This is a genomic window from Novosphingobium tardum (assembly GCF_042652045.1).
Lineage (GTDB): Bacteria > Pseudomonadota > Alphaproteobacteria > Sphingomonadales > Sphingomonadaceae > Novosphingobium > Novosphingobium tardum.
Genome location: NZ_JBHSDR010000006.1, coordinates 506,413 through 619,221, shown reverse-complemented (window position 1 = coordinate 619,221; position 112,809 = coordinate 506,413). Strand labels below are relative to the sequence as shown.

Annotated in this window: 108 protein-coding genes, 1 tRNA gene and 1 pseudogene (2 of these 110 cut by a window edge); 71 read left to right on the top strand and 39 right to left on the bottom strand. The window is 65.0% G+C overall.

Annotated elements, in window-relative coordinates:
• The 3 genes in view from ACFO0A_RS10915 to ACFO0A_RS10905 are tightly spaced (at most 2 nt apart) and all read left to right on the top strand, a layout consistent with a single transcriptional unit that may run on beyond the window.
• Positions 1-753, top strand: the 3' portion of a protein-coding gene (locus ACFO0A_RS10915) for an SDR family NAD(P)-dependent oxidoreductase (protein WP_379539034.1). The gene continues 30 nt to the left of window position 1, outside the view; the window shows 753 of its 783 coding nt (coding positions 31-783); its start codon lies off the left edge, out of view; it ends in the stop codon at positions 751-753.
• Between the two features lie 2 nt (positions 754-755).
• Complete coding sequence (locus tag ACFO0A_RS10910) at positions 756-1,508, top strand: N-acyl homoserine lactonase family protein (RefSeq protein ID WP_379539033.1); 753 nt, start codon at positions 756-758, stop codon at positions 1,506-1,508.
• On the top strand, positions 1,505-2,290 hold the full coding sequence (locus ACFO0A_RS10905; RefSeq protein WP_379539032.1) for an enoyl-CoA hydratase: 786 nt from the start codon (positions 1,505-1,507) through the stop codon (positions 2,288-2,290). The genes ACFO0A_RS10910 and ACFO0A_RS10905 overlap by 4 nt, the downstream gene beginning before the upstream one ends.
• Before the next feature lie 6 nt (positions 2,291-2,296).
• On the opposite strand, the gene ACFO0A_RS10900 is transcribed toward ACFO0A_RS10905, so the two are convergent.
• Together ACFO0A_RS10900 and ACFO0A_RS10895 are read right to left on the bottom strand one after the other, a co-directional pair.
• Positions 2,297-3,028, bottom strand: a complete 732-nt coding sequence (locus ACFO0A_RS10900) for an enoyl-CoA hydratase/isomerase family protein (RefSeq protein WP_379539031.1) — start codon at positions 3,026-3,028, stop codon at positions 2,297-2,299.
• Positions 3,025-3,990 (bottom strand): alpha/beta hydrolase, encoded by a 966-nt coding sequence (locus ACFO0A_RS10895; RefSeq protein ID WP_379539030.1) that lies wholly within the window; start codon positions 3,988-3,990, stop codon positions 3,025-3,027. Before ACFO0A_RS10895 ends, ACFO0A_RS10900 begins: the two co-directional genes overlap by 4 nt.
• 110 nt (positions 3,991-4,100) lie before the next feature.
• Between ACFO0A_RS10895 and ACFO0A_RS10890 the strand changes: the two genes are divergently transcribed.
• The 3 genes from ACFO0A_RS10890 to ACFO0A_RS10880 are packed head-to-tail and all read left to right on the top strand — an operon-like array spanning position 4,101 to position 6,681.
• Complete coding sequence (locus ACFO0A_RS10890) at positions 4,101-4,886, top strand: tyrosine-protein phosphatase (protein ID WP_379539029.1); 786 nt, start codon at positions 4,101-4,103, stop codon at positions 4,884-4,886.
• Entirely contained in the window at positions 4,883-5,890 is a 1,008-nt protein-coding gene (locus tag ACFO0A_RS10885; protein ID WP_379539028.1) for a DUF2889 domain-containing protein, read from the top strand. Before ACFO0A_RS10890 ends, ACFO0A_RS10885 begins: the two co-directional genes overlap by 4 nt.
• Positions 5,887-6,681 (top strand): enoyl-CoA hydratase-related protein, encoded by a 795-nt coding sequence (locus tag ACFO0A_RS10880; RefSeq protein WP_379539027.1) that lies wholly within the window; start codon positions 5,887-5,889, stop codon positions 6,679-6,681. The genes ACFO0A_RS10885 and ACFO0A_RS10880 overlap by 4 nt, the downstream gene beginning before the upstream one ends.
• On the opposite strand, the gene ACFO0A_RS10875 is transcribed toward ACFO0A_RS10880, so the two are convergent.
• The gene (locus ACFO0A_RS10875) at positions 6,678-7,388 is read right to left on the bottom strand and encodes a DUF899 family protein (RefSeq protein ID WP_379539026.1); all 711 of its coding nucleotides are present in this window, start codon (positions 7,386-7,388) and stop codon (positions 6,678-6,680) included. The two genes, ACFO0A_RS10880 and ACFO0A_RS10875, sit on opposite strands and share 4 nt — an antisense overlap.
• A 110-nt stretch (positions 7,389-7,498) precedes the next feature.
• Here ACFO0A_RS10875 and trxB point away from each other — a divergent pair, with 110 nt between their 5' ends.
• On the top strand, positions 7,499-8,476 hold the full coding sequence (gene trxB, locus ACFO0A_RS10870; RefSeq protein WP_379539025.1) for a thioredoxin-disulfide reductase: 978 nt from the start codon (positions 7,499-7,501) through the stop codon (positions 8,474-8,476).
• 4 nt (positions 8,477-8,480) lie between these two features.
• Here trxB and ACFO0A_RS10865 read toward each other — a convergent pair whose 3' ends face one another.
• Genes ACFO0A_RS10865 through ACFO0A_RS10850 form a run of 4 tightly spaced genes read right to left on the bottom strand, consistent with a single transcriptional unit; the run spans position 8,481 to position 11,333 of the window.
• Positions 8,481-9,242 carry a hydrolase 1, exosortase A system-associated gene (locus ACFO0A_RS10865; RefSeq protein WP_379539024.1) on the bottom strand — a complete coding sequence of 254 codons (762 nt, stop codon included), beginning with the start codon at positions 9,240-9,242 and terminating at the stop codon, positions 8,481-8,483.
• A gap of 11 nt (positions 9,243-9,253) precedes the next feature.
• Positions 9,254-9,940 carry an alpha/beta hydrolase family protein gene (locus ACFO0A_RS10860; RefSeq protein ID WP_379539023.1) on the bottom strand — a complete coding sequence of 229 codons (687 nt, stop codon included), beginning with the start codon at positions 9,938-9,940 and terminating at the stop codon, positions 9,254-9,256.
• Between the two features lie 6 nt (positions 9,941-9,946).
• Positions 9,947-10,255, bottom strand: a complete 309-nt coding sequence (locus ACFO0A_RS10855; RefSeq protein WP_379539022.1) for an acyl carrier protein — start codon at positions 10,253-10,255, stop codon at positions 9,947-9,949.
• A gap of 13 nt (positions 10,256-10,268) precedes the next feature.
• Complete coding sequence (locus ACFO0A_RS10850) at positions 10,269-11,333, bottom strand: GNAT family N-acetyltransferase (protein ID WP_379539021.1); 1,065 nt, start codon at positions 11,331-11,333, stop codon at positions 10,269-10,271.
• 86 nt (positions 11,334-11,419) lie between these two features.
• Between ACFO0A_RS10850 and ACFO0A_RS10845 the strand changes: the two genes are divergently transcribed.
• The 13 genes from ACFO0A_RS10845 (at position 11,420) to ACFO0A_RS10785 (ending at position 29,250) form a co-directional block, all read left to right on the top strand.
• Positions 11,420-12,916, top strand: a complete 1,497-nt coding sequence (locus ACFO0A_RS10845) for an acyl-CoA ligase (AMP-forming), exosortase A system-associated (RefSeq protein WP_379539020.1) — start codon at positions 11,420-11,422, stop codon at positions 12,914-12,916.
• On the top strand, positions 12,913-14,139 hold the full coding sequence (locus ACFO0A_RS10840) for a pyridoxal-dependent decarboxylase, exosortase A system-associated (RefSeq protein WP_379539019.1): 1,227 nt from the start codon (positions 12,913-12,915) through the stop codon (positions 14,137-14,139). Before ACFO0A_RS10845 ends, ACFO0A_RS10840 begins: the two co-directional genes overlap by 4 nt.
• A gap of 181 nt (positions 14,140-14,320) precedes the next feature.
• The gene (locus tag ACFO0A_RS10835) at positions 14,321-14,965 is read left to right on the top strand and encodes an XrtA/PEP-CTERM system exopolysaccharide export protein (protein WP_379539018.1); all 645 of its coding nucleotides are present in this window, start codon (positions 14,321-14,323) and stop codon (positions 14,963-14,965) included.
• Positions 14,966-14,990: 25 nt separating this feature from the next.
• The gene (locus ACFO0A_RS10830) at positions 14,991-16,505 is read left to right on the top strand and encodes an XrtA system polysaccharide chain length determinant (RefSeq protein WP_379539017.1); all 1,515 of its coding nucleotides are present in this window, start codon (positions 14,991-14,993) and stop codon (positions 16,503-16,505) included.
• Positions 16,505-17,443 (top strand): AAA family ATPase, encoded by a 939-nt coding sequence (locus ACFO0A_RS10825; RefSeq protein WP_379539649.1) that lies wholly within the window; start codon positions 16,505-16,507, stop codon positions 17,441-17,443. Before ACFO0A_RS10830 ends, ACFO0A_RS10825 begins: the two co-directional genes overlap by 1 nt.
• Positions 17,444-17,445: 2 nt before the next feature.
• Complete coding sequence (locus ACFO0A_RS10820; RefSeq protein ID WP_379539016.1) at positions 17,446-19,110, top strand: preprotein translocase subunit YajC; 1,665 nt, start codon at positions 17,446-17,448, stop codon at positions 19,108-19,110.
• Between the two features lie 13 nt (positions 19,111-19,123).
• Positions 19,124-20,248, top strand: coding sequence for an XrtA/PEP-CTERM system-associated ATPase (locus tag ACFO0A_RS10815; RefSeq protein WP_379539015.1), 1,125 nt, complete (start codon positions 19,124-19,126; stop codon positions 20,246-20,248).
• Positions 20,249-20,260: 12 nt separating this feature from the next.
• A complete protein-coding gene (locus tag ACFO0A_RS10810; protein WP_379539014.1) occupies positions 20,261-21,136 on the top strand; it encodes an XrtA system polysaccharide deacetylase in 876 nt (291 codons plus the stop codon).
• The gene (locus tag ACFO0A_RS10805) at positions 21,133-22,209 is read left to right on the top strand and encodes a FemAB family XrtA/PEP-CTERM system-associated protein (protein WP_379539013.1); all 1,077 of its coding nucleotides are present in this window, start codon (positions 21,133-21,135) and stop codon (positions 22,207-22,209) included. Before ACFO0A_RS10810 ends, ACFO0A_RS10805 begins: the two co-directional genes overlap by 4 nt.
• Entirely contained in the window at positions 22,206-23,444 is a 1,239-nt protein-coding gene (locus tag ACFO0A_RS10800; protein ID WP_379539012.1) for a TIGR03087 family PEP-CTERM/XrtA system glycosyltransferase, read from the top strand. The genes ACFO0A_RS10805 and ACFO0A_RS10800 overlap by 4 nt, the downstream gene beginning before the upstream one ends.
• Positions 23,434-24,996, top strand: coding sequence for an exosortase A (xrtA, locus tag ACFO0A_RS10795; protein WP_379539011.1), 1,563 nt, complete (start codon positions 23,434-23,436; stop codon positions 24,994-24,996). Before ACFO0A_RS10800 ends, xrtA begins: the two co-directional genes overlap by 11 nt.
• Positions 24,997-25,006: 10 nt before the next feature.
• A complete protein-coding gene (locus tag ACFO0A_RS10790; RefSeq protein WP_379539010.1) occupies positions 25,007-26,902 on the top strand; it encodes an XrtA/PEP-CTERM system amidotransferase in 1,896 nt (631 codons plus the stop codon).
• Between the two features lie 104 nt (positions 26,903-27,006).
• Positions 27,007-29,250, top strand: coding sequence for an EAL domain-containing protein (locus tag ACFO0A_RS10785; protein ID WP_379539009.1), 2,244 nt, complete (start codon positions 27,007-27,009; stop codon positions 29,248-29,250).
• A 385-nt stretch (positions 29,251-29,635) separates the two neighbouring features.
• Here ACFO0A_RS10785 and ACFO0A_RS10780 read toward each other — a convergent pair whose 3' ends face one another.
• From ACFO0A_RS10780 to ACFO0A_RS10755, 6 genes are all read right to left on the bottom strand, one after another.
• Positions 29,636-30,409 carry a COG4705 family protein gene (locus ACFO0A_RS10780; RefSeq protein WP_379539008.1) on the bottom strand — a complete coding sequence of 258 codons (774 nt, stop codon included), beginning with the start codon at positions 30,407-30,409 and terminating at the stop codon, positions 29,636-29,638.
• 1 nt (position 30,410) lies between these two features.
• Complete coding sequence (gene zapE, locus ACFO0A_RS10775) at positions 30,411-31,523, bottom strand: cell division protein ZapE (protein WP_379539007.1); 1,113 nt, start codon at positions 31,521-31,523, stop codon at positions 30,411-30,413.
• A 10-nt stretch (positions 31,524-31,533) separates the two neighbouring features.
• Positions 31,534-31,989 carry a PaaI family thioesterase gene (locus ACFO0A_RS10770; RefSeq protein WP_379539006.1) on the bottom strand — a complete coding sequence of 152 codons (456 nt, stop codon included), beginning with the start codon at positions 31,987-31,989 and terminating at the stop codon, positions 31,534-31,536.
• Positions 31,990-31,996: 7 nt separating this feature from the next.
• Positions 31,997-32,779, bottom strand: a complete 783-nt coding sequence (locus tag ACFO0A_RS10765; protein ID WP_379539005.1) for a succinate dehydrogenase iron-sulfur subunit — start codon at positions 32,777-32,779, stop codon at positions 31,997-31,999.
• Positions 32,780-32,879: 100 nt separating this feature from the next.
• A complete protein-coding gene (locus tag ACFO0A_RS10760; RefSeq protein ID WP_379539004.1) occupies positions 32,880-33,653 on the bottom strand; it encodes a hypothetical protein in 774 nt (257 codons plus the stop codon).
• 122 nt (positions 33,654-33,775) lie between these two features.
• Positions 33,776-36,691, bottom strand: coding sequence for an Rne/Rng family ribonuclease (locus tag ACFO0A_RS10755; RefSeq protein ID WP_379539003.1), 2,916 nt, complete (start codon positions 36,689-36,691; stop codon positions 33,776-33,778).
• Positions 36,692-37,198: 507 nt separating this feature from the next.
• Here ACFO0A_RS10755 and ACFO0A_RS10750 point away from each other — a divergent pair.
• From ACFO0A_RS10750 to ACFO0A_RS10725, 6 genes are all read left to right on the top strand, one after another.
• Positions 37,199-38,083 carry an N-acetylmuramoyl-L-alanine amidase family protein gene (locus ACFO0A_RS10750; protein WP_379539002.1) on the top strand — a complete coding sequence of 295 codons (885 nt, stop codon included), beginning with the start codon at positions 37,199-37,201 and terminating at the stop codon, positions 38,081-38,083.
• Between the two features lie 59 nt (positions 38,084-38,142).
• The gene (locus tag ACFO0A_RS10745; protein ID WP_379539001.1) at positions 38,143-40,662 is read left to right on the top strand and encodes a penicillin-binding protein 1A; all 2,520 of its coding nucleotides are present in this window, start codon (positions 38,143-38,145) and stop codon (positions 40,660-40,662) included.
• Positions 40,663-40,701: 39 nt separating this feature from the next.
• Positions 40,702-41,253 carry a peroxiredoxin gene (locus ACFO0A_RS10740; RefSeq protein ID WP_379539000.1) on the top strand — a complete coding sequence of 184 codons (552 nt, stop codon included), beginning with the start codon at positions 40,702-40,704 and terminating at the stop codon, positions 41,251-41,253.
• Between the two features lie 133 nt (positions 41,254-41,386).
• A complete protein-coding gene (gene prfB / locus ACFO0A_RS10735; RefSeq protein WP_379538999.1) occupies positions 41,387-42,514 on the top strand; it encodes a peptide chain release factor 2 in 1,128 nt (375 codons plus the stop codon).
• Positions 42,511-43,230: a class I SAM-dependent methyltransferase gene (locus ACFO0A_RS10730; protein WP_379538998.1), complete on the top strand. Its 720-nt coding sequence runs from the start codon at positions 42,511-42,513 to the stop codon at positions 43,228-43,230. Before prfB ends, ACFO0A_RS10730 begins: the two co-directional genes overlap by 4 nt.
• 35 nt (positions 43,231-43,265) lie before the next feature.
• On the top strand, positions 43,266-44,675 hold the full coding sequence (locus ACFO0A_RS10725) for an NAD(P)H-dependent flavin oxidoreductase (protein WP_379539648.1): 1,410 nt from the start codon (positions 43,266-43,268) through the stop codon (positions 44,673-44,675).
• A gap of 9 nt (positions 44,676-44,684) precedes the next feature.
• On the opposite strand, the gene ACFO0A_RS10720 is transcribed toward ACFO0A_RS10725, so the two are convergent.
• Complete coding sequence (locus ACFO0A_RS10720; protein ID WP_379538997.1) at positions 44,685-45,710, bottom strand: 2-hydroxyacid dehydrogenase; 1,026 nt, start codon at positions 45,708-45,710, stop codon at positions 44,685-44,687.
• Between the two features lie 138 nt (positions 45,711-45,848).
• On the opposite strand from ACFO0A_RS10720, the gene ACFO0A_RS10715 reads away from it, so the two are divergent.
• On the top strand, positions 45,849-46,325 hold the full coding sequence (locus tag ACFO0A_RS10715; protein ID WP_379538996.1) for an SH3 domain-containing protein: 477 nt from the start codon (positions 45,849-45,851) through the stop codon (positions 46,323-46,325).
• 158 nt (positions 46,326-46,483) lie between these two features.
• Here ACFO0A_RS10715 and ACFO0A_RS10710 read toward each other — a convergent pair whose 3' ends face one another.
• Positions 46,484-47,680, bottom strand: a complete 1,197-nt coding sequence (locus tag ACFO0A_RS10710; protein WP_379538995.1) for a thiolase family protein — start codon at positions 47,678-47,680, stop codon at positions 46,484-46,486.
• A 58-nt stretch (positions 47,681-47,738) separates the two neighbouring features.
• Here ACFO0A_RS10710 and ACFO0A_RS10705 point away from each other — a divergent pair, with 58 nt between their 5' ends.
• The 21 genes from ACFO0A_RS10705 (at position 47,739) to ACFO0A_RS10605 (ending at position 69,042) form a co-directional block, all read left to right on the top strand.
• Positions 47,739-48,590: a prepilin peptidase gene (locus tag ACFO0A_RS10705; protein ID WP_379538994.1), complete on the top strand. Its 852-nt coding sequence runs from the start codon at positions 47,739-47,741 to the stop codon at positions 48,588-48,590.
• 26 nt (positions 48,591-48,616) lie between these two features.
• Complete coding sequence (locus tag ACFO0A_RS10700) at positions 48,617-50,056, top strand: coniferyl aldehyde dehydrogenase (protein WP_379538993.1); 1,440 nt, start codon at positions 48,617-48,619, stop codon at positions 50,054-50,056.
• Positions 50,057-50,179: 123 nt separating this feature from the next.
• The gene (locus ACFO0A_RS10695; protein WP_379538992.1) at positions 50,180-50,554 is read left to right on the top strand and encodes an NADH-quinone oxidoreductase subunit A; all 375 of its coding nucleotides are present in this window, start codon (positions 50,180-50,182) and stop codon (positions 50,552-50,554) included.
• A 26-nt stretch (positions 50,555-50,580) separates the two neighbouring features.
• Positions 50,581-51,111 (top strand): NuoB/complex I 20 kDa subunit family protein, encoded by a 531-nt coding sequence (locus ACFO0A_RS10690; protein ID WP_379539647.1) that lies wholly within the window; start codon positions 50,581-50,583, stop codon positions 51,109-51,111.
• An 8-nt stretch (positions 51,112-51,119) separates the two neighbouring features.
• Complete coding sequence (locus ACFO0A_RS10685) at positions 51,120-52,142, top strand: NADH-quinone oxidoreductase subunit C (protein WP_379538991.1); 1,023 nt, start codon at positions 51,120-51,122, stop codon at positions 52,140-52,142.
• Positions 52,139-53,353 (top strand): NADH-quinone oxidoreductase subunit D, encoded by a 1,215-nt coding sequence (locus ACFO0A_RS10680; RefSeq protein ID WP_379538990.1) that lies wholly within the window; start codon positions 52,139-52,141, stop codon positions 53,351-53,353. Before ACFO0A_RS10685 ends, ACFO0A_RS10680 begins: the two co-directional genes overlap by 4 nt.
• The gene (locus ACFO0A_RS10675; RefSeq protein ID WP_379538989.1) at positions 53,353-54,021 is read left to right on the top strand and encodes a complex I 24 kDa subunit family protein; all 669 of its coding nucleotides are present in this window, start codon (positions 53,353-53,355) and stop codon (positions 54,019-54,021) included. The genes ACFO0A_RS10680 and ACFO0A_RS10675 overlap by 1 nt, the downstream gene beginning before the upstream one ends.
• Before the next feature lie 3 nt (positions 54,022-54,024).
• Positions 54,025-55,308 carry an NADH-quinone oxidoreductase subunit NuoF gene (gene nuoF / locus ACFO0A_RS10670; protein WP_379538988.1) on the top strand — a complete coding sequence of 428 codons (1,284 nt, stop codon included), beginning with the start codon at positions 54,025-54,027 and terminating at the stop codon, positions 55,306-55,308.
• Entirely contained in the window at positions 55,305-55,997 is a 693-nt protein-coding gene (locus ACFO0A_RS10665) for a hypothetical protein (protein WP_379538987.1), read from the top strand. The genes nuoF and ACFO0A_RS10665 overlap by 4 nt, the downstream gene beginning before the upstream one ends.
• A gap of 72 nt (positions 55,998-56,069) precedes the next feature.
• The gene (gene nuoG, locus ACFO0A_RS10660; RefSeq protein ID WP_379538986.1) at positions 56,070-58,076 is read left to right on the top strand and encodes an NADH-quinone oxidoreductase subunit NuoG; all 2,007 of its coding nucleotides are present in this window, start codon (positions 56,070-56,072) and stop codon (positions 58,074-58,076) included.
• Positions 58,073-59,119 (top strand): NADH-quinone oxidoreductase subunit NuoH, encoded by a 1,047-nt coding sequence (gene nuoH / locus ACFO0A_RS10655; protein WP_379538985.1) that lies wholly within the window; start codon positions 58,073-58,075, stop codon positions 59,117-59,119. The genes nuoG and nuoH overlap by 4 nt, the downstream gene beginning before the upstream one ends.
• Positions 59,116-59,601, top strand: a complete 486-nt coding sequence (gene nuoI, locus ACFO0A_RS10650; RefSeq protein ID WP_379538984.1) for an NADH-quinone oxidoreductase subunit NuoI — start codon at positions 59,116-59,118, stop codon at positions 59,599-59,601. Before nuoH ends, nuoI begins: the two co-directional genes overlap by 4 nt.
• Positions 59,602-59,613: 12 nt before the next feature.
• On the top strand, positions 59,614-60,231 hold the full coding sequence (locus ACFO0A_RS10645) for an NADH-quinone oxidoreductase subunit J (protein ID WP_379538983.1): 618 nt from the start codon (positions 59,614-59,616) through the stop codon (positions 60,229-60,231).
• Positions 60,228-60,533, top strand: a complete 306-nt coding sequence (gene nuoK, locus ACFO0A_RS10640; RefSeq protein WP_379538982.1) for an NADH-quinone oxidoreductase subunit NuoK — start codon at positions 60,228-60,230, stop codon at positions 60,531-60,533. Before ACFO0A_RS10645 ends, nuoK begins: the two co-directional genes overlap by 4 nt.
• A gap of 7 nt (positions 60,534-60,540) precedes the next feature.
• Positions 60,541-62,574 (top strand): NADH-quinone oxidoreductase subunit L, encoded by a 2,034-nt coding sequence (gene nuoL, locus ACFO0A_RS10635; protein ID WP_379538981.1) that lies wholly within the window; start codon positions 60,541-60,543, stop codon positions 62,572-62,574.
• Complete coding sequence (locus ACFO0A_RS10630; protein ID WP_379538980.1) at positions 62,571-64,106, top strand: NADH-quinone oxidoreductase subunit M; 1,536 nt, start codon at positions 62,571-62,573, stop codon at positions 64,104-64,106. Before nuoL ends, ACFO0A_RS10630 begins: the two co-directional genes overlap by 4 nt.
• A complete protein-coding gene (nuoN, locus tag ACFO0A_RS10625; protein ID WP_379538979.1) occupies positions 64,103-65,566 on the top strand; it encodes an NADH-quinone oxidoreductase subunit NuoN in 1,464 nt (487 codons plus the stop codon). The genes ACFO0A_RS10630 and nuoN overlap by 4 nt, the downstream gene beginning before the upstream one ends.
• 10 nt (positions 65,567-65,576) lie before the next feature.
• Positions 65,577-66,290, top strand: a complete 714-nt coding sequence (locus ACFO0A_RS10620; RefSeq protein ID WP_379538978.1) for a biotin--[acetyl-CoA-carboxylase] ligase — start codon at positions 65,577-65,579, stop codon at positions 66,288-66,290.
• Between the two features lies 1 nt (position 66,291).
• The gene (locus ACFO0A_RS10615) at positions 66,292-67,074 is read left to right on the top strand and encodes a type III pantothenate kinase (RefSeq protein WP_379538977.1); all 783 of its coding nucleotides are present in this window, start codon (positions 66,292-66,294) and stop codon (positions 67,072-67,074) included.
• Positions 67,071-68,747, top strand: a complete 1,677-nt coding sequence (locus tag ACFO0A_RS10610; RefSeq protein WP_379538976.1) for a ribonuclease J — start codon at positions 67,071-67,073, stop codon at positions 68,745-68,747. The genes ACFO0A_RS10615 and ACFO0A_RS10610 overlap by 4 nt, the downstream gene beginning before the upstream one ends.
• 10 nt (positions 68,748-68,757) lie before the next feature.
• Positions 68,758-69,042, top strand: a complete 285-nt coding sequence (locus tag ACFO0A_RS10605) for a DUF1467 family protein (protein WP_379538975.1) — start codon at positions 68,758-68,760, stop codon at positions 69,040-69,042.
• A 21-nt stretch (positions 69,043-69,063) separates the two neighbouring features.
• Here ACFO0A_RS10605 and ACFO0A_RS10600 read toward each other — a convergent pair whose 3' ends face one another.
• Positions 69,064-71,874, bottom strand: a complete 2,811-nt coding sequence (locus tag ACFO0A_RS10600; RefSeq protein ID WP_379538974.1) for a coiled-coil domain-containing protein — start codon at positions 71,872-71,874, stop codon at positions 69,064-69,066.
• Between the two features lie 70 nt (positions 71,875-71,944).
• Between ACFO0A_RS10600 and ACFO0A_RS10595 the strand changes: the two genes are divergently transcribed.
• From ACFO0A_RS10595 to ACFO0A_RS10580, 4 genes are all read left to right on the top strand, one after another.
• Positions 71,945-72,250 carry an Hpt domain-containing protein gene (locus tag ACFO0A_RS10595; RefSeq protein ID WP_379538973.1) on the top strand — a complete coding sequence of 102 codons (306 nt, stop codon included), beginning with the start codon at positions 71,945-71,947 and terminating at the stop codon, positions 72,248-72,250.
• Positions 72,251-72,378: 128 nt separating this feature from the next.
• Complete coding sequence (locus tag ACFO0A_RS10590; RefSeq protein WP_379538972.1) at positions 72,379-73,638, top strand: hypothetical protein; 1,260 nt, start codon at positions 72,379-72,381, stop codon at positions 73,636-73,638.
• 35 nt (positions 73,639-73,673) lie between these two features.
• A complete protein-coding gene (locus ACFO0A_RS10585) occupies positions 73,674-74,642 on the top strand; it encodes a hypothetical protein (RefSeq protein ID WP_379538971.1) in 969 nt (322 codons plus the stop codon).
• A complete protein-coding gene (locus ACFO0A_RS10580) occupies positions 74,642-76,072 on the top strand; it encodes a sensor histidine kinase (RefSeq protein ID WP_379538970.1) in 1,431 nt (476 codons plus the stop codon). The genes ACFO0A_RS10585 and ACFO0A_RS10580 overlap by 1 nt, the downstream gene beginning before the upstream one ends.
• Here ACFO0A_RS10580 and ACFO0A_RS10575 read toward each other — a convergent pair.
• The 3 genes from ACFO0A_RS10575 to gltX form a co-directional block, all read right to left on the bottom strand.
• Complete coding sequence (locus ACFO0A_RS10575; RefSeq protein ID WP_379538969.1) at positions 76,043-76,237, bottom strand: hypothetical protein; 195 nt, start codon at positions 76,235-76,237, stop codon at positions 76,043-76,045. The two genes, ACFO0A_RS10580 and ACFO0A_RS10575, sit on opposite strands and share 30 nt — an antisense overlap.
• A gap of 34 nt (positions 76,238-76,271) precedes the next feature.
• A complete protein-coding gene (locus ACFO0A_RS10570) occupies positions 76,272-77,558 on the bottom strand; it encodes a citrate synthase (protein ID WP_379538968.1) in 1,287 nt (428 codons plus the stop codon).
• Positions 77,559-77,636: 78 nt separating this feature from the next.
• The gene (gltX, locus tag ACFO0A_RS10565; protein WP_379538967.1) at positions 77,637-79,097 is read right to left on the bottom strand and encodes a glutamate--tRNA ligase; all 1,461 of its coding nucleotides are present in this window, start codon (positions 79,095-79,097) and stop codon (positions 77,637-77,639) included.
• On the opposite strand from gltX, the pseudogene ACFO0A_RS10560 reads away from it, so the two are divergent.
• Both ACFO0A_RS10560 and ACFO0A_RS10555 read left to right on the top strand, forming a co-directional pair.
• A pseudogene (locus ACFO0A_RS10560) lies at positions 78,991-79,707 on the top strand (hypothetical protein); the annotation flags it as partial. The gene gltX and the pseudogene ACFO0A_RS10560 sit on opposite strands and share 107 nt — an antisense overlap.
• A gap of 31 nt (positions 79,708-79,738) precedes the next feature.
• The gene (locus ACFO0A_RS10555; protein WP_379538966.1) at positions 79,739-81,364 is read left to right on the top strand and encodes a ComEC/Rec2 family competence protein; all 1,626 of its coding nucleotides are present in this window, start codon (positions 79,739-79,741) and stop codon (positions 81,362-81,364) included.
• Between the two features lie 36 nt (positions 81,365-81,400).
• On the opposite strand, the gene lexA is transcribed toward ACFO0A_RS10555, so the two are convergent.
• From lexA to ACFO0A_RS10510, 9 genes are all read right to left on the bottom strand, one after another.
• Positions 81,401-82,093, bottom strand: coding sequence for a transcriptional repressor LexA (gene lexA, locus ACFO0A_RS10550; RefSeq protein ID WP_379538965.1), 693 nt, complete (start codon positions 82,091-82,093; stop codon positions 81,401-81,403).
• 75 nt (positions 82,094-82,168) lie between these two features.
• Positions 82,169-83,371: a molybdopterin molybdotransferase MoeA gene (locus tag ACFO0A_RS10545; RefSeq protein ID WP_379538964.1), complete on the bottom strand. Its 1,203-nt coding sequence runs from the start codon at positions 83,369-83,371 to the stop codon at positions 82,169-82,171.
• Positions 83,368-83,853, bottom strand: a complete 486-nt coding sequence (moaC, locus tag ACFO0A_RS10540; RefSeq protein ID WP_379538963.1) for a cyclic pyranopterin monophosphate synthase MoaC — start codon at positions 83,851-83,853, stop codon at positions 83,368-83,370. Before moaC ends, ACFO0A_RS10545 begins: the two co-directional genes overlap by 4 nt.
• A complete protein-coding gene (gene trpC, locus ACFO0A_RS10535; RefSeq protein ID WP_379538962.1) occupies positions 83,846-84,634 on the bottom strand; it encodes an indole-3-glycerol phosphate synthase TrpC in 789 nt (262 codons plus the stop codon). Before trpC ends, moaC begins: the two co-directional genes overlap by 8 nt.
• A gap of 18 nt (positions 84,635-84,652) precedes the next feature.
• Positions 84,653-85,648 (bottom strand): anthranilate phosphoribosyltransferase, encoded by a 996-nt coding sequence (trpD, locus tag ACFO0A_RS10530; RefSeq protein WP_379538961.1) that lies wholly within the window; start codon positions 85,646-85,648, stop codon positions 84,653-84,655.
• Positions 85,645-86,229 (bottom strand): anthranilate synthase component II, encoded by a 585-nt coding sequence (locus ACFO0A_RS10525; RefSeq protein WP_379538960.1) that lies wholly within the window; start codon positions 86,227-86,229, stop codon positions 85,645-85,647. The genes trpD and ACFO0A_RS10525 overlap by 4 nt, the downstream gene beginning before the upstream one ends.
• Positions 86,230-86,242: 13 nt before the next feature.
• Complete coding sequence (locus ACFO0A_RS10520) at positions 86,243-87,067, bottom strand: phosphodiester glycosidase family protein (RefSeq protein WP_379538959.1); 825 nt, start codon at positions 87,065-87,067, stop codon at positions 86,243-86,245.
• A gap of 38 nt (positions 87,068-87,105) precedes the next feature.
• Positions 87,106-88,641, bottom strand: coding sequence for an anthranilate synthase component I family protein (locus ACFO0A_RS10515; protein ID WP_379538958.1), 1,536 nt, complete (start codon positions 88,639-88,641; stop codon positions 87,106-87,108).
• Positions 88,642-88,648: 7 nt separating this feature from the next.
• The gene (locus ACFO0A_RS10510; RefSeq protein ID WP_379538957.1) at positions 88,649-90,580 is read right to left on the bottom strand and encodes a peptidylprolyl isomerase; all 1,932 of its coding nucleotides are present in this window, start codon (positions 90,578-90,580) and stop codon (positions 88,649-88,651) included.
• A gap of 232 nt (positions 90,581-90,812) precedes the next feature.
• On the opposite strand from ACFO0A_RS10510, the gene tpiA reads away from it, so the two are divergent.
• The 4 genes from tpiA to ACFO0A_RS10490 all read left to right on the top strand — a co-directional run bounded on the left by tpiA (position 90,813) and on the right by ACFO0A_RS10490 (position 94,748).
• Positions 90,813-91,595 carry a triose-phosphate isomerase gene (tpiA, locus tag ACFO0A_RS10505; protein ID WP_379538956.1) on the top strand — a complete coding sequence of 261 codons (783 nt, stop codon included), beginning with the start codon at positions 90,813-90,815 and terminating at the stop codon, positions 91,593-91,595.
• 61 nt (positions 91,596-91,656) lie between these two features.
• A complete protein-coding gene (gene secG / locus ACFO0A_RS10500; protein WP_379538955.1) occupies positions 91,657-92,133 on the top strand; it encodes a preprotein translocase subunit SecG in 477 nt (158 codons plus the stop codon).
• Positions 92,134-92,247: 114 nt separating this feature from the next.
• Positions 92,248-93,882, top strand: a complete 1,635-nt coding sequence (locus ACFO0A_RS10495; protein WP_379538954.1) for a CTP synthase — start codon at positions 92,248-92,250, stop codon at positions 93,880-93,882.
• A 161-nt stretch (positions 93,883-94,043) separates the two neighbouring features.
• Positions 94,044-94,748 (top strand): Crp/Fnr family transcriptional regulator, encoded by a 705-nt coding sequence (locus tag ACFO0A_RS10490; RefSeq protein WP_379538953.1) that lies wholly within the window; start codon positions 94,044-94,046, stop codon positions 94,746-94,748.
• Positions 94,749-94,938: 190 nt separating this feature from the next.
• Here ACFO0A_RS10490 and ACFO0A_RS10485 read toward each other — a convergent pair whose 3' ends face one another.
• The gene (locus ACFO0A_RS10485) at positions 94,939-95,397 is read right to left on the bottom strand and encodes an Hsp20 family protein (RefSeq protein ID WP_379538952.1); all 459 of its coding nucleotides are present in this window, start codon (positions 95,395-95,397) and stop codon (positions 94,939-94,941) included.
• Positions 95,398-95,575: 178 nt separating this feature from the next.
• Here ACFO0A_RS10485 and grxC point away from each other — a divergent pair, with 178 nt between their 5' ends.
• The 6 genes from grxC to ACFO0A_RS10455 all read left to right on the top strand — a co-directional run bounded on the left by grxC (position 95,576) and on the right by ACFO0A_RS10455 (position 99,172).
• On the top strand, positions 95,576-95,863 hold the full coding sequence (gene grxC, locus ACFO0A_RS10480) for a glutaredoxin 3 (RefSeq protein WP_379538951.1): 288 nt from the start codon (positions 95,576-95,578) through the stop codon (positions 95,861-95,863).
• Between the two features lie 25 nt (positions 95,864-95,888).
• Positions 95,889-96,716: a carbon-nitrogen hydrolase family protein gene (locus tag ACFO0A_RS10475; RefSeq protein WP_379538950.1), complete on the top strand. Its 828-nt coding sequence runs from the start codon at positions 95,889-95,891 to the stop codon at positions 96,714-96,716.
• Positions 96,713-97,204, top strand: a complete 492-nt coding sequence (locus tag ACFO0A_RS10470) for a DUF1178 family protein (RefSeq protein WP_379538949.1) — start codon at positions 96,713-96,715, stop codon at positions 97,202-97,204. Before ACFO0A_RS10475 ends, ACFO0A_RS10470 begins: the two co-directional genes overlap by 4 nt.
• A 36-nt stretch (positions 97,205-97,240) precedes the next feature.
• Positions 97,241-97,317 (top strand) — tRNA-Arg (locus tag ACFO0A_RS10465).
• Between the two features lie 791 nt (positions 97,318-98,108).
• Positions 98,109-98,543 carry a hypothetical protein gene (locus ACFO0A_RS10460; RefSeq protein ID WP_379538948.1) on the top strand — a complete coding sequence of 145 codons (435 nt, stop codon included), beginning with the start codon at positions 98,109-98,111 and terminating at the stop codon, positions 98,541-98,543.
• A 203-nt stretch (positions 98,544-98,746) separates the two neighbouring features.
• The gene (locus tag ACFO0A_RS10455; protein WP_379538947.1) at positions 98,747-99,172 is read left to right on the top strand and encodes a hypothetical protein; all 426 of its coding nucleotides are present in this window, start codon (positions 98,747-98,749) and stop codon (positions 99,170-99,172) included.
• Between the two features lie 264 nt (positions 99,173-99,436).
• On the opposite strand, the gene ACFO0A_RS10450 is transcribed toward ACFO0A_RS10455, so the two are convergent.
• The 9 genes from ACFO0A_RS10450 to ACFO0A_RS10410 form a co-directional block, all read right to left on the bottom strand.
• Entirely contained in the window at positions 99,437-100,039 is a 603-nt protein-coding gene (locus ACFO0A_RS10450) for a hypothetical protein (RefSeq protein WP_379538946.1), read from the bottom strand.
• A gap of 464 nt (positions 100,040-100,503) precedes the next feature.
• A complete protein-coding gene (locus tag ACFO0A_RS10445) occupies positions 100,504-101,907 on the bottom strand; it encodes a phage major capsid protein (RefSeq protein ID WP_379538945.1) in 1,404 nt (467 codons plus the stop codon).
• 150 nt (positions 101,908-102,057) lie between these two features.
• A complete protein-coding gene (locus ACFO0A_RS10440; protein ID WP_379538944.1) occupies positions 102,058-102,273 on the bottom strand; it encodes a hypothetical protein in 216 nt (71 codons plus the stop codon).
• 161 nt (positions 102,274-102,434) lie between these two features.
• Positions 102,435-102,722: an HNH endonuclease gene (locus tag ACFO0A_RS10435; protein WP_379538943.1), complete on the bottom strand. Its 288-nt coding sequence runs from the start codon at positions 102,720-102,722 to the stop codon at positions 102,435-102,437.
• Entirely contained in the window at positions 102,719-103,447 is a 729-nt protein-coding gene (locus ACFO0A_RS10430) for a hypothetical protein (RefSeq protein ID WP_379538942.1), read from the bottom strand. Before ACFO0A_RS10430 ends, ACFO0A_RS10435 begins: the two co-directional genes overlap by 4 nt.
• Before the next feature lie 69 nt (positions 103,448-103,516).
• Complete coding sequence (locus ACFO0A_RS10425) at positions 103,517-103,768, bottom strand: hypothetical protein (RefSeq protein ID WP_379538941.1); 252 nt, start codon at positions 103,766-103,768, stop codon at positions 103,517-103,519.
• Complete coding sequence (locus ACFO0A_RS10420) at positions 103,761-104,042, bottom strand: hypothetical protein (RefSeq protein ID WP_379538940.1); 282 nt, start codon at positions 104,040-104,042, stop codon at positions 103,761-103,763. The genes ACFO0A_RS10425 and ACFO0A_RS10420 overlap by 8 nt, the downstream gene beginning before the upstream one ends.
• Positions 104,035-104,223 (bottom strand): hypothetical protein, encoded by a 189-nt coding sequence (locus ACFO0A_RS10415; RefSeq protein WP_379538939.1) that lies wholly within the window; start codon positions 104,221-104,223, stop codon positions 104,035-104,037. The genes ACFO0A_RS10420 and ACFO0A_RS10415 overlap by 8 nt, the downstream gene beginning before the upstream one ends.
• 217 nt (positions 104,224-104,440) lie before the next feature.
• Entirely contained in the window at positions 104,441-104,623 is a 183-nt protein-coding gene (locus ACFO0A_RS10410; RefSeq protein ID WP_379538938.1) for a helix-turn-helix domain-containing protein, read from the bottom strand.
• Between the two features lie 136 nt (positions 104,624-104,759).
• Here ACFO0A_RS10410 and ACFO0A_RS10405 point away from each other — a divergent pair, with 136 nt between their 5' ends.
• The 7 genes from ACFO0A_RS10405 to ACFO0A_RS10375 all read left to right on the top strand — a co-directional run bounded on the left by ACFO0A_RS10405 (position 104,760) and on the right by ACFO0A_RS10375 (position 112,423).
• Complete coding sequence (locus ACFO0A_RS10405; RefSeq protein WP_379538937.1) at positions 104,760-105,776, top strand: hypothetical protein; 1,017 nt, start codon at positions 104,760-104,762, stop codon at positions 105,774-105,776.
• Positions 105,718-106,920, top strand: a complete 1,203-nt coding sequence (locus ACFO0A_RS10400) for a tyrosine-type recombinase/integrase (RefSeq protein ID WP_379538936.1) — start codon at positions 105,718-105,720, stop codon at positions 106,918-106,920. The genes ACFO0A_RS10405 and ACFO0A_RS10400 overlap by 59 nt, the downstream gene beginning before the upstream one ends.
• Positions 106,921-107,050: 130 nt before the next feature.
• Positions 107,051-108,088, top strand: a complete 1,038-nt coding sequence (locus ACFO0A_RS10395; protein ID WP_379538935.1) for an alcohol dehydrogenase family protein — start codon at positions 107,051-107,053, stop codon at positions 108,086-108,088.
• Positions 108,089-108,167: 79 nt separating this feature from the next.
• Positions 108,168-109,334: an acyl-CoA dehydrogenase family protein gene (locus ACFO0A_RS10390; RefSeq protein WP_379538934.1), complete on the top strand. Its 1,167-nt coding sequence runs from the start codon at positions 108,168-108,170 to the stop codon at positions 109,332-109,334.
• Positions 109,335-109,477: 143 nt separating this feature from the next.
• Positions 109,478-109,747: an FtsB family cell division protein gene (locus tag ACFO0A_RS10385; protein ID WP_379538933.1), complete on the top strand. Its 270-nt coding sequence runs from the start codon at positions 109,478-109,480 to the stop codon at positions 109,745-109,747.
• Positions 109,748-109,895: 148 nt separating this feature from the next.
• Positions 109,896-111,017 (top strand): pyruvate dehydrogenase (acetyl-transferring) E1 component subunit alpha, encoded by a 1,122-nt coding sequence (gene pdhA / locus ACFO0A_RS10380; protein ID WP_379538932.1) that lies wholly within the window; start codon positions 109,896-109,898, stop codon positions 111,015-111,017.
• A complete protein-coding gene (locus ACFO0A_RS10375) occupies positions 111,017-112,423 on the top strand; it encodes a pyruvate dehydrogenase complex E1 component subunit beta (RefSeq protein WP_379538931.1) in 1,407 nt (468 codons plus the stop codon). The genes pdhA and ACFO0A_RS10375 overlap by 1 nt, the downstream gene beginning before the upstream one ends.
• 27 nt (positions 112,424-112,450) lie before the next feature.
• On the opposite strand, the gene ACFO0A_RS10370 is transcribed toward ACFO0A_RS10375, so the two are convergent.
• On the bottom strand, positions 112,451-112,809 hold the 3' portion of the coding sequence (locus tag ACFO0A_RS10370; RefSeq protein WP_379538930.1) for a TadE/TadG family type IV pilus assembly protein. The gene runs 97 nt beyond the window's last position; the window shows 359 of its 456 coding nt (coding positions 98-456); its start codon lies off the right edge, out of view; the stop codon is at positions 112,451-112,453.

Genomic DNA, 112,809 nt, shown 5'->3' with positions numbered 1-112,809 from the left:
GACCTGACCGGGCGGGTCGCGCTGGTGACCGGCGCATCGTCAGGGCTCGGCGCGCGCTTTGCCCGGGTCCTGGCGGCGGCCGGGGCCAAGGTTGTAATCGGCGCGCGGCGGCTCGACCGGCTTGAGGCGCTGGCGGACGAGATTCGCGCCGCAGGGGGCCAGGCGCTGGCCGTGGCGCTGGACGCGACCGACGCGGATTCGCTGATCGCTGCCGTCGCCAAGGGCGAGGAAGCGTTCGGCACAATCGACATCCTGGTGAACAACGCCGGGATGCCCGACGCCCAGCGCGCCCACAAGATGTCGATCGAACTGATCGACCAGGTGATCGGCACCAATCTGCGCGGCCCCTACATTCTTTCGTGCGAGGTCGCGCGCCGGCTCATCGCGGCGAAGAAGCCCGGGCGGATGGTCAATATCAGTTCGGTCGCGCACTATCGCTACGACGGCGGCGGTGCCGCGCTCTACGCCGTCACGAAGACCGCCATTGCCCGGATGACCGAGACTCTCGCGGTCGAATGGGCGCACAACAACATCAACGTGAACGCCATCGCGCCCGGGATGTTCGTCAGCGAGATGACCGACGGCATGTTCGAGCGGATTGGCGACCCGCGCGAGCACCTGCCGCGCAAGCGGGTGCCCGAGCCCGCGCAGATGGACTCGACGCTGCTCTACCTCGTCTCGCCCGCGTCCGAGGTGGTGACCGGTGCGGTCATCCGGGTCGACGACGGCCAGAGCGCAAGGGCGCGGATGTAGAGATGACCGACACGCTGCGGCTCTTCGCGTTCAACTGCGGCTGGTTCCAGTGTCGCCCCGGCTACTTCGTAGAGGGTGACGAGGGCGACTATCTGCGCGGTCCGGTTCCGTCTTACCTGATCGACCATCCCAAAGGGCGGGCGCTGTTCGATACCGGGATGCACGTGCGCTACCGCCGCGAGCTGGCTGACGCACTGCCGTCCGACAAATTCGGACTGCAATGGTTCGAAGGCATGGACATCGCGACGAGGCTGAAGGCGATCGACGTCGATCCGGGATCCATCGACTGGGTCATCAACTCGCACCTCCATATCGATCACTGCGGCGGAAACGCGCTGCTGCCCAATGCGACGATCATCGTCCAGAAGCGGGAGCTGGAAACCGCGCAGCACAATCCCCAGGCCGGCCTGTACGAGGCGGTGGATTACGATACCGGCCAGAAGATCGCCGCGATTTCGGGCGAACACGACCTGTTCGGCGACGGCAGCGTGCGGATCGTGCCCACTTATGGCCATACACAAGGGCATCAGAGCGTGATTGTAAGGCTTGCCGCCGGGGAAGTCCTGCTCGCCGGCGACTGCTGCTACACCGAGCGCAACCTCGACATGATGGTCCTTCCGCGCGCGACGGTGGACGTCGAGCAGGGCATGCTAACGTTCGAGCGGCTGGCAAAGGCGCGCGCGGGCGGCACGCGCATACTCTTCGGCCACGATGGCCGGCAATGGGCAACGATCAAGGAGGGAGTGGCGCTGTGAGTGACCTGGTAAAGATCGAGCGCGACGGCCCGGTGGCGATCGTGACGCTCAACCGTCCCGAGGCGATGAACGCACTTTCGAAGGGTCTTCGGGCAGCGTTGGCCCAGGCGATGGTCGAAGTCGACCGCGATGACGACATTCGCGCCGTCGTGCTGACCGGTGCGGGCACTCGCGCCTTTACCGCCGGGCTCGACCTCAAGGAATTGGGAGCCGACACGTCGAACCTCGGCGCAGCGAACGCCGAAGGGGCTGAGGAAAACCCCGTCAAGGCAATCGAGCAATGCCGCAAGCCCGTCATCGGTGCGATCAACGGCGTGGCGATCACGGGCGGGTTCGAAGTGGCGCTTGCGTGCGACATCCTGATCGCGTCGGAGAATGCGCGCTTTGCCGATACGCACGCCCGGATCGGGATAATGCCGGGGTGGGGCCTGTCCCAGAAGTTGTCGCGAATGATCGGAATCAGCCGGGCCAAGGAGCTGTCGCTGTCGGGCAACTTCCTCGATGCGCAGACCGCATGCACCTGGGGGCTCGTCAATCGCGTGGTTTCGGCCGATCAGCTTCTGGCCATTGCGAAGCAGCTGGCGCAAGATATTTCAACCGCCGATCCGGCAATGGTGCGCGCCTACAAAAACCTGATCGATGTGGGCTACGCTCAGAGCTTTGCCGACGGTCTGGGGATCGAGCACCGGATCTCGTCGGAAGCGAACCGCGCGGTGGACGCCGAAGCGGTGGAGGCGCGGCGTCTTCAGGTCATGGAACGCGGCCGCACCCAAACAAGCTGAGCGCATTCAACCAAAGCGCCCGCCGACCCTTTCGGCAAAATCGGGACCAATCCCGGCGCTGTTGAAAACCTCGTGCGCCAGCCCGGAGGCAAGCGGCAGATCGGCCTGTTCGCGGTAGAGCCGCTTGAGCGCGAAGGTGCTGTGGCGGCTCTGGCCGGCAATCGCGTTCGCCAACTCGTCCGCTTTCGCGGCAAGTCCGGTATCGGGAACGCAATGATTGGCCAGCCCGATCCGCGCCGCTTCCTCGCCGCTTACCGGGATAGCGGTCAGGCTCATCTCGCGGGCCTTCCATTGGCCGACGCGGCGCGGCAGTCGCTGGCTCATCCCCCAGACCGGGACCAGCGCAAACGTGGCGTGAGTATCGGCAAACCGGGCGCTCTCGCCCGCGACGATGATGTCTCCGGCCAGCGCCAGTTCCAGACCACCGGTGAAGCAACCGCCCTGGACCGCGACGATGACCGCCTGGGGCAGGTTCGCCAGGCGGGTGACGATGCTTGCCTGGTAGTTTGCGCGCGGGGTGGCCACGCCCCGTTCCTTCAGGTCGTTGCCTGCGCAGAACACGGGTCCTTCGGCATCCAGGATAACGGCGGCCAGCTCGTTGCCGGCCGCTTCGATCGTAGCGCAATGCGCTTCCAGTTCGGCCCATAGCGCCAAGTTCAGCGCGTTGCGCTTCTCAGGGCGATTGAGGGTGAGGCGGGCGACGCCGCCGCTTGCGGAGTAACGGACGAGTTCGGTCATGCTCGTGGTTCCAGACCAAGAAGACGGCTGGCCGCGCCCAGCATGTCGCGCGCGAAAGCCTGGGACACGCTGGATTCCGGCATGATGTTGAAGCCGTGGATCGCGCCGGGATAGCTGTGGAGTTCGACCGGAACCCCTGCATCGACGAGGCGGCGGGCGTAGTCCAGGTCCTCGTCGAAGAAGAGGTCGAGGCTCCCGGTCAGGATGACCGTGGGGGGAAGGCCGCTGAGATCGTCAGCCAGGGCCGGGCTGAACCACCCCTTCCGCGCATCGTCTACCTGATAGGAGCCCTGCAGCGCCTCCCAGCCGAAGCGATTGGACGAACGCGTCCAGACGAACTCGCCGGTAGTGCGATTGCGCCAGGCACAATCATCACCGCCGGTGCGGTGGTCGAGCATCGGATAGACGAGGATCTGGGCGGCCAGCGCGGGACCACCCGTGTCGCGCGCCATCAGCGCCGTCGCGGCGGCAAGGCCGCCGCCCGCGCTTTCGCCGAGGATGCCTATTCTTGCAGAGTCGATGCCCAGTTCCTCCGCGTTTTCCGACATCCAGCGCAGTGCCGCCAGGCAATCGTCTTGCGGCGCAGGGAAGGGTGCTTCGGGCGCGAGACGATACTCGACCGAGACGACGGGAATGCCGAGCGCGGCCGAAATTCCGGCAGGGCCGCTCGCCATCTCACGGGCGGAACCAAGAAACATTCCGCCGCCATGAACGTGAAGCAGCGCCGCACGCCCCGATGTGCCGGGTGCGGGGTCGAAGCAGTAAAGTTCCAGGTCGCCGCCCGGACCGGCGACCGTGCGCACTTGCGGTGCGATGACAGGCTCGCCCAGCGCCCTGAAGCGCTCGCCGGATTCGGCGCGCGCCTGATGAAGGGTCTCGTGATCGAACGTGCGGAACGGCAAGGCATCGATCACCGGAAGGAAATCCGGGTTGACGAGATGACGGGTCGAAGGCTCGGTCATGCAAAGGGCCTCGTAAAGTGCGACGGGGGCTTTCGTGCCGTCGCCGTCACGTGTTGTCCAGCGCACATCGGGTCTTGACGCGGACCCCAATGCGCTCAACGGCAGCGGGCATGCAACACCGTGTCCTGCCGATGACCGGCATCCACAATTTTCGCGATTACGGAAATTATCCTGCCGCCGATGGCGCGCGGGTGAAGGCGGGCCGGCTTTGGCGCTCGGGCCAGCATATCGATGCCACGGCGCAGGATCTCGAGCGTGTTTCCGCGCTCGGCCTGTCAAAGGTCATTGACCTTCGCGGTGACAGCGAGCGGGAAAAGTATCCCTGCGCCCGACCGGAAGACTTCGCTGCTGAGGTCCTCTTCTTCGCTGGCGAGACCGCGGGCCTTGGCGGACAGGCGGTGCACGAGGAAGCCGGGGCAGGGATCGTCACCGCCGATGATGCGCACCGGGCGATGGTCCGGCTCTATCAAGGGATGGCTTGGCGGCCGATCCTGGTCGGAACGTACCGCCTCTATTTCGATGCTCTGGCCGCAGGCGCCGAGCCGAGCCTGCTCCATTGCCTGGCGGGCAAGGATCGCACGGGTCTGGCCGTGGCGCTCGCCCATCATGTGCTGGGCGTCCATGCCGACGATGCCATGTCGGATTACCTTCTGACCAATGAGGCCGGGAACATCGACGCGCGCATCGAAGCGGGCGCGAAGACCATTCGCGCAAGTCACGGCGAGGCGATCGAGGATGACGCGGTACGCACCTTGATGTCGGTCGATCCCGCCTTCCTCGAGGAAGGACTTGGCGCGATCCGAGAGCGGCACGGGTCGCTCGACGCCTATCTCGATGAGGTGCTGGGCGTATCGCCTGAAAAGGCCGCGGCGATCCGCGCAAACTACCTCGCGTGAGCGCGGTCCCGCCGCAGTTCGCATGGGCGCGGCAATCGGCGGGCACCGCACCGCTCCGGCTGCCCGGATCGGTGAGGCGGACAACCTCGATCGATTCGTCCTGGCCTGAGGGGCTGGGTGAGCCGTGGGAGATGGTGGGCAGCGCACGTGATGCCTTCACACCGGCTGAAGGCGGAACCTTGGTCACTCTGGCCGAGGGCGGGTATACGATCCGCACCGCGCCGACCCGCGAGATACTGGCGATCGAAACTCGCCCGCGCCACCCTCGCGATCAGGAGCTCGTGGGGGTCCGCGCCGGCGGCGCCAGTCGCCGCGCGTTGAACGACGCCATGGGCGACATTCGCGGCACGCCACAATTCCAGGTTCTCGACGATTTCGCCGGTGCCAGTCTGGTCGCCGGCTGGGTCTGGTCACTGTGGCAGGATGACTGGCGCCAGGACCGGAAAGCGGCAGCGCCGGCCAAGCCGGGGCGCGGCGGACAGATGGTCGATATCTGCACCGGCTTTGCTGCCGGGGCCAGTTCGCTCGAAGCCGACGGCAGCTTCAGCCAGTCGACGCAAAGCAGCACGCCGGTCGGCCCTCTCGTCCATCCCGAAGACCCGGCGGGCTGGCATCCCTTGCCCGAAGGAAACGGACCGACGATGCGACGCGCCCGCAGGCTGGACTTGTGGCGAGACAACGGCCTGATCCGCATCGATGCCGGGTTCCAGGACAGCGGCACCACGCCAACGGGCGCGCGAATGGCGATCCACGAGTATCGCGTCCATGCCGAAGTGGAACCGGGAACGATGCGCCTTGTCGCGCTGCAGGCGCTGCCGCTGATCTTGCCCTATCGCGAATGTCCCGGCGCCTCGATCAAGGCCACCCGGCTGATCGGCCAGAACGTCGCCGACCTGCGGGAAGCAGTGGTCGAGGTCCTGCCAGGGACCTTGGGCTGCACGCACCTCAACGACGTCCTGCGCGGCTTTGCCGACATTCCCAAGCTTGCCGAGGCGCTGCCATGACCGCTCCCTTCCAGCATATTGTCGTGGACCGGGCGGGGCCCGTCACGACCGTTACGCTTTCCCGGCCCGAGGTGATGAACGCGATCAATCCGGCGATGCACGACGAGTTGGAGGCTGCCTTCAACGCTTTCGCTGACGAGCCTGCGCAGGAAATCTGCGTCGTCACCGGCGCGGGCGAACGGGCCTTTTGCGCCGGGTCCGATCTCAAGGCCGTCGCAAGCAGCGGGGGACATCGCAGCTACCCTCCTCACGGCTATGCGGGGCTGATCGAGCGGTTCGACTGCAACAAGCCGTTTATCGCCGCGGTCAACGGCCTGGCGCTGGGCGGCGGCTTCGAGATCGCCTTGGCCTGCGATATCGTCATCGCCGCGGATAGCGCGAGCTTCGGGTTGCCCGAGCCGTTGGTCGGCGCGGTGGCGCTGGGTGGCGGGGTGCACCGGCTTGCTCGGCAGATCGGCCTGAAACAGGCGATGGGAATGATCCTCGCCGCCCGGCGCGTCGACGCCGCCGAAGGTGCGCGGCTCGGCTTTGTTACCGAGGTCGTCCCGACCGGCGAACTCAAGCAAGCGACCGAGCGATGGTGCGATCAAATCCTGCGCTGCTCGCCGCAGGCGCTTGCCGCGTCGAAGGAAACCGTGATGCGCGGCCTGGCCGAGCGCGGAATCGCCGAAGCGATGGCGGCGCAGGGCGCGTATCCCGCGTTCGCCGCCTGGCGCGAAGGCGAAGACGCGCGCGAGGGTCCGCTGGCCTTTGCCGAGAAACGCGCCCCGCGCTGGCATGGGCGCGCCTAGTATTCCAGCTTGGGATACCAGTCGGTGCCCCGGCCCTCGGGCGTGAGGTCGAGCATCGTCCAAAGCGGTGACGGATCGGGAGCGCCCCGCGGGTCCTGACCAGGATCGGCCATTTCCCCACTGATTTCGCCCATCCAGAACACGCGCACCGCGCCGCCGTCTTCGCGCTTCAGCACCATCAGGACGGGATACTCGTAGTCCGTCTGCGGATCGAAGCCGCCGAAATCGACGGGAAACTCGTCGCCGCAGGTTTGGTAGAACTTCAGGTTTCGCCAGCCACGCTCCACCGCGAACGCCTTCTGCCGTTCGACGCTCGACCGCCCGATGATGGCGACCGCCACGCGCTGTTCGAGATCCGCGGCATTCGCGTCGAGCGGTCCAAGGAGGTTGGTGCACATGGGGCAGGGCCGGGCGCGGTCCGGCCCGTACATCCAGAAGTATGCGAGCAGCGTGTCGTGGCCTCGAAAAATGTCCGCCAGCCCGACTCTCTCTCCTGTCGGCGCATTGAAGGAATAGTCCTTGGCGATCACCGGGCCGGGCGGCAGGGCACGGCGTCGCGCGGCCACCGCCTCGATTTGCCGGCGAAGCGCGATCTCGTCGGCGAGCAGGCCTTGGCGCGCCTGGGCATATTCCGCGCTTTCGCCCTCAATTCGTGGCTTACGGCGTTCGGCCAGCTGGGCAGGAGACGGCAGCGCTTCGGACGTCATTGTGAAAGCTCCGTTGGTTCTCGCGTAATCAACGGCAATCCTCCGTTCGGGTTTCGCGCGGACTCGCATCGCGGCGGCGGAATGACTATCTGGCCGGGTCGGAGGGAACCATGGCGACTACTCACACCACCAGAATGCTCATCATAGGATCGGGCCCGGCCGGCCTTTCGGCCGCGATCTATGGCGCGCGCGCCGGGATGAAGCCGATCGTCGTCCAGGGACTCCAGCCCGGCGGCCAGCTTACGATCACGACCGACGTCGAGAATTATCCCGGCTTTCGCGACGTGATCCAGGGGCCCTGGTTGATGCAGGAGATGCAGGCGCAGGCCGAACACGTCGGCACGCGGATTTTGTGGGACACGATTACCTCGGTCGACATTTCCGGCTGGCCGTTCCGCGCGATCGGCGACAGCGGGGACATCTACGAAGGCGAAACGCTGGTCATTGCGACCGGGGCGCAGGCCAAGTGGCTCGGGGTACCGGGCGAGGCGGAATTTGGCGGCAAGGGCGTGTCGGCCTGCGCGACATGCGACGGGTTCTTCTATCGCGGGAAAAAGGTGGTCGTGATCGGAGGCGGCAACACCGCGGTTGAAGAGGCACTCTACCTCACCAACCACAGCCAGGACGTGACCCTGATCCACCGCCGCGACAGCCTTCGCGCCGAGCGTATCCTGCAGGACCGCCTATTCGCTCACCCCAACATCACCGTGATGTGGAACAAGGCCGTCGATCATTTCGTCGGCGATCTGGGCGGCGCGGGGCTCACTGCCGTGGCGCTGGTCGATACCGTGACCTGCGAACGCTCTCAGGTCGTTACCGATGGCGCGTTCGTCGCGATCGGGCATGCGCCCGCCGTCGAACTGTTCAAGGGCAAGCTCCCGCTGGACGATGCCGGCTATCTCAAGGTCGAGCCGGGCACGCCTAAGACGCAAGTGCCCGGTGTATTCGCTTGCGGCGATGTGATGGACCACGTCTATCGCCAGGCCGTGACCGCGGCCGGAACCGGGTGCATGGCCGCCCTGGACGCTGAACGCTTCCTGGCGGAGCGTGAGTTTGCGGTAGCAAGCCACGCCGAACCTGTCGTCTGAACGGTCATTCTCGGGCGAGGGCGGCGAGTACGCGTTCGGTAAGCCAATCGAAAGCGGCTCCCTCGGCAAAGCTGTGCGAGGCTGAAAGACACCGCTCGATCGGCGTCGTTGCGTCGTCCCAGACAGCAAGGAACAGTTCCGCGGTTCGGTCCCGCTCGGCCAGGAGGATTGTCGCCCGGCCGCCGAAGCGGCTGAGCCTTTCGCGCATCTCCGCTGCCAACGTAGATTCGGGAGATCGCGCGACCGCGCTTTTCAAACCGCGCGCTACCTTGCCCAGATCAACGCCACCGGTGAAAAGCCGGCGCAATTGTCGTAGATCGGACAGGCGTGCCCAGTAACGCCGCCGCACCGCAGCCGGCGAAACGGCCGTATCGTCACCTTCAAGCGTCCACGGATTGGCCAAGACGAGTCCGTCCAGCCCGGCCTCGGCGGCGAACAGCGCGAGTCCGCTGGCAGCGTCGCAGTTTCCGAAGGCAACGATCCTGCGCAGTTGCGGTTGGTGTTCGGTAAATGCCTCGATTGCGGCGGCCAAATCTTTGGCGCTGCTCCGAAATCCGCGATTGTCGCCTTCGCTGTCGCCAACGCCTCTCCGGTCGAAGCGGAGAACCGGGTGACCGCCCGCTGCAATCCGGGTCGCCAGCAGCGCTTGGCCGGCCCACGATCCGCTGCGGATCTCGTTGCCCCCGCTGACGATAATCAACCCTGTCGACGAAGGCGCAGGGTCGATCGTCCCCGCCAGCGCGGAACCGTCGCACGCGAAAGTCATGTGAAAGCGGTTCAATGCAGGATCTCGCTAGCGATCATCTGGGCCAGCTCGCGCGACTGTGCCGCATTTTCGCCAGGCTCGATTCGCAGCCACAGCGGACTGCCGGGCAGCGCGTCCGCCGCAATATCGCGCAGCGCATCGAGCGGCGGCGCGCCATCGGCTTCCAGTTCACTCACCATCTGCGCGCTGAGGCGATATCCGCCAAGCGTTATCCCGTGCGTCCGCCCTTCGACGTGATAGTCCTCTTCGGGACGAAAATTTCCACCTTCGCGGTCCGCCAGCATGCGCGCGCGAACCATCTGCCGCAGGAGAACCGAGCCAGGGGCCGGCGCCAGCCGCCAGCCAATCACACCGGCGGGAGCCAGGCTGGCTCCCCCTCGCACCGCTAGGATATGCGCGGCCCCGAAGTGCGACAGGGCCGCGTTCACTGCATTACGCCACGATGAAAGGGTCTGCTTGCCCAACGGGGAAAGGCTTTCGTTGCAGCCCGGAAGATCGGGAAGAACGCAGCCAACTCCTTCCGCCGCCAGCATGCGCATCGTCGAGACCAGAAGGCGCCGCGTGCGGTTGGCTTCTTCGAACAATGCCGGAATGACGAGTACGCGCGGCCCATCGCCCGGTCCGGTCTCGAGGGCGAATTCCTGTGTGTGGCTGATCGTTTCGCCGGCCGCGGCAGGGCAGGGCCAGGCCGTCAGCACGCTGCCTCAGGCGCCCGGCGGGCGCCGGTCTCGTTTCGCTTCCGCGAAAGCGAGAAGACTTCCATAGGTTTCAAGAAGTTCACCATCGACCTCATCATCGTCGATGATGATCGAGAGACGGTCTTCGAGCTCGGTGAGAAGCCCGGCGACGGCCATCGAGTCGAGTTCCGGGAGCGATCCGAACAGTTCGGTGTCCTTGTCGAACCCCTCGGCCAGGCCGGGGCGCAGCCCAAGCACGTCGCGCAGGATGCCCCGCAGGATCGTGTCAGTCGTTTGCACCTGATCCACCCCGTCAAAGCTCTTGCGTTCGTGCATCACATCACCGGTTTCACTGCTGGCGGGCGTCTAACCGTGACCATTCAGCGGCACAAGGACTAAGCTGGCGCAGGCGCAGATGGCGGACTGACGCCATGACAAATCCGGCCCAGGCCCTCGGGTCTCGGGTCCAGTGCATGTCGAGGCGATAGCGCGGGCGCCGGCCGTCCATCCAGTCGCGCTTGTACGGATCGTCACCCGTCCCAAAATCTACCTCACTCACCCTGTCGACATCGATTGCGCGTTCCATAATCGCGGCGGTCAGGAGCGAGCCGGGCGAGTGGTCCCGCGCATCCTCGACGTGGGCCAGCTTGTGAATGAACGCGGTCCCGCCCTCGACCGTCCAGAATTGCGCGGCAACCGGACGGCCCGAGATGCTGGCGATCCCCAGCCGCAAGGTGCCGGCGCGCCCTTCGCTTTCGGCAAAATCGCGAAGAAAGGCGGGGCTCCCCTCGCGCGGCTTCCAGCTCGCGCGATAGATCGCCTCGTAATCGGCCCAGTCGTTGGGCGAGAAGCGGTCCTCGATCCGGAGCTGCAACGTTCCCCCGGCAGACTTGCGTCGCACCGTTTCGCGCAGCCGCGTCGGGCGCGTCGCCCAATACTGCGCGAACGTGCGGCCATCGACAGCCAGGTAGTGATTGACGTCGCAGGCCGCGCGAAGGACCGACCAGCCCCCGGCGCGAAACGCGTGCTCGACCAGATCGGCGTCTCCGCGGGGCAGCGGCGCCAGGGTTATCCGGTGCGTCTTCCCGGCAAGGCCTCTGGCAAGGTCTGGCATCAGGGCGGAAATTTCGGGCGTGCCCCAGCTAACAGGCCGGGCCCAGAAGCTGTACCAGGTGGCCAGGCTTTCCAGCGTGTTCGAGCCCGCGTGCCGCATCAGGGGCAGGGCGACGCCCCCGCCGGGGCCCTGCTTGACCGCAATCAGCGGTTCGTCAGCGGGCCGGCAGTGTCGCGCCAGCGACGCCCACCACTCCATCCTATCGAAGGGCGCGGACTGGTGCTGGCGATCGAGGAACGGCGCCAGAACGCGGTTGCCTTGCACCTCAGCAAGATTAACGAGATAGTCGACTTCGTTCACTACCGACCCGCGTCCGATCCTCGATCAAGGCAGACCGACAAGCATTGCGTGACGATCCGATTCCTGTTGCGCACCCGATCGACCGCGTGATCCTGCAGGGAGACCCGCGGGCGTCGGCGCTCATCCTGCGCGATCGTGTGCTTAGCTTCGAGGACTTAAACTCCCGTATCGCCGTGCTTAGTGGCTGGTTAAGGACTTTCGTTCCCGAACCGGGGGCGAGAGTTGCGACCTGGCTGGCAAAGACCGAACTGGCCTGCCTGATGCCCCTGGCCGCGGCACGCGCCGGGCTCGTCCACGTGCCGATCAACCCATTGCTCAAGCATGCGCAGGTCGCCCATATCCTGGCCGACAGCGGCGCGAAGGTGCTGATCTCGAACGCAGCGCGCCTCGCCACTTTGGAGCGGGGAGACCTTGCCGATGCGGTGGCAGTCGACGAGCTGGCCGCCTGGGAGGCTGCCGAGACGGCTGGAGTGGCGCTCGACCCATCCGAACAGGACCCTGCCGGCCTTGCTGCGATCCTTTATACCAGCGGGTCGACCGGCAGTCCCAAGGGCGTCATGCTCAGCCACGCGAACCTGTGGCTTGGTGCCGTCAGCGTTGCCCGATACCTTGCGCTCACGCCGCAGGACCGGATCTTGGCCGTTCTTCCGCTTAGCTTCGATTACGGTCAGAACCAGTTGCTCTGCGCATGGTACGCTGGCGCGGCTGCGATCCCTCTCGATTACCTGACGGCGCGCGACGTGATCAAGGCCGTGGACCGGTACGATGCGACGACCCTGGCGGCGGTTCCTCCGCTCTGGATCCAGCTTGTCGAGCATGACTGGCCGGAGGGGGTCGCGGCGAATCTGCGGCGCCTCACCAACAGCGGGGGCGCGCTAGGGGCGGAACTGGTCGGCCGGTTGCGCAGGCTTTTCCCCAATGCCGCGCTTTATCCGATGTATGGGCTTACCGAGGCCTTTCGTTCCACTTACCTCGATCCATCGCTGGTCGACAGTCATCCAACCTCGATGGGCCGCGCGATTCCCTTTGCCGAAGTCATGGTCGCGGCCGACGACGGGAGCGAGGCCGCGGTCGGCGAGGAGGGAGAACTCGTCCACGCTGGCCCGCTGGTGGCGCAAGGGTACTGGCGTGATGCGGAAAGAACCGCAGAACGCTTCAGACCCGCGCCGGCATGGTCGCGACTTGGCGGGATGGCGGTCTGGTCGGGCGATCGCGTCCGCCGCGACGCCGAAGGCCTGCTTTATTTCGTCGGCCGCCGCGACGCCATGATCAAGAGCGCAGGCAACCGGATCAGCCCGCAGGAAGTCGAGGATGCGGCGATGGAGACGGGGCTGGTCGCGGAATCAGTGGCTGTCGGAATACCCGACGCCCGCCTGGGCCAGGTTATCCATCTGGTCGCAAGAGCCAGTTCCGCGCCTGACGACGGCGACCGCAGCGCTGCGCTGCTGGCCGCGATGTCCCGCGCCTTGCCTGCGTTCATGGTTCCGCGAGCGGTCTCCTGGCGCCAGACGATGCCGCTCGGCTCCAACGGCAAGCTCGATCGCGCCGGGCTCGCCCGCGAACTGGCCGGAGAACCTGCATGAAGCCTGTGGGACCGATACCGGCCGGGTTCGAGACACTTGGCGGCGAGCTCGCGATCGCCGGCCATACGGCCAGCGAACTCGTCGAACGGGCGGGCGATACCCCGCTTTTCGTCTATTCCGCGGCAATGATCCGCGATCGCGTTGCCTCGCTGCGAAAGGCCATCCCTGAACGACTTGCGATTCATTATGCCGTCAAAGCAAACCCTTATCCGCCTGTTCTTGAGGTTATGCATGAACTCGTGGACGGGTTCGACATCGCTTCGGGAGGTGAACTCGCCATCGCGGCCACAACTGGCATTTCCGGCTCGACGATCAGCTTTGCGGGGCCGGGCAAGCGCGATCGCGAGCTGGCCGCGGCTATTCGAGCCGGGGTGACGATCAATCTGGAGTCAGAGAACGAGGCGACCCGTGCGCTGGCGCTGGCCGACAGCGCCGGGGTGACCCCGCGCCTCGCAATCCGGGTCAACCCCGAATTCGAACTCAAGGGCTCGGGCATGAAGATGGGAGGCGGGGCCAAGCCTTTCGGGGTAGACGCTGCGCGCGTTCCTGCGCTCGCACGCAGGATTATCGGCTCAGGCGCCGAATGGCGCGGCTTCCACATCTTCGCCGGGAGCCAGGCGCTCGATCCATCGGCGATCGCCGAAACCCAGGCGCAGAGTTTGGAACTGGCGGCCCACCTTGCCGAGGAAAGCGGCGCGCCCCTACCGGCCTGCAATCTTGGGGGCGGGTTCGGAATTCCCTATTTCGCGGGTGATCGCGAACTCGATATCGCAGCCATTGGCCACGCGTTGTCAGAACGGATGAATAATCTTCCCCAAGCTATTGCCGATACGCAGTTCTGTATTGAACTGGGGCGATGGCTGGTCGGTGAGGCGGGTATTTACCTGACGCGGATCGTCGACCGCAAGGAGAGCCACGGCGAGACGTTTCTAGTTACCGATGGCGGCCTCCATCACCAGCTTGCCGCAAGTGGCAATTTCGGCACGGTGATCCGCCGCAATTATCCTGTCGCCATCGCATCTCGTTATGGCCAACCGGCCGAGGAGGTCGCGAGCATCGTGGGCTGCCTGTGCACTCCGCTCGATCGTCTGGCGGATAGCGCCGAATTGCCGCGGGCCGAGGTCGGTGATCTGGTCGCGGTGTTCTGCGCCGGCGCCTACGGGGCGACGGCCAGTCCTTCGGCCTTCCTCGGGCAGGGCCCCGCCATCGAGATGCTGGTTTAGGCTTCGCGCTCCCCCGTGTCCCTCTGTGGGGTGCGGCCTTCCCGGCCATTACCCCGATGCCGAGGCGATCAAGGCTAACGGTATCTTCACCCTTTTCAGGCAGTTGTCGGATCATCGCCCTCGTCAGTTGCGCGCCGGATTCGGCGTGCTTGGGGGCGGATGCATCCACGGGGACCCTTCAATGCCGATCACGCCGTTTGAACGCCTGCTTGCCGGCGCCGCGCTTGCCTGTCTGGCGCTGGGCGGATGCGCCGACGCTGCCGCCGGCCCGCAACTTCCCCCGGCCACCTTCGTGGCCGGCAAGGAGGGCCCCGGCGAGGAATACGTGATCGGCCCGCTCGACGAATTGACGGTATTCGTCTGGCGCAATCCCGAACTGGGAGCGAACGTTCAGGTTCGGCCCGACGGGCGCATCACCACGCCTTTGATCTCCGACCTTCCTGCAGTGGGCAAGACGCCGACCGCGCTTGCCTCCGACATCAAGGCATCGCTGTCCAAATATATCCAGGACCCGCTCGTTTCGGTCATCGTGAACAAATTTTCGGGCACCTTCAGCCAGCAGGTCCGCATCGTCGGTGCCACCGAGAAGCCGGCCTCGATCCCTTATCGTGCCAACATGACCCTGCTCGACGCGATGATCGCGGTGGGCGGGCTGAGCGAATATGCCGCGGGTAATCGCGCACGCCTCATCCGCTTCGATCGCGGCGGCGGCGCGCAGAAGGAATACGGCCTGAAGCTTGCCGACCTACTCAAGAAGGGGGAAAGCAAGGCCAACGTCCTCCTGATGCCCGGCGACGTCATCATCATCCCCGAGAGTGCGTTCTAGGCGCGCACCTGGGGGGCACCGAACGATGAACGCCATATTCGGCCAGTTGCGCGTCGCAGCGTACAGCGCCTGGCAGCGTCGCTGGCTGGCGCTGGGAGTTGCCTGGGCGATCTGCATGCTCGGCTGGCTGGCCGTGGCCTTCTTCCCGAACAGCTACGAATCGCGCGCCCGGATCTTCGTCCAGCTGGATGATGTCCTGGCCGAGCAGATCGGCATCGGCGCAAACGACCGGAGGCGCGACATCCAGCGCGTCAGGCAAACCCTGACGAGTGCGATCAATCTGGAAAAAGTAATTCGTTCCACGCGTTTGGGCGATGATGTGACCAGCCCGCGTGAGATGGAGCTGAAAGTTGCCGAACTCGCCAAGCACGTGACGGTGAGTTCCGACCAGGACAACCTGTTCGAGATCAGCGCGACCTCGGGCGAGAGCGGCTATTCCGATGTCGCCAACGCAAGGCTGGCGCAGGACATCGCCCAGAAGATGATTGACATCTTCCGTGAGGAGAACCTCTCGGGCGGACGCGGCGAAATGACCGACACTCTGGCCTTTATGGATCAGCAGCTCGAGCAGCGGAAACGCGAGCTCGAGGCCGCCGAGCAGAAGCGGATGGTGTTCGAGGCGCAGAACGCCGACATGATCCCGGGTGCCGGTTCGCTCAACCAGCGCATCGAAGCGGCGCGCGCCGAGATGCGCGGAATCGATGCCGATCTGGGCGCTGCGCAAAGTGCGTTGGCGGCCATAGAGGGCCAGCTTGCGGGAACCCCCGCGACGATCGTCGTTGCCGGGACTGGCAGCCCGCGCGAGGTACTGGCCCAGGCGCAGGCCCAGCTCTCCCAGATGAAGGCGCGCGGGCTGACTGACAGCCATCCCGATGTCATCGCCCAGCGCGCGCAAGTCGCGGCGTTGTCGCGCCAGGTGGCCGTTGGCGGGGCTGGGGGCACGCCCAATCCCGCCTATAGCTCGCTCCTGTCAATCAAGGCCGAACGACAGGCCAACCTCCAGGGGCTCTATTCGCGCAAGGCCTCGCTCCAGGCTGAGATGGCGTCACTTTCCGGCAAGGCTGTGGGCGAGCCGCAAGTCGCGGCCGAAAGCGCGCGGATCGGTCGCGACTACGACGTGCTCAAGGCCCAGTATGATAAGCTCCTCCAGGATCGTGAGGAGCTTCGCCTGCGCGGCCAGGTCGAGACCGAGACCAGCGCGGTAAAGTTCCAGGTGGTCGACCCGCCGACGACTCCGCGCGCGCCGGTCGCGCCCAATCGGCCGCTGCTGTTGGCGCTCGTGCTGTTCCTGGGGATCGGATCGGGCGTGGGCGCGGCGGTCGCCGCGACGCAGCTCAACTCGAGCTTCGCCACGACGGCGGCGCTCGAAGAGGCGACCGGACTGCCGGTGCTGGGCGCGGTTTCCCAAACGCTCACCGATGCGCAGCGGCTCTTGCGCTCGCGCCAGAAGCGTTGGTTCTTCGGCGGCAGTGGAGCGCTGGCGGGTGTCTTCATCCTGCTCATTGCGGTCGAAGTCGCCCAGCGCGCGATGGTGGCATGATGACCGAGCATCGCAAGATCGACGTTCCGGGGCAGAAATCGCTGCTCGAGCGCGCGACGGACCATTTCGGGCTACACGGGCTGGGCACTGGCGCAGCGCCTGCCGTGGCGCCTCCCGCCGCCGAGAAGCCGGCAAGTTTTTCGGCCACTGCGGCTCGTTCGTCGCCTGCTGCTGCGCGCCCCGCACTGTCGCCGAGTCCGGCCCGCCAAATCCATTCGATAGATCGCGACCATTTGCGCGAGGGCGGCTTCATCGTGCCGGGTGGACCGGTCACGGGACTGCTCGAGGAATTCCGCATCGTGAAGCGGCAACTCGTTCTCAACGCAGCGGAATCGCGCGCGGGCGCAGGGCCTATCCATGGCGAACGGATCCTCGTCGCATCGGCGCTGCCGGGCGAGGGCAAGACCTATTGCGCCATCAACCTCGCTATCTCGATCGCGGCGGAAAAGGACACGGAAGTCCTCCTGGTCGATGCCGACTTCGCCAAGCCGAGCGTGCTATCAGCGCTAGGGCTCCCGGACGGGCCGGGCCTTATGGATGCGCTGGCCGATCCTTCCCTCGATGTCGAGGAATGCGTGAGCGGTACGGACATACCGGGACTTTCGGTTCTCCCGGCGGGACGCATGACGAGTTGCGACACCGAACTGCTTGCGTCGGCACGGACAGCGCAGGTCCTGGACCGGCTGACCGACCATTCGCCGAACCGGATCATAATATTCGATTCTCCGCCCGTGCTGGCCGCATCGCCGGCCTCCGAACTGGCGCTTCACGTCGGCCAGACGGTCGTCGTGGTGCGCGCCGATCGCACGGGCGAGGCGGCACTGAAGGACGCCTTGTCGCTTCTCGGCGGGTGCGAGACGATCCAGCTCCTTCTTAATTGGGTCCAGTTTTCGCCTACGGGCCGCCGGTTTGGCGGTTACTACGGCTACGGCGAATGAGGTTGGCCCGGTATTGGGCGGTGATCCTGGCGGTGCTGGGAGCGCTTCTGGTGTCGCCCGCGTTGGCGCGGGCCGATGTTCGCCCATCGGCGCATGCCGATGACAGCCGTGTGGCCCATCGTGGCAGCGATGGCGCACGAACCTCGATCGTCCCATATATCGAGCTGGGGCAAGTGGTTGTCGCCGAACTTTCACCCGGCGACGACGTGCTGACATATACCAGCCTTGCCGCCGGAGTGGATGCGACAATCGCCGGCAGGAATACCGCAGGCCAGGTCTCGTTGCGGTACGAGCGGCGGATCGGCTGGGGGTCGAAGCAATCCGATGGCGACGTGATCAGCGGCCTGGCGCGGGTTTCGAGCGACCTGATCCCGCGTGTCCTGCGGCTCGATGCCGGTGCGCTCGCCACCCGCGCCAGCGTCGAGAACGGCGGCGGGGCATCACTCAACTCGGCATTCCGCACCGATCGGTCGAGCCGGATCTATTCGCTTTATGCCGGACCGACGCTGAGCGCCAACGTGGGCGACGTGGCGGTCGGCGGCTCGTATCGGGTGGGTTACACCCGCGTCGAAGCACCCGGCTCGGCGCGCGCGGGAGGCGAGGGGCAGCGCATCGATCTGTTTGACGATTCGGTCGCCCAGACGGCCGCGATTTCCGCCGGAATCCGCCCCGGCGTTATCGCGCCCGTTGGGGTCACCCTCTCGGCCGGCTGGAACCGCGAGGACATCAGCAACCTCGACCAGCGCGTGGATGCAAGATCGGTCCGCGCCGACTTCATCCTTCCTGTATCGCTCGACAACGCGTTGCTGGGAGGCATCGGGTACGAAGACGTCGAGATTTCTAGTCGTGACGCCTTGCGTGATGCGGCCGGCGATCCCGTGATTGGCCGCGACGGGCGCTTCGTCACCGACAAGAGCGGGCCGCGCCGGCTGGCCTATGACGTTGAAGGGCTGACATGGGATGCCGGCGTCATGTGGCGTCCGAGCCGGCGCACCGCGCTCGAGGCTCACGTAGGCCGCCGATACGGCAGCACGACCTTCTATGGCTCCTTCGGTTACAATCCCAACCAGCGGATGTCGCTGCATATTTCAGCGTACGACAATATCGCCGGGTTCGGCGGGCAGGTGCAACGCAGCCTCGAGGCGCTACCCACCGAGTTCACCGTTTCTCGCAACGGGCTGAACGGCGACATCGGCGGCTGCGTGATCGCACGGTCTGATGGAAGCTGCCTCAACAACGCGCTGTCGTCGGTCGCATCGGCGACGTTTCGCGCGCGCGGCATCGCTGCGAGCTGGGCGGTCGACCTCGTCCGCCTGCAGTACGGGCTCGGCATCGGTTACGACCGCCGGCGGTTCATCGCTGCGCCCGGAACCGTGCTGGCGGCGGCGAACGGCGTGGTCGACGAGAACATTTGGGCGCAAGCCTATGTCTCGGGGCGCATAAACCATCGCTCCGCGTTCCGCGGCAATCTTTACGCCAGCCTTTACAAAAGCGGGTTCGCGGGCACCGGCGATGCGACCGCGATCGGGGCGAACGCCTCGTATTTTCGCAACCTGACCGATCGCCTCACGGCCACCGCGGCAATCGGACTCGACGGTATCGACCGGGACCTCGTGGACGACCAGTGGGCCGCGTCGGCGCTGCTCGGCCTGCGCTATTCGCTCTGAAGGAGTGGGAAGAATGTACGATCAATTCTATGGCCTGACCGGGCGTCCCTTCCAGCTCACGCCGGACCCGGCCTTCTATTTCGAAAGCGCGACCCATCGCAAGGCGCTGTCCTACCTCGGTTACGGACTGGCGCAGGCTGAGGGGTTCATGGTCATCACGGGAGAGATCGGAGCGGGCAAGAGCACGCTGGTGGCGCACCTGATGCAAAGCATCGACCGCGCGCGCCTGACTGCCGGGCAGATCGTTACGAGCAATCTCGACGGCTCGGAACTCGTGCACGTCGCAGCGGCCGCCTTCGGGCTGGACGTCAGCGGGCGCGACAAGGCTTCCGCCCTGGGTACGATCGAGCGATTTCTTCAGGACGAGGCACGTGCCGGGCGGCGCTGCCTGCTCGTGGTCGATGAAGCCCAGAATCTTTCGATCGAGGCGCTCGAGGAACTTCGGATGCTGTCCAACTTCCAGTTGGGCGCTCACCCGCTGCTGCAAATCCTCCTGCTCGGGCAACCCGAGTTTCGCGATCTGGTGGCGCGCGAACCCAATCTCGAGCAGCTTCGCCAGAGGGTCATCGCAACACACCATCTCGACGCAATGAGCGCCGCGGAGGTCGGCCCCTACATCGAACATCGGCTTCGCCTGGTCGGGTGGTCCGGAACTCCCTCGTTCGAGCCGGGTGTCCACGCGCAGCTTGCGGGCGAGAGCGGCGGGGTGCCGAGGCGGCTCAACCAGCTCGTTCACCGCCTGATGCTGATGGCCGCGGTCGAGGGGCGACGCGACATAGACCTGCAAATGCTCGACAGCGTGCTGGCGGACATGGCCGGCGATACTCCGAAAATGTCTCAGGCCAGCGAAGTTCAGCCCGCAGTTGTGCACGCCGAAGTTCCGGTGGGCATCGTCGCGCCCGAAGGTGCGAGCGCGGCGGCGCTGGCGGAACAGTTCGAGTTGATCCGCGAGTTGCAGCAGGCCGTTGTCGAGCTTGCCGAGACGCAAGGACCGGCAGCGCAGCCGGATGCCTCGCTCGCCCGTCGCCTCGCCAGGCTGGAGGCGCAGATCGGGGAGCAGGAAGCGACCATCCGCCATACCCTGACCATGCTGATCGAATGGATCGAAAGCGACGATCCGCATCGTGCGGCAGCCTGAGCGGACAAGGCCATGGAGCACTCCGTCCCCCGGTCGGGCCGACCGATCAACGGCATGTCGGTCGACGTCGAGGACTGGTTTCAGGTCGGCGCTTTCGAAGGCACGATCGCGCGCGCGGCCTGGGATACGCTCGAGACCCGGGTTGAGGCGAACTGCGATCGGGTTCTGGCGCTGTTCGATGCGGCGGGGATAAGGGCGACCTTCTTCACGCTCGGGATAGTTGCTGCGCGACATCCCGCCATGCTCCGCCGGATTGCGGCGCAGGGGCACGAGATCGCCAGTCACGGTTGGGATCACCAGAGGGTGCATACGCTCGATGCACGAAGCTTTGCCGACGATCTGCGCCGGACGGCGGGGCTGCTCGAGTCGACGTGCGGTCAGGCCGTGGTGGGTTACCGTGCCCCCAGCTTCTCGATCGACGCCCGAACGCCGTGGGCGCACGAGATCCTGGCGGAACAGGGCTATCGCTATTCCTCCAGCGTCGCACCCGTAGCGCACGATCATTACGGCTGGCGTGCCGCGCCCCGGTTCGCCTTCCGCCCTGTCGCACATTCCCCGCTCATCGAGGTTCCCGTGACGACGGCCGAATTTGCCGGACTCAGATTTGCCGCCGGGGGAGGGGGCTTTTTTCGGGTCCTGCCCTATGCGCTCGCGCGCTGGGCGATCAAACGCGTGAACGAGCGCGATGCGCGGCCTGCGGCATTCTACTTTCATCCGTGGGAAATAGATCCCGACCAGCCGCGCGTGCCGGGAGCGAAGTTGCGCTCGCGCCTGCGCCACTACACCGGCCTGGCGGAGATGGAGGGCAAGCTTGGCCGGCTGGCCGGGGAATTCGCTTGGGGGCGCTACGATGACCTCGCGGCGCGCGAGGCGCTGGCCCTGGCATGAACGCGCCTTTCACCCAGATTCTCGGCCCGCCCGAACTTGTCGACTGGCGGGATGTGAACGAACGCGCGGCAGTGACTGCATTCGTTGCGGACCATCCGGCCGCGACGCCGTTCCACAGGCCGGAATGGCTCGATGCAATCGTCGCTGCGACAGGTCATCGACTGCACGTCCTCGTCGTGCGTCGCGGGCCGAAAATCGCGGCGGTGCTGCCGGTTCACGAAGTTCATTCCGGTTTGTTCGGCCGCGCCCTCGTGTCGAGCGGATTCGCGGTCGGCGGCGGGATCCTGGGGGTCGATCCGTATGCCGTCGCCTACATGACTGCCGCGGCCGAGGAGCTGGCACAGAGGCTTGCCTGCCCCGGAATTGAATTACGCGGCGGCGCTCTTCCGCCCGAGGGCGCCGGCTGGTCGATCAGGAGCGATGCCCATGCGGGGTTTGCGGCAACCCTTGCCGCCGACGACGAGGCGCAGCTTATGGCGATCCCGCGCAAGCAGCGCGCAGAAGTCCGCAAGGGGCTCTCTGCCGGATTGAGCGTGCGGGTTGGCGTTGGCGCCGAAGACCGTGCGATGCACCATCTGGTCTTTGCCCGAAGCGTCCATAATCTGGGGACGCCCGTTTTCCCGCGCCGCTTGTTCGGCGAAGTGCTCGACCGGTTCGGCCCCGATGCCGAAATACTGACCGTGCTGGATGGCGGAGAGCCGGTTGCCAGCGTCCTCAGTCTCTATCACCGCGGCGTGGTGATGCCATATTGGGGCGGCGGAACCACCCGGGCGCGCAACGCGCGGGCCAACGACCTCATGTATTTCGCGCTGATGCGCCGCGCGCGCGAGCGCGGATGCAAGACGTTCGATTTCGGCCGGTCGAAGATCGGGAGCGGTGCTTACCACTTCAAGCGCAACTGGGGCTTCACACCCGAGCCCTTGGCATACGCGCAGTGGAGCTCGCCCGGCCTCGTCCTGCGAGATGTTGATCCGCTCAGCCCCCGGCACCGGCTGCGCATCACTGCATGGCGGCGCCTGCCGGCAAGGGTGGCCGACGCGCTCGGCCCCCTCATTTCGAACGGGCTGGCGTGAGCGGCGAGATCCTCTTTCTCGCGCACCGGATCCCCTTTCCGGCGGATCGCGGCGACAAGATTCGTTCGTCGCGGATTCTTGCGGCGCTGGGCGCTCTTGCCCCGGTTCATGTCGGTACCTTTGCCGAGAATGCGGTCGATCTTGCTAGCAAACGCGAGCTGGCCGCGCACAGCGCCAGCCATTGCCTCGTCCGGCGGAGCAAGTCCCTGGCGCTTGCCGGGCTCGAAGCACTGGGCAGCGGCCATCCGGTTTCCATACCCGCCTTCGCCAGCGCGCGGCTGCACCGCTGGGTCGCCAAGACGCTGCGCGAGCGGCCCATTTCAGCGATTTTCGTCTTCTCGTCGCAAATGGCCCAATACATTCCGCACGACTTCCCGGGCCGGGTCGTGATGGATTTCGTCGACGTCGATTCCGCCAAATTCGAGGAATACGCCTTAACGGCGCGCCAGCCCCTGAGGACGCTCTATCGGCGAGAGGCCCGGCTGCTCGCGAAGTGGGAGCGCGACGTTCATCGACGGGCGTCCGTAAGCCTGCTGGTGACTGTGGAAGAAGCGGCACTGTTCTCCCGCCGGCTGGATCTGGCGCAGGTGCGGGATGCCAAGGTTGCCGTCATGGGCAACGGCATCGACGCAGACAGTTTCGATCCTGCGAACGTGGGGTCAGCGCAAATCATCGGCGCGGACGAGGGGCCGCACATCGTATTCGTCGGGCAGATGGATTATCCGCCAAACGTCAGCGCGGCGGTCCGCTTCGCGACACGGATCCTCCCGCTCATCGCGGCCGACATGCGGGGCGCGCGCTTTCACGTCGTCGGTCGCGCGCCGACTGCTGCGGTCCGCGCTCTGGACGGGCGCGACGGTTGCACGGTCCACGGCGAGGTGGCTGACGTGCGGCCGTGGCTTGCCGCCGCTGATCTTGTCATCGCGCCGCTCATCATTGCGCGGGGTATTCAGAACAAGGTTCTGGAGGCCATGGCGATGGCACGCCCTGTGCTGGTCTCGCCTCAGGCGGCCACCGGCATCGCGGGCTGCGATGGTATCCATTTCGCGATAGCAGACAGCGACGACGAGTTCGCGACACGCGCAATCGCGCTGTTGCGCTCGCCGGAAGAGCGAACGCGAATAGGCCAGGCGGCGCGGGACTTCGTGATCGCGCATCACGGTTGGACCGAAGCCTTGGCGCAGCTTCCGCGCCTTGTCGGCATTGCCTCGTCTGAGGCGCGCGATGCTGCCTGAACTTGCACTGGGCAAGGCGCGTCCGTCTCGTCTGCGGGATGCGCTGCCCGAGGCCTGGCGCGCGCCACTTGCACGGCTGGCAGCATCGTGGATCGCGCTCATCGTGCTGTGTGCGGACGATTGGCGCGACATGGCCGACCAGTGGTGGAACAGCTCCACGTTCAATCACATCCTGCTGGTGCCTTTCATCATCGGTTGGCTGGTCACGATCCGGCGGCACGAGGTCGCGCGCCTTCCCGTGTCGGCGTGGTGGCCCGGTCTGGTATTGGTAGGCGGGGCAGCGTTCGTTTGGGTTCTGGGCTCGTTCGCCGGGCTCTCGGTGCTGCGCCAGCTCGGCGCCGTCGTGATGCTGCAGGGCGCGGTTGCGGCGATCCTTGGGCCGCGTGTCGCGGCGGGGCTCGCTTTTCCGCTGGCCTACATGCTCTTCCTGGTCCCGCTGGGCGAGGAGATCGTACCGCAACTCCAGCTCGTCACCGCGCGGCTGGCCGTGACGCTGCTTGACCTGACGAACATTCCGGCGGTGTTGCAGGGCGTATTCATCACCACTCCCGCTGGGTACTTCGAGGTGGCCGAGGCGTGCTCGGGAGCGAAGTTTCTTGTCGCGATGATCGCGCTCGGGGCGCTGGTGGCGAATGTCTGCTTCGTTTCGCCCCTCCGCCGGTGCCTGTTCATGGCCACCTGCATCGTCGTGCCCATCGTCGCTAACGGGATACGAGCCTGGGGCACAATCGGCATTGCCGAATGGCGCGGGATCGAATTCGCCAGCGGGTTCGATCATGTACTCTACGGCTGGTTCTTCTTTGCCTTCGTGATTGCCCTCGTGATGGGCCTGGCGTGGCGATATTTCGATCGCGCGCCCACCGGCCATACGATCGACGCCGAGCGGATCATGTCGTCCCGCCCTCTCAGCCGGCTGGCGGAGGCGACGATCGGCGCGGGGGCGGCCATCGGCTTAATCATGCTGATCGCCACGGCCGCGTTCGGCTGGTCGACGGCAGCGGGGAGGCTGGCCGCCAAGTTGCCGGCCCAAGTCGACTTGCCGCAGGTCAGCGGATGGCACCGCGTCACGTACTCGCCCGCGTATCCGTGGGAACCCCTGCATGGCGGGGCGGACCATCGCCTGCTGGGGTCCTACGCCGATACAGAAGGGCGCCGGGTCGAGGTGTCCTACGCACTATACGCCAGCCAGGGCGAGGGCCGCGAGGCGGGCGGGTTCGGCCAGGGCGCAATGCCCCCCGACAGCGGATGGGCCTGGCGTTCGCCCGGTCCGGCGATCGCAGGCAGTATCGTCCAGCGTCTGTCGGCGCCCGGCCCGGTAGAACGCGAAGCGGCCACGTTCTATCGCAGCGGCTCCGTCCTGACCGGCAGCAACATCCGTCTCAAGCTCGCGAACATCGCCGACCGTCTGTTCCTGCGGGCGCACCCCACGGCAGTGCTGATCGTCTCGGCGGAAGAGCGTGAGGGCGCGCCGGCGGATGAAGCGATCCGACGCTTCCTTCGTGCGGGCGGTCCGACCGGGCCGTGGATGGACCGCATCGGCGGGACCCGCTAGCGCTTCCATCATGTGCGGGATTGCCGGGATCTTTCATTGCGCCACGGCGAAGCCCGTCGATCCCGCCAGGGTCGAGCGGATGTGCGATGTGATCGCGCATCGTGGGCCAGACGGCCGCGGGGTTTGGACGGCTCCCGGCGTGGGCCTTGGACACCGGCGGCTGTCGATCATCGATCTTGCAGGATCGCCCCAGCCGATGGCGTCGAGCGACGGGCGCGCGATGCTGACATTCAACGGCGAGATCTACAATTACCGGGAGTTGCGCGAGGAACTGCGCGCGCTTGGCGCGATCTTCCACACCGACGGCGACGGCGAGGTGATCCTTGCGGCTTGGCAGAAGTGGGGCGTGGGTTGCCTCGACCGGCTGCAGGGCATGTTCGCCTTCGCGCTCTACGACCTGCCTTCGCGGCAGTTACTTCTCGCCCGCGACCGGCTGGGAGTGAAGCCGCTGTTCACCGCCGCGCTGAGCGACGGGAGCGTGATCTTCGGTTCCGAGCTCAAGGCGCTCATGGCGCATCCGCTGCTCCGCCGAGAGGTCGACCCCTTGGCGATCGAAGATTACCTGGCCTGGGGCTATGTTCCCGATCATCGATCGATCCTTGCGGGGGTCGAAAAGCTGCCGGCAGGTCATTACCGCCTGCTCCGGCACGATCGGCCGCCCTCTCCGCCGGTGCAGTGGTGGGACGTCTCGTTCGCGCACAGGAACCGCGGCGGGGCGGACGATCTCGGCGCGCAATTGCTGCATCGCCTGCGCGAGGGGGTGACCTCGCGGATGAGCGCCGACGTTCCTCTGGGCGCCTTCCTTTCCGGAGGGGTGGACAGCTCGTCCGTAGTGGCGTTGATGACCGAGGCCAGCGCGAAGCCGGTCACCACCTGCTCGATCGGGTTCGACGTTTCCGGTTTCGACGAGAGCGGCTACGCCGCGGCCGTCGCCGAACGGTTCCGGACAGACCACCATCTAAAGATGGTTTCGCCCGAAGACTGGTCGGCGGTCGAGCGACTGCCGGCGATCTTCGACGAACCATTCGCCGACGCCTCGGCGTTGCCCACGCTGAGGGTGTGCGAGCTTGCGCGTCAGCACGTGTCCGTGGCGCTGTCGGGCGACGGGGCCGACGAAGCGCTGGCGGGATATCGCCGCCAGGCATTCCAGTTTCGCGAAGAACAGGTCCGGCGGATCGTGCCCTCGGCTTTGCGAGGGCCACTGTTCGGCGGGGCGGGGCGCTTCTACCCCAAGGCGGACTGGGCGCCGCGTCCATTTCGCGCGAAATCCACGCTGCTCGCGCTGGCGGGCAGTGGGGAAGAGGGATACGCCCGCGCGCTTGCGGTCACCTCGCCCGAATTGCGCGATAGCATCTACTCACAGTCGTTCCTCCGCTTGCGCGGGAGCTACCGCGCCGAACAGCCGCTGATCGCCCTGATGCGCGATGCGCCGGCGCGTTCCGGGCTGGACCGGGCGCAATATGCTGATCTCAAGTTCTGGCTGCCTGGCGACATTCTGACGAAGGTCGACCGAACAAGCATGTCGGTCGGCCTCGAAGCCCGAGAACCGCTGCTCGATCACCGGCTGATGGAATTCGCCGCCGCCTTGCCCGAACGCATGCGGATACGGGGGATGCAGGGCAAGTGGCTGATGAAGCAGGTGATGCGCCGCTACCTGCCCGAACCGCTGCTGTTGCGCCCCAAAATGGGCTTCGTGACGCCGATCGCCGCGTGGCTGCGCGGACCGCTGGCGGGCGAGGCGAGGGCCATCGCAGACACCAGTCTCCTCTCGCGAACCGGCTGGTTCGATGCGGCCCGGCTGCGTTCGCTGGTCGAGGCGCACATAGCCGGGCGCTCGGATCACAGCAGGCTCATCTGGCAGATGCTGATGCTCGACCGTTCGCTGGCGGGCCTAGGTGTTTCCTAACACCTCAAGGTAAGTGATCGGTAACCATGTGCTGGTAGTGCCGGGAGGTCACCTCCCAAGAAGGTTTTATGCGCGCGGGCCTTTTCACTCCCTTGAAGATCGCAGTGGCCCTCGCCGTCATCGGCGGAGCGATCAAGCTCGTCGAGCCGATCAGCCACGTCTACTGGAATGTCTGGTTCAAGCTGCAATCCACAGCAGCTTTGAGCAACACCGTCGTCGTCACGCTGCCCGAAACACCGCAGGGCGACACTGCCGGAAACATTGCCGCGCGCAATCTCCAGGCGCGAACGCTCGACCGCATCCGCCTGCAAAAGCCTGCACGCGTCTTCCTGGACGTGTCGAAGAACACCTTTATTTCAGATAGTAACGACAAGTCGCTGACGCGCGCCCTCGACGCGCTTGGCAACACTGCCGTGCTTGTCGTTCATCCCGAAATCGGGGTCGACGACGTCGAATATCGCAAGATCTCGGTGCCACCAGCGTCGATCGTGGGAAGCCATGACGTCGTCGTCTCGGGCTGGAACGTCAACTTCTTCGGCTACGCCATTTCAGCGCCCTACACGGTTCGCGTGGGGCAGAAGATCTACCCTACGCTCAGCACGGTCCTGGCAAATCGCTACCAGGCCGACGGGGGTCTCTACTTCCCGAATTTCGCGGTCGAACCCGATTCGGTCACGACCGTGAGTGCGGCGACACTTGAGAACGACGCCGCCGCCCTGCGCAGCCTGGCTGGAAAAAATGTCATCGTCGCAAACCTCGGCTCCGAGGCTCAGCAGCCCCTGGGCTGGTTCGGCCGCGGCAAGGTTGCGCCGGTCTATCTCGATATCGCGGGCGCCGACGAACTGCGCGCCGGGACGCCGCGCAATCTGGGCTGGCTTCCGCTCATCGCGTTGTTCGCCATCTTCGCCTCGTTGGGCTCGCGGCGACGCGACCGCGGCGGCAAATTGGTGTTCTATGGGATTGCGGTGGCATCGGTGGTGGTGCTGCCCGGCCTTGCGCAGCACGAATCCGTTTACAGTGCGCCTGGTCCTGCCATCGTGGCGATGTTCCTTTATGGCTCGATCCGCTTGTGGCAGCGGTGGCGCCAGAGGGTCGAACATACCAGCGCCTCGGGCCTTCCCAACTTCGCCGCGCTGGTCGAGGACGGGATCAACGACAGCCAGGACCTCGTCGTGGCGTCGATCAACCGCTACGAGGAATTCCTCGCAACGCTCCCGCGCGACCTTCACGCGGAATGCGCTCACCAGATCGCCCGCCGGCTTTCGCTCGGGTGTGGGTCGACGGTAATCTACCACGACGATGCCGGCCACTTCGCCTGGGTGGAGGATGCCAAGCCGCTCGAGGCGCAGCTCGGCCATCTCGAGGGCCTGCGCTCGCTGTTCACCGCACCTCTCGGCATTGGCGGCTACACGTTCGACACGAACATCCACTTCGGGCTCGATCGTAACGCGTCGCAGCCGCCCTCGACGCGCATCAATTCCGCAGTCGCCAGCGCCGCCGAGGCCGAGAAGAACGTCCGCCTGGTCGAAGAGTTCGCGCCCGACCGGCTCGCCGAAGCGACTTGGGAGCTGTCGCTGAATGCGCGCATCGACGAGGGTCTGCGCAAGGGCGACATCTGGCTCGCCTACCAGGCCCAGTGGGACCATCGCCGGCGCCGGGTGAGGGGAGCGGAAGCGCTGATCCGCTGGGACCATCCGACGCGCGGCCCGATCCCGCCAGACGCCTTCATATTGCAGGCCGAGCGCGCCGGTCGGATCGACACGATCACCTACTGGGTGCTGGAGGAAGCGATCACCGCATCGCTGCGCCTGATGGAACTCATCCCCGACTTCCAAATGAGCGTGAACCTGTCGGCGCAGATGGTGGATAAGGGCGGGCTGGTCGAGGCGGTGGCGGAGATCGTCCGGAAGCGTTCGATCGATTGCCGCAACATTACGTTCGAGGTGACCGAGACCTGGGGCATGCGCAACCGCCATGCCGCGCGCGAGAACCTCAATCGGCTGCGCGCGATGGGCTTCCGCCTCTCGATCGACGACTTCGGCACCGGCGAGGCGAGCCTTGCCTACCTTGCCGAAATGCCGAGCGACGAGATCAAGCTCGACCGTCGGTTCGTGAGCATGATCACGTCGAGCGAGCGTAACCAGCACATTGTCGCCAGCACGATCGGGCTTGCCCATGCGCTGGGACAGGAAGTGGTGGCGGAAGGGGTGGAAAACGACGCAACCTTCCGCATGCTCGATGCGATGGGCTGTGACATCAGCCAGGGGTATTTCATCGGGCACCCGCTGAAGTTTTCCGAATTCCGCGCCGAACTGCTTCGCACAGGAGAAGAGCGCGCGAATCCTTAGCTCCTTGTTAACCATGGCTGTTTAGGTTAACAGCGAGGTCTCTAAACCAAATGGAGACTTCGCAATGGATACCGGCTGGAACATCTGGAAGTGGCTCTTCAACTGAGCTAACTTTCTGGAAGCGCGGGAATTTTCGGCTTCAAGCCGGCAATATCCAGCCCTTCCCGGAATACCGCGAATCAATTGCGACTCGGTTTCATCTTTCGAAGCCGGTGAGCGGGGGGCGGTCTTACATTAACGAATTGCGGCAGGCCGCGCTCCTTTGGAGTGCGGCCGCTTGCGTTTCTAGGAGCTTCGGAAAAGCGCTGGAACGCAAGACGAGGGTTTCGTTTCCCGTCGGACGCTCATTCACGCTTGGCTGAAAGGCCGGTGGGGCGGATTCCATTCAGTCAGCGGAGACCGGTTGCGGTTTGATCGCCGGCCGTTGTGGAACAAGGGCGATCAGCAGGATGATCGCGACTCCCAGTGTCAGCGATGCAAGGGGGCGGCTGAAATCGAGGCCGCCCTTGTCCAGCGGCTTGTCCAGGAAGTCGCCGACCGTTGCGCCGAGCGGGCGCGTGAGGATGAACGCGGCCCAGAACAATCCGACCCGACTGACCGCGGTGTAGCGGTAGAGCAGGGCGAGGCCGGCAAGAGCGGACCCGAAAAGGGCGGCTGCGCCAAGGTAACCCAGAGTGCCGTCGGCGACCCAATCGCCCAAGGCAGTTCCAAGCGTCTGCGACAGAGTGATCGTCGCCCAATAGAACCGTTCCGACTGGGCCGACGCGACGCGATCGACCGAGATCGTTCCAGTTGTCCTGTGCCAAATCGCAAGACTGCTCAGAACCAGGGCGAAAAGCAGGAGCGAGCCGCCGGGATATCCGATTCCCAGCGAGCGCGTGGCAAAGTCGGCGAAGGTCGTGCCTGCCGTCGTGGAAGCGATGATCGTTGCCCAGTACAGCGCGGGATGGAACCGGCGAGCGACCACTTGCGCCCAGACCAGCAGGATCAGCGGGAGAAGAAAGATCGCGCTGCTGGCGAGATAACCTAGGTCGTACGTCATCGAGAGCGTGTCGCCGCCGGTCTCGCCCAGCGTCGTCGCAAGTATCTTTATGATCCAGAAGCCCAGGGTTACTGCGGGAACCTTGCTGATCACCGCTTCGCCCAGCTTCTGATCCATCTCATTCCTCTCCGTGCCCGAGGGCCATGTATTGGGCCGACTGCATTTCAGTCAGGCGTGAGACGGTGCGCTCGAACTCGAATCGTCCATCGCCTTGCAAATAAAGTTCTTCGGGGGTCGCATCGGCCGTCGCGATCAGTTTCACGCGATGCTCGTAGAGGGCGTCGATGAGCGTGACGAAGCGCGCGGCTTCGTTGCGGCGATCGGCCTCCAGCTTCGGAATTCCGACGAGGATTACCGTGTGATAATGCTGCGCCACCGCGAGATAATCCGCCGCACCCCGCGCATCGCCACACAATCGCTTGAAGCTGAAAACGGCGACTCCCTTCAGGCTTTTGGGAACATGGAGCGTCCGCCCGCCTCCGACATCCAGCTCGGCCGCCGGCACGTGCTCGCTGTCTTCGGGCGGATAGTCGGTCAGACGAAAGAACAGCTCGCGGACCGCCTCGGTAGCGGCGGGACCGTTGGGCACATACCAGGTGTCGGCGCCGCCCAGGCGTTCCAGGCGGTAATCGACGGGGCCGTTGAGCGGCAGCACGTCCAGTCGCTGCTCGATCAAGCCGATGAAGGGTAGGAAGTGCTCGCGGTTCAGCCCGTCCTTGTAGAGGTCGCCGGGTGCACGGTTCGATGTCGTGACGATCGTCAGGCCGCCATCGATCAGCGCGGTGAACAGCCGGCTCATGATCATGGCGTCCGCGCTGTTGTTGACCACCATCTCGTCGAACGCGAGGCAGCGCAACTCGCGTCCCAGGTCCGCCGCGACCGGCAGGATGGGATCGCCTCGTTCCTTGCGCCGCTCCTCGCGGAGGCGTGCATGAACCTCGAGCATGAAGGCATGGAAATGGACACGGCGCTTCTGCGGGATCGCCAGACAATCGTGGAACAGGTCCATCAACATGGACTTTCCGCGCCCGACCCCGCCCCACAGGTAGACCCCGCGCGGAGTTGCGCGCTTTCGCCCCAGCAGGCGCCCGAGAAGACCCGCCTCGCCGTTGCCGGCCTCAAGCTCGTCCTGCAGGCGGCCCAGCCGCGCGGCGGCCTCGGCCTGCTCGGGATCGGGACGCAGTTCGCCCGCTGCCACGAGCTGCGCATAGGCTTCGACGACCCTGGTCAACGATTGCGCCTCAGCGCGCGGTCGGCTTGCGGATCGTGCCTGAAAAGGCAGCGATAGGGCCCTCGTCCTGTTCGACAATCCCGCGCAGGAACACCAGCCGCCGAGTTTCCTTCAGCAACTCGATCACCGCGTCGCAGGGCCGGTCTTCCTTGCCTGCGCCAATGAACTGGACCGACATGTCGAGGGTGAGGGCCGTGCCGGCCTCGATAATGCCGAGCATGCGCGAGCATGCGAAAAGGCCGACATCGATCAGCGCGAGGGTCGTGCCGCCGTGAATCATTCCCTGAAGATTGGTGTGGTGACGCTGCGGGAACATCCGCAGCCGTGCTTTCCCGTCGTCGTCGCGGCGGACGATCAGCTTCTCGAACATCCACGTGTTGAACCGCGTCGGGTCCTTCAGTTGCCACGTGTACCAGCCAGGATGTTCCGGATCGGGAAAGCTTTCGAAGCCCGGGCCGTCGCTCACCGCTAGGTCAGACCAGCCGTTCGGCGGTCATCTTCTTGATTTCGGCGATCGCCCGCGCGGGGGAAAGGCCCTTGGGGCAGACGTTGGCGCAATTCATGATCGTGTGGCAGCGATAAAGGCGGAAGGGATCCTCCAGCTCGTCGAGCCGCTCGCCCGTCATTTCGTCGCGGCTGTCTGCCAGCCAGCGATAGGCCTGGAGCAGGATGGCGGGCCCCAGGAACTTGTCGGAATTCCACCAGTAGCTGGGGCATGAGGTGCTGCAGCACGCGCAAAGGATGCACTCATACAGCCCGTCGAGCTTCTCGCGCTGCGCGGGCGATTGCAGCCGTTCCTTGCCCGAAGGTGTGGGCGAGACGGTCTGGAGCCAGGGGCGGATCGAGGCGTACTGGGCGTAGAAATGGGTGAAATCGGGCACCAGGTCCTTGATGACGTCCATGTGCGGCAGCGGCGTGATCCGCACGTCGCCCTTCAGGTCCTCGATCGCGGTGGTGCAGGCCAGGGCATTGCGGCCATTGATGTTCATCGAGCACGACCCGCAGATTCCCTCGCGGCACGAGCGGCGGAAGGTGAGCGTGGGATCCTGCTCGGACTTCATCTTGATCAGCGCGTCGAGGACCATCGGGCCGCACGCGTCGAGGTCGATCTCGAACGTGTCGAACCGGGGGTTCTGGCCACTGTCCGGATCGAACCGATAGACCTTGAACTTGCGGATCTTGCCGCGCGTCTCGCTGGCATGAGTGTGCGGCGCGCCCGTGATCTTGCTGTTTTTGGGAAGAGTGAAGGTCGCCATAACACCAAGCCCCTGAAGCCACGCAAATTCCCTGCGCGATGGCCGTGGCCGGCGCAAGTTCAAGGTGTTCTTAGCGATTGCATCGCTGGGGGCAAGCGCTTCAGAACCTTCGCTGTAAGGTCATTTCGACGGCCTTGTCCGAGCGGCCGCCACGCGTGCCGAGGAGTGCGGCGTCAGCAGCCGAGACGTGGTCGTCGCGCAGGCGAAGGCCGAGCGTGGCAGCGATGGGAGCGAAACCGGTGGCAAGGTCCATGGTCAGCGCGATGCCGCTCTTGGCCATTGGGTCGCCTGCGGCGAGATCGACCATCCGCTGGATTGGATTGCCGCGCCCGCTTGAATGGACGGTCCGCGCTGCAAGTCCGAGGGTCAGGGCTTTTGACGCGCGCCACGATCCTGCGATGCCCAGCGTGTCGTCGCTGCTGTAGCGGCTCCCTCCGGCATAAAGCGAATGGGGGCGGCGCGCGTGAACTGCGTTGGCGGAAAGCGAAAGCTCTCCGATCCCCGGAAGCGTCCCGGTTGCTCCCGCAACAAGGCCCGCGCTCATCGCCCGTCCGCCGGGACTGCCCGAAGAGAACCGGCGTGACGAAGTGTGCGAAGGCCGGAGCCAGAATCCGGTCGTCCGCGGTTTCGCCACTACTGCGGGCAGGAGAGTTTCGCCGGCATGGAGAGCCGGCAGCGCAAAATCAGCAAGCCGCTCGCCGGAACCGCGCCTTATCGGCCATTCAGGTCCTGCCTTTTCGGCAGGCCTGGGCTGAAGTGAGAATGCAGAGCCATCGGCGGGCGCGGCAGACTGGGCCGGAGATGTCGTTCCCGCCAGCGCGAGCAACGGCAAGGTGAGGCGAGAGGTGATCATGCGCATCGTCTGACGTTCCATCGGTAACGCTCGCCCAGTCGAGCGGCCGTCATTACCGATGACGTTCTGGAGTGCGCGAAGCCGCACATCGGTGCGGCGGGAATTGCCGGGCGGGCCGCGATGGACCCGCCCGGTCTATTCGGTCACGCCCCGAAGGTGCGCTGCCACCAGCCGCGGCGTGGCGATTCGCCTTCACCTTCCGCGTCCTGGAGTTCGGTTGTCGTGGCGTCCTGCGCGAGCCCTGTAGGTGTTTCGGCAGGGGTTGCCGGCGTTGGCTCGACCGGAGTGGCGGTGTCGGGCAGTTCACCGCTCGCGACCGAGGGTTCATCAGCCTTCTTGCGCGTCCGCGGGCGCTTGACCGGTGCGGGAGCCGCGACCGTCGCAGCTTCCGGTTCCGGCGCCGAAGCAGGCGCGGGCTCTTCGCCCTGAGCCTCGATAACCGGAGCTACCTCTGCCTTGCGCGTCCGCTTGCGCGGAGCGGGCTTGACTGGCGCAGCGGTTTCGCCGGCTGGCGTCACATCAGGCGTTTCGGCTTCGGTAGCCGGGGCCGCGGCGGTGTCAGCCGCTACGGCCTTGCGCCGGCTGCGCCTCGGCTTGCCCGGCGTGGGAGCCTCCTCGCCGAGCGGGACATCGGCGAGCGGCGCCGAGACTTCCGCTGCCACCGCATCGACAACGGCAGGTTCGGCCACGGGCGATTTTCCGCCGGTTTCGTCAGTCGGCTCGACAGCTTCGCCGTTCTCGCCGAACTGATCGTCGCGGTTGCGTTCGCCACCGCGACGCCGGCGCCTGCCGCGACGCCGCTTGCGCGTCTGGTCGCCTTCGCCGGCTTCGCCCTCCTCGCGCGAGGCGAAGGCCTCGTCCTCGCCCGGCTCGGTTCCCTCGTCGGCCTCGCCTGCGCCCTGCGCAGCGTCGTCACCGTTTTCTGCGTAGCTCTCGCTGCCATCCTCGTTGCGGATACGGCGACCGCGACGGCGCTTGCGCCGCTTGCGCCGCTGGCCGTCGTCACCTTCGCCTTCAGCGCGCGATTCGCCCCCACGATCCTCGCGGCCGCGACCGCGCGATTCACGCGGACCTTCCTGTTCTTCCTCTTCTTCGTCGTCGAAGAAGTCCTCCTCGACATCGTCGTCGCTCGACAGGTCAAGGATCGGTGCGAACTGCGGCGGTGAGGCCGGGCGCGGTCCGGACGAAGCGACGCGCATTTTCGCGCCCTCGTTCTCGCCCTCCGGCACGACTTCGACCCGGACGCCGTAGCGCGCCTCGATCTCCGCCAGGTCGGAACGCTTCGCATTGAGGAGGTAGATCGCGGCCTCCTGGCTGGCGAACAGCGTGATAACGCTGCCCTTGCCCTTGGCTGCTTCGTCCTCGATCAGACGCAGCGCCGAAAGCCCTGCGGACGATGCTGTGCGGACAAGACCCGAGCCGTCGCAGTGCGGGCACGACCGGGTGGTCGCCTCGAGCACGCCGGTGCGCAGGCGCTGGCGGCTCATCTCCATCAGGCCGAACCCGGAAATGCGTCCGACCTGGATGCGCGCGCGATCGTTCTTGAGCGCTTCCTTGAGGGTCTTCTCGACCTTTCTGACATTGGAGCCGTACTCCATGTCGATGAAGTCGATCACGATCAGGCCGGCCATGTCCCGAAGGCGCAACTGGCGCGCGATTTCGCGGGCTGCCTCGACGTTGGTGCTGACCGCGGTCGCCTCGATCCCGTGCTCCTTGGTCGACCGTCCCGAGTTGATGTCGATCGAAACCAGCGCTTCGGTCGGGTTGATCACCAGGTATCCGCCGGACTTCAGCTGCACGACAGGGTCGTACATCGCGGTGAGCTGATCCTCGGCGCCATAGCGCTGGAACAGGGGCACAGCGTCGGCATAAGGCTGTACCCGCCGGGCGTGACTGGGCATCAGCAGCTTCATGAAGTCCTTCGCCGCACGGTAGCCGGCTTCGCCCTCGACGACGACTTCCTCGATGTCGCGGTTGTAGATGTCGCGGATAGCGCGCTTGATCAGGTCGCTGTCCGAATGGATCATCGCCGGCGCGCTGGACTTGAGCGTGTTCTCGCGGATCTCGTCCCAGAGGCGGGCGAGATAGTCGAAGTCGCGCTTGATCTCGGGCTTGGTGCGGCTGAGTCCGGCGGTGCGGACGATGCAGCCCATCGATTTGGGCAGGTGAAGCTCGGAGATGATCGACTTCAGGCGCTTGCGATCGGCCGCGCTCGAGATCTTGCGGCTGATTCCGCCACCGTGGCTCGAATTGGGCATGAGGACGCAGTAGCGCCCGGCAAGGCTGAGGTAGGTGGTCAGGGCCGCGCCCTTGTTGCCGCGCTCTTCCTTGACGACCTGAACGAGCAGGACCTGACGCCGATGGATGACGTCCTGGATCTTGTAGCGGCGGCGCAGGGCCATGCGCTTGTCGCGCAGCTCGTCGGCCTGCTTTGTCTGCGCGCGGCCACGGCCACGGCCACGCCCGCGGCGCTGGCGGTTGCCGTCTTCGCCTTCGGCTTCGTCGCCGTTGCGATCGGCGTTTTCCGCCTCGTCCTCGCCGTCGTCGCCTTCGGCCTCGGAATCGGAATCAGCGCTGGAAACGTGGCCGTCCTCGATCGTGGACACTTCGTCCTTTTCGGAGGTGTCGACTTCGGTAACGCCGTCTTCGCCGATCAGTTCGTCGGCAAGCGCGTCGCTGCTTTCGTCGTCGTCATCCGGATCGCGTCCGCCATCGTCGCCATACTCGTCGTCGGCGTCCTCGGCGGCGCGCAGCGCTGCCTCTTCCTCGGCGTGAGCGGCCTCTTCCGCGAGGAGGGCCTCGCGGTCCTCCTTCGGGATCTGGTAGTAGTCCGGGTGGATTTCGCTGAACGCGAGGAACCCGTGCCGGTTGCCGCCAAAGTCGATGAACGCCGCCTGCAGCGACGGCTCGACCCTGGTTACCTTGGCGAGATAGATATTACCCTTGATCTGCTTGTGATCAGCAGATTCAAAGTCGAATTCCTCAATCCGGTTGCCCTTCAGCACCGCCACCCGGGTTTCTTCCTGGTGGCGCGCATCGATTAGCATGCGCGTAGTCATCTGTAGATCTCCTGGCGCGCGTCCAGCGGTATTGCCCCCGGCTGGCGGCGCGCGTTGATGTTGCGACACGAACCGCCAGCGCTGGGCAGCGTGCCCGGCAGCTTGCGGTCGTGTGATTTTGAATGCCGAAGAAAGGCGCGATGCGCCCGCCGCTCGGCGACGGTTTCTGCGTGTCTGCAATCGATGAATTACGCGGCGAAAAGGTGCGCGTTCCGCAAGCCACAGCCATCGGCACTGCCCGGTAGGGAAGCGCGGAAGCTGGCAGCGAGCGGGTAATCATGGATTGCATCAACCTGGTAATGCCGGACTTCGCATGAAAGCATGGGAAGGTCCGGTGGGGCAGGGATGGGCATGCCGGTCCCCGCCGCAGCAGCGCTAGCAAAGCCATATGCCCACGGCAACCTAAACCGCGCGAAGCAATGGCGAACAAGCACGCGCACTCCGATCGAATTAGCGCTGGACCCGCGCTTGTCGGGGGCGGCATAGCTGCGCGCCACGATGTTGCCCGTGCTCGATCCCCTGTTGTCGCTGGTTCTGTCGGCGCTCGCCCTGCCTTCGCTGGGGCCTGGAGGATCGCTCTTGCTGAACCCGGAAGCGCAGATGGCGCCGCGGCGGCATAACCCCGACTATGTGGTCAGGGTAGCTCTTCCTCCCCGCCGACCCGCCGTGGACCTGCCGCCGGTGCTCGGGCCGGACGACGCCAGCCGCCCGCTGGTCGTCATCGACGCCGGGCACGGGGGCTACGATCCCGGCGCCAGCGGCGGCGACGGCCAGATCGAGAAGCAGCTGACACTCAACCTAGCGCTGGCACTGCGCGACGAACTGCTCAAGCGCGCACGGGTTCGGGTCGCGCTGACCCGCAGCGATGACCGCTTCCTCGTCCTGGACGAACGCTCGGGCATCGCGCGGCGCCTGCATGCCGACCTGTTCATCTCGATTCATGCCGATGCGGCGCAGAGCGACGGCGCGACCGGGGCCACGCTCTATACGCTTTCGGAAACCGCTTCGGACAAGACCGCGGAAGCCATCGCAAGCCGCGAAAACAGCGCCGATACGATCAATGGAGTGCAGCTCAGGAAGCAGGCCGGCACAGTCGATGCGATCCTTGTCGACCTATCACGCCGCGAGGCGCTGGAGAGAGCGGCCAAGTTCGCCGGCCTCGTGCGACGTGAGGCGAGCGGGGGTCTGCACTTCCGGGCGGAGGCGGTCAAAAGCGCGGCGTTCGTGGTGCTCAAGGCACCCGATGTCCCCTCGGTCCTGTTCGAGTCCGGCTACATCAGCAACAGCGCCGATGCAGCGTTTCTCGGCTCACCGCAGGGCAGGGAGGCCTTTGCCGAGACGTTTGCCCGCGCGATCGAGGCCTACTTCGTCAGGGTCCGCCCGGGTCGCTGAGCACCTCCCGTCCGCGCCCCGTTGCGGCACCGGGACCAAGCACCTATAGCGCTGCCCATATGGCCGATAACAGCGTCGCTTCGCATTTCACCTACCGCATCCGCCGCGACGCCGGGGGTCTTGCCGAGTGGTTCCGGACCAACTGGCGCGACAGCCGCTGGTTCCGGAGGGGCGTCTTTGCGGTTGCGGGCCTGTTCGTGCTGTGGATCGTGCTCTGGCTCTCGGTCGCGCGGGGCCTTCCCTCGGCCGACAAGTTGCTGACCTATGAGCCGCCACTGCCGACGATGGTTCGCGGCGTCGATGGCCAGATCGTCGACAGCTACGCCCGTGAGCGCCGGGTCCAGTTGCGCTACGTCGATTTTCCAGACCAGGTGATCCACGCCTATCTGGCGGCTGAGGACAAGACCTTTTTCAGCCACCACGGCATCGATTTCGGCGGTCTGGTGGGCGCGGTTTTCGACTATGTCACCAAGCTCGGCTCGGGCCAACGTGCCAAGGGCGGCTCGACGATCACGCAGCAGGTGGCCAAGAACATCCTCGTTGGCGACGAATATTCCGTCACCCGCAAGCTCAAGGAAATGTACCTCGCCATGCGGATCGAGGGGGTGCTGACGAAAGAGCAGATCCTCGAACTTTACCTCAACGAAATCCCGCTTGGACGGCAGAGCTTTGGCGTGCAAGCTGCGTCACGCGCCTATTTCGACAAGGACGTGAAGGACCTTGCGCTGCACGAGGCCGCGTTTCTCGCCATCCTGCCCAAGGCGCCCGAGCGCTATGGCCGCGCCAAGAACGAGCAGCTTGCGATCACCCGCCGCAATTTCGTGCTCGACCAGATGTACGACAACGACTGGATCACGGCTGCGCAGCGCGACTCCGCCAAGGCGATGCCGCTCGGCCTGATCCCTCGCCGGGCCGAGCCCGCTGGCGCGGATGCTGGCTATTTCCTCGAGGAAGTGCGTCGGCAACTGATCGCGAAATACGGAGAGAAGGCCGAGGACGGCCCGCATAGCGTCTATGCCGGCGGGCTGTGGGTCAGGACCTCGCTCGACCCGGAGTTGCAGGACGCTGCCCGCGATTCGCTGCGCGCCGGGTTGCTGCGCTATGCCGCCGGACGCGCCTGGACCAAGCCGATCGCGCACATCGATCTGGGCGACGGCAACTGGCAGACGCAGCTGATCGTCTCGAACCTCGGCATCCGCTACAAGGACTGGCGCGTCGGCGTCGTGACCGAGCGATCAGGTCCCAATGCGCGGATCGGGTTCACCGATGGCAAGACCTACCCGCTCGGCGGGCTGCCCGACGCGCTGCGCGCCGGCGACGTGATTGCCGCCGCGCCTAACGGAACCGCCGCCTATGCCGTGCGCACCGTTCCCGAAGTATCGGGTGGCATGGTCGTCGAGGCGCCACACACCGGCCGCGTCTATGCGATGCAGGGTGGGTTCGATTCGCGGCTCGGTTCCTTCAACCGTGCGACACAGGCCGCCCGCCAGCCGGGATCGACGATCAAGCCATTCGTCTATGCCACCGCGCTCGATTACGGGATGACCCCGGCCTCGATGGTGCTCGACGGCACTTTCTGCGTGTATCAGGGGGCCGCGCTGGGCGAGAAGTGCTTCCGCAACTTCGACAGCAGGGGCGGCGGCGGAACGCACACGATGCGCTGGGGCCTCGAACAATCGCGCAACCTGATGACCGTGCGCATCGCCAACGACACCGGGATGGAGCACGTCGTCAACACCATCAAGCGGATGGGGATCGGCGACTACGATCCTTACCTGTCGATGGCGCTGGGCGCGGGCGACACCACGGTGCTCAAGCTCGTCAACGCCTACGCCGGCCTCGTCAACGCCGGGCGCCTCAATCGGCCGACGCTGATCGACTATGTCCAGGATCGCAACGGGAAGGTGATCTGGCGCGCCGGCAATCGCCAGTGCTCCGCCTGCAACATGGCGCAGTGGGACGGCAAGCCGATGCCGCGGTTCAAGCCGACCGGGGCGCAGCGGATGGATCCTCGCACCGCGTACCAGACGGTCCATATGCTCGAAGGCGTGGTCCAGCGCGGTACTGCCGTGGTCCTGCGCGATCTCAACCTCCCGATGTTCGGCAAGACCGGCACGACCTCGGGCCCGACCAACGTCTGGTTCGTCGGCGGCACGCCCGACATCATCGGCGGGGTCTACATGGGTTACGACCAGCCTCGCAGTCTCGGCGGCTACGCGCAGGGCGGTCGCCTTGCCGCGCCGATCTTCAAGCAGTTCGTGCAGGAGACGCGCGAGCGATGGTCGGACGTGCCGTTCCGTGCGCCCGCCGGCGTGCGGATGGTGCGGATCGATCGTACCTCGGGCCGCAAGGTGTTTGCCGGCAATCCCAGCGACGAGGCCAAGGCCGCGATCATCTGGGAGGCGTTCAAGCCCGACACCGAGCCGCGCCGGACGATCCGCCAGGACGAGCTCGACAACAAGTCGCGCGTCCTCGCCGCGATCAACGCCGCGCGGGCGGCGCACACCCGCTCGGTTACGGCGACCCAACGGTCGGCTGCACCGGACAACTTCGTCGAGGAACAGGGCGGCATCTACTAGGCGCTTGCCTTGATTGCGCGGTTCGCAGACTATCGGGCGATGAAGAACGCTCCCATATCGCTGCTCGCCGCCTGCCTGGCGCTGGCCATCCCCGCGCTCGCCCATGCCGAGCTTTCGACAGGTACCCGCGCGCCGCAGTTCGTCGCCAAGGGCGCGCTCGGTGGAAAGCCGTTCGACGTCGATCTTGCCCGCGCCCTCAAGAAGGGGCCGGTCGTCCTCTATTTTTATCCCAAGGCCTTTACTCAGGGGTGCACGCTGGAAGCCCACGCCTTTGCCGAGGCGACGGCCGATTTCCGCGCAGTTGGGGCCACTGTGATCGGCATGTCGGCCGACGATCTGCCCACCTTGCGCCGCTTTTCGGAGGAAGCGTGCCGCGACAAGTTTGCCGTCGCCAGCGCCACGCCCGCCGTGATCAAGGCCTACGACGTCGATCTTGCGGCCAAGGACGGCAAGTCCACCGGCTTGACCAAGCGCACCAGCTATGTGATCGACCGCAGCGGACGCATCGTGTTCGTCCATTCGGACATGAACTATGCCGAGCATGTCCGCATGACCCTTGCCGCGGTCCAGGGGCTGAAACGCAAGAGCTGACGTTTCAGGCGGATCATTTGGCACCTGGATGTTTCCGCCGCGGCGGAACTGCGCGGCCCTGCGCGCGTCCAACTTTACAATTGCTGTCCCTGCGCTAAGCGGGCGCGCTCAATTCTAGCGGAGAGATTGCGTCATGCGTGCGGAGGGCCAAGCCCACATCGACCGGATCGAGGCGGCGCTGGCGCTCGTGCGCAAGTTCCTCGACTGGGAACGTGCGCTGCGCCGGCTGGACGAGCTTAACGCCCGGGTCGAGGACCCGCGCCTGTGGGATAATCCCAAGGACGCCGAAGCAGTCATGCGCGAGCGGCGCCGTCTCGACGCAGCAATCGGCACGGTGAGGCAGATCGGCCAGGAGATGGCTGACGCGGTCGAATTCGTCGAACTGGGCGAGGCCGAGGGCGACGAGGGCGTGATCGCCGAAGGACTCTCCTCGCTTGCTGCGCTGGCCGACCGGGCCGACAACGACAAGGTGCAGGCGCTCCTTGCGGGCGAAGCCGACAGCAACGACGCGTTCCTTGAAGTCCATGCCGGAGCAGGCGGGACCGAAAGCCAGGACTGGGCCGAAATGCTTCAGCGGATGTATGTCCGCTGGGCCGAACGGCACGGCTACAAGGTCGAGATCGTCGACTATCACGCTGGCGAGCAGGCCGGGATCAAGTCGGTCACGCTGCAGATCAAGGGCGAGAACGCCTATGGCTACGCGAAGACCGAGAGTGGCGTGCATCGCCTTGTTCGCATCAGTCCTTACGACAGCTCGGCCCGTCGCCACACCAGCTTTTCCAGCGTCTGGGTCTATCCGGTGATCGATGACGACATCGACATCGAGATCAAGGAAAGCGATCTCAAGATCGATACATACCGCGCATCGGGCGCGGGTGGGCAGCACGTCAACACGACCGATTCGGCCGTGCGGATCACGCACATTCCGACCGGCATCATCGTCGCCAGCCAGAACGATCGTAGCCAGCACAAGAACCGCGCAACCGCGATGGGGATGCTCAAGGCTCGGATGTACGAGGCCGAGCTCGCCAAGCGCGAGGCCGAGGCAAGCGGTGAATACCAGGCCAAGACCGAAATCGGCTGGGGCCATCAGATCCGCAGCTACGTGCTGCAGCCCTACCAGTTGGTGAAGGATCTGCGGACCGGCGTAACCTCGACCGCGCCCGACGACGTGCTGGACGGCGCGCTCGATCCCTTCATGGCCGCCGCGCTTTCGCAGCGGGTGACGGGCGAAAAGGTTGCCGTGGAGGACGTGGAATGAGGAGGCTGGCCCTGCTTGCCGCGCTGGCGCTCCTTGCCGGCTGCAAGGATACCGACCGGGCGCCCACTGCGCGCGAGTTTCCCAAGGCGCATCGCCCGGTATCGACTGCCGGCGGCAACGGCTTCTCGACCGAGGAAGCGCGCGACAACCGCAACGAGGCCAACACGGTCATGGATCTGGCCAGGATCGTGCCCGGCAACACCGTGGCCGATATCGGCGCGGGCGACGGGTACTACACGGTCCGGCTGGCCGAGCGCGTCGGAGCGAAGGGCCGGGTGCTGGCCGAGGACATCGATCGCAACGCCCTCAAGGGGCTGGGTGCGCGGATCGAGCGTGAGCAGCTGAACAATGTGTCGATCCGCCTTGGTCAGCCCGACGACCCGCGACTTCCGGCAAACAGCTTCGACCGGGTTTTCATGGTCCACATGTACCACGAGGTTGCGGAACCCTATGCCTTCCTGTGGCGGATGTATCCGGCGCTGAAGAAGGGCGGACAGGTTATCGTTGTCGACGTGGATCGGCCGACCGACCAGCACGGCATCCCGCCGCTCCTCCTCCAGTGCGAATTCGAGGCGGTGGGCTTTCGCTTGGTTGAATTTGTCCGTAAACCCGAGATTGCCGGTTACTACGCGCAGTTCGAGGCCAACGGACCGCGCCGGCCGTCCAACGCGATCCTGCCTTGCAGGCTCGCGAAGGGCGAGTTGATGACCGGTTGACGCGGGTTCGCAGGACCGCGCGCTGAAAGGGTATGATGTCTGAGTTCAAGGGTTTGAAGCCGATTCTCTACGGCGGTCGCGAGGTATGGCCGCTGGTCGAGGGCGGCAAGGGCGTGTCCGCTACCAATCACGCGAGTTCGGGTGCCTGGGCGGCGGCGGGCGGCATCGGCACGGTCAGCGCCGTCAATGCCGACAGCTACGACGCCGAGGGCAAGATCGTGCCCCAGATCTACGACGCGATGACTCGTCGCGAGCGGCACGAGCAGCTGATCACGTACGCGATCGACGGTGCGGTCGAGCAGGTAAAGCGCGCTCACGACATCGCTGGCGGAAATGGCGCTATCAACATCAACGTCCTGTGGGAAATGGGCGGTGCCCAGCAGGTGCTCGAGGGCGTTCTCGAGCAGACGCGCGGGCTTGTCACCGGGGTCACCTGCGGTGCGGGCATGCCTTACAAGCTGAGCGAGATCGCCCAGCGCTACAACGTGAACTATCTGCCGATCATCAGCTCTGCCCGGGCTTTCCGCGCGCTGTGGAAGCGCGCCTATCACAAGGTCGCGGACCTTATGGCGGCGGTCGTCTACGAGGACCCCTGGCTGGCTGGCGGGCATAACGGCCTGTCGAACGCCGAAGACCCGCTGCGGCCTGAAGATCCCTATCCACGGGTCAAGGCGCTGCGCGAGACGATGCGGGCCGAAGGCATCGCCGACAGCGTGCCGATCGTCATGGCGGGCGGGGTCTGGTTCCTGCGCGAATGGAACGATTGGATCGACAACCCCGAACTCGGCCAGATCGTGTTCCAGTTTGGTACCCGGCCCCTCTTGACCGAGGAAAGCCCCATTCCAGACGGCTGGAAGAACGCCTTGCGCGAGCTAGAGCCGGGAGACGTGCTGCTACATCGCTTCTCGCCGACCGGGTTCTATTCCTCTGCTGTCCGCAATCCGTTCCTGCGCGAACTGGAAGCGCGTTCGGAACGACAGGTACCTTATTCGCGTGTGTCGGCGGGCGAGCATACCGTGCAGCTCGATGTCGGGGTGAAGGGCAAGAACTTCTGGGTCGCCCCGCGCGATCTCGAACGAGCCCGGGGCTGGGCCGCCGAAGGCCACACCCATGCGCTGCGCACGCCCGACGATACCGTGGTCTTCGTCGACCCGACCGAGCGCGAGACGATCCGCAAGGACCAGTCCGACTGCATGGGCTGCCTCTCGCATTGCGGCTTCTCGTCGTGGAAGGATCACGACGACTACACCACGGGCCGCCTTGCCGATCCGCGCAGCTTCTGCATCCAGAAGACGCTGCAGGATATCGCTCACGGCGGACCGATCGACCGCAACCTGATGTTCGCGGGACATGCGGCCTACCGGTTCAAGCAGGACCCGTTCTATTCGAACAACTTCACTCCGACCGTGAAGCAGCTCGTCGACCGTATCCTGACCGGAGACTGAGATGGCGGGTCAGGCCCAGCCTTCGAGCACCTGGTCGGGCGGGCGGTGCCCATCGGCCCAGAAGCGGATGTTGGCTATGACCCGCTCCCCGGAAGCTTCGCGACCTTCGTAGGTGGCGCTGCCAAGGTGCGGCAACAAGCTGACCTGCGGCAGCGCGATGAGCCGGGGATCGACTGCAGGCTCGTTCGAGAACACGTCGAGCCCGGCGCCGCCGAGGCGGCCCTTTTGCAGCGCGACGATCATCGCTTCCTCGTCGATCAGATCGCCACGGGCGGTGTTAACGATCGTCGCCTCGGGCTTCATCAGCGCAATTCGCCGAGCGTCGATCAGATTGTGGGTCTCGGGCGTCGAGGGGCAGTGCAGCGAAAGGATGTCGGCTTCGGCGACCAGCTTGTCGAGGTCAGGCTCGTAGCGCGCGCCCAGCGCATTCTCGATCGCCTCGGGCAGGCGATGGCGATTGTGGTAGACGATCGATAGCCCGAAGGCCCGCGCGCGCGCCGCCACCGCCTGGCCGATGCGGCCCATGCCGACGATGCCGAGAACTTTGCCGCCGATCCTGTGGCCGAGCATGGTCGAAGGCGCCCAGCCTTCCCATTCGCCCGCGCGGATCACGCGCCCACCTTCGACGAAGCGGCGCGGAACCGACAGGATCAGTGCCATCGTCATGTCGGCGGTATCGTCAGTAAAGACGCCCGGCGTGTTGGTTACCATGATCCCCGCGGCGCGGGCCGCGGCCAGATCGATGTGATCGACCCCGGCTCCGAAATTCGCGATCAGGCCCAGTCGCTTGCCGGCGGCGCCGATCATCTCGGCGTCGATGCGGTCGGTGACGGTGGGGACGAGAACGTCGCACCGCTGCATGGCGGCGATCAGTTGCTGCCGCGTCATGGGGCGATCGGTGCCGTTAAGCGACACGTTGAAAAGTTCGTCCATCCGGGCTTCGATGGCCGGAAGCAGGCGCCGCGTCACGATGACCGCGGGCTTGCCTTCGACACGCCTGGTAGTGGCGCGCTGCTGATTGGGTTGGTCCGGCATCCTGTACACAGCGCTATGCCGGGCAGCGATGCGCGGTCAAGGGCGCAGCGGGTGTCGTCACCTGTGCACAGGCCGCGCTTGAACCGGAGGACGCTTCCTGTCTATGCCGCGATAGCAACGATGCCAGCGAGCCCGATCATGTCCAAGTCCTTCTGGCGCCTCGTCCTTTCGGTATCCCTGGCGGGATTGGCCGCCGCTCCGCTGGCGGCCGCCGATGACCCGGACGTACCCTACTGGGCGTCGCTCACTGCCGACAAGGTCAACATGCGGGCCGGACCGGCGCGCGATTATGCGATAAGCTGGGTTTATCGCCGCGATAACCTGCCCGTGAAGGTCGTCCGCCTGCACGAAGGCTGGCGGCTGGTCGAAGACCCCGACGGCACGCGCGGCTGGATCCTCTCCCGCTTCCTCAGCCGCGCGCGGTGGGGAATCGTCCAGGGCAAGATCAGCGAGCTGCGCGAAAAGCCGGACGGCACAGGCAAGCTGATGTGGCGGGTGGAGCCGGGCGTCGTGGGACGCCTCGGCGACTGCCAGAACGGCTGGTGCCGGTTCGATGTCCACGGCCACAAGGCGTATATTGCCGCCGACGCGGTTTGGGGGGACGGCGAGCCCTGAATGCGAAGCGGGCGGGGATCATCGATCCCACGCCCGCCTTCGTCGTTACTGCGGAAAGAACTTCACCTCCGGTCGTGACAACTGCCTCCGGACGCGGGAGAGCGGTACAGCCAAAGCCGAGCTTGTCGCCAAAGCGCGAGGGTTGCGCGCGCCGGGTTTCAGGCCAGTTCGACCGCGACCGCGGTTGCCTCGCCGCCGCCGATGCACAGCGAAGCCACGCCGCGCTTTTTGCCGTGGCGCTGCAGCGCAGCGATCAGCGTGGTGATGATCCGGGTGCCGCTGGCACCGATCGGATGGCCAAGCGCGGTGGCGCCGCCATGAACATTGATCTTCTCGTGCGGGATGCCGAGGTCGTGCATCGCGAACATCGCGACGCAGGCGAACGCCTCGTTCACTTCGAAAAGGTCGACGTCGGCGATGGTCCAACCGGCCTTGTCGAGCAGCTTGTTGATCGCCCCTACCGGGGCAATCGTGAAATCCTTGGGCTCCTGCGCATGCGCGGCCATGGCCACGATCCGCGCCACCGGCTTGGCGCCGCGGGCGTCGGCAACGCTCTGCCGGGTGAGAACGACCGCAGCCGCACCGTCGGAGATGGAGCTCGATGTCGCCGCAGTGATCGTGCCGTCCTTGGCGAAGGCGGGCTTGAGCGTCGGAATCTTGTCGGGTCGGCCCTTGCCCGGGGCCTCGTCGGTGTCGACGACGGTCTCGCCAGCGCGGCTCTTCACCGTGACAGCGACGATCTCGTCCTTGAAGGCGCCCTCGGTGATCGCAGCCTGCGCCCGGCGCAGCGATTCGATCGAGTAGCCGTCCTGAGCCTCGCGCGTGAGCTGGTACTCGTTAGCGGTATCCTGCGCGAACGTGCCCATGGCCCGGCCTTCCTCGTAGGCATCTTCGAGCCCGTCGAGAAACATGTGGTCATAGGCCGTATCGTGGCCGATCCTGGCACCCGAGCGATGCTTCTTGAGGAGGTACGGCGCGTTCGTCATCGATTCCATGCCGCCGGCCACGACCATGTCGACCGTGCCGCTGGCGAGCGCCTCGGCCCCCATGATGACCGTCTGCATCCCCGAGCCGCAAACCTTGTTCACCGTGGTGGCCTGGACGGACTTCGGCAGCCCGGCCTTGATTGCGGCCTGGCGGGCAGGGGCCTGGCCTAGCCCGGCAGGCAGGACGCAGCCCATGTAGATCCGGTCTACGTCGGCGCCTTCGATCCCTGCTCGCTCGACCGCGCCGCGCACCGCGGTGGCGCCAAGATCGGTTGCCGAGACATCGGCAAGGGCACCCTGCATCCCCCCCATCGGCGTCCGCGCATAAGAAAGAACTACGATGGGGTCGGCAGCGGAAAAGCTGGGCATGGAAGGCCTCTTTGTAACAGGAGTTGGGCGTTGAACGCGTTCGCCTTGTGAAATAGGCTTGCGCGGTGCGCTTGGCAACGTCGCTGCCGGATCAGGGGCGCGGAGAGCTGGCGTTCACATCGACACAATCATCGTAGCCCCATTCTGGTTTTGCGCGCTGTCGGGTGCGGTGATCGGTGCGGTCGTCGGCAGCTTCATCGGCGCGGCGCTCATCCGTCTGCCGCAGGGGCGGTCGCTGGTGTTTGGCCGGTCATCCTGCGAAAGTTGTGGCCGGCGGCTCACGGTCGCGGAACTAGTTCCTGTCGCGTCCTGGGTTGCACTGCGCGGTCGCTGCCGCGGCTGCCATGCTCCCATCGGCGGTTGGGCACTGGCGAGCGAGGTTGGCGGAATGGCCGTCGGGCTCGGCTCGGTCCTTGCCGGAGCGTGGGTGGGGCTTGGGCTCTGGCAAATGGTCGTCGGCGCGCTGCTGGGCTGGCAGCTTCTGCTTCTCGCCTTGCTCGACCTGCGACACTTCTGGCTTCCGAACCGCCTCGTCGCAATTCTTGCGCTCACCGGACTAGGGGCGGGCTGGCTGCGCTGGGGTATTTCGCCGGACCTTGCGACGTTCACGGTCGCTGGCGGTCTGCTTGGCTTTGGCCTGTTGTGGACCGTCGCGCGCCTCTACCAGGGCGTTCGAGGGCGCCAGGGGTTGGGGGCCGGCGATCCAAAGCTGCTCGGCGCCATAGGCCTATGGGTGGGGCCGCTGGGGGTCGTCGAGGTGCTGCTCGGCGCCAGTATCGTGGGCCTGATCGGGGTTGCCGGAATGATGCTGGCGGGCCGCGACGTTGATGCGCGCACCGCGGTTCCGCTCGGAAGCTGCCTTGCATTGGCGGGCTGGCTGGTGTGGATTGCCTTTCAAGGCTTCTCATAACCGGGGCCGCAGGGGGAAATGCCACTATGAACGCCAATCCAGCGCAGCTCGAAGACGCCATGTCACTCATGCTCTCGAGGCAGAAGGCCGTGTTCACCGCCGCCCGCCCGGAGCCGCTTTCGACCCGCCGCGACCGGATCGAGCGCTGCATCGCCCTGCTGAAGGCGCATGGAGAAGAACTGGCCGCGGCGATGAGCGCGGATTTCGGGCATCGCAACCGCGAACTCGGGATGATGGCCGATATCGTCCCCAGCATCTCGTTCGCCAAATACTGCATCAAGAACATGTCTCGCTGGTCCCGGGCCGAGCGCCGCGGAGCACCGTTTCCGCTGGGCCTGCTCGGCGCACGGGCCGAACTTCGCTACGAACCCAAGGGGGTGATTGGCATCGTGGCGCCATGGAATTTTCCTGTCGGCCTGACGATGGCGCCGCTTGCTCAGGCGCTCGCTGCCGGCAATCGGGCGATGCTCAAACCGTCCGAATTTACCGAGCGCACGTCGGAACTGATGGCCGAACTGATCGCGAAGTTCTTTTCCGAAGACGAGATCGGCGTCGTGCTTGGCGGGCCCGAAGTGGGCGCCGCATTCTGCGCGCTCCCGTTCGACCACCTCCTGTTCACCGGGGCCACCTCGATCGGCCGGCACGTTCTTCATGCGGCGGCGGACAATCTCGTTCCCGTTACCCTCGAGCTTGGCGGCAAATCTCCTACGATCGTCGGACGCACCGCTGATATGGATCGCGCGGCCGATCGCATCGCGATGGGCAAGATGATGAACTCGGGCCAGATCTGCCTTGCACCCGATTACCTGCTGATTCCCGAAGAGCTGGAGAACCGGGCAATCGAGGCGGTCGTCGCGAGCGCGTCGGCAATGTATCCGACGCTCCTGCGCAATGACGACCACACCTCGGTGATCAACACCCGCCACCGGGACCGGCTGCGCGACCTGGTCACCGAGGCGGTGGGGAAGGGCGCCGAAGCCATCGAGGTAAACCCCGCAAACGAAGACTTCGCCGGCTCTAATGGTAACAAGCTGCCGCTCACCATCCTGCGCAACGTCACCGACGACATGAAGGTGATGCAGGACGAGATCTTCGGGCCGGTCCTTCCGGTGAAGACCTACCGTGCGATGGGCGAGGCGATCGACTACATCAACGCGCACGACCGTCCGCTCGGCCTCTACTATTTCGGCGAGGATGCCCGCGAGCGCGAGGAAGTCCTTACCCGGACGATTTCGGGCGGAGTGACGATCAACGACGTCATGTTCCATTTCTCGGCACACGAGTTGCCGTTCGGCGGAATCGGCGCGTCGGGGATGGGCAGCTATCATGGTCCCGAAGGGTTCCGGACGTTCAGCCATGCCCGCAGTGTCTACCGCCAACCGGGCATTGACGTGGCCAAGCTGGCGGGCCTGAAGCCCCCCTATGGCAAGACCATCCAGCGTACGATCGGTGCAGGACTGAAATAAGCCCTCGATCGTTGGCGCAACACTCCTTTTTGCGTTGCGGCAGGGTTGCACCGGCCAAGGCGCGGGACTAGTGGCGGGCGAGTTTCCGAGCGCACCGAGTCAGCGCCTCAAGAGGCTTTCCACGTGGTCGACCTGTCGCAGTACCTTCCGATCCTCATCTTCCTCGCGGTAGCGCTGGGGTTGTCGAGCCTGTTCGTGTTCCTGCCGATGGGCGTGGCGCGGCTGACGGGCACGCATAATCCCAATGCCGAGAAGCTGAGCGAGTATGAATGCGGCTTTCCCGCCTTTGAGGATCCCCGCAGCCAGTTTGACGTGCGATTCTATCTCGTCGCAATCCTGTTCATCATCTTCGATCTCGAGGCCGCGTTCCTGTTCCCCTGGGCGGTCAGCCTGAAGGAAACGGGCTGGGCCGGGTGGATCACGATGATGGTATTCCTGGCCGAGCTCGTCATCGGCTTCGCCTATGCTTGGAAGAAGGGAGCGCTCGAGTGGGAGTAGAATCCGCACCCGCCGCGCGCCCGCCGCTGGTCAACGCCGATGGTACGCCGCTGACGCAGCCCGATCAGTCGTTCTTCAACGACTTGAACGGGCAGGTTCACGACAAGGGCTTTCTCGTCACCTCGACCGAGGAGCTGTTCCAGTGGGCCCGTACGGGTTCGCTGTGGTGGATGACTTTCGGCCTGGCATGCTGCGCGGTCGAAATGATCCACGTCAACATGCCGCGCTACGACATGGAGCGGTTCGGCGTTGCCCCGCGTGCCAGTCCGCGCCAGTCGGACGTGATGATCGTCGCCGGCACGCTGTGCAACAAGATGGCTCCGGCGCTGCGCAAGGTCTACGATCAGATGTCGGACCCCAAGTACGTCATCAGCATGGGCAGCTGCGCCAATGGCGGCGGCTATTACCACTATAGCTACAGCGTGGTTCGCGGCTGCGACCGGATCGTGCCGGTCGATATCTATGTGCCGGGCTGCCCGCCGACTGCCGAGGCGCTGCTCTACGGAGTGATGCAGCTGCAGCGCAAGATCCGCCGCGTCGGCACGGTCGAACGGTAAGGCGCGCCATGGCCGATCAAGTGAACCATCCGGCGCCCCGGATCGCCAGCAACGAAGGCGTGATGGCTGCGCTTGTCGCCGCTTTGGGCGCGTCCGTGCTCGATGCGCGCGAGGAATACGGCGAGATCACGTTGACCGTCTCGCGGGACGAGGTCGAGGATGCTCTGCGGATCTTGCGCGACGCGCATGATTACCAGCAGCTCATGGAGATCGCGGGGGTCGATTACCCCCAGCGGGCCGAACGCTTCGAGGTCGTCTACCATCTCCTCAGCCTGACGAAAAATCACCGCATTCGCGTCAAATGCATGACGGACGAGGCCCATCCGGTGCCTACCGTCACGACGCTCTGGCCCGTTGCGGGCTGGCTGGAGCGCGAAGTTTTCGACATGTACGGAGTGCTGTTCGCCGGCAACACCGACCTGCGTCGCATCCTCACCGACTATGGCTTTCAGGGACATCCGTTCCGCAAGGACTTCCCGCTTACCGGCTATGTCGAGCTGCGCTATTCGGAAGAAGACAAGCGCGTCGTCTATGAACCGGTGGAACTGGCCCAGGATCTGCGCACGTTCGATTTCATGAGTCCGTGGGAAGGCGCCGATTACGTGCTTCCCGGTGACGAGAAGGCCGTCCCCGCGCCGGCACCTGCGCCTGCACCGGCCGCTTCCGCGCCCGCGGCTTCCGCGCCGGCTCCGGTCGCGACCGAGCCCCGGTCGCGCGGCGCGCCCAAGGTCGACAAGCCCAAGACGACCGACAAGCCCGCCGATACAGGGGCAGGGGCCAAGGCGAACGCCGAAGCCGCGAAGAAGACGTCTGCGACCGTCACTAAGGCCTCGCCCAACGACGCGCGGGCGGCGTCCAACGCGCGCAAGTCGCAGCCCAACGTGCCGAAGCGCACGAAGATCGACGAGACCGCGCCCGAGCCGACCGAGAAGCGCCCCGCGCGCAAGCCGCGGGCCAGCAAGACCCACGATACCGCGCCCGCCACGAAGCCGCGCGCGCGGCGGACCAAGCCCGATGGAGGCGCTGCATGAGCGCGCTGGTCAGCGAAACCTCGCCCACGACGGGCGACGAGGTCATCACCAATTACACGATCAACTTCGGGCCTCAGCACCCCGCGGCGCACGGCGTGCTGCGCATGGTGATGGAGCTAGACGGCGAGATCATCGAGCGGATCGATCCGCACGTCGGCCTGCTCCATCGCGGCACCGAAAAGCTGATAGAGCACAAGACCTACCTTCAGGCGCTGCCTTATTTCGACCGGCTCGATTACTGCAGCCCGTTGGGCATGGAGCACAGCTACGTCCTAGCGATCGAAAAGCTGCTGAACCTCGAGGTGCCGATCAGGGCGCAATACCTGCGCGTGCTGTTCGCCGAGCTGACGCGCATCTGCAATCACATGCTCAACCTCGGCAGCCACGTGATGGACGTCGGCGCGATGACGCCGAACCTGTGGCTGTTCGAGATTCGCGAGGATTGCCTCAATTTCTTCGAGCGCGCTTCCGGCGCGCGGATGCACTCGGCATGGTTCCGCCCCGGCGGTGTCCACCAGGACGTTCCGCTCAAGCTGCTGACGGACATTGCCGACTGGCTCGACACCCGGCTTCCCGAACTCTTCGAGGATGCGATGAGCCTGGTGATCGACAACCGCATCTTCAAGCAGCGCAACGTCGACATCGCCGTCGTATCCAAGGACGACGCCGTGCGCTGGGGCTTTTCCGGCCCGATGATCCGCGGCAGCGGCATCGCCTGGGACTTGCGCAAGAGCCAGCCCTACGATGTCTATGACCGCATGGACTTCGAGATTCCGGTCGGGACCCGCGGCGACTGCTACGACCGGTTCATGGTTCGGGTCGAGGAAGTGCGCCAGTCTGCGAAGATCATGAAGCAGTGCCTGCGCGAGATGCCCGAGGGGCCGATCGCGAGCGAGGACCGCAAGATCGTCCCTCCCAAGCGGGCCGAGATGAAGCAGTCGATGGAAGCGCTGATCCATCACTTCAAGCTTTACACCGAGGGCTTCCATGTGCCCGCGGGCGAGGTCTACGTCGCCACCGAAAGCCCCAAGGGCGAATTCGGCGTCTATCTTGTGAGCGACGGCAGCAACAAGCCTTACCGGTGCAAGATCCGCCCGACCGCGTTCAGCCACCTCCAGGCGATGGATTTCATGAGCAGGGGCCACATGCTTCCCGACGCGACCGCTATTCTCGGCGCTCTCGACATCGTGTTCGGGGAGTGTGACCGCTAATGGCCGATCGCGCTCCGCATCCCGACACGCCGGAACTTCGCGCCCGTTGGGATTCCTTCGCATGGACCGAGGCGAACGCCGCCGAGATTCCCAAGATCATCGCACGCTATCCGCCGGGGCGGCAGCGTTCGGCGGTGATGCCACTGCTCGACCTGGCCCAGCGCCAGGTCGGCGCCGAGACGAACACGCAAGGGTGGCTTCCCATCCCCGTGATCGAATTCGTCGCGCGCGAACTCGATATGCCCGCCATCCGCGTGCTCGAGGTTGCCAGCTTCTACACCATGTACAACCTTGCCCCCGTGGGCCGCTTCCATGTTCAGGTCTGCGGCACGACGCCGTGCATGCTGCGCGGCTCGGACGCGATCCTGGAAACTTGTAAGAAGCGCGGCATGGCGAAGGGCCACGTCAGCGCCGACGGGCTGTGGACGCTGACCGAGGTTGAATGCATGGGCAATTGCTCGTCGGCCCCGATGGTCCAGATCAACGACGACAACTACGAGGACCTGACGCCCGAGAGCATGGACGTCATCCTCGACGCGCTGACCGTCGGTGCCAAGCCCAAGACCGGCACGCAGGCTCCCGGCCGCCACACGGTCGAGCCGCTCGGCGGACCGACGACGCTCAAGGAAATGGTCGGCGAGAACCACGATTATCGGGGGGAGTGGTAGGCCATGCTCGCCGACAAGGATCGCATCTTCACCAATCTCTACGGCTATCAGCCGTGGAACCTGGCCGCCGCCCGGGCGCGCGGCGATTGGGACGGCACCAAGGCGCTGCTGTCTCGCGGTGCGGACGCGATCGTCCAGGAAATCAAGGATTCGGGCCTGCGCGGCCGGGGCGGGGCAGGTTTCCCCACCGGCATGAAGTGGAGCTTCATGCCCAAGGAGCCCAAGGACGGGCGGCCGAATTTCCTCGTCATCAATGCCGACGAGTCCGAGCCTGGTTCGTGCAAGGATCGCGAGATCATCCGCCACGATCCGCACAAGCTGATCGAGGGCGCGTTGGTTGCCGGGTTCGCGATGCGGGCGCGCGCCGCCTACATCTACATCCGCGGCGAATACATTCGCGAGGCCGAGACGCTCTTCGCCGCCGTCGCGGAGGCCTATGATGCGGGACTGATCGGCCGCAATGCCTGCGGCTCGGGCTACGATTTCGACGTGTTCGTCCACCGCGGCGCCGGTGCCTACATCTGCGGTGAAGAGACCGCGATGCTCGAAAGCCTCGAGGGCAAGAAGGGCCAGCCGCGCCTGAAGCCGCCGTTCCCGGCGGGAGCCGGACTCTATGGCTGTCCGACGACGGTGAACAACGTCGAGTCGATCGCGGTTGCGCCCACGATTCTGCGCCGCTGCGCTGGCTGGTTCTCAAGCTTCGGGGCCGAGGGCAACAAGGGCACCAAGCTGTTCCAGATCAGTGGCCATGTCGAAAAGCCCTGCGTGGTCGAGGAAGCGATGAGCATCCCGTTCCGCGAACTGATCGAGAAACACTGCGGCGGGATTACCGGCGGGTGGGACAATCTGCTAGCGGTGATCCCCGGCGGCTCGTCGGTTCCACTCGTTCCCGCGGCGCAGATCATGGACTGCGCGATGGATTTCGACGGCCTGAAGGCGGTCGGCTCCGGGCTCGGCACCGCGGCGGTCATCGTCATGGACAAGTCGACCGACATCGTCCGTGCGATCAGCCGGATCAGCTATTTCTACAAGCACGAGAGCTGCGGCCAGTGCACCCCCTGCCGCGAAGGAACTGGGTGGATGTGGCGGGTGATGGAGCGCCTGCGCACCGGCGACGCCGACGTGTCGGAGATCGACATGCTTCAGGAAGTGACGAAGCAGGTCGAAGGCCACACCATCTGCGCGCTCGGCGATGCCGCCGCCTGGCCCATCCAGGGCCTGATCCGCCACTTCCGTCCCGAGCTTGAACGCCGGATCGCCGAAAACGTGCGGGAGGCTGCAGAGTGAAAAAGCTACTCGCGATCGTTGCATCGCTAACCCTCGTTCCTGTTCAGGTCGCGGCGCAATCGGAGACTGGAACGCGGATCGGTGGCCGGCCGGCGCAGGCACCTGAAAGCGGAAGCAATACGGAGCGGGCGCGCATTTGGCTGGAGCGGTACGCGGCCTGTATCGCCAAGCGCGATCCCAAGCATCTTGCTGGTGTCCTCGATGCGCCGATCAACCAAGATGTGGCCGTGGGAAAGCTGGTCGAAGGTAATTACGACTCCTGCCTGAGCGCGGGCGCAACGGCAGATGAGCTGAGGATGAATGCCCGGCTGATGCTCGGAGCGCTCTATGCAGAGCAGGTGACGCGGATGGTCGGTCGCTTGACACCTGATATGTTGCCGCCCGACGTTCTTCCGCTGCCGTCCGGGGCAGACCTCGACCAACCTGCGCGCGCGAGGGCTTCGCTCGTCCGTTTCGGCGAGTGCGTCATGCGCAAGAACCCTCCGGCGGCGCTTGAATTCGTTGCGGCGGACGCCGGAAAGTCCCGTGAAACTGCCGCTTTGAAAGACTTGGTGCCCTATCTGGGGCAATGTGTCGACGCCGGGGTCCAGTTTCAGCTCAGTCGATCGATCCTCGAAGCATCGTTGGCCGAGGCGATCTATCGTACCCTCCAAAATTCGGACCCAGCGAAGGGATCGACTCTGCCATGATAAGGGCGCCTGAAATTCTGCTCGTTAAGCGGCCGTTGCCGCGGGCGCGCTGCGTGTTGGGGAACCGTGCCGATGCCTAAGGTCACGGTAGACGGCGCTGAAATCGAAGTCCCCGCAGGCGCGACTGTGCTACAGGCGTGTGAGCTTGCGGGGAAGGAAATCCCCCGGTTCTGTTATCATGAGCGGCTGTCCATCGCGGGCAACTGCCGCATGTGCCTGGTGGAAGTGAAGCCCGGGCCGCCCAAGCCGCAGGCGAGCTGCGCCCTGCCGGCGACGGACGACCAGGAAATCCGTACCGACAGCGCCATGGTCAAGAAGGCGCGCGAAGGGGTGATGGAGTTTCTCCTCATCAACCACCCGCTCGATTGCCCGATCTGCGACCAAGGCGGCGAATGCGACTTACAGGACCAGTCGGTCGCGTACGGCCGTGGCGCATCGCGCTATGACGAGAACAAGCGCGCGGTCACCGAAAAGTATATGGGTCCGCTGATCAAGACGGCGATGACACGCTGCATCCACTGCACCCGCTGCGTGCGCTTCTCGGAAGAGATTGCGGGCGTGGACGAGATCGGCGCGCTCTATCGCGGCGAAAGCATGCAGATCACCACTTACCTGGAGAGCGCGGCGAAGCACGAGCTTTCGGCCAACGTGGTCGACCTGTGCCCGGTGGGAGCGCTCACCAGCCGGCCCTACGCCTTCGAGGCGAGGCCGTGGGAGCTGAAGAAGACGCTCGGCATCGACGTATCGGACGCGCTGGGCAGCAATATCCGGATCGACAGCCGCGGACGCGAAGTGCTGCGCTTCCTGCCGCGGATCAACGATGACGTGAACGAGGAGTGGCTGTCGGACAGGGCGCGCCACTGTGCCGATGGCCTGACCCGCCGCCGGCTCGACCGGCCGTGGATCCGCAAGGGCGGCAAGCTAGTCGCCGCGACGTGGGACGAAGCGTTCGCGGTGATCGCCAAGACAACGCCGGGCCCGAGCATCGCTGCGATCGCCGGCGACTTGCTGGACTGCGAGACCATGTTCGCGGCCAAGGCGTTGCTGGGCGCGATGGGCTCGACGCTGCTCGAAGGCCGCCAGACGGGGCTGTCCTACGACACGTCCAATCTCGCCGCGGTCAATTTCAACTCCACGCTGGCGGGGATCGAGGAAGCGGACTGCATCCTTATCGTCGGCAGCCAGCTTCGCCACGAAGCGCCGCTGGTCAACGTCCGCATCCGCAAAGCGGTCAAGCGGGGCGCGCGCGTGTTCGTCGTTGGTCCGCACTGGGAAACGACCTTCCCGACCGAGTTTCTTGGTGACGATGCCGGAATGCTGGGCGACCTTCCCAATTCCGTTGGCGAGGCAATGGCCCAGGCGGAAAAGCCCGCGGTCATCCTCGGCGCTGGAGGACTGGCTCGCGGTGCGCTCGGTCCGCTGCTCGCGCTGGCATCCGAATGGAACCTCGTGCGCGACGGCTGGAACGGGTTCAACGTGCTCCACATGGCAGCCAGCCGTATGGGCGGGCTGATGCTCGGCTTCGCGCAGAAGGGCGGCATTGCCGACATCGCCGCGGCCGAGCCCAAGGTCCTGCTCGCGCTTGGTGCCGACGAAGTGGATTTCTCTGCGTTCGCCAAGTCGCTCAAGGTCTTCATCGGCCACCACGGCGACAAGGGTGCGCATGCCGCCGACGTGATCCTGCCGGGCGCGGCCTTCACCGAGAAGCAAGGCACTTACGTCAACACCGAGGGTCGGGTGCAGTTCAGCGAAAAGGCGGTCTTTGCCCCCGGCGACGCCCGCGAAGACTGGACGATATTGCGCGCACTGGCCGATACGCTGGACGTTTCGGTCGGCTTCGACACATTCGAACAGCTCCGCGGCGCAATGATCGCGGCCGTGCCAGCGCTCGGCAACGAGGGACTGGCAAGCTACGGTTCGCTGCCCAAGCCGCGTAAGGCGGCCAAGGCCAAGGGACAGATCGGTTATCCTATCGTCGATCCCTATCTCACCAATGCGGTCTGCCGGGCCAGCCCGACGATGCAGCGCTGCTCGGCCGAACTGTACCACGGCGAAACCTTCGCGGAGGCCGCGGAATGACCGCCACCTTCCAGAACTGGGGCCTGTCCTATGACTGGGCCTGGGCCCTTGCGACTATCGCCGGGATCCTGCTGATAGCGCTGCCGCTGATGCTCGGCGTGGCGATGATCATCTATGCCGATCGCAAGATCTGGGCAGCCATGGCCCTGCGCCGCGGACCCAACGTGGTGGGTCCATTCGGCTTGCTTCAGTCGTTCGCCGACGGCCTCAAGGTATTCCTGCAGGAAACCATCGTCCCGACCGCGGCCAACAAGGGCCTGTTCCTGATCGCGCCGATCATCACATTTACCGTCGCGCTGATGGCCTGGGCAGTGATCCCGTTCAATTCGGGCGCGATCCTGGCCGACATCAATGTCGGCCTGCTCTACGTCCTCGCGATCAGCAGCCTGGGGGTCTACGGGGTCGTCATCGCCGGGTGGTCGTCCAACTCCAAGTACCCGTTCTTTTCGGCGATGCGCGCCGCGGCGCAGATGATTTCCTACGAAGTCTCGATCGGGTTCATCCTGATCTGCGTCGTGTTGTGGGCCGGAACCTTCAATCTCAACGGCATCGTGATGGCCCAGAAAGGCCATGTTTTCGGCCTAATCAACGGGTTCGTCGCCAATCCCCTGCTGTTCCCGCTCTGGGTGATGTTCCTGATTTCGGGCATGGCCGAGACCGCGCGCGCGCCGTTCGACCTGACCGAGGCGGAAAGCGAGCTCGTCGCCGGCTACCAGACGGAATATTCGTCGATGAGCTTCGCGCTCTACTGGCTCGGCGAATACGCTAACGTGCTGCTGATGTGCGCGCTCAACGCGACGCTGTTCTTCGGCGGCTGGCTGCCGCCGCTCGACATTCCGGTGCTTTATCTGATCCCCGGCTTCGTGTGGCTGCTGCTCAAGATCCTGTTCTTCTTCTTCATCTTCAGCTGGGTGAAGGCGACCGTGCCGCGGTATCGCTACGACCAGCTCATGCGGCTCGGGTGGAAGATCTTCCTGCCGCTGTCGTTGATCTTCGTCGTTCTGGTGAGCGGCTACCTCATGGCAACGGGCCACTTCGCATGACCCCCGCGCAATATCTGAAATCGTTCACCTTGTGGGAGTTCCTCAAGGCTCATTGGCTGACGCTGAAGTATTTCTTCAAGCCCAAGGTGACGATCAACTACCCGTTCGAAAAGAACCCGCTCAGCCCGCGGTTCCGTGGCGAGCATGCGCTGCGCCGGTACCCCAATGGCGAGGAACGCTGCATCGCGTGCAAGCTGTGCGAGGCGGTCTGCCCCGCACAGGCGATCACCATCGAGGCCGAGCCGCGTGACGACGGTTCGCGCCGCACCACGCGCTACGACATCGACATGACCAAGTGCATCTTCTGCGGCTTCTGCCAGGAAGCCTGCCCGGTCGATGCGATCGTCGAGGGACCGAACTTCGAATACGCTACCGAAACGCGCGAGGAATTGTTGTACGACAAGGCCAAGCTGCTCGCCAACGGGGACAAGTGGGAGCGGGCACTGGCCGCGAACCTTGAAGCCGATGCGCCCTATCGCTAGGGCCGCCGCGCAATGATCCAGACCATCGCCTTCTATCTCTTCGCCACGCTGCTTATCGCGGCCGGAGCGCTGACGATCATGGCGCGCAATCCCGTCCATTCGGTCCTGTGGCTGATCACCGCGTTCTTCAACGCCGCCGCGCTGATGGTGTTGGTGGGGGCGGAATTCATCGCGATGCTGCTGGTCATCGTCTATGTCGGCGCTGTCGCGGTGCTGTTCCTGTTCGTGGTGATGATGCTGGACATCGATTTCGCCGAACTGCGCGCAGGATTCATCCGCAACTTCCCGTTGGGCATGGCGCTGGCACTCGTCCTGCTGGCGGAACTGGTGCTGGGTTTCGGAGCATATCGGGCTGGTGGCCTTGTCCTCGGAACGCCCGATGGGAGCGCCACTGGCGCGTTGGGCGCGAGCAATATCGAGGCGATCGGCGCGCTGCTCTACGGTCGCTACCTGTTCTTGTTCGAGGCGGCCGGCATCATCCTGCTTGTCGCGATGATCGGTGCTATCGTGCTGACCCATCGCCAGCGCAGCGATACCCGCCGCCAGAACGTGGCCGGCCAGATTTCCCGCCGGCCCGAAGACGCCACGCGCAACGTCCGGCCTGAAGTCGGCCAAGGGGTGGAACTGTGATCGGCATCGAACACTACGTCGTGGTCAGCTCGATCCTCTTCGTGCTTGGCGTTCTCGGCATTTTCCTGAACCGCAAGAACGTGATCGTGATCCTCATGGCGATCGAGCTGATCCTGCTTTCGGTAAACCTTAATTTCGTCGCGTTCAGCGCGTTCCTGCACGACCTTGTCGGACAGATCTTCGCAATGTTCGTGCTGACCGTGGCGGCGGGCGAGGCGGCCATCGGCCTTGCCATCCTCGTCATCTTCTTCCGCGACCGCGGATCGATCGCGGTCGAGGATGTCGACCGGATGAAGGGCTGAACCCGGCGTGACCTCGATCCATTTCATCGTGTTCCTGCCGCTGCTGGCGGCTGTCGTCGGCGGTCTCGGCAACCGGGCCCTGGGCAACACTGTCGTCAAGGTGCTGACGACCGGCGCGCTGTTCGCCTCGAGCCTTCTTTCGTGGCCGATCTTCCTCGGCTTCCTCGCCGGCACCGTCGAACCCGGCGTCACGCCGGTGCTCCACTGGGTCCAGTCCGGCGACATGCGTTTCGACTGGGCGCTGCGGGTCGATACGCTGACCGCGGTCATGCTGGTGGTGATCACCACCGTATCCGCGCTCGTGCACCTATACAGCTGGGGTTACATGGCCGAAGACCCGGATCAGCCGCGGTTCTTCGCTTATCTTTCGCTGTTCACCTTCGCGATGCTGATGCTGGTGACGGCGGACAACCTCGTCCAGATGTTCTTCGGATGGGAAGGGGTTGGGCTGGCGTCCTATCTGCTCATCGGGTTCTGGTTCAAGAAACCCAGCGCCAACGCCGCGGCGATCAAGGCCTTCGTCGTGAACCGTGTGGGCGACCTCGGCTTCATGCTCGGCATCTTCGGCACATTCCTGGTGTTCGGCACCGTGTCGATCCCCGAAATCCTCGCCGCCGCGCCGGGCATGGCCGGTTCGACGATCGGCTTCCTTGGCTACCGGCTGGACACGATGACCGTGCTATGCGTCCTCCTGTTCATCGGTGCGATGGGCAAGTCGGCACAGCTTGGCCTTCACACCTGGCTGCCCGATGCGATGGAGGGCCCGACGCCCGTCTCGGCGCTGATCCACGCAGCCACGATGGTCACCGCCGGCGTTTTCATGGTCTGCCGGCTTTCGCCCATGTTCCAGACCAGTCCTGCGGCGCTGTCGTTCGTGACCTTCATCGGCGCGGCGACCTGCTTCTTTGCCGCGACGGTTGGAACCACGCAGTGGGATATCAAGCGGGTCATCGCCTATTCGACCTGTTCGCAGCTCGGCTACATGTTCTTTGCCGCCGGGGTCGGGGCCTATGGTTCGGCGATGTTCCACCTGTTCACGCACGCGTTTTTCAAGGCGCTCCTTTTCCTCGGTGCAGGCTCGGTCATCCACGCCATGCATCACGAACAGGACATGCGATTCTATGGCGGTCTTCGTAAGGAAATTCCCTTCACGTTCTGGGCGATGGTGGCGGGCACGCTTGCGATTACCGGGTTGGGCCTGGTCGACGTCTTCGGGTTCGCCGGCTTCTATTCCAAGGATTCGATTCTTGAGGCCGCATACGCCCGCGGAACGGAACTCAGCCAGTTCGCCTTCGTCGTCGGCATCGTCGCCGCGCTGATGACTAGCTTCTATAGCTGGCGGCTGCTGTTCCTCACGTTCTGGGGCAAGCCGCGCTGGGCAGGATCCGAGCACATCCAGCACGCGGTTCACCACGAGCACGAGGATACGTCGCAAGAAGCCGCCCACGGCGAACACGTCCACAACCCGATCGGCACTGCCGGCTATCATCCGCACGAAAGTCCGCTTTCGATGCTCATACCGCTCGGCGTGCTGAGCCTGGGCGCGATCTTTGCCGGGTTCCTGTTCCACGGAGCATTTGTCGGTGCAGAAGAAGGCGCGGCGTTCTGGCAGGGTAGCCTGTTCTTCGACGAGCATCTCATGCACGCCGCGCATCAGGTTCCGCTGCTGGTCAAGTGGCTGCCGTTCATCGTGATGGCGGCGGGCTTCGGCATCGCGTGGGGCGCCTACATCCGCAACCCGGACTTCCCTGCAGCCTTCGTCAGCCATTTCCGGGTTGTGTACAATTTTGTCTACAACAAGTGGTATTTCGACGAGCTGTATGACCGCATCTTCGTGCGGCCGGCGTTCTGGCTTGGCCGCCAGTTCTGGAAACTGGGCGACATCGGCATCATCGATCGCTTCGGCCCCAACGGCGCGGCATGGGTTGTTCAGCGGGGCAGTCGCGCCGCGGTCAAGCTGCAGTCGGGCTATCTCTACAGCTATGCCCTGGTCATGCTCGTCGGACTTGTCGGCGCTATCAGCTGGGTGATCGCGCGATGACCGGTTGGCCCATACTTTCGCTGATGTTGCTGGTGCCCTTCGCCGGCGCCATCGCCTGTCTTGTCTCGGGCGCGCAGACGGCCCGCGTGATCGCACTCGCCGCCACGCTGATCGACCTCGCGCTCGGTATCGCGATGTGGGCGGGCTACGATGTGGGCGGCGCGCAGTGGCAGTTCACCGAGCGCGCCAACCTGTTCGCCGGGATGCAGTGGGCGCTGGGGATCGATGGCATTGCGCTGATGCTGATCATGCTCAGCGTATTCCTCATGCCGATCTGCATCGGCGCGAGCTGGAACGCGATCCAGAACCGTGTGGGCGAATACATGGCGGCGTTCCTGCTGATGGAAGCGCTGATGATCGGCGTCTTCGCGGCACAGGACCTGTTCCTGTTCTACATCTTCTTCGAGGCCGGCCTGATTCCGATGTACCTCATCATCGGCATCTGGGGCGGCGCCGACCGGATCTACGCCAGCTACAAGTTCTTCCTCTACACGCTGCTCGGCTCGGTCTTGATGCTGATCGCGATGTTCTGGATGACCAACGCGGCGGGGACGACCTACATCCCGGCGCTGATGCTCTATAACTTTCCGGCGCACGCGCAGACCTGGCTCTGGCTGGCGTTCTTCGCGAGTTTCGCGGTGAAGATGCCGATGTGGCCGGTCCACACGTGGTTGCCCGATGCGCACGTCCAGGCGCCTACCGCGGGCTCGGTCATCCTGGCCGGCGTCCTGCTGAAGATGGGCGGCTACGGGTTCATCCGCTTCTCGCTCCCGATGTTCCCCGAAGCGTCGGCGCAATTCGCCTGGCTGATCTTCACCCTGTCGATGGTCGCGGTCGTCTACACCAGTCTCGTCGCGCTCGTGCAGCACGACATGAAGAAGCTCATTGCCTATTCCTCGGTCGCCCACATGGCGATCGTGACGGTCGGCCTGTTCGCATTCAACGTGCAGGGCCTGGAAGGGGCGATGATCGTCATGCTCAGCCACGGGCTGGTTTCCGGCGCTTTGTTCCTTTCCGTGGGCATCATCTACGACCGGCTGCACACCCGCGAGATCGACCGCTACGGCGGACTGTCGATCAACATGCCGAAGTACGCGCTGTTCTTCATGGTATTCACGATGGCGTCCGTCGGCCTGCCCGGCACGAGCGGCTTCGTCGGAGAGTTCCTGTCGCTGGCGGGAATCTACCAGATGTCGAGCTGGGTCGCGCTGGTTTGCACCACCGGCATCATCCTCGGCGCCGCCTACATGCTCTACCTCTATCGCCGCGTCGCCTTCGGAGAGCAGAAGAACGCCGACGCCGCCGCAATGCCGGACCTTTCGCGCCGCGAGTGGCTGCTGATGGCACCGATCGCCGCGGTCGTGCTGTGGATGGGCGTTTATCCCGAAAGTTTCCTTGCCCCGATGCGGGCAGACATCGCCGCCCTCGACGCCCGGCTGGCGCAAGCCAGGCCGCAGGGTGATGCAAGGCTGGCAATGACCCGTGCGGCGCCGCGCAGCGCCCCTGCAGCAGGCGCGGAGCCGCATCCATGACGCTTATCCAATCCCTGTGGCTGGTTGCACCCGAGGAACTGCTGAGCATAGCCGGTCTTATCCTGCTGCTCGTCGCCGCCTGGGTGGGTGACGGGGCTTCGCGCATCGTCGCAATCGGCGGCGTCGCGGCGCTGGTCGCCTGCGGCTTCCTCGTCGCGCCCGCTCTTTGCTCAAGCGCCATGGGGCCGGGCTACGACGCTTTCTCGGGACAATATCGCGCAGATGCCTTCGCGGCGTTTGCCAAGCTGCTGATCTATGCCGCCGCGGCGGTCACCCTGATTGTCGCGCCGGCGTTTTTCGACCGACTGCGCGCGATGCGGGCGGAGTTTACGCTGCTGGTGCTGTTCGCGGCGCTGGGCATGGGAATCATGGTCTCGGCCATCGATCTCCTCACGCTTTACATCGGGCTCGAGCTCAACAGCCTTTCGGCCTACGTCCTCGCATCGTTTCTGCGGACCGACGAACGCTCGGCCGAGGCGGGGCTCAAGTATTTCGTCTTGGGAGCCTTGGCGAGCGGCATCCTGCTGTTCGGAATGAGCCTGGTCTACGGCTTTACCGGGACGACGAGCTTTGCGGGAATCCGTGCCGCCCTCGACGGCGAGCTTGCGACAGGGGCGGTGTTCGGCATCGTGTTCGTCCTTGCCGGGCTGGCGTTCAAGATCTCGGCCGCGCCGTTCCACATGTGGACGCCCGACGTCTATGAAGGCGCGCCGACCCCGGTGACGACATTCTTCGCCACGGCCCCCAAGGTCGCCGCGCTGGCGCTGACGATGCGCGTGGCGCTCGACGCGTTCGGGACGCAGATCGGTGCGTGGCAGCAGATAGTGGTCTTTGCCTCGCTCCTTTCGATCATCATCGGCGCGCTCGGCGCGATCGGGCAGACCAACATCAAGCGCCTGATGGCCTACAGCTCGATCAACAACGTCGGTTTCATGCTGATCGGCCTTGCCGCGGCAACGCCAGCGGGCGCATCGGCGATGCTCGTATATCTTGCGATCTATCTGGCGATGACGATCGCGGGCTTCGTCGTCATCCTGCTGCTGCGCGATGCCGATGGCGCTTCGGTCGAAGCGATCGCCGACCTTGCCGGCCTGTCGAAGACGCGGCCGCTGCTCGCGCTGTCGATGGCGGCGGTCATGTTCAGCCTTGCCGGGATTCCGCCGCTGTTCGGCTTCTGGGGCAAGTTCGTGGTGTTCCAGGCGGCGGTCCAGGCCAATCTCGTCGTTCTTGCGGCAATCGGCATCGCGGCGTCGGTCATCGGCGCGTTCTACTACCTGAAGGTCGTGAAGGTGATGTACTTCGACGATGCCGCCAACCGGGTTCAGGGGAAGGGCGACCTGGCGCATACCGCCATCCTCGTCGTGGCGACCGTCATCATCTCGCCTCTTGGCTATCTGCTGACGCTTCCGCTGGGCAATCTCGCGAACATTGCGGCGGCTGCGCTATTCCACGTCGCCTGAGCGGCATCGATTGCGCGAAGTACTTTCCGAAGCCGGTTCCACCAATGCGATCCTGCTGGAGCGCGCCGGCCGCGGCGAACGCGCGCGAGAAGGCGATTGGCTGATTGCCGATCGGCAAACCGCCGGCAGGGGCCGAGCGGGCCGCGTCTGGTCGGACGGCGCCGGAAATTTCATGGGTTCGACCATCGCCAAGCTCGCTGAAGGCGATCCGCCCGCGCAAACGCTCGCGCTTGTCGCCGGGGTGGCGGTCCATCAGGCCGTCGATCGCGTCTGCACGTCGGGCCCGGACCTGTTCCTGAAGTGGCCCAACGACATCCTGATCGCTGGCGCCAAATGCGGCGGCATTCTGCTCGAACGTTCGGGCGATACGGTCGTCGTCGGCATTGGGGTCAATCTAGTCTTCGCCCCGGAAATCGCGGGCAGGGCAACGGCCTCGCTGTCAGACCACGGCTGTACGGCGTCCCGCGACGAGTTCGCGGCCATTCTCGAGACCTGCTGGGCCGAGGCGTTGGCGCGCTGGCACGGCGGGGGGTGGGCCGAGCTGCGGCAGGACTGGCTTGAGCGTGCCCATGTCCAAGGGACGCTGCTTTCAGTCAACGACCGCGAGCATGGCCTGATTACGGGCGCTTTCGCGGGGCTCGGGGATGACGGAACGCTCCATCTTCGCTTGGCTGACGGTGCCCGCCGTGCCATCCACGCCGGCGATGTTGAAATGGTGAGCTGACATGCTGCTGGCGATTGATGTGGGCAATACCAACGTGGTCTTTGCCCTTTGCGACGGGCGCAAGATCCTGGCGCGCTGGCGCGTCGCGACCGATGCGCGGCGGACGGCAGACGAATATGCCGTGTGGCTGCTGCAGCTCATGGAACTGCAGAATTTCGCGCGCGACAGTATCGACCAGATCATCGTTTCCACGGTCGTCCCGCGCGCCTCGCACAATCTCGATGTCCTGGCCCAGAAGTATTTTGGCCTGACACCGCTGATCGCCGGCCAGCCGCCTGTCGGCTGGGGATTTGCGGCCGATGTCGACGAGCCGAAGTCGCTGGGCGCGGATCGCGCTGTCAATGCGATTGCGGCGCATGATGCCTATCCAGGTGACCTGATCATCGTCGATTTCGGAACGGCGACCACGTTTGACGTGATCGACTACAATGGCAGCTACAAGGGCGGAATCATCGCCCCGGGCATCAATCTCTCGCTCGACGCATTGGTAAATGCCGCGGCCAAACTGCCGCGCATCGCGATCGAGGCGCCGACGACGACCAAGACCGTCATCGGCCGCAACACTGAGGATCAGATGCACATCGGCGTCTTTTGGGGCTACGTTGCGATGATGGAGGGCCTGATCGCGCGGATGCGGGCCGAGATCGGCCGCCCTGCCAAGGTTATCGCCACCGGTGGTCTCGCGGTGTTGTTCGACGATCACACCTCGATCTTCGACGCGGTCGATACCGACCTGACGCTGACCGGCCTTGCCATTTTGGCCGAGCGGGCGCGCGGGGCATGAGCCGCGCCCGCAAGGCTACGATCCCCCATCGCGACAGCGATCTGCTGTTCTGCGCGCTCGGCGGGTCGGGCGAGATCGGGATGAACGTCAATCTCTACGCCTGCGACGGCAAGTGGTTGATGGTCGACCTCGGGATGACCTTTGCCGACCCGTGGTACCCGGGCATCGATTTGGTCTTTGCCGACCTGGAATTCATCGAAGACAGGCGCGAGGATCTCCTCGGCGTCGTCCTCACCCACGCGCACGAGGACCATATTGGCGCCGTGCCGTATTTCGCGGCCGACCTTGGCGTTCCGCTCTATGCCACGCCGTTCACCGCACGCCTTGTTCGCGACAAGCTGGCTGAGGCGGGGTTGCTCGACTCGGTCGAACTGATTGTGATCGAGAATGGCGGTGAGCTCTCGCTCGGACCCTTCGACATCCGCTACATCCCGCTTGCCCACAGCATCGTCGAGGGCAACGCGCTCCTGATCGACACGCCCCATGGCAGGATATTCCACACCGGCGACTGGAAGCTGGACGAAGAGCCGCTGGTGGGGTTTCCCGCCACGGCCGAGGAACTTACCGCCATCGGGGACCAGGGCGTGCTCGCGCTCGTCTGCGATTCCACCAACGTCTTCAATCCCGAGCCTTCGGGCTCCGAAGGCGCGGTGCGCGAGGCCCTGCTCGAAACGGTCTCGGCACTCGATGGACGGCGGGTGCTGGTCACGACCTTTGCTTCGAACGTCGCGCGGCTCCAGACCCTCGGCCAGGTGGCGCAGGCGACCGGACGCAGGCTTTGCGTGGCGGGGCGATCGCTGGACAGGATCATCGGGGCAGCGCAGGCCAGTGGGTACCTGCAGGACATGCCGGAACTGGTCGGGTTCGACGAGGCGATGGACTTGCCCCGCGGCGAAGTGCTGATCCTGGCGACCGGCGGGCAAGGCGAAGCGCGCGCGGCACTGGCGCGCATCGCTGCCGATTCCCACCCAATCTCGCTCGAGCCGGGCGATGCCGTGCTGTTCTCGAGCCGCCAGATACCCGGCAACGAGATTGCCATCGGCCGCATCCAGAACCAGCTTGCCGAACGCAAGATCGACATGATCACCGACCGGCAGAGCTTTATCCACGTTTCCGGGCATCCCGGACGGCCGGAGCTGGAGGCGCTCTACGACTGGATCAAGCCCGAGATCCTCGTACCGGTCCACGGCGAATACCGCCACATGCGCGAACAGGCGCGGGTCGGTCGCGCCGCCGGCATCCCCCACGCGGTGGTGCAGAAGAATGGCGACCTGATCCGCCTCGCGCCGGGCGCGCCGGGCAAGATCGACGAAGTGCGAAGCGGTCGCCTCGTGCTCGACGGCGACATCATCGCACCGGCAGACGGCGAAGCGATGGGCGTGCGTCGCAAGCTGGCCGCCAACGCGGTAATTTGCGTGGCACTGGCGGTCCGGGACGGGCGGGTGCGCTCGGAGATCGAGATTGCCGAGCTCGGCTTGCCGCTGGACGAGGATCTAACGGCCTTTCGCGAGGATGCGCGCAAGGACATCTCGCGGGCGATCCAGCAATTGAAGGGCCAGCGGGCGAAGGAGCCCGAGGCGGTACGCGAGGCCGTCAGGCTTGCGACCCGCCGCGCGGCCCAACGCTGGTCGGGCAAGAAGCCGGTGGTTCAGGTAATGTTGCGGGAGGCATGAGCGCGCGCCGATGAAGATCACATCGATCATCGCGATCTTCCTGCTGTTCTGGGTGCTCTCCGCGTTCGTGGTGATGCCGTTCGGGATACGGAGCCATCACGAGGCCGGAGTCGATCTCGTGCCTGGCCAGGCCGATGGCGCGCCGGCGAACTTCGCGCCGAAGCGGATCGTCCTTTACACGACGCTCCTCGCGGCGATCGCCTTCAGCTTGTATTATCTGAATTACACCAACGGGTGGATCACCGCGCAGGACCTCGATTTCCTCCCGACGCCCCCCGACGCCGACGGCAAGTAATAGCCTGGGGCGCGCAGCAGATCAGGCGCGCAGCCGCTCGATGCCCTGTGCCAGCGCGACGTAAAGCTTGCCCATGTCGGACGACAGCAGCGTGACGCCCAAAGCGTTGCCATCGCGCGTCGAAAGAAGGTTGCGCAGCATCGCCTCGAAATCGTGGATGTAGTGGCGCACGTTTTCTCGGAACTCATGGTCGCTGTCGTAGTGCTGAGCGACTGCGCGCGCTTCGGCTCCGTCTAGCAGGGCTACAGCGCGGCGAGTGAAGATGCCGCGATCGCCGCGAAGATAGGCCGCCCACGCGGTATCCGTAACGTCGGTCGAGAGTGCCTTGGCGATGTCGATCGCCGCCGAATTGAGGGATTCGGTGATGAGCGCCACGCGCCGGGCAAAGTCATTGTCGACCTTTTCCTCGGCTTGTTCGCGGGCTTGGGCCACGCGACGTTCAAGGTTTCCGGTGAGCTCGTCGACCTTGGCAAGCTGATCGCGAAGCTGGATCGCCGCATCCCGGCTCGCGCTCGTAGCGTCGGCGACGACTGACTGGAAGCGGTTGATCGCTGCGTCGGCCTCGCCCTGCATCGCGTCCGCGATGGCGCTGGCGCTGCGCTCGCCGACATCGCGGGCAAGCGCGGCGACGGCCTGCTCGCTGCTGGATGACAGTGCGCCCACGGTGCTCTGCGCGGCAGCCGAGAGACGGTCGATCGCGCCCTGCAATGTTTCCTGGATGCTTGCCGACAGCGCTTCGCTCTCGTTCTTGGCCTGCGCGATTTCCTCGCGGATGGCGGTAAGTTGCAGGCGCTGTTCGCGGCTCGTTGCCTCTACGCCGCCATGAAGGCCCTGCAGTTCGGCTGCGGTTTCGCCAAGGGTCGAGCGGGTCGCCAGAACGTAGTCCGAAAGCGCGCGGCCACTTTCGCCCGCGGACGACAGCGTGTCGCGCAGCGCGAACACCCGCTGCTCGATGCCGCCGAGCTTGTCTTCGGCTCCGGCAAGCGCCTGAGGCAAATGCTCTCCGGTCTGTTCGGCGCTCGCCCGGATGAGTTCGAGGAGGCGGATACTGCTTTCGGTAAGAGCGGCGATGGCACCGTCGGTCCCGGCCAATGCATTGCGACTGTCGCCGAGGCGGGCACCCAGAATCGACAGCGCCTGTTCGAGCCTTACCCGCACGTCGTCACCATGTGTGCCGAGTGTCGATAGCGTTTCGCCGAAACTGGCGAGCCGCGCGCCGATGAGGTCGGTACGTTCTGCAATCTCGCGGGTCTGCTCCACATGCCGATCGCGCTGCGCCTGGATCATCGCGTCGATATCGGCAAAGCGGGTCCGAAGCGCTTCGATCGCGCTGCGGCCGGCGATTTCGATCTCGGCGCGCCGCGAACCGATCTGGGTCGAGAGTTCTTCGGACTGGGCCGCGATCTGCGCATGTGCAGCTTCCACCGTCGCCGACATTTCTCCCATCCGGGCAACGGCGGCAACGCTGGCTTCGTCGTTAAGCCGCGCGACGGCAGCCCAGCTTTCGCCGGCTTCGGCGGTGAGCGCCGCGATATGCATGCGCCATTGCTCGATCGCTCCGGCTTCTCCCGAGGCAATCGCGGCCGAGACCGAGGCGCTTTCTTCGCGCAGGAGCGCGAGCCTCTGGGCAAGAGCTGCGGCAGCGGCCCCCTCGAATTCCGAGGTTGCCGATCCCACTCGGTGCGCTTCGTCGCGCAGATGGGCGAGCCGGTTCCCCAGCGCGGCGATGGCCTGATCCTCATTATGCGTCACTTCGCGTGAAACTTCGGTCGCATGGCTGCGCAGGGCAGCGATCCGCTCTGCAGCGCTAGCCTGGCCGGCAGCCTCGGCCGATTCCGCTGCGGCCCGCAGGGTAGCCAGTTCCTCGGCGAGCGCGGCCGCCCGGGCGCGAACGGCGCCGAGAGCGGCGATCTCGTCCTGGTCCAGTCGCTCGCGGAATGCGGCGCCCTCGGCCGAGAGCGAGCCGAACCGGTTCGCGGCGATCTCACCGAGCAATTCTGCCTGGGCGGTAAATTCGCCGATCGCGATTCCGACCTTTTCGCGCATCGTTTCGACCTGTCGCTCGCTCGCGACGCCAAATTCGTTGAGGCGGTGGAACCCTGTGACCATCTCCTGCAACTGGGCGTGCGCGGTGCGGCCGGCCGCTCCGATGTTGTTGGTCACATCCTTTGCGGTGTTCGCGATTACCGGAAGCTGGCCGCGCAGCTTGTCCATATTTTCCAGCGCGCTGGCGGAAACCGTGGCGATGGATTCGATCTGGCGGCTGTTGTCCATGACAAGCGCGGCAAGCTTGTCGGCATTGCCGCTCAACCGCTCTACCGCCACACGGCCGAGCGATTCAAGGTCGCGGCTCTGGGAAGCGACGAATTCGCGTGCGATCGACAGTTCGCCGTTCACGGTCGCAAGGCGAGTTTCGAGCCTCGCGGATTCATCGTGGAGCGCGCGCGCGATATCGGCGAAGCGGCTCGCCTCGCGGCGGCTCGTACGCATGGCGAGAAGGACGATGGAGAGGCAAAGGATCACCGGCATCGACCATGCCGCTATCCACTGGACCCATTGGCTGGGGGCGGCTCCGCCCACCATCTCCGGAAGATTGGCCCAGACGAAGAACGCGCTCCAGCCAACAGCGGCCGCACCCGCGAGAGTGGGGATCAGGGCACCGCGCCACCGCACTCGAGGCTCGGCGACCCATTCGGCCTCGGCATAGGCCGGATATTCGTCCCATTCGGACGCCGGATCGGCCACATGCTCAAGTTCAAGGATACCGTCGCTGGCGGAACTGCTGGAGTCCCGGCCGGGTTCGATGGCGATAATGTGTGGTGCCCCGCTCATGTCGACGAGGATAACACAAACGAATCTAGGATAAACCCCGGCTTAACCCTTGTGCGATAGGGCGTTGTTCATGGCTTTCGAAGCGGGTGCCCTCGACGCGACCATTGCGGCTGCCGCCGGTGACGACCCGGCGCTGTTCGCCGAGCTGCGTGAAGCGTTTCATGCCAGCGCAGTGCGCCAGCTCGACCTTCTGCGCCGCTCGCGCTGCGACGGGAATTGGAATATCGCGGGGTTGCGGCTCAAGGGACTGGCCTCGAGTTTCCATGCCGACCAGCTTCTCGCCCTGGCCGATGAAGTCATGGATGCCGCCCCCGGGGAGCCGTCCGTCCTGCGTCGGCTCCAGGTCTATCTTGACGGTTTCGCCGCCGCCGATTGAGCGGATCTAGCGCCACGGCCGCTTGGCGGCGCGGCTGTTTGCGAACACGCACCAGCGCATCGCTTTCCAACCGGCCCCATGACCGCTAGTGCTGGCCGCCGCCCGCCATCGCAGCACAGGAGCGCCCGTTGCGCGTCGCACTCCTATCGACGATCGAACCCAGTGCAGATGATCCAGCCACCCCGCGCGGGTTCGTTCGCGTGGCTGGCCGGAGCATCGTCCAGCACCAGCTCGGCGCGGTGCTCGCGATCGGCGCGGAACGCGTCATCTGCATTGCGGAAGGCCTGCCTGGCGAGCTGATCGCGCTTCAGCACGCCGCCGAGCGCGCTGGCCTCAATTTCCAGATCGCCGCCAATGCGCGCGGACTGGCGCGGCTGGTCGGGCCTGACGACGAACTGTTCGTGTTGCTGGACGGGCTCCTGGCGATGCCCGAGGAGGTAAAGGCGCTCAGCGGATCGCTGGCCGGGCCGGGCAGCGTGGTCCTGGTCCAACTTGTCGAGCAGGGCGTTGCATCGGGCTACGAGCGGATCGATCTCAATCACGCGGCGGCGGGACTTCTGCGGATGCCGGGCCGTCTGGTCGCCCGACTGGCGGAGCTTCCCGCCGAGTGGAACCCGCAAAGCGCACTTTTGCGCATCGCGGTCCAGGCAGGGCTTCCGCAGCGTGTCCTCCCCGGCGAACTTGCCGACAGCGCGCGATGGAACCTCGTTCGGGGGGAGGATGATGCTCACCGGATCGAGCCACCATGGCTGCGGCTGCACACCGTCGGCGAGGCGCCAGGAAGCGACCTAACCCACCAGGGACCGGGCGCCGCAACCGCCGGCTGGCTGGTGCGGCGGCTTGGGCCGGGTCTGCTCCATGCGGGGACCAAGCCTTCGCTCGTCGCCGCTGGCGCGGGGATGATCGGGCTCTTCGCGCTCGGCGCGGCGTGGTTTTCCTGGTCGACGCTGGCCTTCGTGCTCCTGGCAGCGGCTGGGGTGGTTCGCCGGATGGCGGCTCTGCTCGAACGTATCGAGCGCGATTCGTTCCGGACCGACCGCGCCAGATTTGGCGATATCCTGTCATGGCTGATCGACGCCCTCTTTGTCGTTGCGACAACCTGGCGGGCGTTGGGTACGCCCGCACTGGGGGTTTCGATCTATGCTGCCGGCTTTGCCGCGCTCGTCCTTTTCGGAATGCTTCGGCTGCTTTCGCGCAGCGCCGCGCCAGCGAGACTGCGGGGATGGTTCTCGGACCGGCTGCTTGCCGGCCTGGGCCTGGCCGCGGCAAGCCTGACCAACGTTTTCGGCCTTGCCCTGATGGGAGCCTGCCTCATCCTGCTCCTTATAGCGCTCCTAGCCGACGGGACCGCTGCCGATGCGGCGGAAAACCGCGCGCCGAGCGGCTAACGCGGCCTTAACTACACCAGCGTATGGCGGGAGCGATGGGACGGCCGGCACAATTCGATCAGGACTATGGAACCGCAGGCACGGCCTTGCGCGATGGTCTTGCGCGTGCCGACATGTCGCTCGCGAATGTGCGCCCGGTCTTGCGCCATCTTCTCGGCAGCACCGACAACGCGCTGTTCAGCGAGGACATCGTCGCGCGCGTCCGCGGCCTGCTGCACGACCTTGCGACGCAGCTCGTCGCCGCTCTTGGCGAGAAGACAGGCCATCCTGACGCCCGCCATTGGGCCCCCTCTGCCGCCGGCGGCCTAGCCGCGGCGCTTGCCGATGACGCGGCGCTGCTCGGCCATGTCCACGCCCTGGCGATCGAGGCCCAGTTATCCGAGCGGCTTGCCACACGCCTTGCGCTCGACCCTGTACTTCCCCCGCTGGTCAATGCACTGATCGCGTCGAGCGAGGAACGCACCGCTTCGGCCGCGATGGCGCTGCTTGCCGCCCAGGCGCGTTTCGTTCAGGCCCAGCGGCGGGGAGAGCACGCGCTGGGCGAGCTGCCCGCCGATCTGCTTCACGCGGTCCTGCTCACCATGCGCGCCTACGTGGAAGCCGACGATCCTTCCGCCGCGCCCATTGCCGATCAGGCGGAGCGCGATATTCGCGCCGCCTACGACGAGGGGCACAGTCGCCTGGGCCTCCTCAGCCGACTGGTCGAGACGATGGGCGGAGGCGCGGTTGCCGCGCTGGACCTCACTCATGGCGGACTGGCCCTGTTCGTTACCGCGCTGGCGGAGGGATCGGACCAGTCCCGCGACGTCGCCATTCTCGCCACGAGCGAGAGCCAGACCGCGCGACTTGCGCTCGGCCTGATCGCCTGCGGAATCAGGCCTACCGCGGTCGAACAGCAACTCCTCGCAATCCACCCCGAGGCCGAGGTTCCGGAAGGGCTCGAGCAGTTCGGCGCATCGGCTGCAGCCGCGCTTCTTGCTTCCTCTTCGCCGGTGGCTCGCTGATGAGCGTCGAGCCCGTCAGCGGCAGCGGCGGCCTTGCGGCCAGTTCCATCGTTGAGGGGCGCACCGACGATGCCGAGCGACTGCTTTCCGCCGATGAGCCGTTGGCCTCGCTGCAGTATTCCTGCGGCGGCGAGATACCCGGAACGATCGCGGTGCCCGCGCTGCTGGCGCTTGTCCGTAAGGCGCGCGCCTATGACATGCGGCTGGCCCGTGCGATCCAGGCGCAGGACGGGGACAACGCGATCACGGCATGGGCGGAAGTCACGCCCGATGCCGAGGGTTGTTCGCTCGTGCTGAGCGCTTGGCGGGCATCCCCGCTGCCGCCGGACGAGGGGGCCGCGATCGGCCTCGAACTCGCCAGCCTGGTGGCCGATGCTTACGTCATGCTCGATGCCCGCCAGTGCATTCAGGCAGTCGGAAGCACTTCCCCCGGCCTTGCAGAACTGGGCAGGGCGATGACCGTCGGTCGCGGGCGTCCGTGGACCGACTTCGTGACAGTGGAGGGCAGCGCGCATCGCCAGCCGCTTCACTGGCGGCTGCTCGATGGCGTCGGCGTTTCGGTTGAAGGCGTTGCCGTTCCGATGCGAGCACGCCTCGTTCCTCGGCCCGGTCCTACCGGCGCACTGGCCGGGCTCGACCTCTACCTGCTGCCAGCAGCGCTCGACGCCCTGCCTGTCGCTGATCCGGCCGCCAGCGATCGCGAAGCCGAAGTTCCCGACGAATTGGGCGAAGTTCTCGGCCGGAACCTGGCACCGCTCCTGCGCCAGCCGATTGGTCGCATCGTGGCGAACGCCGAGACCATCCGCGCGCGCCTCGCCGGCCCGCTCGCCGATCAATACAGCGAATATGCCGGTGATATTGCCGAAGCCGGACGTCACCTTTTGCGATTGGTGGAAGACCTGGGCGACCTCGCCGAAGTCGAGAACGCCGACTTCGCCATCGCGACCGAACCTGTCGATCTCGTCGAAGCCGCGAACCGTGTGGCCGGCATTCTCGGAATGCGGGCCCGCGAGAGGGGCATATCGGTCGAACGCCCGGACGATTCGATACAGATGTGGGCGCTGGGCGAAGATCGGCGGGTATTGCAGATCCTGCTCAACCTCCTCGGCAACGCACTGCATTACGGACCGGCGGATTCCACCGTGCGCCTCGTTCTGGGCGTGGATGGCGGGTTCGCGGAGGTGACCGTCACGGACGAGGGTGCCGGGCTCGCCGAGGAGCAGATCGATCGGGTGTTCGCAAAGTTCGAGAGGCTCGGCCGGAGCGGCGACGGTGGGAGCGGCCTCGGCCTTTACATCTCACGCCGGCTTGCGCGCGCGATGGGCGGGGACATCGTTGTCCGCAGCCCGCCAGGCAAGGGCGCCGAGTTCACCTTGCGCCTGCCCCAGGCGCGGTCCCCGTCAGACGGTGCGGCGGCGCCCCAGCCATAGCAGAACCGCGCCGATGGCCGCGGTTATCAACCCGTAGAGAACCCACTGGCCCTGCGCGAGCATGAAGCTCGATGCGGGCCACATGATGATGCCGGCTCCTTGCAGCGCCCAGAACAGCCCGCTGATGATGAGGAGCACGCCGAAAATCTGCAGAACCAGTCGCATGTGCTCTCTCCCCAAAAGGTCGTCCCGTTCGCCCTCAGCGGCGTTCGACGGGAGTGTAATCGCGTTGCGTCGGCCCGGTGTAGAGCTGGCGCGGACGGCCGATCTTCTGGCCGGGATCGGAAATCATCTCGTTCCACTGGGCGACCCAGCCGACCGTGCGGGCGAGCGCGAACAGCGCGGTGAACATCGTCGTCGGGAACCCGATCGCAGACAGGATCACGCCCGAATAGAAGTCCACGTTCGGAAACAGCTTCTTCTCAATGAAATAGGGGTCGTTGAGCGCCATTTCCTCGAGCTGGAGGGCGACTTCGAACACGGGATCGCTGACCTTGAGCGATTCGAATACCTCGCGCACGGTCTGCTGCATCACGGTCGCGCGCGGATCGTAGTTCTTGTAGACGCGGTGGCCGAAGCCCATCAGCCGGAACGGATCGTCCTTGTCCTTTGCCCGGGCGATATATTCCGGAATGCGGTCGGGCGTACCGATTTCGTGCAGCATGTTGAGCGCCGCTTCGTTAGCTCCGCCATGCGCCGGGCCCCAGAGGCAGGCGATGCCGGCCGCCATGCACGCGAACGGGTTGGCGCCCGACGAGCCCGCCAGCCGCACGGTCGAGGTCGATGCGTTCTGCTCGTGGTCGGCATGGAGGATGAATATCCGGTCGAGCGCGCGCTCGACGACCGGATTGACCTCATACTTTTCCGCCGGGACGCCGAAGGTCATGCGCAGGAAGTTGCCGGTGTATGACAGGCTGTTATCGGGATAGAGGAACGGCTGGCCGATCGAGTACTTGTAGGCCGCGGCCGCGATCGTCGGCATCTTGGCGATCAGGCGGTGCGAGCTGATCTTGCGATGCGTCGGATCCGAAATGTCGGTGGAATCGTGGTAGAACGCGCTGAGTGCGCCGACCACGCCGCACATGATCGCCATCGGGTGCGCATCGCGCCGGAACCCACGGTAGAACTGCATGAGCTGCTCGTGCAGCATCGTGTGGCGGCTGATAGTGTAAGTGAAGTCGTCGTATTCCGCCTTGGACGGCAGCTCGCCGTTGAGGAGGAGGTAGCTCACTTCCATGAAATTCGAATGCTCGGCGAGCTGGCCGATCGGATAGCCGCGATGCAGGAGGACGCCTTCATCGCCGTCGATGTAGGTCAGCGCGCTTTCGCAGCTGGCGGTCGAGGTGAAGCCCGGATCGTAGGTGAACATGCCGGTCTGGGCATACATCTTGCGGATGTCGATGACGTCGGGGCCGATCGAGCCGCTCATCACCGGCATTTGCACGTCCTTGCCGGCAGCGTTCAGGGTTGCCTGGTTGTCGCTCACCTCAATGCCCTCCTAGAATAATTCGGCCTTTCGGGCCTGTCGCTTGAAGCGCGCGGGCGACGCCCGAACGCTCGATATTCACTGTACCTGATCCGCGATCCGCCCCAGCGCCTCGTCCCGTCCGAGCAGAACAAGTACGTCGAAAATTCCCGGCGATACCGTCTGCCCCGTCAGCGCCGCTCTAAGCGGCTGCGCAAGCTTGCCCAGACCAAGTCCGCGCTGTTCCGCCATCGTCTTCAGAGTGGCTTCCAGCGTTGCGGTTGTCCAGTCATTTTCCCCTGCCAGAACGGCGTGAATCTCGCCCAGCAAAGCCCGCGCTTCGGGCGTCAGCAGTGCCTCTGCCTTGGCGTCCAGAACCAGCGGTCGTGCGGCAAAGAGGAACGCCGCCGCGCGCGCGATTTCCAGCAGATCCTGCGCGCGTGGCTGGAGGTGCGGCATGGCCTGAGCCAGCAGGTCGCCGTGCCTGGCGGGATCAAACCCCGGCGCGATCGCGGCAAGGTGCGGCTGAACAAGGTCTGCCAGCCGCGCCGGGTCGGCCTCGCGGATGTAGTGTGCGTTGAGGCTGAGAAGCTTTTTCATGTCGAAGCGTGAAGGGCTTTTGCCCACGCCCGAAATGTCGAACAGCGCGATCGCTTCCTCGCGGGTGATGGTTTCCTTGTCGCCGTGACCCCAGCCCAGCCGCAGCAGGTAGTTGAAGAGCGCCTCGGGCAGGATGCCCAGCTCGTCGCGATAGGCGTCGACGCCCAGCGCGCCATGCCGCTTGGAAAGCTTGGCGCCGTCTGCGCCGTGGATCAGCGGGATGTGAGCGTAGCGCGGCTCAGCCCATCCCATCGCACGGATGATGCCGAGTTGGCGGAACGCGTTGTTGAGGTGGTCGTCGCCGCGGATGATATGCGTCACCCCCATGTCATGATCGTCGACCACCACTGCGAGCATATAGGTCGGCGTCCCGTCGGAACGGAGAAGGACGAAATCGTCGATCTCGGCGTTGTTCACCGCGACCCTGCCCTGAACCAGGTCCTCGATCACGGTTTCCCCACCGAGCGGGGCCTTGAGCCGGACCACGAACGGGGAGCCGCTGGGCGCTTCGCTCGGGTCGCGATCGCGCCATTCGCTGACGATGCGGAAGGGGCGACGCTCGGCCTGCGCCGCGGCGCGCCGCTCGGCCAGTTCTTCGGGCGTCAGGTAGCAGCGGTAGGCCGCGCCAGACGCGAGCAGTTCGTTGGCGACCTCGGCATGACGGGCCTCGGCCTGGGACTGGTACTGCGCCTCACCATCCCAATCGAGCCCGAGCCACTTCATTCCATCGAGGATCACGCCGATGGCCGCTTCGGTAGAGCGCGCGCGATCAGTGTCTTCGATGCGCAACAGGGCCTTGCCGCCGTGATGCCGGGCGAACAACCACGAAAAGAGGCCGGTCCGGGCGTTCCCGATGTGCAGGAACCCGGTCGGCGAAGGCGCGAAGCGGGTCACGACTGTGGACCCGCTGGGGGCAGCGCTTCCCGTCCCTGCAGTCGTCTCCGCCGTTCCGCTTGCCATCGCGCGATGGTTCCTTTCTCTTAAGGCGATGGCCACCGACGCCGCCGCCCTTCCTTCAAAGCCGGCCCCGTGGCCAGACGATGCTGCGCGGCCTTGGCGCGGATGGCGCGGGTTGTCCAGATTGGCCGCTATCGGATTGGCCCGAGCGGATGATTTTCTCGACGGCCGCCCGTTCGAAAGGGGGCTGTGGCTTCCGGTCGCATTTGCCTGCGGGATCGCCGCATGGTTCAGGCTCGATGGCCCGTGGCAGTGGGCGGCGCTGCTGCTCGCCTGCGGTGGTGTTGCGCTTGGGACGGCCGCGCTCCTGCCGCGAGAGGGTGGCACACCGCACCTGCGCACTGCGATACTGGCGCTGTCGCTAATGGTCGCGGCCGGCTGCGCGACCGTGTGGGTGAAGTCGGAACTGTTCGGCGAACCGCCGATCGCCCGGCCACTCGTCGTCGATTTGACCGGTCGCATCGTCGATCGCGAGATGCGGGGCGCCGAGGGCCGTGTCCGCGTGCTGCTCGACGCCCGCTGGGCAGGCGGCGAGGGCGCTCGACGTGTCCGGGTGAACCTGCCGCTGAAGTTCGATGCGCCGGAGTTGACCGAAGGAGCCGTCGTACGGCTGCGTGCACGGCTGATGCCGCCGGCGCCCCCGGATGCTGCCGGGGGCGTACGATTTCGCCAGGACCGCATGGTTCGGCGGAATTGCCGCAACGGGCAGCGCGCTGGGGCACGCGACGGTCGTATCGCCGGCCCACGGTGGAGGTGCGGTCCGCCAGGCCCAGCATGCGCTCTCCGATCACGTCCGCTCACGGCTCGACGGCTCTCCTGGGGCCATCGCCGCGGCCTTCGCCAGCGGCGACCGGGGTGCCATTGCCGCCGACGACGACCAGGCGATGCGCGACGCGGGCCTGACGCACCTGCTTTCGATCAGCGGCCTCCACGTCAGCGCGGTCGTCGCCGCCACCTACTTGCTTGCGATGAGCATACTCGCGCTCTGGCCCTGGCTAGCCCTGCGAGTGCGCCTGCCGCTTGTGGCCGCCGCCGCGGGCGCACTCGCCGGCATCGCCTATACGATCCTGACCGGCGCTGAGGTACCGACGGTGCGGTCATGCATCGGTGCGGTCCTCTTCCTTGTCGCTCTCGCACTCGGCCGCGATCCGCTGAGCTTGCGGATGGTTGCGGTCGGGGCGCTGTTCGTGATGGTCTTCTGGCCCGAGGCGGTCGTCGGCCCCAGCTTTCAGATGAGCTTCGGTGCGGTCATTGCGATCGTGGCGCTTCATGGTGCCGAACCGGTCAGGCGGTTCCTTGCGCTGAGGGAGGAAACCTGGGTCGCGCGCTTGATTCGCCAGTTGGCCATGCTGCTGTCCACGGGCGTAGTGATCGAACTCGCCCTGCTGCCGATCGGGCTGTTCCATTTTCATCGCGCGGGCGTCTACGGCGCGCTCGCCAATGTGATCGCCATTCCGCTGACGACTTTCGGCAGCATGCCGCTGATTGCCCTAGGCCTGCTTCTCGATTCGATCGGAGCGGGGGCGCCGGCCTGGTGGCTCGCCGGAAAGTCGCTCGAGGGACTGCTCGCACTGGCGCACTGGACAGCAGCGCAGCCCGGCGCGGTTCGCTTCATGCCCGCCATGGGTAACGGCACCTTTGCGCTGTTCCTGGCGGGATCCCTGTGGCTGGCGCTGTGGACGGGGCGGGTGCGGCTGCTTGGATTCGCTCCGATCGCCGTCGCTTCCGTTGCCCTGGCGGCGGTGCCGACGCCCGACCTCCTGATTTCGGGCGATGGCCGCAATGTCGGCATAACCGTCGGGCATGATCGGCTGGTCGTCTTACGCGAGGGCAGGAGCACCTTCGCCAGCGACTCCCTGCGGGAGCTTGCCGGGCTGGACGGGGACACCGTCGTTATCGACGATTGGCCCGGCGCGCGCTGCACGCCCGATTTCTGTTCCATCGTGCTGGAACGCGGCAGCGCGGGGCACGTGATCCTCGTGGGAAGAGGGCGCGATCGCGTGGACGAAATGGCGCTCGCCGCCGCCTGCGAGCGCTCGGACATCGTCGTCAGCGAGCGCTGGCTACCGCGCAGTTGCAGGCCGCGCATGCTCAAGGCCGATCGGACCTTGCTGACGCGGACAGGCGGTCTGTCAGTCGACCTCGAAAGCAGGTCGGTGCGCACGGTGAGCGAGGACCAGGGCCATCACGGCTGGTACCGGCGGGAAGAGCTGCGACCGCGTTACCGGCGCGGCGGCGCCCCCGCAGTCATCCCCACGGCTGCAACCTGAGCGTCAGTCCCGCCGGGCGGAAACTCTTGGGGACGATCAATGATAGCGGCGCAGCAGTCCTGCGAGCTTGCCCTGAACCTCGACCTCGCCGGGCCGGTAGATCTGCGGCTCGTATGCGGCGTTGGCGGGATCCAGACGCACCATGCCGTCCTCGCGGCGGAGGTACTTGAGCGTGGCTTCCTCGCCGCGCACCAGCGCCACCACGATCTCGCCGTCGCGTGCCGTGTTCGTACGCCGGACAAGCGCGAAATCGCCATCGAGAATGCCAGCTTCGACCATCGAATCTCCGGAGACCTCGAGCGCGTAATGCTCGCCCGCACCAAGCAGGGCGGCGGGAACGGGGAGTGTCGACTGACCTTCGAGCGCCTCGATCGGCATGCCCGCGGCAATTCGGCCATGAAGTGGAAGCTCGATCACGTCGTTGGCCGGTGTTCGCGTCATCGGCGCCTGCGGTCGCAGCGGGGTAACGTTTTCAGCAAGCACGGGAGCAGGGCGCGCAGGCTTTGCCACCGCACCCTCGGGCTGGCGGATGACTTCGAGCGCGCGGGCGCGGTTAGGCAGACGGCGGATGAACCCGCGTTCCTCCAGCGCCGAAATGAGGCGGTGAACGCCGGATTTGGACTTGAGGTCGAGCGCCTCCTTCATCTCCTCGAACGAGGGGGAAATGCCGCTTTCCTCCAGCCGGTTCTGGATAAAGCTGATCAGCTCATGCTGCTTGCGGGTAAGCATGGCCCAAATCCTTTGCCTGAAAGTTCGACGAAACGCGAACGGACGCGGAACAATTAGGCAACGTTGGTTAATCAGTCAAGCGATTGCGCCATTTTCGAGCAGATGGATAAAAACGGTGTCCCCGGGCTCTACCGACGCGTCGCCGGGCTCGCGCACAATAAGGGCATTGGCCGCTGCCAGCGCTGCAAGCGCGCCGCTGTCCTGGGTTCTGACTGGCGCCACGGTGTTACCGTCCCATTTTGCTCGCAGGTATTCGGCGCGTACCCCCGCCTTCGGCAGCGGCGATTCAAGCCGCGCGGGAATGACACGGGGCGAGGGATCGAGCGCGCCAAGCACATGGCGAACCAGCGGCAGGAGAAAAAGGTAGGCGGTCACGTAGGCCGAGGCTGGGTTTCCGGGAAGGCCGAGGATGACCTGCTTGCCCTGCGTCGCCACGAGCAGGGGCTTGCCGGGCTTGACCGCAACGCGCCAGAAATCGAGCTTCGCGCCGACGTTCTCGAGCGCTGGCCGCACAAGGTCGTGCTCGCCCACGGATGCTCCGCCACTCGTGACGATGATGTCGGCGCTCGACGCGGCTCCGATTGCATTCGCGAGCGCATCGATACTGTCGGGCAGAGGTCCGACCCGCTCGACTTCGCACGGGAGCGGGGCAAGCATTGCGGCAAGCATCGGCCCATTGGACGCGTAGATCTGGCCTCGTTCGGGTTCGCATCCCGCCGCGCAGAGCTCGTCGCCACTGTCGATCAGAACGATCCGGGGCGGACGGCGCACGGGAAGATGGGTGTGCCCGGCAGAGAGGGCGAGCGCGATCTGGGCGGGGCCAATCCTTGTCCCCGGCTCCAGGACCGTGTCGCCAATGGCGAAGTCGGACCCTGCCTGCCGAACGTACCGTGTCCGCGGGCTTGGCGGCGAGCCGGACAATTCCACCCGATCGCCGGAGCAGTCGCAATCTTCCTTGATCACGACTGCGTCAGCGCCCTGTGGAAGCAGCGCGCCGGTTGAAATGCGTGCCGCCTCTCCGCTGCCGAGCGGCCGGTCGAGTGGGCGGCCCGCAGCGCTTTCCCCGACGAGCCGCCAAGGTCCTTCGATTTCCGCGGCCCTCACGGCGAACCCATCCATCGACGACGTGTCGCCTTCGGGACGCGTGACCCGGCTTTTGAGATGGTGAGTGAGAAAGTATCCGCTTGCCTCTGCGGTAGCGAGATTTTCCGGCGGCAGCGGGGCCGCGAGGGAAAGCAGCCGCGCCCTGGCTTCGGCGACCGGGAGCAGGGTGTTCAAGCCGGATCCCGCAACGGCGCGACCCAATCGCCGGACTTCCCGCCTCGCTTCTCCAGGAGGCGAACGTCGCCGATCACCATCGCCTTGTCGAGCGCCTTGGCCATGTCGTAGATCGTCAACAGCGCAACAGACACTGCCGTCATCGCTTCCATCTCGACCCCCGTTCGCCCGCTGAGCGAGGCTTCCGCGGTTACGTCGATCCCATCCCCGGCAAACGCGAAGTTCACTGCGACCGAGTCGAGTGCGAGTGGGTGGCAGAGCGGGATGAGGTCGGCGGTCCTTTTCGCGGCCATGATGCCGGCAATACGGGCTGCGGCGAGGACATCGCCCTTCGGCATATCGCCCGAGCGTATGGCGTGCAGGGCCGCAGCGTTCATCGTGATCCGGCCGCCAGCGCGCGCTGTCCTGCGCGTTTCTCCCTTGCCGCCCACGTCGACCATTCTCGCGTGTCCGTCAGCGTCGAGGTGCGTGAGTTCAGCCATTGATCAGCGATTTGGTCGCAGCAGTCACGTCTGCCTGACGCATCAGGCTTTCCCCGACGAGAAAGGACCGAACGCCGCTTTTCGCGAGGCGCTGGAGGTCGGCATGCGTCGAAATGCCGCTCTCACCGACCAGATGCGCACCCTTGGGCGCAAGCGGAGCAAGCCGCGCCGTCGTCGCAAGATCGGTGCGAAAGCTGCGCAGATCCCGGTTGTTAATGCCGATCAGCCGCGATTTGAGGCGGCTGGCCCGTTCCAGCTCGGCTTCGTCGTGGACCTCGACGAGAACATCCATCTTCCACCGGCGAGCGGCGTCCTCGATCTCGGCCATCGCACTGTCTTCCAGCGCGGCGACGATGATGAGGATCGCGTCGGCGCCGATGGCGCGCGATTCAAGGACCTGCCACGGATCGACCATGAAATCCTTGCGCAATATCGGAAGCGAGACGGCATGCCGCGCGGCGATCAGATAATCTTCGTGCCCCTGAAAATACGGCGCGTCGGTGAGGACTGACAGGCAGGCTGCACCGCCCAGCGCGTAATCGTGCGCGTGACGCTCCGGATGAAAATCTTCGCGGATCAACCCCTTGGAGGGGGAAGCTTTCTTGATTTCGGCAATAAGACCGAAGCCGTCGCGTGCAGCGCGGCCGAGCGCGTCGGCAAAGCCCCGTGGACGAATTTGGGCCTGTGCCAGCGTTTCCAGTTCGCGCAAAGGTTCGCGCCGCTTGCGGGCGGCGACCTCAAGGCGCTTCGACGCGACGATCTCGGCAAGTTTGTCGGTCATCCGGCTTGCGATACTGCCCTAGTTGACCGTGGCAATCCAGCAATCGAGCAAGGCTTTCGCGAGCCCCTTGTCGATTGCCTCGGCCGCTTCCTCGACGCCTTCCTCCCAGCCCGAAACTTCGCCGGCGATCTGCAGGGCCGCAGCCGCATTGAACAGTACCGCATCGCGATAAGGCCCGGGCGTACCAAGCAGCAGGGCGCGCAGCGCCGCGGCGTTGTGAACCGCATCGCCGCCGCGGATCGCTTCGACCGGGGCATGCGCCAGCCCGGCCTGCGCCGCATCGACCCGATGCATCTCGAAATCGTTACCCAGGACCTCGGCGATCTCGTTGCCGCCGGCGAGGCTCAATTCGTCGAGGCCTTCGTCTCCCGAAACGATCATCGAGCGGCCGGTGCCCAAGCGGGCGAGCGCCCCCGCATAGATCGGGACATAAGCGGGGCGGGCGATGCCGATCAGTTGCTTTCCCACGCGCGCAGGGTTGGCGAGCGGGCCCATCAGATTGAAGATCGTGCGCTGCCCGATGGCCTTGCGGATAGGTTGAATACGCCGCATCGCCGGATGGTGGTTGGAGGCGAAAAGGAAGCAAATTCCTATTTCTCCCAACGTTTTATCGGCTGTTCTTCCGGCTTTTTCCATGTCGAGGCCCAACACCTCCAGCGTATCGGCCGCACCCGCCTTAGACGATGCGGCACGATTGCCATGCTTGGCCACCGGAACCCCGCACGCCGCGACGACAAGCGATACCGCGGTCGACACGTTCAAGGTGTGGTGGCCGTCGCCGCCCGTGCCGCAGACGTCGATCGCATTCGGGGGCGCGTCGATCGGCAACATGCGGGCGCGCAGCGCCCGGGCAGCTCCGGCTATCTCGTCAGCCGTTTCACCCCGGTCCGAAAGCGCGACGAGGAATCGGGCGACCTCAGCATCTTCGATCGTCCCGTCGAGAAGCGCGCCAAAAGCGGCTTCCGCCTCGTCTTCCGACAGGTGCGGCTCGACCTCAGGAAGCGTGATCGTCATGCCGGTGCCCGGGCTTCCATGCCGCAAGTATGCAGGAAATTGGCGAGCAGGGCGTGGCCATGCTCGGTCGCGATGCTTTCGGGGTGGAACTGAACCCCATGAATCGGAAGCGCCCGATGGCGAAAGCCCATCACATGCGCGTCGTCGGCAGTGGCATTTACTACGAGCGCGTCGGGCACGTCCTCGACCACCAGGCTATGGTAGCGCGTTGCAAGGAAGGGCGAAGGAATACCGGCGAACAGCCCGGTTCCGTCGTGAGAGACGGGCGAGGTCTTACCGTGCATCAGGCCGCCTCGCACGACGTGACCGCCGAAGTGCTGGCCAATCGCCTGGTGACCGAGGCAGACGCCAAGAAGCGGGCGACCGGCATCTGCGCATGCGGCGACGAGATCGAGGCTTATGCCCGCTTCATTGGGTGTGCGCGGGCCGGGAGAGATCAGGAAGCCTTTCGCTCCCGTCGCCAGGGCTTGGGCGGCGGAAAGCGCGTCGTTGCGCACGACTTCGACCGGAGCGCCCATCTCCATCAGATAGTGGACGAGGTTCCAGGTGAAGCTGTCGTAGTTGTCGATGACGAGGATCATTGCGACTTGGCCCTTAGCTCGCGCTGGGAGTGGGCGAAAGTAGGCTTGTAGGGGCCGCCATGCGGGCGCGCTCGCGCGGGTGTGACGCTGCTGCGTCAGCCTTCTCGACTACAAGCAGTGGACCCAGCGGCACGCGCCGGTCGATGCGCTCGCTTGCCGGGTCCCAAAGCGAGGAAACACTGCCGTCGAGGTAGAGCGCGTTGGGGCAGCCGAGTCTGTCGCGAAAATATCGGGCGATCCGTCCGAAGGATACCGCGCTCTCGCTGATCACGAAATGCGCGCGGCCCTTTGCATCGACCCCGACGCCGTTCCGGATATGGAGCGATTCGCCGTTTTCCGCGATGCGCGGATGGAGTTTCCCGGAGATAACCAGCATGGGCTCGGACTGGGTCGCATATTGCGGGCGTCGTTTTACCTCGCGGGCAAAGCTGTCTGCGCTGCGGACGTGCCAGCCGTCGGCCTCCACCGAAAACACTCCATTCGGGACTAGACCGAAATTGCCGCCTCCTTCGGCCCGGTTCAGCTTGTGAAGCCGTTTGCCGTCTTCGACGTAGTAGCCGATGGGCTGGCCGACTTCATCGTAGATGCCCCCGTTCATCGCGAACACGACGTTTTGCGCGCGTGTCCCCATCGTCTCCGCAAGGCGGCCAAGGTCGCGCAGCGGCTGTCCACTGGGGCCATTGAGCACAGTGCGAATACTGTTCCGCCCCGGGCGCGCGGTGCAGTGGATGAAGTCGCTGCCTTCGAAACTCTCGGCAACGCAGGCGACACGCGACGTGTTGCTTCGATCAGGCAGCGCGCCAGAGTCTCCGCATGCCCCGAGCGGGAGCATTGCCATAGCGACGATACGCATCGCAAATCGCGATCGGACGCGGATTACTGCCCGAATCCCGGCTCTCGCGCGACGCGCACCGCTTCGCGGGCGGCAGCAATGAGCGCGCCGGCCTTTGCCTCGCATTCGCGCTGCTCATAGGCGGGGTTGCTATCCGCCACGATGCCCGCGCCTGCCTGAACGTGCAGCACGCCGTCCTTCACGATGCCGGTTCGCAGCACGATGCAGCTGTCGACCGATCCGTCCGGAGCGAAATAGCCGACGCCGCCGGCATATGCGCCGCGCGTTTCGGGTTCGAGCTCGGCGATGATCTGGCACGCCCTGATCTTGGGCGCGCCGCTTACCGTGCCTGCGGGGAATCCCGCGAACAGCGCGTCGATCGCATCATGGTTTTCGCTGTCCAGGGTCCCGACGACGTTGGAAACGATGTGCATGACATGGCTGTAGCGTTCGACCGTGTAACTCTCGGTGACACGGACGGTCCCGGCCTGTGCCACCCGGCCCACGTCGTTGCGTCCCAGGTCGAGGAGCATGAGGTGCTCGGCACGCTCCTTCGGATCGGCGAGAAGGCTGGTCTCGTTGGCGCGATCGAGTTCGGGCGTGGCACCGCGCGGCCGGGTGCCCGCGATGGGCCGGATCGTGACCTCGCCATCACGCACGCGAACGAGGATTTCAGGACTCGAGCCGACAGCGGCGAAGCCGGGCAGGTCGAGGAAATAAAGAAACGGCGACGGATTGACCCGGCGCAGCGCGCGATAGAGCGCGAATGGCGGCAAGGCGAAGGGGCAGGTGAAGCGCTGGGCGAGCACGACCTGAAAGATATCGCCGGCCTCGATGTACTGCTTCGCCCGCGCGACCATCGACGCGTAGTCTTCGGCTGGCATCGTCGGATGAAGCGAGAGATCGGGCAGATCGGCTTGCGGATGAGCGCTAGGCCTTGCGTGTCCGAGCGCCAGCGTGCGCAGACCTTCGTCGATCCGCTCCGCCGCCGCGTCGAGCAGGGTGGCGGTCGGTGCCGTCCCATCGGGCCAGACCGGGGCGACCGCGAAAAGCTCGTCGGTGAGGCGGTCGAACACCATGATAAGCGATGGCCGCACGAACAGCATGTCGGGAAGGACGAGGCTGCTTGGCGCCGCGCGGAGCAGGTCTTCGACGAGGCCGATGGTCTCGTATCCGAAATACCCCACGAGGCAGGCAAGCGCTGGCGGCAGGCCCTGCGGCACGTCGATGCGGCAGGCCGCAACCAGATTGCGCAGTTCGGCAAGGCTGTCCCCGGCCAGCGCCGAGAACGCGTTGCGATCGAGGCGCCAGGACCGATTGATCTCGCAGGCAGCGCCGGTTGCGCGGAACACCAGGTCGGGATCGATCCCCAGCAGGCTGTAGCGCCCGCGAACTGCACCGCCTTCGACCGATTCGAGGAGGAAGTCGCCGCGTCCGCCGACGATGAGCTTGGCCGCGGCGCCGACTGGTGTTTCCGTGTCGGCGATGAGGGAACGCCAGATGAGCGCAGGCCGGCCGGCCTCGAGCGCCTTCGCCGCCTCATCCCAATTGAACGGCGTCGCGGCGCCCTTGCTGGACACGTGGAGCCTAGTTGCCGCCGGTCAGGCGGCTGGCGACCGACTTCAGGGCCGAAGTATCCTTCTCGACGCCGACTTCCTTGCGCAGCGCACGGCGGAACGATTCCGCATACTCCCGTGCAGTCAGGCGGCCGAGCTCGTTCTGGATGCCGGCGATCCGCGGATCGTTTGGAGCTACCGCACCCGGAACGATGTCGCGCAGCGTCACGATGAACCAGCCCGCCTTACCGGGCGCCTCAAGGCGCTTCGTGGTGCCCTTGGCCATGCTGAACATCAATGCCAGCGGGGCCGGGATGCGGCCGCCCTGGGCGATGAGCTGCTCGCGCGTCACGTTAAACACCTCGCCTTTGAGCGGCACCTTCAACGCGTTGAGCGCCTGCTCGTAGGGCATGCCCTTGGCGATCGAGGCGAGGGCACGGTCCGCCGCGGCCTTGGCCTTGGCCCAACCTTCGCTGCGCTTCCAGTCAGCAACGACCTGGTTCCGGATTTCGGCGAGCGGCGGAGGGGCGGCGGGAGTAATTTGCGCCACGTCGAAGATCACGAAAGTTTGTCCGGGAACGACCTCGGCGAGCTGTGGCTGGCCTTCGCGCTCCATCGAAAACGCGGTCTGGACCACGCGGGCGACCTCTGCTGGAACGCTCTCGGACTTTCCGAAAATCCGGCCATCGGCGGTGACGGGAGGGAGCGTGGTTACCGTCAGGCCCATGTCCTTGGCCACTTCGCCAAGGTTGGCGCCGCCATCGAGCTGCTCCTCGAGCTTCGCGCTCATGTCGGAAAGCGCGGCGCGGCGCTTTACCGCTGCCAGCTTGGCCACCAGTTCCGGCCTCGCCTGGTCGAGCGACTTGCCGGGCTTGGAAGTTACCGAGTCGATGCGCGCGAGATGCCAGCCGATCGGGCTGCGCGCCGGACCGGCAAGCTTCCCGCTGGCTGCGCCGAAAACCGCATCGGCGACCTCGCGCGAAGTCTGTCCCGACAGCTCTTCGCGGGTGACCGTCAGCTTGTTCGCCAGAAGGCCCTTGGCACGGGCCGCTGCATCGAGCGCGGTGCCGCGCGCGACCTCGGCCTGAACGGCCTGTGCGGCCGCCTGCGTGGGAAGAATAACCTGGGTGATCGTCCGGCTCTCGGATGGGGCATATTGCGCGCGATTGTCGGCATAAGCCTTCGCGATCTCTGTCTCGGTCGGCGCCGGGACCGATTTCAAAGCAGCGTCGCTGAATGTTGCGTAGCGGATCGTGCGCCGTTCGGGGCGGCTGTAGGCGGAACTGTGAGCGGCGAAATACCGCGTCAGTGTTGCCTGATCGGGATCGCCGGCGGGCGCGAAGTCCTGCGATGGCACCAATGTGACGACGCCCGAACGCCGCTCCTTTGCCAGCGCGGCAAAGCGCTGGGCCAGCGATTCCGTAGCCACTGCGCCGAAAGCCGCGGGCACGAGAACCTGGCGCGCGACGAGACCCTGCATGATATCGCCGCGCACGGTCTGGTCGGTCAGGCCGTTCTGGGCGAGCGCCTGGCGATAGACCTTCTCGTCGAATGCTCCAGTGGGGCCGCGGAAGGCCGGGATCTTGACGATCTCGCTGTCGACCAGCCGATCGCTTGCCGCGATGCCGTGTCGGCGGCCGAATTCGAAGATCGCTGCGCGGTCGATCAGGTCGTCAAGCACCTGGCCGACAGCGCCATTGGCCAGGAATTCCTTCATGGACAGCGTGGGCTGCTGTTCGCGCTGACGATCGAAGGCGTTGCTTACTGCCTGGCTGAGCGCGCCGGTGGTGATCGTCTGCTTGCCGACCTTTGCGGCATGATCGCCGCCGAGGGAAACTCCGTTGCCCATCCGCGAACCGACGACATCGCCGCTGGCGAAGAGCAGGGCGATCACCCCAATGAAAGCGAGCGACAGGATGACGCCGAGCTTCGACTGGAAAAACGAACGTATGAAGCCGATCATTTGAGGGAAACTCTCCGGGGGCGAGGCGCGGCGCGCTTTGTCGTGGCGCTTTAGGGGTGAGGCGCGGCCGCTTCAAGCGCGGCGTGGGCTACGTCGGTGACAGTGCCGATGAGAATTTCCTGCCCACGTTCCGCTCCAAGACAACGGCAAATAGCTTTTTGCATTCGGCGTTAGGTTTTGTTAGCGGGCGCGCCCACTCGAGCAACCGCTAGCAGTTCAGCAAAGGCCGCCAATGTCCCTCAGTCCGTATGTCGTCGGAAACTGGAAGATGAACGGAGTGCGGGCCACGCTGGCCGAGGCGCGGGCGATCGACCGTGCCGTGGCGCGTCTTACCGGGGTGGAGGTCGGCCTCGCTCCGCCGTTCACGCTAATCGCCGCATTGCGCGAGGCCGTGACCGCGATCGGGGTCGGTGGGCAGGATTGCCATGTCGCGGCCAAGGGCGCGCATACCGGCGACGTGTCGGCTGCAATGCTGGCCGATGCCGGAGCCGATTTCGTGATCGTCGGTCACAGCGAACGCCGCGCCGACCACGGCGAAAGCGACGCGCTGGTGCGGGCCAAGGCCGAGGCGGCGCTGGCGGCGGGTCTGTCCGTGATCGTCTGCGTGGGAGAGACCGAGGCGCAGCGTGACTCGGGTGAGGCCGAGGCGGTCGTTTCGCGGCAGCTCGACGCGTCTCTTCCTTCCGGCGAAGCGGCCGGGGAAGTGGGCGAGGTCAAGCTGGCCGAGCGTCTGGCGGTCGCCTACGAGCCGGTCTGGGCGATTGGGACGGGCCGGGTTCCGTCAGTCGCCGATGTCGAGGCGATGCACGCGGCGCTGCGGCAGCGTCTTGTCGCGGCCTATGGCGAGGGTGGATCGGACGTGCGGGTTCTTTATGGCGGCTCAGTCAATCCGTCGAACGCGGCGGAATTGCTGTCCACTCCGGGCGTGGGCGGGGCCCTTGTCGGCGGCGCGAGCCTGAGTGCCGAAAGCTTCATGGGAATCGTTGCGGCGGCTGGAGCCGAGCCTGCGGACTGAGGGGGCGCAAACGTCAGGCCCATCGGTCCATTGCCTTGCCTAAACGCGGGCGCGCGCCTAGATGCGCGATCACTTCGCCCCTGTGGGCACCAGCGCGAGCTTCGATTCCATGTCCCTGTTCATCTTCCTTACCGTTCTCCAGGCGCTCATCGCCGCGGCGCTCGTGGGCGTCATCCTGGTGCAACGCTCGGAAGGTGGAGGTCTGGGGGTGGGCGGAAGCCCCTCTGGACTGATGTCCGCCCGAGGTGCTGCGAATTTCCTTACCCGTGCGACGACGATTCTCGCGACGCTGTTCGTCGCGCTCAGTATTGTCCTTGCCGCTGTCGCTGTCGGCGCCACTTCGGGCCGCTCGATCGACACCAGCCTGAAGCGGACTGAGCCTGCTCCGGGGGCTCCGGCCGGGGATCCGCTCAATGCCGATCCGCTTGGCGGCGCTGCGGGCGGCGCACCTGCACCTGCACCTGCACCTGCGCCGGCACAGGCACAGGCACCGGCACCGGCACCGGCCAACGACCCGCTCGGCGGCGCCGCTCGGTAACGCCGAGCAATTTCCCGGAAAGTCGCGGGGAGAGCGATCTCCCAAACGATGCTTGTGGATTTCGCGCGGCTCCACTTGCCCAATCCGCCCACTTGCGCGTAAGGCCCACCTCCCATGGCGCGGTATATTTTCATCACCGGCGGCGTGGTTTCCTCGCTCGGCAAGGGTCTTATGGCGGCGAGCCTCGCCGCGCTTCTCCAGGCGCGCGGCTATCGGGTCCGCATCCGCAAGTTCGACCCCTATCTGAACGTCGATCCCGGGACGATGAGCCCGTACCAGCACGGTGAGGTCTACGTGACCGACGACGGGGCCGAGACCGATCTCGACCTTGGCCACTACGAGCGGTTCACGGGGGTTTCGGCCCGCCAATCAGACAACGTCACTTCAGGGCGAATCTATCAGCAGATCATCACCCGCGAGCGGCGCGGCGACTATCTCGGCGCCACGGTTCAGGTCATTCCGCACGTCACCGACGCGATCAAGGCGTTCGCACAAGACCAGACCGAGGATCTCGACTTCGTGCTGTGCGAGATCGGCGGCACTGTAGGCGACATCGAAAGTCTGCCGTTCATCGAGGCCATCCGGCAGCTTCGCAATGACCTTGGACGCGAGAACACGGTCTCGATCCACGTCACGCTCGTGCCCTACATCGCCGCGGCGGGCGAACTGAAGACCAAGCCGACCCAGCACTCGGTGCGCGAACTGACCAGCCTGGGAATTCAGCCCGACGTGCTTCTGTGCCGCTGCGAAAAGCCCCTGCCCGAAGGCGAACGGGCCAAGATCGCCGCATTCTGCAACGTGCGGAAGGAAGCCGTCATTCCCGCGCTCGATGCGCCGAGCATCTACGCGGTTCCGCTCCAGTATCATCGCGAGGGGCTTGATTCCGAAGTCCTGCGCGCCTTCGGCATCACCGATGCACGCGCTCCCGAACTGGCGCGGTGGGATGACATCGTCGAACGCTTCCAGCACCCGGAAGGCGAAGTGACGATCGGCGTGGTCGGCAAGTATGTCGGCCTCCAGGATGCCTACAAGTCGCTGAACGAGGCACTCGTCCACGGCGGCATGGCGAACCGCGTGAAGGTCAACATCCGCTGGATCGACGCGGAACTGTTTGCTCACAGCGATGCCGAGATTGCTGCCGCGCTCGAGCCGGTGCACGGCATCCTCGTTCCGGGTGGGTTCGGCGAGCGTGGATCCGAGGGCAAGATCGCTTCGGTACGCTTTGCGCGCGAGCGCGGCGTGCCGTTCTTCGGCATCTGTCTGGGGATGCAAATGGCCTGCATCGAAGGCGCCCGCAACACGGCAGGAATCCCGGCCGCTTCGTCGACCGAATTTGGGCCGACCGACGAGCCCATTGTCGGCATCATCACCGAGTGGATGAGCGCTGAGGGTCTCCAGACCCGCGCCGATGGCGGAGACCTTGGCGGAACGATGCGTCTGGGCGCCTATGACGCGGTCCTTGCAGGCAACAGCCATGTCGCGGCTCTCTACGGGTCGACGGAGATTTCCGAGCGGCATCGCCATCGGTACGAGGTAAACGGCGAGTATCGCGACCGGCTCGAAAAGGGGGGGCTGGTCTTTTCAGGAATGTCGCCCGACGGCCTGTTGCCCGAAATTGTCGAGCGTCCCGATCATCCGTGGTTCGTCGGCGTCCAATTCCACCCCGAACTGAAAAGCCGTCCGTTCGAGCCGCACCCGCTGTTCGCGGGCTTCATCGCGGCTGCGGTAAAGCAAGCGCGCCTCGTTTGACCATTCGCGGCGCTTAGCAGCCAAGCCTCGGAAATTGCGCAACAATCCTGCATTCGTAAGGGTGGTAGGCAGAATTATCTTGCCACTGGTGTGTCGTTTAACATAGCGACGCAGTGTCACTTCGCATGGGTCGCACCCTGTAAAGGACACGTTGCCGTAGCATGCATGCAGCTCAGCTTGCCGATACGCTCGCCGCGCAGAGCCTGTTCGCTGATTGCGAAGCTGACGAGCTGTCGGACATCATTCTCCGCGGCTATCATCGCTCGTACAAGCGCGACCAGGAGATGATGGCGCAGGGCGATGAAGGCGACAGCCTGTTCATTGTCCTGAGCGGTCTTGCGCGGGTCAGCATGGTCGCGGCCAACGGGCGCGAGATCGTGCTTGATTATGCCGAGCCGGGTTCGGTTCTGGGTGAAATCGCCTTTCTGGATGGGGGCGAGCGGACTGCGAGCGTGCACGCGATCGATCCGGTCGAGGCGCTGTGTCTCAGCCGCGCCGCCTTCGATGAGATTGTTGCTCGTCGTCCCGGGCTCTCGACGCGGTTGCTGCGTGCGATGGCCCGACGCCTTCGCCAGAACAACGAGGTGATCGAGGCCGACCGTGCGTACACCTCGGGTCCGCGCCTGGCGCGGTTCCTCCTGCGCTTGATGATCACCGGCGATGAGGGATTGCCCGCGGTGGGTGAGGGCGGCCAGCTCAAGCTGGCGATCAGTCAGGGCGAGCTTGGAAGCTTCGCCGGAATGTCGCGCGAACAGATCAACCGCCAGCTTTCGGCATGGGCTGACAGCGGGATTATCGGCCTCAAGGGCGGGCGCGTGAGCATCACCGACCGCGAGGCGCTGATGGACGTGGCGGAGGCTTGGTAGGCCGGGGGAGGGCCGCGGCCCTGCTCAAAGGAGCACGGGCGCAAATGGGAATTACAGCTTGTCTACGGGGGTGTTCGTCTTCTGCGACCCGGACGATCATTCCCTGGACGGGGCGCTGGCAACAGCGTGGGGGCGAGGCCGCAAGGCTTCGCCCCCGAACTTTTTCAGGCTGTGCCGAAGGTTTGTCGCCTCAGGCCGCCGCGCTCGAATCTCCGTCGATCGCGACCAGTTTCTGGCCACCGACGAGGATCTTCTTGGGCTTCATGGCCTCGGGCACTTCGCGCACGAGGTCGATGATCAACAGCCCGTCTTCGAGGTCGGCCGACTGTACGCGAACGTAATCGGCCAGTTCGAAGCGGCGCTCGAACCCGCGGTTGGCAATGCCGACGTGCAGGAAGTTGCGATCTTCGGACGCCTGGCGGTTGCCCTTGATGACCAGCAGGTTAGCCTGCGCCGTGATGTCGATGTCGGCGGGTTTGAAGCCTGCCACGGCCAAGGTGATGCGATAGGCATCCTCGCCCTGGCGCTCGACGTTGAAGGGGGGGTAATTGTCGCCGCCGCTGGCGCGCGCCTGGCGTTCGATAAGGTCGAATAGGCGGTCGAAGCCGACGGTGTTGCGGCGATAGGGAGTAAAGTCGAAACGGTTCATCTTGCGAAACTCCTCGCTTGAGCAAGTTTGACATTTGATCCCGCGGCCCGAAACCCTGGCGCCGCGGAAGCGTTGTGGCCATGCCCGCTCGGGTGCGGCACATGACACGTCCGGGGATGTGTGTTAGCCCGGTCGCGTTTCAAGAGCCCGTCTGGATTTTTCCTGCGAGAGGAGCCCGATGCCTGAGAATGCCGCCACTTCGCCGCAGGGCCCGCGCGTTGAGATGTACAGCAAGTTCGGCTGCCCATACTGCTATAGGGCCAAGCACTTGCTGGCGGGCAAGGGCGTGACGGTCGAGGAATACGACATTACCATGGGCGGCCCCAAGCGCGCCGAGATGCTCCAGCGAGCGCCCGGATCGTCGACCGTGCCGCAGATTTTCATCGACGGCATGCACGTGGGCGGTTCAGACGATCTTGCTGCGCTCGATCGGGCGGGCAAGCTCGACATGCTGCTCGGGCGCTAGTCGCCAGTTTACGCCGGCGCGGCCCATGTCCACGCGCGTCGCGCTGCTTCAAATGACCAGCGGGATCGATCCCGCCCAGAACGCGGCGACGATCTGTGCCGCCGTCGGCGAAGTTGCCGGCGAAGGCGCACGGATGCTGTTCACGCCCGAGATGTCGGGACTGCTCGACCGGGATCGCTCCCGCGCGGCGACCCACATCGTCCCCGAGAGCGAAAACCCGGTTCTGGCATCGGTTCGCGAGGCCGCGGCCAGAAGCGGCATCTGGGTCGCGCTCGGATCGCTCGCGGTGCGGCGCGAGGATGGCCGCTGGGCCAACCGTTCGCTGCTGATCGACGACACTGGGGCAATTGCCGCGCGCTACGACAAGATCCACATGTTCGACGTCGATCTCGCCAGCGGCGAAAGCTGGCGCGAATCCAACGCCTATGTGCCCGGCGAGGAAGTCATCGTTGCCGACACGCCAGCGGGCCGCCTCGGATTGACGGTTTGCTACGACATCCGCTTTCCCGCGCTGTTCGAAGCGCTCGGCCGAGCACGGTGCGATGTAATCGCGATTCCGGCGGCGTTCACCGTTCCGACCGGCAAGGCACACTGGCACCTGCTGCAACGGGCGCGGGCGGTAGAGGCCAGCGCGTGGGTCGTCGCCGCCGCACAGACGGGCCGCCACGCCGACGGACGCGAAACGTATGGGCATTCGCTGGTCGTCGACCCTTGGGGCGAAGTCGTGCTCGACATGGGGGAGAAGGCGGGCATCGGCTATGCCAGTCTCGATCAGGCGCGGACGACGCAGGTCCGCTCGCAGTTGCCGAGCCTTGCGAACAGACGGGAAATTCCTAAGTCGGCGGGGTCATGATCGTCTTCGACCTCCACTGCGCGCCGCTCGGCCACCGTTTCGAAGGATGGTTCGGCTCGTCGACCGACTTCGCTGCCCAGCAGGAGCGTGGTCTCGTGACCTGTCCGACCTGCGGGACGAGCGCGGTCACGAAGGCGCCAATGGCTCCTGCGGTTGGCCGCAAGGGCAACAGCCTGCCTGCGCCGTCCGCACCCGCCCCGGGCCAGGTCGCTCCGCCGCAAGCGCTTTCCAACGTCGCGGCATCGCTCCCGCCGGAGGCCGTGGCCATGCTTCGGGCCGTCGCCGCGGCGCAGGCAGAGGCGATAAAGCAATCCACCTGGGTCGGCGATCGCTTCGCGGAAGATGTCCGTGCCATGCACTATGGCGAGCGGGAGGAGGTCCTGGTTCACGGTCGGGCAAGTCCCGACGACGCCGAGGCGCTGCGCGAGGAAGGCATCATGGTGGCGCCGCTGCTGGTGCCCTTCACCCCGCCCGACGAGGTGAACTGATTGCGCCGGCCCCCGGTCTTGGTAAAGAGGCCGCGGGCGCCCGTAGCTCAGCAGGATAGAGCACCAGATTCCTAATCTGGGGGCCATGGGTTCGAATCCCGTCGGGCGCACCACTCCAACAGTTTGAAAAACAATCAATTAATCAATCAAGGCGCCGCGTTTTTGCGTGGTTTCCATGCTGCAAAGCGTTTTGCCGAAAGTCGCGGAATCCCGTCGTTTCCGCGCTGCTCCGGCTGGTCCGTGCAACATGGATGCAACATGACGCAGTGGTTTGGAGCGAACGTGCGCTCAGGGTGCGGCTGGTCCAAGCCGATGATAAAGCGCGATAAGAAGCATCGCCGTAGCGGTCGCCGTCAATGCGATAATCTGCGACCTGGGGAGAATGCGGAGGGCGAGCTTCGACCTGCGGGGCCTCGCCCGATTGCGCAACTTCCCCCTGCCAGAATGCCGCCTCGCCATAGCGTCTGAACATCGCTTGCTTTGTTTTCGTTCGCAAGTCGCCCGGCTCGCCTTGCGCGTGTTCCGCATTCGTTCCACTTGGGCGAGTGTCCAGCAAGCGCCTTGATTCGATCTCGGACTTCGCCCGCCACGGCTACAAGTTGCGCGTTGACTGCCTTGCCTGCAAACGAGTGGCGATCATTGACCCGCGCCCGATTGTCGAGCTTTGTTCAAAGCGGTCCTGGTCGCGCGACATGGGCGCAGTGCAGTCGCGGATGCGTTGTTCCGATTGCGGGTCGCGGAATGTTCGTTGCGGCCCAGCGTTCGGCGACTAAGAACGCTATTATCGAGCTGTCGCCAACCGCGTCCGCGTCGTCGAACGTCCCTTGCTGGAGAACGGTCGTTGGCTGGGTTTGACATAGATGATTTGCGGCGTGATGGGCTTTCGACCACTGCCCGCGACGCGATGCTCGATCTTATCCTGGCTTGGGCGCACCTTGATGGCGCACTCTCGATGTTGGTGGCAATCAAGTTCGGGCTGGAGCCTACGAAGGCTGCACTATTACTCGGACGAGCGAACGGCAGCGACAAACTGAAGCATCTTCAAACAGTCTTCAAGTTTGAGGGCGATGAAAAAAGCGCCGCGCAGATGAAAAGTCTTCGCAAAGCTTATGACAACAATGTCGCTCCGCGAAACCTGGTGGCCCATGCTAGCTGTCGGGGTTATCTATCTTCGGATCCCCAGATGATCGTTTTCGCCAAATTCGAGGCAGTAGATCATGACCAAATGGCAATTTATCTGCAGCCGATTGGGGTAATGCAACAGAGCACCACATGGGCCAACAAATGCGCCGGAGTCATTGAAACCCTGACGAATTTATATGACACCAAGCCGGCGTAGAGTGACTCTGCGCCTTTGGAGCTGTCAGCAATCTGCGCGATCAACCGCCGCAGGTGATTTCGATTACGGAGTCAGGCGCTAAGTCGTCAGCATTTTTACCTGCAAGTCTCGCAAGCGACGTGCGGTCCCAAGTAATTGGCATTCCGCCGCCGACCGACGGCATCGGTTGAGCTAGGAATGGGAACGGCCGAGAGGGCGACCTGTTGGCCAACCGGCGCGATTGGCTGGCCTGGCAAATTCACGGGAACCGCCTCGCTCGTCCAGGCAGTGACCTCGCGTCCCCGTTCAATTTCGCTGCTATGACCGGTAATGAAGGCCGCCCCGACTACGGACAACAGGAGGGCAGTGCTGACAGCGGCTGTCGAGTTTCCTTCGCCCTCTTCGCGCAACTTGCCCTCTATGGGAATGCGGACTTCGCCGACGTCGATGCAATCGAGCGCGATTTCCATCTTCCCAGACTTGCCGAACGCGCCTTTTCCGGTTCGGAAGGCGATATGGCCGGTTGCTCGCGATCCACGGGGAATGACGACATAGCTATTCAGCAGAACGTTCCGAGCAACGCTCAGGCTAAAGGTGTCGCCCTTTTTGTAATGACCGCCCCTCGTCGTGAGCGTTTCGTCGAACTTTAGAATTACTGGGGTGTTCCGGGGAAGAGTGGCCGACGATGCCGTCGCAACCGGTGGGCCAACCGCGCTTAATGCGCGAGGTGGTTCCATTGGCGTGCCTTGCGCTAGTACCTGCGCGCTTATTCCAAGCGCAGCGTATCCCGCTTTCCAATATCTCATGCCAGCCCCCCGCTAGTGACGAGTCGCAATTGGCTACTGTTGACTGAAAGAAGTCAAGGCGCGTCCAAGTCTGTAACGACTAGTGGGACGCGCCCGACTTCATAATAATCAGGGTGCGGGTGCGAGCGCGACGTCCTGATCGAGAAATGCGCGGCCCGGCATATTAAGGGCCATTTCAGCGCTGGTGCCGGTCACGAAGAAGCCCGCAATCGGAAGCGCCACGATGGCACCGACGACCCCGGCGGTTCCCGTCTGGCCGCGCGTGTCCATGTCGCCGGTCAGGCGGACGGGCGTCCCGTTGACGTTCACCGAGTTGATGTGGAGGCGGATAGCGCCCGACTTGCCCCACATCCCCTTGTTGCGGACCTCGGTGAGAACGCCCTCAACGGGGCTGCGGGCGGGGATGGCAAGTCGGCCATTGACCATCACGTCCTGCGCAACCTCAAGTCTCACCCGCTGGCCGACTTTGAGGGCCTTGCCCTTCGTCGTCAGGAACTCAGAAAGCGCAACCGGGATCGGTGCGCCAGCGCGGAGGACATCACCAGTCGCTTGCTGGGGCAGCAACGTAACATTCTGGGTTGGCGACAGCGTGACGGGTGCTTGGCTGACGACCGCAGCAGCGGGAGCATCGGCTGCCACGGTGGGACCATACTCAGCAGCGGCTGGCGAAGTAACGACGACGGCCGCGAGCGCGGCAAAACGATAATGCATTGGATAACCCCCTATTGAACGCGCAAACTTGGCGCGCCGCTGGAGGGCAAATACCTGTGATTAGCCGCCAATTCATTGAGTAGCGTCGTTAATTTGGAGTGTTTGATCGGGCGCACCACCAAATGATAGGGCTTAGGGCCTGGGGTTCTCCTGCATTCACCCCCTGAAGTTTCAACTGGCTGTGAGCGAAGTTTAGAACCCGCGCGCCGTCCGCCCCTTGAGCTCAGAGATTTCGCCCCCCGGGTGTCTAGTGCGCTTTGGGAGAGGGCTTGGGGCTGTCTCCGCGCTGCGCAGACAAGTCGGGCTTCGCCGCTATCAGGAGGGCGTTCGAAGCCGGGGATTCCTTGAACGCGGGCACAAACGAATATCGAGACCTAAAAGTAATCATGCGATCTTTCCCTGGTTGATGAAGCTTCGGGGAGCGGGCGGTCGGCATATTCAGCTACCGCCGCCCGCTCTGTCCGCTAGGCCTTCACGCCAATCAGCTTGCAGAAGCTCTGCCCATGCGCGAACCCAACGTCCGCGCGCAGGCGAGCCCAGAAGCCGATCTGGCCGTTGGCCGCGAACGTCTGGTCCAAGCGGATGATCTGGATCTGCTCTCGCATTCCCAGGATTGCCTGAGTGAAGTCGCCCATGAGGACTGTCGAGCAAATGCCCGTAGCCGTCCCTTGGTCTTGATTGATGGGCACTGACGTAGTGCTGAGCTTGGGCAGCGTATCGATAGGGCTCGGGACAGTCAGCGGGTTGCTGTTGGCGTCCTTCATCTTGCGATAGGTTCGGGCCGTCCGGGGATGCCAAATGGCGGCAGAGGGCGCAGAGGCGTTGTCCAACTCCAGCTCATACAGCATGTCTAGCCACTCATCCCAACCGCTGGATGGTGTGGCTCCGTTCGTTCCCATCGAGACGCTGTTGATGTTGCTTGTCGTGAAAAGGCCGGCCGGCTCGTTGCTAGTCCCGCTGCCAAAAAGCGAAGCCCGGTCCAGTTCAACGGCAAGCGCCTGAACTGTTGCCCGGGCCAAGATATCCGCAACGTTGGTGCTGTCAGCAAGCAGCTCGTAGGGGACCTTCACGAGCGTCGAAAGCGATTTGGGCTCAAGGTCCACAGCGCTTAGGACGACATCGCTGTCGCCGATGCTGGCATTCTCTGCGCGCCAGGTGGCGGTCGGATCTTGGTCGAGCCGCACGATTCTGGTCGGGCCATCGAGCATCACGGTGCGAGCGCCCGCTTGAACGAAGACGGACTTGGCGCGCAGCCTGTCGATGAAGTCGCGGCTAATCTCCAACGGGACGCTGTAGCCACCTGCGCTGTCCGTGCCGGACTCCAGCGCGTTGCGAACGGCATCGGTCTTGGGGCCGAAGAACATGCCTTCGAGCAACTCGCCCATGCCGACGCGCGGCGCAGCCGAGTTACCCACGCGATCCGCAGGAGAGTGGAGCTTGATCGCGGCGCCGGTCTTGGCATCCCGCCAGGCGCCGCGCGAGCTCTCGCCCTCCAGGCCCATCCCCAGTGCATCGCGAGCGACGGCGCGGTTCTCAATGGAAATGTCGATGGCATCAATCCACGCCATCAGGCCGTCGTAGATGGGACCGTGAACGTCGCTGTTCCAATCGTCGCGGTTGGCAACCTGGTTTGCATAGTTGCGAACCTCAGTGCTGAGGCGGCGGAAATCGGCCGGGTGCTGCGACGACGCGCTGAGCTTGTCGAACCGGGACTGAAGGCTGTCGAAGAATTCGCCGTCGAAGGCGCGTAGCTTGCCGGTGTTGGCGGCGATCTTCTCGCGCGCCTCTTGGATGGATTTGTGCATTTTGAATTGCCCTTGAGTGGTCGGCTTCAGCGTAATGTGCCGACACGTTGAACCGGGCGGCAAAAGCCGCCTGCGTGCCGACGCTGAAGCCGCGCACAAAGGGCGCACGGTGGAGGCGTCCCGCGCTCGAACCGGATAGGCCGGGAAGCGCGCCTCTCGCTTGCAGGGCCGACCGATGATCGACTGCGAACAAGCGACACGTAGTGTAGCATACTATTCGCCAAAATGCAACTCTTCATCGAGCATGACAGCGATCTTGGCGAAGTAATTGCTGGTCGCCAAATTGCCGAGTAGTGAGCGTGACAAGTCAATCGCCGCCCCAACCATAGCAGACACCATCTCTGGCGCGGGAACACCTTGCTCGATCATCTGATTGGTTACTTGGCGCATCAGTTCGGGTAGGCTTACCTGGCCGGTCTGTTCGGTCATCCTTCATCCTTTCGCGGCGGTTATCACGTTCCAATGCTGCCTCCCTCGCGCGCACGTGCGCGGGCGCGGGCGAGAAACTGTATTAGCGTTTGTTCGAAGCTCCCCAGGCGCCTTCCCGTCCCCAAGGGCCAGACTTCTAAGGGCGGGGGTGTCCAGGGCCGTCATCGCGCGTCGTCCATCGGCCAGCCGTCCGGCCCTATCCGGGGCTTGCGGCGTTGCCCGAATTGCTCGCGAGTCCGGTCCTCGTGACAGGCACGGCAAAGGGCGCGGCAGTTGCTGTCCACGTCCAGCCCGCCGTGAGCGAGCGGCTTGATATGGTCGATCACCGTTGCGGCGGTCGTCCTGCCTACAGAGCGGCAGTCCCGGCACAGCGGCTCGCGTTGCAGCCTGGCATCGCGCAGGACCTGTCCGCGTCTGCCTTCAATGCGGCCGTGGCGTTCGCGCCTCATTGGCTTGCCCCCAGAAGCGCAGCCAGTGGGGCTTGATAGGGTTGTGGCAGGTTGCGTCCGGCGAGGAACTTGGAGAGCGTTCCGCCAGGTGATCCAATGGCGCTCGCTATCCGCGATTGTTCGCCGGGTTCGGCAATTGCCAGCCGGTCAATCAGTAGTCCGCGCAATCGGTCACACGGGGCCGCCGATGAAGGATTGGCCTGTTTCCGTTGTTCTAATTCCTCGCCGCCAAGCGGCCCTCCCTGGTAACCAGTAAGTGTAGCAATCCTGTCCGAATGAGCATCGGTGGAAACGAGCGACTTTCCACTTTCATCGGTGGCAATTTCTGCATCCGTGGCGGGGTCTGTTTCCAGTTTGGTGTTGGAAACTGCAATCGGACGCGACAAAACCTGCAACCGCGTATTTCCATCGGGTCGCCATTTTTCATATTCGCGCGTCGGACCCTTCTTGCCGTCCGGCCATGCCTGCCATGTGTAGCGCCAGAGACTGGCGTGGAGCACCTTGCGGCTGAACGCGCCCTTTTGGGTGCAGGCGATAAAGCCAAGCTCCTGGAGTTCGACAAGGCAGCGGTGACAGGTGCGAACCGACAAGCCGGTCAAATCGGCAGCCTCGCGGCAACTGAAAGCAAGGTTGCCGTTCCGGCCGCCGTTGTCCTTCCGGACGAGCGCCAGAAGCACCTTGATGCTGTTACCGCTGGCCGCGCGCCAAGCATCGGTGTCCATCATGCTGTGAAAGACGCGGACGTGCCGGGGCGACTTGGCCCTGTCCCATTTGGTTTGCCCCATGGTCCGGCCCTAAGCGCTTAACTCGGGCTCTCGCCCGTCGTGTTCGTGGTCGGGATCATCGTCCTCGCGCGGGTCGTCATCCTCGCGGGGATCGTCGTCCTCTAGGTCCGGGTCGCCGTCGAAGTGGTCCAGGCGGTCGAGCAGCAATGCAGCCGCTTGGGATGCCGCCTGTTGCGTAGCAGCTACGATTGCCAGGATTGCCTCAATATCACCCCGGCGCATGAGGATTGCGGAATTGGAGAGGCGGTGCAGGTCAGCCATGGCCACCTCCGGCGAGGCGCTTAACGTCCTCGATCATGGCTCCGACCATCTCGCGGACGAACAGCTCTTCGCGGCGGTAGATTTCCTCCGCCATGAATGTTCGTAGCTTTTCAGCGAGTGCAGGCAGGTGGGGGGCGGGCATGACCATCAGCGCTTCGGCTGCATCGACCTGCGCCATTCCGAGAAGGTCAATCTCCAGGTCGCTTTCCACGTCCTCTAGCGCATCGGTGCGGGCCATTTCGAGCAGCGCAACGGCAGCGGTCCAATCATCCATTGTCCGCCTCCCGCGTGTGATCGTGGATAGGCCAGCGGCGACAGAGCCGGATGCCAGCCGCGAAGCCGCGCGCCTGCCGATAGTCGGGGAAGATTTGCGGCGGGTAATCGTTGCACGGCGGCATGACCGCCACGAGAAAGCGGCCCTGATCCTCGGTCAGATTCACGCAATGTTCGGTCATGCTTGCCTCCCTCGGGCTTGCAGGAATGCGCGGGCGTCGCGCTCCAGTCCGTCCATCCAAGACGGCGGTTTTGCGAGTTGCCGGACGCGCGCCAGGCGCTCCCGAGCGGCGAGCGGCGCTTGCAGTTTCGGGCGTTTGCGGGTAGGGCTGGGGGTGTCCGGTCCACTGGACAATCCAGCCCTCGGGTCCTCCACGACCCGGGGGCTTTTCCGTTCCATCAGGCCGGGTCCGACCGGAAAGCCGCCTCAAGCTCGCTCTTTCGAAAGTAGAGCTTCCGGCCCTTCCTGATCACCGGCAAAGTTCCCCGCTCGCTCATGTGGTAAACGGCGCGGGGGGTTTCCCCAATGTAGTCTGCGGCTGCCTTTGCGCCGCTAAGTAGATCATTCGAGAGGGGTTGCATGAAAGTTCCTTTTCCGTGTAGCGACAGGCTTTACCAACGATGGAAACCAATGTTAAAAACCAACGTTGCTTTTATGCCTATTGCCGATGGCTGTCAACAGCTCGGGACAGTGCCGGTTCAATTTTGAGGATGCTGAATGCCCCGCTTATCTTTTGGACAGGTCGAAGCGGTGCTCGCCCAACTGACGGGAGTTGCGCCGGACAAGCGGGTTGCGTTCAGCTCGCGACTCAAGAACCTGCAGAAGCAGGGGCTCCGAGGTGAGGGCAGCGAACCAGGCAGGGGCCGCGCAGCGGTAATGTCGTTTGGGGAGTTGGTGCAGTTGGCAACTGGCGTAGAGCTATTGAGGCTGGGGTTGCCGCCCCAACGTGCCGCTAGTCTGGTCCGACACAATTGGAATCAACTCAGATACTCCGCATATCTCGCGACATTTACAGATTTTGAGGCCGCGGAGTTGGCCGAGCAAAACGATCTGGACGCGCCAGAGCTTACTTATGCTTGGCTGTTCAGGTCGGATGCGTTGGCAGAACTGACAGCCTTTGGCGCGAGCGAATTTGATGATTACGAGGCGGTCGAAGCTATCGCCCTATCAAACCTTCGAACGCTTTTTGACACAGGCGCGTCCGGGGGGGCGGATGACGTTGATGGTGTGCCGCGCCGCTATTTGGCGATCAACGGCACTGCACTTTGCAGGCAGTTGATTTCCATCATCGCTCACGATTTCAAATTCGCTCTGGTCACAGAAATGAGGGAGGATTTGCTAGAGGAGGCGCGAAGGCTGACTGACTTCATTAAGTCTATGCCGCTCACCGACGGATTGAGTTTGTCTCCGGAGCAGACAGAGCGGGTCAAAAGGCAGATGCTCGACCTTGGCGAGACAGACTTTTCAGTTAGCCCCCCTATACCTGCTGAAAGGGTGAGGGCGCAGGCGAAGGAATTGATAAAGCGCATTTCGCGGTCGGCTTGCGACGCGTTGATTGCGATCTCCCAAGACGGCGAGATCGTCATGGATGACAGTTCGCGCAGCGCCTTAAAGGAATTGGCGACCCATGGTGCTCTTGTAGCCGGATCAGGTGAAAATTTGCTGGCCATCACGCTTGTCGGGCAGGTCGCGCATCGCATTCTCAAAGACACTCAATCAGATGGCTATTCGTAAGCGCGCCTGGGTCACGCCAGCGGGCGAAAGCAAGGTCGCCTGGCTGGTCGATTACCGCGATCAAGCGGGCAAGCGCCGCGCTAAGCAATTCAGGCTCAAGAAGGATGCTGAGGCGTGGTCTGTCGGCGCCGCGTGGCAGGTAAGCCGAGGGGTTCACACAGCCGACTCGCAATCGGTCACGGTCGCCGCAGCCGCTGATTTGTGGATTGCCAAGGCCGAGGCCGAGGGCCGGGAGCGCGGCACGGTCGATCAGTATGGCCAGCTCGCCCGCCTGCATATCGTCCCGCTGATCGGCGCCGAACGGCTTTCCCGGCTTACCAGGCCAATGGCCGAGGCCTTCCGCGATGAGCTTGTGGCCACGCGTTCGAAAGCGATGGCCAGCAAGGCCGTGCGGGCATTGTCGAGCATACTCACTGAAGCGCAGCGGCGGGGGCTGGTTGCTCAGAACGTGGCGCAGGGCGTTCGGGTCACGCGCCCCAAGCGCGAGCGGGCAAAAGTCTCGATTCCGACGAAGGCCGAATTGCGGGCGATGCTCGATCATGCGCCGGACGATATGCGCCCGCTGCTTTCGACCGCTATCTTCACCGGGTTGAGGGCGTCTGAGCTACGGGGTCTAAAGTGGACCGATATAGACCTGAAGTCCGCAACGATCACCGTGTCGCAGCGGGCCGACAAGTTCGGAGAGATTGGCCCACCCAAGTCCGAGGCAGGCCACAGGACGATTCCGATAGCGCCTGCACTAGTCGCAGAGCTGACAGCGTGGAAGCTACGCTGTCCGAAGGGCAAGCTAGGGCTGGCGTTCCCGAACGGTCAGGGCGGGGTGCATCAATATGGCCACCTGTTGCGGCGGAAGTTCTTCCCGCTCCAGGCCGCCGCCGGGGTATGCGATCCTGTCATTATCGGCGGCAAGCCTCAGGTCGATAAGGATGGCGAGCCTGTCATGCAGGCGCGTTATGGCTTCCACAGTCTGCGTCACGCGGCGGTAAGCGCGTGGATCAAACAGCGGATTGACTTGAAGCGGCTTCAGGTATGGATGGGGCATTCGGGCATCCAGTTGACGCTCGATACCTACGGGCACCTGATCGCTGACGCCTCGCAAGATGCGGAACTGATCGCCGCCGCGCAGGCAGAGTTTAATTCCTGAATGCAACACGGATGCAACACGGTGGGCAAAAACGGCTGAATCCGTAGCGTCCGATTAGGATTCCTAATCTGGGGGCCATGGGTTCGAATCCCGTCGGGCGCACCACCACTTGGCGGGAAGAGGATCGGCGATGAAGGCCCTGCGCTATTTCGGTCCCGGCGACATCCATTGCGAAGGCATGGATGATCCCCGGCTGGAGGCCGATACCGACATCATCGTCAAGATGAACCTGTGCGCGATCTGCGGCAGCGATCTCCATATCTACCACGGTCACGGTTTCAGCGAGGACACCGGCTATTGCGTCGGCCATGAAGCCGTCGGCGAAGTTGTCGAGACCGGGCGCGCGGTGCGCCGGCTCCGGGCAGGGGACCGGGTGATGCTGCCGGCGGCCACGGGTTGCGGCGCATGCCGCCAATGCCTGTCGGGAATGGTCGGCAAGTGCGAGAACAACATGGCGGGCTGCTATGGCTTGTCAGCGGCGCTGCAGGGTTGCCAAGCCGAGGCGATCCGCGTGCCCGCGGGCGATTTCAACGCCGTTCCGATTCCCGATGGATTGAGCGACGAACAGGCATTGATGCTGACCGATGCGATGGCGACTGCCTGGTTCGGCGCACGCCGCGCCCAGATCGCGCCTGGCGGAACGGTCGCGGTCATCGGGCTGGGCCCGATCGGATTGATGGCCGTCGAGAGCGCATTCGTGATGGGCGCATCGCGGGTCTTTGCGATCGATCCCGTTGCCGCCCGCCGCGCACTGGCGGCAGAGCGCGGCGCGGAGGTGTTCCATCCGTCCGACGCGCTCGAGGAAATCCGCGAGGCTACGTGCGGGCGCAAGGCCGACAGCGTGATCGAAGCGGTCGGCGGAGACGGCACCATCGACCTCGCCCTGCGCCTAGCGGGCAGGGGCGGCATCATCTCGGCGATCGGGGTTGCGCAGACCAAGCGCTACGCGTTCCCGCTAGAACGCGCCTTTGGCCAGGGTCTGACCTTTGCCATCGGCACCTGTTCCGTCCCGTTCGAACTTCCGGCCCTTATCCCCCTGGTGCAGAGCGGGCGGCTGAAACCCGAGACGACGATCAGCCATCGCCTATCACTAAGTGACGGCGCGGAAGCATATCGCCTGTGCGATATTAAGGCCGAAGGCGCGCTCAAGGTCGTGATGTCGGCCTGAGGCGCGTCCGCTCGACAAGCGCCATTGAGGCCGCTACGGGCGTCGGATTAACCGATCGCTTAAATTTGGAGGCAGCGTCTTGTCGGCAGGTACCGAGAGCGAGGACATCGTCGAAATTCGGCGCGCCGTGCAGGCTCTTTGCGCGGAATTCCCCGGTGAATACTGGCGCGAAAAGGATCGCGAGAAGGCCTATCCGACCGAATTCGTCGATGCGCTGACCAGCGCCGGCTTCCTTGCTGCCCTCATCCCCGAGGATTTCGGCGGAAGCGGTTTGGGACTCAATGCAGCAGCGGTGATCATGGAGGAGATCCAGTCCTCCGGCGCCAACGGCGCGTCGTGCCACGCCCAGATGTACATCATGAACACGCTGCTGCGTTACGGTAGCGATGAGCAGAAGCGCGAGTATCTTCCGAAGATCGCCAGCGGTGCGCTGCGGCTCCAGGCATTCGGGGTCAGCGAGCCGACCAGCGGAACGGACACCCTCTCGCTTCGCACCGTGGCGGTGCGCGACGGCGATCACTACGTCATCAACGGCCAAAAAATCTGGACGAGCCGCGCCGAACATTCCGACCTCATGCTCCTGCTGGCACGGACGACCCCGCGCGAGCAGGTCGCCAGCAAGACCGAGGGCCTTTCGATCTTCCTCGTCGATATGCGCGAAGTCGTCGGCAAGGGGATGACCATCAAGCCGATCCGCACCATGATGAACCACTCGACCACCGAGGTGTTCTTCGACGACATGCGGATACCCGCTTCTGCGCTGATCGGTGAGGAAGGGAAGGGTTTCCGCTACATTCTTTCGGGGATGAACGCCGAGCGTATTCTCATCGCGGCGGAATGCATCGGCGACGCCAAGTGGTTCATCGCCAAGGCGACCGATTACGCCAAGGAACGACACGTCTTCGGCCGTCCGATCGGGCAAAACCAGGGCGTGCAGTTCCCCATTGCCCGCTGCTACGCGCAGATGCGTGCCGCCGAACTCATGGTTCACCACGCGGCTGGCGTCTACGACGCGGGAGGCAATCCCGGCGAAGAAGCAAACATGTCCAAAATGCTCGCGTCGGAAGCGAGCTGGGCGGCTGCCGACATGTGCGTGCAGACCCACGGCGGATTCGGTTTCGCTGAGGAGTACGACGTCGAGCGGAAATTCCGTGAGGCGAGGCTTTACACGGTCGCCCCGATCAGCACGAACCTCATCCTGAGCTACGTGGCGGAACATGTGCTGAAGTTGCCGCGAAGCTACTGACGGGGCCAATTCGACCCTAGGGCGCTAATTGTTGCCTGATTAGTGCGAAAAGGGCGCAATAGCGCTTGAATCGCATGGTTAACTGTGATTCTGTCACATTCGTGCAACGCCGTCAGCGCCCTCTCAAATTGCCCCGCGAAAGCATGACCCAGGCTTTTGCCCTGGTCGCGCTGCTGGTCGTCGGCGCGTTCGCGCTGGCTGGGCCAAGCGGCCTCTTGGCGTGGAGCGAGAACAGCCGGGTGCTCAAGGAACGCCGTCACGAACTGCGCCAGCTTTCGGCTGAGCGGGACGAGCTGCGCAACCGGGTCGATCTTCTCGATCCGCGCCATGCGGACCCGGACCTAGTAGGTGAGTTGCTGCGCCGGAATCTCAACGTAGCGCACCCGGACGAGCTAGTTATCGCACGTCCGTAAGGCTTCGGTACGCTATCTCTCCGAATTTAACCTGTTAGGTTATCTTCCCTGACAATCGTTGCGCGGGCAACTAGCTTGAGCCTATAGCCTGATTCCTTCAGTGCGCCGATCAACGGTGCGTGCAAGTTACTGGCTAGGGGACACACGCTTGGCAAAACCCGCAACCCCCGCTGCTCGCAAGCCGGCCAAGGCCGCTCCCGCGCAGCGTTCGTCCGCTCCCACTCCGGCCGCCCCGGCTCAGGACGATGCGGGGTATGAGCTTCGCAGCTTGCAACGCGCCCATGCCAATCAGAAGCATTTCGCGGCGAGCGACGAGCAGCTCATGGAATTTTATGAGCAAATGCTCCTCATCCGCCGCTTCGAGGAGCGCGCGGGACAGCTCTACGGGCTGGGGCTGATTGGCGGATTCTGCCATCTCTATATCGGGCAGGAAGCGGTTGCGGTCGGCCTTCAGTCAGCTCTGGACAACGACCGGGACAGCGTGATCACGGGCTACCGCGATCACGGCCACATGCTTGCCTACGGGATCGACCCCAAAGTCATCATGGCCGAGCTGACCGGGCGGCAGGCCGGCATTTCGAAGGGCAAGGGCGGATCGATGCATATGTTCTCGACCGAGCACCGCTTCTACGGCGGGCACGGTATCGTGGGCGCACAGGTCTCGCTCGGCGCGGGGCTGGCCTTCGGGCACAAGTACCGTGAGGACGGCGGCGTGGTCATGGCCTATTTCGGCGACGGTGCGGCCAACCAGGGCCAGGTCTACGAAAGCTTCAACATGGCTTCGCTGTGGAAGCTGCCGATCGTCTTCGTGATCGAGAACAACGGTTACGCAATGGGCACGGCCGTGCGCCGGGGCAGCGCCGAGACGGAGTTCTACCGGCGCGGCACGGCGTTTCGCATTCCGGGCATGGACGTCAACGGGATGGACGTGCTCGAGGTCCGCCAGGCCGCCGAAGTCGCGCTCGAGTTCGTGCGCGGCGGCAATGGGCCGGTTCTGATGGAGCTGAACACCTATCGTTATCGCGGGCACTCGATGTCGGATCCGGCCAAGTACCGGAGCCGCGAAGAAGTGCAGGAAATGCGCGAGAAGCACGACCCGATCGAGGGCGCGAAGGAAGAGCTGATGCGGCGCGGCGTGGCCGAGGACAAGCTCAAGGAAATCGACAAGCGCATCCGCGCGCAGGTCAGCGAGGCGGCTGATTTCGCCGAAAGCTCGCCCGAACCGGCCCCGGCCGAACTCTACACCGATGTCCTGGTGGAGTCGTACTGATGGCGATCGAGCTCAAGATGCCCGCACTGTCGCCGACGATGGAAGAAGGCACGCTGGCCAAGTGGCTGGTGAAAGAAGGCGACACCGTGAAGTCCGGCGATATCCTCGCCGAGATCGAGACCGACAAGGCGACGATGGAATTCGAGGCGGTGGACGAAGGCACCATCGGAAAGATTCTGATTCCCGAGGGCAGCGAGAACGTGAAAGTCGGAACGGTCATCGCGACCATCGGCGAAGACGGCGAGGCCCAAGCTGCATCCGCCCCGTCGCCCTCGCAAGAAGCCAGCGCGGCCCCGGCGGTGGACCAGAAGGCCGCCGAATCCGAAGCACCTGCTCCGGCGCCGAAGCCTGAAGGCGGCGCGGCCCAGCTAGCGTCGGATGCAAAGCCGGCTGCCGATCCGCTGGTGCCGGCTGGAACCGCGCTCGTTGCCGCCACGGTTAGAGAGGCGTTACGCGACGCGATGGCGGAAGAAATGCGCCGCGACGATCGCGTCTTCGTGATGGGCGAGGAGGTGGCTGAGTATCAGGGCGCGTACAAGGTCACGCAGGGGTTGCTGGACGAGTTCGGCCCGCGCCGCGTGATCGACACGCCGATCACCGAGTACGGGTTTGCCGGGATCGGCACCGGTGCGGCAATGGGCGGACTGCGGCCGATCATTGAGTTCATGACCTTCAACTTTGCGATGCAGGCCATCGACCACATCATCAACTCGGCCGCCAAGACGAACTACATGTCCGGCGGACAGATGCGCTGCCCCATCGTGTTCCGCGGTCCCAACGGCGCGGCCAGCCGCGTCGGTGCGCAGCACAGCCAGAACTATGGCCCGTGGTATGCGTCGGTCCCGGGCCTGATCGTAATCGCGCCCTACGATGCGGCGGATGCGAAAGGATTGCTCAAGGCGGCGATCCGCAGCGAGGACCCGGTCGTCTTCCTCGAAAACGAACTGGTCTATGGCCGCACGTTCGACGTGCCGGCGATGGGCGACGATCATGTCCTGCCCATCGGCAAGGCGCGCAAGGTCCGGCCGGGCAAGGACGTGACGATCGTCAGCTATTCTATCGGCGTTGGCCTCGCGCTCGACGCGGCGGAAACACTGGCGAGTGAAGGGATCGATGCCGAGGTTATCGACCTGCGCACGTTGCGCCCGCTCGACAAGGCAGCGGTGCTGGAAAGCCTGTCCCGGACAAACCGACTGGTCATCGCCGAGGAAGGCTGGCCGACGTGCTCGATCGCCTCGGAAATCATGGCAATCTGCATGGAAGAAGGTTTCGATCATCTCGACGCACCCGTCCTGCGGGTTTGCGACGAGGATGTACCGCTGCCCTATGCCGCGAACCTGGAAAAGGCGGCGCTGATCGATGCGGCCCGGATCGTCGAGACGGTGAAGAAGGTCTGCTACCGCTAAGGTGACGGCAGGATCTGTCGCTGAGGATCAGGGCGCCGGAGCGGCCGCCGTCACCATGAACATCGGGCGCGAATAGGAAATGTAGGGGCCGCGCAGCCCCATCGCCTCGAAGACGGTCGGAATCTGGTATTCCACCTCGAGGTTCTTTTCCATCGCGCCAACCACGCGCTGGGTAGCAGGTGTCGTGACCTTCGCGATCAGCCGGTCCGAATTGAGCAGATAAGGCGCACCGCGTCCCACCGAAATCGCGTAGTCGCGAAGCTGGTCGTCGGTCAGCATGTTCCCCGTTCCGTATTGGACCAGGGCATAACGCGCCACTTCGGCCGAAGCATTTCGCAGCGCATTGTAGTTCTGCAGGGCGATGCCGACCTGGAACACGCCCAGCA

What these genes read in the sequence shown, in the direction of transcription:
- ACFO0A_RS10910 (WP_379539033.1), top strand. Translation starts at nt 756, where the DNA reads ATGACCGACACGCTGCGGCTCTTCGCGTTCAACTGCGGCTGGTTCCAG.
- ACFO0A_RS10900 (WP_379539031.1), bottom strand. Translation starts at nt 3,028, where the DNA reads ATGACCGAACTCGTCCGTTACTCCGCAAGCGGCGGCGTCGCCCGCCTC.
- ACFO0A_RS10895 (WP_379539030.1), bottom strand. Translation starts at nt 3,990, where the DNA reads ATGACCGAGCCTTCGACCCGTCATCTCGTCAACCCGGATTTCCTTCCG.
- ACFO0A_RS10890 (WP_379539029.1), top strand. Translation starts at nt 4,101, where the DNA reads ATGCAACACCGTGTCCTGCCGATGACCGGCATCCACAATTTTCGCGAT.
- ACFO0A_RS10880 (WP_379539027.1), top strand. Translation starts at nt 5,887, where the DNA reads ATGACCGCTCCCTTCCAGCATATTGTCGTGGACCGGGCGGGGCCCGTC.
- ACFO0A_RS10875 (WP_379539026.1), bottom strand. Translation starts at nt 7,388, where the DNA reads ATGACGTCCGAAGCGCTGCCGTCTCCTGCCCAGCTGGCCGAACGCCGT.
- trxB (WP_379539025.1), top strand. Translation starts at nt 7,499, where the DNA reads ATGGCGACTACTCACACCACCAGAATGCTCATCATAGGATCGGGCCCG.
- ACFO0A_RS10865 (WP_379539024.1), bottom strand. Translation starts at nt 9,242, where the DNA reads ATGACTTTCGCGTGCGACGGTTCCGCGCTGGCGGGGACGATCGACCCT.
- ACFO0A_RS10855 (WP_379539022.1), bottom strand. Translation starts at nt 10,255, where the DNA reads ATGCACGAACGCAAGAGCTTTGACGGGGTGGATCAGGTGCAAACGACT.
- ACFO0A_RS10840 (WP_379539019.1), top strand. Translation starts at nt 12,913, where the DNA reads ATGAAGCCTGTGGGACCGATACCGGCCGGGTTCGAGACACTTGGCGGC.
- ACFO0A_RS10835 (WP_379539018.1), top strand. Translation starts at nt 14,321, where the DNA reads ATGCCGATCACGCCGTTTGAACGCCTGCTTGCCGGCGCCGCGCTTGCC.
- ACFO0A_RS10830 (WP_379539017.1), top strand. Translation starts at nt 14,991, where the DNA reads ATGAACGCCATATTCGGCCAGTTGCGCGTCGCAGCGTACAGCGCCTGG.
- ACFO0A_RS10825 (WP_379539649.1), top strand. Translation starts at nt 16,505, where the DNA reads ATGACCGAGCATCGCAAGATCGACGTTCCGGGGCAGAAATCGCTGCTC.
- ACFO0A_RS10815 (WP_379539015.1), top strand. Translation starts at nt 19,124, where the DNA reads ATGTACGATCAATTCTATGGCCTGACCGGGCGTCCCTTCCAGCTCACG.
- ACFO0A_RS10810 (WP_379539014.1), top strand. Translation starts at nt 20,261, where the DNA reads ATGGAGCACTCCGTCCCCCGGTCGGGCCGACCGATCAACGGCATGTCG.
- ACFO0A_RS10805 (WP_379539013.1), top strand. Translation starts at nt 21,133, where the DNA reads ATGAACGCGCCTTTCACCCAGATTCTCGGCCCGCCCGAACTTGTCGAC.
- xrtA (WP_379539011.1), top strand. Translation starts at nt 23,434, where the DNA reads ATGCTGCCTGAACTTGCACTGGGCAAGGCGCGTCCGTCTCGTCTGCGG.
- ACFO0A_RS10790 (WP_379539010.1), top strand. Translation starts at nt 25,007, where the DNA reads ATGTGCGGGATTGCCGGGATCTTTCATTGCGCCACGGCGAAGCCCGTC.
- ACFO0A_RS10780 (WP_379539008.1), bottom strand. Translation starts at nt 30,409, where the DNA reads ATGGATCAGAAGCTGGGCGAAGCGGTGATCAGCAAGGTTCCCGCAGTA.
- ACFO0A_RS10765 (WP_379539005.1), bottom strand. Translation starts at nt 32,779, where the DNA reads ATGGCGACCTTCACTCTTCCCAAAAACAGCAAGATCACGGGCGCGCCG.
- ACFO0A_RS10760 (WP_379539004.1), bottom strand. Translation starts at nt 33,653, where the DNA reads ATGGAACGTCAGACGATGCGCATGATCACCTCTCGCCTCACCTTGCCG.
- ACFO0A_RS10755 (WP_379539003.1), bottom strand. Translation starts at nt 36,691, where the DNA reads ATGACTACGCGCATGCTAATCGATGCGCGCCACCAGGAAGAAACCCGG.
- ACFO0A_RS10745 (WP_379539001.1), top strand. Translation starts at nt 38,143, where the DNA reads ATGGCCGATAACAGCGTCGCTTCGCATTTCACCTACCGCATCCGCCGC.
- ACFO0A_RS10740 (WP_379539000.1), top strand. Translation starts at nt 40,702, where the DNA reads ATGAAGAACGCTCCCATATCGCTGCTCGCCGCCTGCCTGGCGCTGGCC.
- prfB (WP_379538999.1), top strand. Translation starts at nt 41,387, where the DNA reads ATGCGTGCGGAGGGCCAAGCCCACATCGACCGGATCGAGGCGGCGCTG.
- ACFO0A_RS10730 (WP_379538998.1), top strand. Translation starts at nt 42,511, where the DNA reads ATGAGGAGGCTGGCCCTGCTTGCCGCGCTGGCGCTCCTTGCCGGCTGC.
- ACFO0A_RS10725 (WP_379539648.1), top strand. Translation starts at nt 43,266, where the DNA reads ATGTCTGAGTTCAAGGGTTTGAAGCCGATTCTCTACGGCGGTCGCGAG.
- ACFO0A_RS10720 (WP_379538997.1), bottom strand. Translation starts at nt 45,710, where the DNA reads ATGCCGGACCAACCCAATCAGCAGCGCGCCACTACCAGGCGTGTCGAA.
- ACFO0A_RS10715 (WP_379538996.1), top strand. Translation starts at nt 45,849, where the DNA reads ATGTCCAAGTCCTTCTGGCGCCTCGTCCTTTCGGTATCCCTGGCGGGA.
- ACFO0A_RS10710 (WP_379538995.1), bottom strand. Translation starts at nt 47,680, where the DNA reads ATGCCCAGCTTTTCCGCTGCCGACCCCATCGTAGTTCTTTCTTATGCG.
- ACFO0A_RS10700 (WP_379538993.1), top strand. Translation starts at nt 48,617, where the DNA reads ATGAACGCCAATCCAGCGCAGCTCGAAGACGCCATGTCACTCATGCTC.
- ACFO0A_RS10685 (WP_379538991.1), top strand. Translation starts at nt 51,120, where the DNA reads ATGGCCGATCAAGTGAACCATCCGGCGCCCCGGATCGCCAGCAACGAA.
- ACFO0A_RS10680 (WP_379538990.1), top strand. Translation starts at nt 52,139, where the DNA reads ATGAGCGCGCTGGTCAGCGAAACCTCGCCCACGACGGGCGACGAGGTC.
- ACFO0A_RS10675 (WP_379538989.1), top strand. Translation starts at nt 53,353, where the DNA reads ATGGCCGATCGCGCTCCGCATCCCGACACGCCGGAACTTCGCGCCCGT.
- nuoF (WP_379538988.1), top strand. Translation starts at nt 54,025, where the DNA reads ATGCTCGCCGACAAGGATCGCATCTTCACCAATCTCTACGGCTATCAG.
- nuoG (WP_379538986.1), top strand. Translation starts at nt 56,070, where the DNA reads ATGCCTAAGGTCACGGTAGACGGCGCTGAAATCGAAGTCCCCGCAGGC.
- nuoH (WP_379538985.1), top strand. Translation starts at nt 58,073, where the DNA reads ATGACCGCCACCTTCCAGAACTGGGGCCTGTCCTATGACTGGGCCTGG.
- nuoI (WP_379538984.1), top strand. Translation starts at nt 59,116, where the DNA reads ATGACCCCCGCGCAATATCTGAAATCGTTCACCTTGTGGGAGTTCCTC.
- ACFO0A_RS10645 (WP_379538983.1), top strand. Translation starts at nt 59,614, where the DNA reads ATGATCCAGACCATCGCCTTCTATCTCTTCGCCACGCTGCTTATCGCG.
- ACFO0A_RS10630 (WP_379538980.1), top strand. Translation starts at nt 62,571, where the DNA reads ATGACCGGTTGGCCCATACTTTCGCTGATGTTGCTGGTGCCCTTCGCC.
- nuoN (WP_379538979.1), top strand. Translation starts at nt 64,103, where the DNA reads ATGACGCTTATCCAATCCCTGTGGCTGGTTGCACCCGAGGAACTGCTG.
- ACFO0A_RS10615 (WP_379538977.1), top strand. Translation starts at nt 66,292, where the DNA reads ATGCTGCTGGCGATTGATGTGGGCAATACCAACGTGGTCTTTGCCCTT.
- ACFO0A_RS10610 (WP_379538976.1), top strand. Translation starts at nt 67,071, where the DNA reads ATGAGCCGCGCCCGCAAGGCTACGATCCCCCATCGCGACAGCGATCTG.
- ACFO0A_RS10605 (WP_379538975.1), top strand. Translation starts at nt 68,758, where the DNA reads ATGAAGATCACATCGATCATCGCGATCTTCCTGCTGTTCTGGGTGCTC.
- ACFO0A_RS10600 (WP_379538974.1), bottom strand. Translation starts at nt 71,874, where the DNA reads ATGAGCGGGGCACCACACATTATCGCCATCGAACCCGGCCGGGACTCC.
- ACFO0A_RS10595 (WP_379538973.1), top strand. Translation starts at nt 71,945, where the DNA reads ATGGCTTTCGAAGCGGGTGCCCTCGACGCGACCATTGCGGCTGCCGCC.
- ACFO0A_RS10585 (WP_379538971.1), top strand. Translation starts at nt 73,674, where the DNA reads ATGGGACGGCCGGCACAATTCGATCAGGACTATGGAACCGCAGGCACG.
- ACFO0A_RS10580 (WP_379538970.1), top strand. Translation starts at nt 74,642, where the DNA reads ATGAGCGTCGAGCCCGTCAGCGGCAGCGGCGGCCTTGCGGCCAGTTCC.
- ACFO0A_RS10575 (WP_379538969.1), bottom strand. Translation starts at nt 76,237, where the DNA reads ATGCGACTGGTTCTGCAGATTTTCGGCGTGCTCCTCATCATCAGCGGG.
- gltX (WP_379538967.1), bottom strand. Translation starts at nt 79,097, where the DNA reads ATGGCAAGCGGAACGGCGGAGACGACTGCAGGGACGGGAAGCGCTGCC.
- ACFO0A_RS10555 (WP_379538966.1), top strand. Translation starts at nt 79,739, where the DNA reads ATGCTGCCGGGGGCGTACGATTTCGCCAGGACCGCATGGTTCGGCGGA.
- lexA (WP_379538965.1), bottom strand. Translation starts at nt 82,093, where the DNA reads ATGCTTACCCGCAAGCAGCATGAGCTGATCAGCTTTATCCAGAACCGG.
- moaC (WP_379538963.1), bottom strand. Translation starts at nt 83,853, where the DNA reads ATGGCTGAACTCACGCACCTCGACGCTGACGGACACGCGAGAATGGTC.
- trpC (WP_379538962.1), bottom strand. Translation starts at nt 84,634, where the DNA reads ATGACCGACAAACTTGCCGAGATCGTCGCGTCGAAGCGCCTTGAGGTC.
- trpD (WP_379538961.1), bottom strand. Translation starts at nt 85,648, where the DNA reads ATGACGATCACGCTTCCTGAGGTCGAGCCGCACCTGTCGGAAGACGAG.
- ACFO0A_RS10525 (WP_379538960.1), bottom strand. Translation starts at nt 86,229, where the DNA reads ATGATCCTCGTCATCGACAACTACGACAGCTTCACCTGGAACCTCGTC.
- ACFO0A_RS10520 (WP_379538959.1), bottom strand. Translation starts at nt 87,067, where the DNA reads ATGGCAATGCTCCCGCTCGGGGCATGCGGAGACTCTGGCGCGCTGCCT.
- ACFO0A_RS10510 (WP_379538957.1), bottom strand. Translation starts at nt 90,580, where the DNA reads ATGATCGGCTTCATACGTTCGTTTTTCCAGTCGAAGCTCGGCGTCATC.
- tpiA (WP_379538956.1), top strand. Translation starts at nt 90,813, where the DNA reads ATGTCCCTCAGTCCGTATGTCGTCGGAAACTGGAAGATGAACGGAGTG.
- secG (WP_379538955.1), top strand. Translation starts at nt 91,657, where the DNA reads ATGCGCGATCACTTCGCCCCTGTGGGCACCAGCGCGAGCTTCGATTCC.
- ACFO0A_RS10495 (WP_379538954.1), top strand. Translation starts at nt 92,248, where the DNA reads ATGGCGCGGTATATTTTCATCACCGGCGGCGTGGTTTCCTCGCTCGGC.
- ACFO0A_RS10490 (WP_379538953.1), top strand. Translation starts at nt 94,044, where the DNA reads ATGCATGCAGCTCAGCTTGCCGATACGCTCGCCGCGCAGAGCCTGTTC.
- ACFO0A_RS10485 (WP_379538952.1), bottom strand. Translation starts at nt 95,397, where the DNA reads ATGAACCGTTTCGACTTTACTCCCTATCGCCGCAACACCGTCGGCTTC.
- grxC (WP_379538951.1), top strand. Translation starts at nt 95,576, where the DNA reads ATGCCTGAGAATGCCGCCACTTCGCCGCAGGGCCCGCGCGTTGAGATG.
- ACFO0A_RS10475 (WP_379538950.1), top strand. Translation starts at nt 95,889, where the DNA reads ATGTCCACGCGCGTCGCGCTGCTTCAAATGACCAGCGGGATCGATCCC.
- ACFO0A_RS10470 (WP_379538949.1), top strand. Translation starts at nt 96,713, where the DNA reads ATGATCGTCTTCGACCTCCACTGCGCGCCGCTCGGCCACCGTTTCGAA.
- ACFO0A_RS10460 (WP_379538948.1), top strand. Translation starts at nt 98,109, where the DNA reads ATGCTCGATCTTATCCTGGCTTGGGCGCACCTTGATGGCGCACTCTCG.
- ACFO0A_RS10450 (WP_379538946.1), bottom strand. Translation starts at nt 100,039, where the DNA reads ATGCATTATCGTTTTGCCGCGCTCGCGGCCGTCGTCGTTACTTCGCCA.
- ACFO0A_RS10440 (WP_379538944.1), bottom strand. Translation starts at nt 102,273, where the DNA reads ATGACCGAACAGACCGGCCAGGTAAGCCTACCCGAACTGATGCGCCAA.
- ACFO0A_RS10435 (WP_379538943.1), bottom strand. Translation starts at nt 102,722, where the DNA reads ATGAGGCGCGAACGCCACGGCCGCATTGAAGGCAGACGCGGACAGGTC.
- ACFO0A_RS10430 (WP_379538942.1), bottom strand. Translation starts at nt 103,447, where the DNA reads ATGATGGACACCGATGCTTGGCGCGCGGCCAGCGGTAACAGCATCAAG.
- ACFO0A_RS10425 (WP_379538941.1), bottom strand. Translation starts at nt 103,768, where the DNA reads ATGGCTGACCTGCACCGCCTCTCCAATTCCGCAATCCTCATGCGCCGG.
- ACFO0A_RS10420 (WP_379538940.1), bottom strand. Translation starts at nt 104,042, where the DNA reads ATGGATGATTGGACCGCTGCCGTTGCGCTGCTCGAAATGGCCCGCACC.
- ACFO0A_RS10415 (WP_379538939.1), bottom strand. Translation starts at nt 104,223, where the DNA reads ATGACCGAACATTGCGTGAATCTGACCGAGGATCAGGGCCGCTTTCTC.
- ACFO0A_RS10410 (WP_379538938.1), bottom strand. Translation starts at nt 104,623, where the DNA reads ATGCAACCCCTCTCGAATGATCTACTTAGCGGCGCAAAGGCAGCCGCA.
- ACFO0A_RS10405 (WP_379538937.1), top strand. Translation starts at nt 104,760, where the DNA reads ATGCCCCGCTTATCTTTTGGACAGGTCGAAGCGGTGCTCGCCCAACTG.
- ACFO0A_RS10395 (WP_379538935.1), top strand. Translation starts at nt 107,051, where the DNA reads ATGAAGGCCCTGCGCTATTTCGGTCCCGGCGACATCCATTGCGAAGGC.
- ACFO0A_RS10385 (WP_379538933.1), top strand. Translation starts at nt 109,478, where the DNA reads ATGACCCAGGCTTTTGCCCTGGTCGCGCTGCTGGTCGTCGGCGCGTTC.
- ACFO0A_RS10375 (WP_379538931.1), top strand. Translation starts at nt 111,017, where the DNA reads ATGGCGATCGAGCTCAAGATGCCCGCACTGTCGCCGACGATGGAAGAA.